The sequence below is a fragment of the Acidobacteriota bacterium genome (assembly GCA_040754075.1).
Classification (GTDB): domain Bacteria; phylum Acidobacteriota; class Blastocatellia; order UBA7656; family UBA7656; genus JBFMDH01.
This window is the reverse complement of record JBFMDH010000006.1, coordinates 90,329-205,671: the sequence shown is the minus strand read 5'-3', so window position 1 is coordinate 205,671 and position 115,343 is coordinate 90,329. Positions and strand designations below refer to the sequence as shown.

Annotated in this window: 103 protein-coding genes and 1 tRNA gene (1 of these 104 cut by a window edge); 40 read left to right on the top strand and 64 right to left on the bottom strand. The window is 49.5% G+C overall.

The window, feature by feature from the left end; genetic code table 11:
• Nucleotides 1–941: the 5' portion of a deoxyhypusine synthase gene (gene speY, locus AB1757_09095; protein MEW6127182.1), read on the bottom strand. The gene continues 163 nt to the left of window position 1, outside the view; 941 of the gene's 1,104 nt are visible here — the first part of the coding sequence; the start codon lies at nt 939–941; its stop codon lies beyond the left edge, outside the window.
• 347 nt (nt 942–1,288) lie between these two features.
• Here speY and AB1757_09090 point away from each other — a divergent pair, with 347 nt between their 5' ends.
• Together AB1757_09090 and AB1757_09085 are read left to right on the top strand one after the other, a co-directional pair.
• Nucleotides 1,289–1,825: a fasciclin domain-containing protein gene (locus AB1757_09090; GenBank protein ID MEW6127181.1), complete on the top strand. Its 537-nt coding sequence runs from the start codon at nt 1,289–1,291 to the stop codon at nt 1,823–1,825.
• Between the two features lie 124 nt (nt 1,826–1,949).
• A complete protein-coding gene (locus tag AB1757_09085; GenBank protein MEW6127180.1) occupies nt 1,950–2,138 on the top strand; it encodes a hypothetical protein in 189 nt (62 codons plus the stop codon).
• 87 nt (nt 2,139–2,225) lie between these two features.
• Here the strand turns inward: AB1757_09085 and AB1757_09080 are convergent, their stop codons facing one another.
• Entirely contained in the window at nt 2,226–4,871 is a 2,646-nt protein-coding gene (locus AB1757_09080) for a zinc-dependent metalloprotease (protein ID MEW6127179.1), read from the bottom strand.
• Between the two features lie 168 nt (nt 4,872–5,039).
• Nucleotides 5,040–5,459, bottom strand: a complete 420-nt coding sequence (locus tag AB1757_09075; GenBank protein MEW6127178.1) for a thioesterase family protein — start codon at nt 5,457–5,459, stop codon at nt 5,040–5,042.
• 81 nt (nt 5,460–5,540) lie between these two features.
• Between AB1757_09075 and AB1757_09070 the strand changes: the two genes are divergently transcribed.
• Together AB1757_09070 and AB1757_09065 are read left to right on the top strand one after the other, a co-directional pair.
• On the top strand, nt 5,541–6,038 hold the full coding sequence (locus tag AB1757_09070; protein ID MEW6127177.1) for a hypothetical protein: 498 nt from the start codon (nt 5,541–5,543) through the stop codon (nt 6,036–6,038).
• Nucleotides 6,039–6,045: 7 nt separating this feature from the next.
• Nucleotides 6,046–6,849: a hypothetical protein gene (locus AB1757_09065; protein ID MEW6127176.1), complete on the top strand. Its 804-nt coding sequence runs from the start codon at nt 6,046–6,048 to the stop codon at nt 6,847–6,849.
• 39 nt (nt 6,850–6,888) lie between these two features.
• On the opposite strand, the gene AB1757_09060 is transcribed toward AB1757_09065, so the two are convergent.
• From AB1757_09060 to AB1757_08985, 16 genes are all read right to left on the bottom strand, one after another.
• Entirely contained in the window at nt 6,889–7,338 is a 450-nt protein-coding gene (locus AB1757_09060) for a hypothetical protein (GenBank protein MEW6127175.1), read from the bottom strand.
• Between the two features lie 124 nt (nt 7,339–7,462).
• Nucleotides 7,463–7,876 (bottom strand): hypothetical protein, encoded by a 414-nt coding sequence (locus AB1757_09055; GenBank protein MEW6127174.1) that lies wholly within the window; start codon nt 7,874–7,876, stop codon nt 7,463–7,465.
• Nucleotides 7,877–7,993: 117 nt separating this feature from the next.
• Complete coding sequence (locus AB1757_09050; protein MEW6127173.1) at nt 7,994–8,278, bottom strand: hypothetical protein; 285 nt, start codon at nt 8,276–8,278, stop codon at nt 7,994–7,996.
• Nucleotides 8,279–8,455: 177 nt separating this feature from the next.
• A complete protein-coding gene (locus AB1757_09045; GenBank protein ID MEW6127172.1) occupies nt 8,456–11,740 on the bottom strand; it encodes a CHAT domain-containing tetratricopeptide repeat protein in 3,285 nt (1,094 codons plus the stop codon).
• Nucleotides 11,741–11,794: 54 nt separating this feature from the next.
• On the bottom strand, nt 11,795–12,802 hold the full coding sequence (locus tag AB1757_09040) for a hypothetical protein (GenBank protein MEW6127171.1): 1,008 nt from the start codon (nt 12,800–12,802) through the stop codon (nt 11,795–11,797).
• Nucleotides 12,803–12,848: 46 nt separating this feature from the next.
• Nucleotides 12,849–13,481, bottom strand: coding sequence for a hypothetical protein (locus AB1757_09035; protein ID MEW6127170.1), 633 nt, complete (start codon nt 13,479–13,481; stop codon nt 12,849–12,851).
• A gap of 194 nt (nt 13,482–13,675) precedes the next feature.
• Entirely contained in the window at nt 13,676–16,141 is a 2,466-nt protein-coding gene (locus AB1757_09030; GenBank protein MEW6127169.1) for a glycogen/starch/alpha-glucan phosphorylase, read from the bottom strand.
• A gap of 344 nt (nt 16,142–16,485) precedes the next feature.
• A complete protein-coding gene (locus AB1757_09025; protein MEW6127168.1) occupies nt 16,486–16,764 on the bottom strand; it encodes an RNA-binding S4 domain-containing protein in 279 nt (92 codons plus the stop codon).
• A gap of 1 nt (nt 16,765) precedes the next feature.
• A complete protein-coding gene (locus AB1757_09020) occupies nt 16,766–17,059 on the bottom strand; it encodes a hypothetical protein (GenBank protein ID MEW6127167.1) in 294 nt (97 codons plus the stop codon).
• 6 nt (nt 17,060–17,065) lie between these two features.
• Complete coding sequence (locus AB1757_09015) at nt 17,066–18,073, bottom strand: NADP-dependent oxidoreductase (GenBank protein ID MEW6127166.1); 1,008 nt, start codon at nt 18,071–18,073, stop codon at nt 17,066–17,068.
• 34 nt (nt 18,074–18,107) lie between these two features.
• Nucleotides 18,108–18,470 carry a PIN domain-containing protein gene (locus AB1757_09010; GenBank protein MEW6127165.1) on the bottom strand — a complete coding sequence of 121 codons (363 nt, stop codon included), beginning with the start codon at nt 18,468–18,470 and terminating at the stop codon, nt 18,108–18,110.
• Between the two features lie 38 nt (nt 18,471–18,508).
• Nucleotides 18,509–18,751 carry a hypothetical protein gene (locus AB1757_09005; GenBank protein MEW6127164.1) on the bottom strand — a complete coding sequence of 81 codons (243 nt, stop codon included), beginning with the start codon at nt 18,749–18,751 and terminating at the stop codon, nt 18,509–18,511.
• A gap of 264 nt (nt 18,752–19,015) precedes the next feature.
• Complete coding sequence (locus AB1757_09000) at nt 19,016–20,056, bottom strand: peptidyl-prolyl cis-trans isomerase (protein MEW6127163.1); 1,041 nt, start codon at nt 20,054–20,056, stop codon at nt 19,016–19,018.
• Between the two features lie 168 nt (nt 20,057–20,224).
• Nucleotides 20,225–21,151 (bottom strand): peptidylprolyl isomerase, encoded by a 927-nt coding sequence (locus tag AB1757_08995; protein ID MEW6127162.1) that lies wholly within the window; start codon nt 21,149–21,151, stop codon nt 20,225–20,227.
• Between the two features lie 23 nt (nt 21,152–21,174).
• Nucleotides 21,175–25,038, bottom strand: a complete 3,864-nt coding sequence (gene mfd, locus AB1757_08990) for a transcription-repair coupling factor (protein ID MEW6127161.1) — start codon at nt 25,036–25,038, stop codon at nt 21,175–21,177.
• Between the two features lie 395 nt (nt 25,039–25,433).
• Nucleotides 25,434–25,928 carry a cytochrome P460 family protein gene (locus AB1757_08985; protein ID MEW6127160.1) on the bottom strand — a complete coding sequence of 165 codons (495 nt, stop codon included), beginning with the start codon at nt 25,926–25,928 and terminating at the stop codon, nt 25,434–25,436.
• Nucleotides 25,929–26,438: 510 nt separating this feature from the next.
• Here AB1757_08985 and AB1757_08980 point away from each other — a divergent pair.
• The 18 genes from AB1757_08980 (at nt 26,439) to AB1757_08895 (ending at nt 46,501) form a co-directional block, all read left to right on the top strand.
• Nucleotides 26,439–27,047 (top strand): type II secretion system protein GspG, encoded by a 609-nt coding sequence (locus AB1757_08980; protein MEW6127159.1) that lies wholly within the window; start codon nt 26,439–26,441, stop codon nt 27,045–27,047.
• Nucleotides 27,044–27,547: a hypothetical protein gene (locus AB1757_08975; GenBank protein MEW6127158.1), complete on the top strand. Its 504-nt coding sequence runs from the start codon at nt 27,044–27,046 to the stop codon at nt 27,545–27,547. Before AB1757_08980 ends, AB1757_08975 begins: the two co-directional genes overlap by 4 nt.
• A 17-nt stretch (nt 27,548–27,564) precedes the next feature.
• A complete protein-coding gene (locus tag AB1757_08970; protein MEW6127157.1) occupies nt 27,565–29,676 on the top strand; it encodes a tetratricopeptide repeat protein in 2,112 nt (703 codons plus the stop codon).
• Nucleotides 29,677–29,791: 115 nt separating this feature from the next.
• The gene (locus AB1757_08965) at nt 29,792–30,379 is read left to right on the top strand and encodes a CAP domain-containing protein (GenBank protein MEW6127156.1); all 588 of its coding nucleotides are present in this window, start codon (nt 29,792–29,794) and stop codon (nt 30,377–30,379) included.
• Nucleotides 30,380–30,523: 144 nt separating this feature from the next.
• Nucleotides 30,524–31,396 carry a 4-(cytidine 5'-diphospho)-2-C-methyl-D-erythritol kinase gene (gene ispE, locus AB1757_08960; protein MEW6127155.1) on the top strand — a complete coding sequence of 291 codons (873 nt, stop codon included), beginning with the start codon at nt 30,524–30,526 and terminating at the stop codon, nt 31,394–31,396.
• 122 nt (nt 31,397–31,518) lie between these two features.
• Nucleotides 31,519–31,593 (top strand) — tRNA-Gln (locus AB1757_08955).
• Nucleotides 31,594–31,683: 90 nt separating this feature from the next.
• On the top strand, nt 31,684–32,670 hold the full coding sequence (locus tag AB1757_08950; protein MEW6127154.1) for a ribose-phosphate pyrophosphokinase: 987 nt from the start codon (nt 31,684–31,686) through the stop codon (nt 32,668–32,670).
• Nucleotides 32,671–32,741: 71 nt separating this feature from the next.
• Nucleotides 32,742–33,392 (top strand): 50S ribosomal protein L25, encoded by a 651-nt coding sequence (locus AB1757_08945; GenBank protein MEW6127153.1) that lies wholly within the window; start codon nt 32,742–32,744, stop codon nt 33,390–33,392.
• An 80-nt stretch (nt 33,393–33,472) separates the two neighbouring features.
• On the top strand, nt 33,473–34,063 hold the full coding sequence (pth, locus tag AB1757_08940) for an aminoacyl-tRNA hydrolase (protein MEW6127152.1): 591 nt from the start codon (nt 33,473–33,475) through the stop codon (nt 34,061–34,063).
• Between the two features lie 188 nt (nt 34,064–34,251).
• Complete coding sequence (rpsF, locus tag AB1757_08935) at nt 34,252–34,665, top strand: 30S ribosomal protein S6 (GenBank protein ID MEW6127151.1); 414 nt, start codon at nt 34,252–34,254, stop codon at nt 34,663–34,665.
• Nucleotides 34,665–34,928 (top strand): 30S ribosomal protein S18, encoded by a 264-nt coding sequence (rpsR, locus tag AB1757_08930; GenBank protein ID MEW6127150.1) that lies wholly within the window; start codon nt 34,665–34,667, stop codon nt 34,926–34,928. Before rpsF ends, rpsR begins: the two co-directional genes overlap by 1 nt.
• Nucleotides 34,929–35,033: 105 nt before the next feature.
• The gene (rplI, locus tag AB1757_08925; protein ID MEW6127149.1) at nt 35,034–35,636 is read left to right on the top strand and encodes a 50S ribosomal protein L9; all 603 of its coding nucleotides are present in this window, start codon (nt 35,034–35,036) and stop codon (nt 35,634–35,636) included.
• Nucleotides 35,637–35,794: 158 nt separating this feature from the next.
• Complete coding sequence (locus AB1757_08920) at nt 35,795–38,422, top strand: replicative DNA helicase (protein ID MEW6127148.1); 2,628 nt, start codon at nt 35,795–35,797, stop codon at nt 38,420–38,422.
• A gap of 121 nt (nt 38,423–38,543) precedes the next feature.
• Nucleotides 38,544–39,698 carry an alanine racemase gene (alr, locus tag AB1757_08915; protein ID MEW6127147.1) on the top strand — a complete coding sequence of 385 codons (1,155 nt, stop codon included), beginning with the start codon at nt 38,544–38,546 and terminating at the stop codon, nt 39,696–39,698.
• Entirely contained in the window at nt 39,695–41,662 is a 1,968-nt protein-coding gene (locus tag AB1757_08910; protein MEW6127146.1) for a M28 family peptidase, read from the top strand. Before alr ends, AB1757_08910 begins: the two co-directional genes overlap by 4 nt.
• Before the next feature lie 171 nt (nt 41,663–41,833).
• Nucleotides 41,834–42,607, top strand: coding sequence for an enoyl-ACP reductase (locus tag AB1757_08905; GenBank protein ID MEW6127145.1), 774 nt, complete (start codon nt 41,834–41,836; stop codon nt 42,605–42,607).
• Between the two features lie 664 nt (nt 42,608–43,271).
• The gene (locus tag AB1757_08900) at nt 43,272–45,722 is read left to right on the top strand and encodes a diguanylate cyclase (protein MEW6127144.1); all 2,451 of its coding nucleotides are present in this window, start codon (nt 43,272–43,274) and stop codon (nt 45,720–45,722) included.
• 104 nt (nt 45,723–45,826) lie between these two features.
• Nucleotides 45,827–46,501 (top strand): dihydrofolate reductase family protein, encoded by a 675-nt coding sequence (locus AB1757_08895; GenBank protein MEW6127143.1) that lies wholly within the window; start codon nt 45,827–45,829, stop codon nt 46,499–46,501.
• A gap of 35 nt (nt 46,502–46,536) precedes the next feature.
• Here AB1757_08895 and AB1757_08890 read toward each other — a convergent pair whose 3' ends face one another.
• Nucleotides 46,537–46,941, bottom strand: a complete 405-nt coding sequence (locus AB1757_08890; GenBank protein ID MEW6127142.1) for a biopolymer transporter ExbD — start codon at nt 46,939–46,941, stop codon at nt 46,537–46,539.
• Nucleotides 46,942–47,101: 160 nt separating this feature from the next.
• On the opposite strand from AB1757_08890, the gene AB1757_08885 reads away from it, so the two are divergent.
• From AB1757_08885 to AB1757_08870, 4 genes are all read left to right on the top strand, one after another.
• Nucleotides 47,102–48,424 carry an NAD(P)/FAD-dependent oxidoreductase gene (locus AB1757_08885; protein ID MEW6127141.1) on the top strand — a complete coding sequence of 441 codons (1,323 nt, stop codon included), beginning with the start codon at nt 47,102–47,104 and terminating at the stop codon, nt 48,422–48,424.
• A gap of 130 nt (nt 48,425–48,554) precedes the next feature.
• Nucleotides 48,555–49,505 (top strand): sigma-70 family RNA polymerase sigma factor, encoded by a 951-nt coding sequence (locus tag AB1757_08880; GenBank protein ID MEW6127140.1) that lies wholly within the window; start codon nt 48,555–48,557, stop codon nt 49,503–49,505.
• Between the two features lie 200 nt (nt 49,506–49,705).
• A complete protein-coding gene (mdh, locus tag AB1757_08875; GenBank protein ID MEW6127139.1) occupies nt 49,706–50,635 on the top strand; it encodes a malate dehydrogenase in 930 nt (309 codons plus the stop codon).
• Nucleotides 50,636–51,371: 736 nt separating this feature from the next.
• A complete protein-coding gene (locus AB1757_08870) occupies nt 51,372–52,793 on the top strand; it encodes a hypothetical protein (protein ID MEW6127138.1) in 1,422 nt (473 codons plus the stop codon).
• Between the two features lie 92 nt (nt 52,794–52,885).
• Here AB1757_08870 and AB1757_08865 read toward each other — a convergent pair whose 3' ends face one another.
• A complete protein-coding gene (locus tag AB1757_08865) occupies nt 52,886–53,206 on the bottom strand; it encodes a DUF4032 domain-containing protein (protein ID MEW6127137.1) in 321 nt (106 codons plus the stop codon).
• 178 nt (nt 53,207–53,384) lie between these two features.
• Between AB1757_08865 and AB1757_08860 the strand changes: the two genes are divergently transcribed.
• Nucleotides 53,385–54,305: a LysR family transcriptional regulator gene (locus AB1757_08860; protein MEW6127136.1), complete on the top strand. Its 921-nt coding sequence runs from the start codon at nt 53,385–53,387 to the stop codon at nt 54,303–54,305.
• A 13-nt stretch (nt 54,306–54,318) separates the two neighbouring features.
• Here the strand turns inward: AB1757_08860 and AB1757_08855 are convergent, their stop codons facing one another.
• The 8 genes from AB1757_08855 to rimO form a co-directional block, all read right to left on the bottom strand.
• Nucleotides 54,319–56,013, bottom strand: coding sequence for a hypothetical protein (locus AB1757_08855; protein MEW6127135.1), 1,695 nt, complete (start codon nt 56,011–56,013; stop codon nt 54,319–54,321).
• A gap of 85 nt (nt 56,014–56,098) precedes the next feature.
• Complete coding sequence (locus AB1757_08850; GenBank protein MEW6127134.1) at nt 56,099–57,337, bottom strand: competence/damage-inducible protein A; 1,239 nt, start codon at nt 57,335–57,337, stop codon at nt 56,099–56,101.
• Between the two features lie 77 nt (nt 57,338–57,414).
• Complete coding sequence (locus tag AB1757_08845; protein MEW6127133.1) at nt 57,415–58,236, bottom strand: hypothetical protein; 822 nt, start codon at nt 58,234–58,236, stop codon at nt 57,415–57,417.
• Nucleotides 58,169–58,687: a phosphatidylglycerophosphatase A gene (locus AB1757_08840; protein MEW6127132.1), complete on the bottom strand. Its 519-nt coding sequence runs from the start codon at nt 58,685–58,687 to the stop codon at nt 58,169–58,171. The genes AB1757_08845 and AB1757_08840 overlap by 68 nt, the downstream gene beginning before the upstream one ends.
• A 59-nt stretch (nt 58,688–58,746) precedes the next feature.
• A complete protein-coding gene (locus AB1757_08835) occupies nt 58,747–59,757 on the bottom strand; it encodes a hypothetical protein (GenBank protein MEW6127131.1) in 1,011 nt (336 codons plus the stop codon).
• A gap of 4 nt (nt 59,758–59,761) precedes the next feature.
• Nucleotides 59,762–60,079 carry a PIN domain-containing protein gene (locus AB1757_08830; protein ID MEW6127130.1) on the bottom strand — a complete coding sequence of 106 codons (318 nt, stop codon included), beginning with the start codon at nt 60,077–60,079 and terminating at the stop codon, nt 59,762–59,764.
• A 38-nt stretch (nt 60,080–60,117) separates the two neighbouring features.
• Nucleotides 60,118–60,375 carry a hypothetical protein gene (locus AB1757_08825; protein MEW6127129.1) on the bottom strand — a complete coding sequence of 86 codons (258 nt, stop codon included), beginning with the start codon at nt 60,373–60,375 and terminating at the stop codon, nt 60,118–60,120.
• A gap of 15 nt (nt 60,376–60,390) precedes the next feature.
• Nucleotides 60,391–61,749 (bottom strand): 30S ribosomal protein S12 methylthiotransferase RimO, encoded by a 1,359-nt coding sequence (gene rimO, locus AB1757_08820; GenBank protein ID MEW6127128.1) that lies wholly within the window; start codon nt 61,747–61,749, stop codon nt 60,391–60,393.
• A 252-nt stretch (nt 61,750–62,001) separates the two neighbouring features.
• On the opposite strand from rimO, the gene AB1757_08815 reads away from it, so the two are divergent.
• Nucleotides 62,002–62,958: a hypothetical protein gene (locus tag AB1757_08815; protein ID MEW6127127.1), complete on the top strand. Its 957-nt coding sequence runs from the start codon at nt 62,002–62,004 to the stop codon at nt 62,956–62,958.
• A gap of 390 nt (nt 62,959–63,348) precedes the next feature.
• Here AB1757_08815 and AB1757_08810 read toward each other — a convergent pair whose 3' ends face one another.
• A complete protein-coding gene (locus AB1757_08810; protein MEW6127126.1) occupies nt 63,349–63,909 on the bottom strand; it encodes a hypothetical protein in 561 nt (186 codons plus the stop codon).
• Between the two features lie 171 nt (nt 63,910–64,080).
• Between AB1757_08810 and AB1757_08805 the strand changes: the two genes are divergently transcribed.
• Both AB1757_08805 and AB1757_08800 read left to right on the top strand, forming a co-directional pair.
• Nucleotides 64,081–66,663, top strand: a complete 2,583-nt coding sequence (locus AB1757_08805) for a S8 family serine peptidase (GenBank protein ID MEW6127125.1) — start codon at nt 64,081–64,083, stop codon at nt 66,661–66,663.
• Between the two features lie 83 nt (nt 66,664–66,746).
• Nucleotides 66,747–67,079: a hypothetical protein gene (locus AB1757_08800; protein ID MEW6127124.1), complete on the top strand. Its 333-nt coding sequence runs from the start codon at nt 66,747–66,749 to the stop codon at nt 67,077–67,079.
• 264 nt (nt 67,080–67,343) lie between these two features.
• On the opposite strand, the gene ptsP is transcribed toward AB1757_08800, so the two are convergent.
• The 6 genes from ptsP to AB1757_08770 all read right to left on the bottom strand — a co-directional run bounded on the left by ptsP (nt 67,344) and on the right by AB1757_08770 (nt 75,383).
• On the bottom strand, nt 67,344–69,155 hold the full coding sequence (ptsP, locus tag AB1757_08795) for a phosphoenolpyruvate--protein phosphotransferase (protein ID MEW6127123.1): 1,812 nt from the start codon (nt 69,153–69,155) through the stop codon (nt 67,344–67,346).
• Nucleotides 69,142–69,432 (bottom strand): HPr family phosphocarrier protein, encoded by a 291-nt coding sequence (locus tag AB1757_08790; GenBank protein ID MEW6127122.1) that lies wholly within the window; start codon nt 69,430–69,432, stop codon nt 69,142–69,144. The genes ptsP and AB1757_08790 overlap by 14 nt, the downstream gene beginning before the upstream one ends.
• A gap of 131 nt (nt 69,433–69,563) precedes the next feature.
• Nucleotides 69,564–70,724 (bottom strand): ABC transporter permease, encoded by a 1,161-nt coding sequence (locus AB1757_08785; GenBank protein MEW6127121.1) that lies wholly within the window; start codon nt 70,722–70,724, stop codon nt 69,564–69,566.
• Nucleotides 70,725–70,826: 102 nt separating this feature from the next.
• Nucleotides 70,827–71,798, bottom strand: a complete 972-nt coding sequence (locus tag AB1757_08780) for an ABC transporter permease (protein MEW6127120.1) — start codon at nt 71,796–71,798, stop codon at nt 70,827–70,829.
• A 145-nt stretch (nt 71,799–71,943) separates the two neighbouring features.
• Nucleotides 71,944–73,764, bottom strand: a complete 1,821-nt coding sequence (locus tag AB1757_08775) for an ABC transporter substrate-binding protein (GenBank protein ID MEW6127119.1) — start codon at nt 73,762–73,764, stop codon at nt 71,944–71,946.
• A 290-nt stretch (nt 73,765–74,054) separates the two neighbouring features.
• Complete coding sequence (locus AB1757_08770; protein ID MEW6127118.1) at nt 74,055–75,383, bottom strand: hypothetical protein; 1,329 nt, start codon at nt 75,381–75,383, stop codon at nt 74,055–74,057.
• A gap of 186 nt (nt 75,384–75,569) precedes the next feature.
• Here AB1757_08770 and AB1757_08765 point away from each other — a divergent pair, with 186 nt between their 5' ends.
• Both AB1757_08765 and AB1757_08760 read left to right on the top strand, forming a co-directional pair.
• Complete coding sequence (locus tag AB1757_08765; GenBank protein ID MEW6127117.1) at nt 75,570–75,947, top strand: PPOX class F420-dependent oxidoreductase; 378 nt, start codon at nt 75,570–75,572, stop codon at nt 75,945–75,947.
• A gap of 25 nt (nt 75,948–75,972) precedes the next feature.
• Nucleotides 75,973–77,217 carry a sialidase family protein gene (locus AB1757_08760; GenBank protein MEW6127116.1) on the top strand — a complete coding sequence of 415 codons (1,245 nt, stop codon included), beginning with the start codon at nt 75,973–75,975 and terminating at the stop codon, nt 77,215–77,217.
• 157 nt (nt 77,218–77,374) lie between these two features.
• Here AB1757_08760 and AB1757_08755 read toward each other — a convergent pair whose 3' ends face one another.
• The 16 genes from AB1757_08755 to AB1757_08680 form a co-directional block, all read right to left on the bottom strand.
• Nucleotides 77,375–77,950, bottom strand: a complete 576-nt coding sequence (locus tag AB1757_08755; protein MEW6127115.1) for a hypothetical protein — start codon at nt 77,948–77,950, stop codon at nt 77,375–77,377.
• 65 nt (nt 77,951–78,015) lie between these two features.
• A complete protein-coding gene (locus AB1757_08750; GenBank protein ID MEW6127114.1) occupies nt 78,016–78,252 on the bottom strand; it encodes an AtpZ/AtpI family protein in 237 nt (78 codons plus the stop codon).
• Between the two features lie 11 nt (nt 78,253–78,263).
• Nucleotides 78,264–79,928, bottom strand: a complete 1,665-nt coding sequence (locus AB1757_08745) for an NADH-quinone oxidoreductase subunit N (GenBank protein MEW6127113.1) — start codon at nt 79,926–79,928, stop codon at nt 78,264–78,266.
• 102 nt (nt 79,929–80,030) lie between these two features.
• Nucleotides 80,031–81,809: an NADH-quinone oxidoreductase subunit M gene (locus AB1757_08740; GenBank protein ID MEW6127112.1), complete on the bottom strand. Its 1,779-nt coding sequence runs from the start codon at nt 81,807–81,809 to the stop codon at nt 80,031–80,033.
• Nucleotides 81,810–81,918: 109 nt separating this feature from the next.
• On the bottom strand, nt 81,919–84,069 hold the full coding sequence (gene nuoL, locus AB1757_08735) for an NADH-quinone oxidoreductase subunit L (protein ID MEW6127111.1): 2,151 nt from the start codon (nt 84,067–84,069) through the stop codon (nt 81,919–81,921).
• Nucleotides 84,070–84,160: 91 nt separating this feature from the next.
• Complete coding sequence (nuoK, locus tag AB1757_08730) at nt 84,161–84,496, bottom strand: NADH-quinone oxidoreductase subunit NuoK (protein MEW6127110.1); 336 nt, start codon at nt 84,494–84,496, stop codon at nt 84,161–84,163.
• A gap of 170 nt (nt 84,497–84,666) precedes the next feature.
• Entirely contained in the window at nt 84,667–85,263 is a 597-nt protein-coding gene (locus AB1757_08725) for an NADH-quinone oxidoreductase subunit J (GenBank protein ID MEW6127109.1), read from the bottom strand.
• Nucleotides 85,264–85,431: 168 nt separating this feature from the next.
• Nucleotides 85,432–85,977, bottom strand: a complete 546-nt coding sequence (locus AB1757_08720; protein ID MEW6127108.1) for an NADH-quinone oxidoreductase subunit I — start codon at nt 85,975–85,977, stop codon at nt 85,432–85,434.
• Between the two features lie 143 nt (nt 85,978–86,120).
• Nucleotides 86,121–87,452: an NADH-quinone oxidoreductase subunit NuoH gene (nuoH, locus tag AB1757_08715; GenBank protein ID MEW6127107.1), complete on the bottom strand. Its 1,332-nt coding sequence runs from the start codon at nt 87,450–87,452 to the stop codon at nt 86,121–86,123.
• Between the two features lie 64 nt (nt 87,453–87,516).
• The gene (locus tag AB1757_08710; GenBank protein ID MEW6127106.1) at nt 87,517–88,650 is read right to left on the bottom strand and encodes an NADH-quinone oxidoreductase subunit D; all 1,134 of its coding nucleotides are present in this window, start codon (nt 88,648–88,650) and stop codon (nt 87,517–87,519) included.
• Nucleotides 88,651–88,731: 81 nt separating this feature from the next.
• The gene (locus AB1757_08705; protein MEW6127105.1) at nt 88,732–89,673 is read right to left on the bottom strand and encodes an NADH-quinone oxidoreductase subunit C; all 942 of its coding nucleotides are present in this window, start codon (nt 89,671–89,673) and stop codon (nt 88,732–88,734) included.
• 323 nt (nt 89,674–89,996) lie between these two features.
• Nucleotides 89,997–90,131: a hypothetical protein gene (locus tag AB1757_08700; protein MEW6127104.1), complete on the bottom strand. Its 135-nt coding sequence runs from the start codon at nt 90,129–90,131 to the stop codon at nt 89,997–89,999.
• A gap of 52 nt (nt 90,132–90,183) precedes the next feature.
• The gene (locus tag AB1757_08695) at nt 90,184–90,384 is read right to left on the bottom strand and encodes a hypothetical protein (protein ID MEW6127103.1); all 201 of its coding nucleotides are present in this window, start codon (nt 90,382–90,384) and stop codon (nt 90,184–90,186) included.
• Between the two features lie 486 nt (nt 90,385–90,870).
• On the bottom strand, nt 90,871–91,140 hold the full coding sequence (locus AB1757_08690; GenBank protein ID MEW6127102.1) for a PqqD family protein: 270 nt from the start codon (nt 91,138–91,140) through the stop codon (nt 90,871–90,873).
• Between the two features lie 150 nt (nt 91,141–91,290).
• Nucleotides 91,291–91,917, bottom strand: coding sequence for a helix-turn-helix transcriptional regulator (locus AB1757_08685; GenBank protein ID MEW6127101.1), 627 nt, complete (start codon nt 91,915–91,917; stop codon nt 91,291–91,293).
• Between the two features lie 438 nt (nt 91,918–92,355).
• Nucleotides 92,356–93,276 (bottom strand): phosphatase PAP2 family protein, encoded by a 921-nt coding sequence (locus AB1757_08680; protein ID MEW6127100.1) that lies wholly within the window; start codon nt 93,274–93,276, stop codon nt 92,356–92,358.
• 393 nt (nt 93,277–93,669) lie between these two features.
• Between AB1757_08680 and AB1757_08675 the strand changes: the two genes are divergently transcribed.
• From AB1757_08675 to AB1757_08665, 3 genes are read left to right on the top strand one after another with little or no spacing between them, the layout of a single operon-like run.
• On the top strand, nt 93,670–93,912 hold the full coding sequence (locus AB1757_08675; protein MEW6127099.1) for a type II toxin-antitoxin system HicB family antitoxin: 243 nt from the start codon (nt 93,670–93,672) through the stop codon (nt 93,910–93,912).
• A complete protein-coding gene (locus tag AB1757_08670) occupies nt 93,912–94,130 on the top strand; it encodes a type II toxin-antitoxin system HicA family toxin (GenBank protein ID MEW6127098.1) in 219 nt (72 codons plus the stop codon). Before AB1757_08675 ends, AB1757_08670 begins: the two co-directional genes overlap by 1 nt.
• 27 nt (nt 94,131–94,157) lie before the next feature.
• Nucleotides 94,158–94,493 carry a XisI protein gene (locus AB1757_08665; protein ID MEW6127097.1) on the top strand — a complete coding sequence of 112 codons (336 nt, stop codon included), beginning with the start codon at nt 94,158–94,160 and terminating at the stop codon, nt 94,491–94,493.
• 154 nt (nt 94,494–94,647) lie between these two features.
• Here AB1757_08665 and AB1757_08660 read toward each other — a convergent pair whose 3' ends face one another.
• From AB1757_08660 to AB1757_08640, 5 genes are all read right to left on the bottom strand, one after another.
• Nucleotides 94,648–95,703: an SMP-30/gluconolactonase/LRE family protein gene (locus AB1757_08660; protein ID MEW6127096.1), complete on the bottom strand. Its 1,056-nt coding sequence runs from the start codon at nt 95,701–95,703 to the stop codon at nt 94,648–94,650.
• A 4-nt stretch (nt 95,704–95,707) separates the two neighbouring features.
• Nucleotides 95,708–96,169, bottom strand: a complete 462-nt coding sequence (locus AB1757_08655) for a hypothetical protein (protein ID MEW6127095.1) — start codon at nt 96,167–96,169, stop codon at nt 95,708–95,710.
• Between the two features lie 69 nt (nt 96,170–96,238).
• Nucleotides 96,239–97,624: a hypothetical protein gene (locus AB1757_08650; protein MEW6127094.1), complete on the bottom strand. Its 1,386-nt coding sequence runs from the start codon at nt 97,622–97,624 to the stop codon at nt 96,239–96,241.
• Nucleotides 97,625–97,711: 87 nt separating this feature from the next.
• A complete protein-coding gene (locus AB1757_08645; protein ID MEW6127093.1) occupies nt 97,712–98,140 on the bottom strand; it encodes a cytochrome c in 429 nt (142 codons plus the stop codon).
• Between the two features lie 36 nt (nt 98,141–98,176).
• Nucleotides 98,177–99,682, bottom strand: coding sequence for a glycine--tRNA ligase (locus AB1757_08640; GenBank protein MEW6127092.1), 1,506 nt, complete (start codon nt 99,680–99,682; stop codon nt 98,177–98,179).
• Nucleotides 99,683–99,843: 161 nt separating this feature from the next.
• On the opposite strand from AB1757_08640, the gene AB1757_08635 reads away from it, so the two are divergent.
• The 3 genes from AB1757_08635 to AB1757_08625 all read left to right on the top strand — a co-directional run bounded on the left by AB1757_08635 (nt 99,844) and on the right by AB1757_08625 (nt 102,838).
• Nucleotides 99,844–100,425, top strand: coding sequence for a hypothetical protein (locus AB1757_08635; GenBank protein ID MEW6127091.1), 582 nt, complete (start codon nt 99,844–99,846; stop codon nt 100,423–100,425).
• A 205-nt stretch (nt 100,426–100,630) separates the two neighbouring features.
• Nucleotides 100,631–101,182, top strand: coding sequence for a BON domain-containing protein (locus tag AB1757_08630; GenBank protein ID MEW6127090.1), 552 nt, complete (start codon nt 100,631–100,633; stop codon nt 101,180–101,182).
• Nucleotides 101,183–101,362: 180 nt separating this feature from the next.
• Nucleotides 101,363–102,838, top strand: a complete 1,476-nt coding sequence (locus tag AB1757_08625) for a Do family serine endopeptidase (protein MEW6127089.1) — start codon at nt 101,363–101,365, stop codon at nt 102,836–102,838.
• A gap of 67 nt (nt 102,839–102,905) precedes the next feature.
• On the opposite strand, the gene AB1757_08620 is transcribed toward AB1757_08625, so the two are convergent.
• From AB1757_08620 to glpX, 5 genes are all read right to left on the bottom strand, one after another.
• Complete coding sequence (locus tag AB1757_08620; GenBank protein ID MEW6127088.1) at nt 102,906–103,283, bottom strand: zinc-ribbon domain-containing protein; 378 nt, start codon at nt 103,281–103,283, stop codon at nt 102,906–102,908.
• Nucleotides 103,284–103,504: 221 nt separating this feature from the next.
• The gene (locus tag AB1757_08615; protein MEW6127087.1) at nt 103,505–104,278 is read right to left on the bottom strand and encodes a creatininase family protein; all 774 of its coding nucleotides are present in this window, start codon (nt 104,276–104,278) and stop codon (nt 103,505–103,507) included.
• A gap of 285 nt (nt 104,279–104,563) precedes the next feature.
• Entirely contained in the window at nt 104,564–104,881 is a 318-nt protein-coding gene (locus AB1757_08610; protein MEW6127086.1) for a ferredoxin family protein, read from the bottom strand.
• Between the two features lie 54 nt (nt 104,882–104,935).
• The gene (locus AB1757_08605) at nt 104,936–106,843 is read right to left on the bottom strand and encodes a glycosyltransferase (GenBank protein MEW6127085.1); all 1,908 of its coding nucleotides are present in this window, start codon (nt 106,841–106,843) and stop codon (nt 104,936–104,938) included.
• Nucleotides 106,844–107,106: 263 nt separating this feature from the next.
• The gene (glpX, locus tag AB1757_08600) at nt 107,107–108,135 is read right to left on the bottom strand and encodes a class II fructose-bisphosphatase (GenBank protein MEW6127084.1); all 1,029 of its coding nucleotides are present in this window, start codon (nt 108,133–108,135) and stop codon (nt 107,107–107,109) included.
• Between the two features lie 277 nt (nt 108,136–108,412).
• Here glpX and AB1757_08595 point away from each other — a divergent pair, with 277 nt between their 5' ends.
• Complete coding sequence (locus tag AB1757_08595) at nt 108,413–111,427, top strand: lamin tail domain-containing protein (protein ID MEW6127083.1); 3,015 nt, start codon at nt 108,413–108,415, stop codon at nt 111,425–111,427.
• Nucleotides 111,428–111,495: 68 nt separating this feature from the next.
• Here the strand turns inward: AB1757_08595 and AB1757_08590 are convergent, their stop codons facing one another.
• Together AB1757_08590 and AB1757_08585 are read right to left on the bottom strand one after the other, a co-directional pair.
• On the bottom strand, nt 111,496–112,236 hold the full coding sequence (locus AB1757_08590) for a DUF4097 family beta strand repeat-containing protein (protein ID MEW6127082.1): 741 nt from the start codon (nt 112,234–112,236) through the stop codon (nt 111,496–111,498).
• A 182-nt stretch (nt 112,237–112,418) separates the two neighbouring features.
• On the bottom strand, nt 112,419–112,865 hold the full coding sequence (locus AB1757_08585) for a hypothetical protein (protein MEW6127081.1): 447 nt from the start codon (nt 112,863–112,865) through the stop codon (nt 112,419–112,421).
• A 512-nt stretch (nt 112,866–113,377) separates the two neighbouring features.
• Here AB1757_08585 and AB1757_08580 point away from each other — a divergent pair.
• The coding region (locus AB1757_08580) for a putative Ig domain-containing protein (GenBank protein MEW6127080.1) at nt 113,378–115,343 on the top strand (1,966 nt) is incomplete at its 3' end.

Below are 115,343 nucleotides of genomic sequence, written 5' to 3'. Positions count from 1 at the left end.
GCATCAGGCAAACGGTCGGGGTCAATCTTGCCCCAACTGACCGCTTCCGAAGGCGTCGCGCCTGAAAGTCCGCCGCTATCGGGTCGGGCGTCAGTCACTTGCAAAAAGTAATCGTGACCTTTCTCTTCGATTTGCAACACCTCTTGAATCTGCGGCTCGGTTTGCAAGACAAAATTTTTCGGACTGCCGCCGCCTAAAATAAACACGCCGGACTCGCCACCTGAACGTTTCGCTGACAAAACTATCGAAGCCGTCTCATTGACATCCGCCGTCACATCAAAACGCAGTTTATTGCCGGTCAGGGCTTTTGCCGCGACATTCATACCGATGGAACTGTCGCCCGGCGAGGAGGTGTAAACCGGAACTCCCGCTTCATAAGCCGCCGCCAGCACGCTTTTGCGCCCGATGCCTAAAACCCGTTCGCGTTCGGCAATGTATTTGCCGCAAAGGTAATGAAACTCAGCCGTGCTCAGGTCGCGTTGAAATTCTTCGCCTTCGATAATTTTGCGGTAAAACGCATCGGTCGAAAGCAACACATCATATTCAAAGAAAATATCATAAATGCGCACCACCCCCTCTTCGCGCAACACCACATCGGAAATCTGCGGATTGCCCCGGTGCATTTTAAGCCCGATGCCGAAATGGGTATCGTGATAGAGGTTTGCGCCCGTCGAAACTATCCAATCGACAAAGCCGTTTTCAATCAGCGGAATGAGCGCAGACATACCGACACCCGCAGGCGTCAGCGCGCCGGTTAAACTCATGCCGACCGTCACATTATCGTTGAGCATTTTTTCGACAAAGAGTTGGCAGGCTTCGCGAAGTCGCGCGGCATTGTATGCAAGAAAAGTCGATTCGACTAAATCCGCGACCGTCATCGCGCCGCTTACCGGTTGCGGGTCAATTGCCTTGCCGCCTAAAAATTTATGATTGTTTGCCATCTTCTACCTCGAGTTTTAGTTTATGATTTTATTGCGAGGTTCTAGGTTAAAAGTTAAACAGCATCTATGCAACCGCTATCCGCTACCACCTGAAACCGCAGTTTCAATTACAGACAGCCCGCGCAATTCTTACACACCAATGAATGCTTTTCTTCCTCGAATCTGTACGCAAAATGTTCAAACCCTCGAAATTTCTTCGATTAAATCAAGGCACAACGATTGCTCGGTTTAAGCGCGATTAGTAGAGCTGTAAGGATGTGTGCTTAATAAAATCAAAAAATTGAAATCAGCCCGTGTGTATTTGCAAAGGAATTCAGGCGCAAATCGATTCTAAAGGAGAAGTGCAAATGAAATCTAAAATCTACCTGTTTATTTTTCTGGTAATGGTTTCGGCAATGGTGGCTTCATTACAGGTCGCTGCCCAAGTGGCGGCGCAGCGCCGGGTGCAACAAAACTTCCAACCAACCCCGGAACAAAAAGACCTGGTGGCAACCGCCATGAGTGCCGGTAATTTCAACACGTTCATCAAAGCCATAGAGGTGGCAGGTTTGAAAGAAACCTTGATGAGTGACAACCTTTATACGGTTTTTGCTCCAACTGACGAAGCCTTTGCCAAACTTCCGGCTGGCAAACTCGATGGGTTATTGAAAAACCGCGAGAAATTGAAAGTTGTTTTACTGCAACATGTGGTTTCGGGAACGCTGATGACCAAAGATGCGACGAATATGAAAACCGCACCCGCGCTTTCCGGTTCGGCGCTCACTTTTCAAGTCAAGGAGGGCAATCTCCTGATTGATGATGCGAGTATCGTGCAGCCTGATATTACCGCTTCCAATGGCGTCATCCATGCGATTGACAAGGTTATTATGCCGACGAAAAAGTAAAATATAGTTTCCTCCAAAATTTTTCGTTGCGCACAGGCGAAGGGAGTGGAGTTTCCCATTCCCTTCGTTTTTTTTAGCGCGGTCTGCCAATAAACTGACTGAGCAAAGGTTGAAGGAGCGGTCTTTGACCACGCCGCCCCCATTTAACCATGCTGGTTTTTGTAGAGGCGGCGGCGAATCTGAAATCGTCCCATTTAACCATGCTGGTTCAGGTAGCGAAGCAGCAGTTGAAGGAGCGGTCTTTGACCGCGACTTCAGCGCGGCGGTTATGCGTAAAAGCCATCACCAATCGCTCTGGCTGGAAATTCTGTGAAATTTTTGGGAAGAAAATAATCGGAGGAGGTTGATGGTTATTTCAATCAGCCTCCTCCAGGGTGCGCGCTTTAGCTGCAAGCCGCAATTAATTTTGTCGCGAACGCGGCGATTCCGGTTCGCGCTTTACCGCATAATCGCGCCAGCAATACAAAGGCGCGTTCGGGTCTGATGAATCGAAAGTTACTTCTTCATCAACAGCGAACGGGAAGAAGGTATTGGGTGAAGCGGGCGCGGGCGGTATAAATTTCGGGTCCAACGCTTTGGCAATTTGATCTCGCGCATCGTCGAGATGATAGCGCGTTTCGCGGTCTGCGGCGCGGGCAATGGCTTTGGCAATTGCCGCGCTTAACGCGCGCAGTTCACCGCGAATGATCGGGCGTTGATCATCCGTAACTGCCGCTCGACCATTCAATTTGTCGTCCATCAAATCAATGTAAGCGCGTTGCAGGTTGCGACGATAAGCGTCAATGCGAACCGGCGCGACGCCATTGATTTCACTCCAGATGCCGTGGCGCACATCTTCAAAAAACTCAGTCGGCGCATAAGCGGTCTTGCCATCAATTGCCTGTTGTTCGACCAGGCGAGCCACGCGCGCTGAACTCATCAGCGAATTCAACACACGCATCTGTGCATTCTTGACGCGGTCAAGCGCGCCGTTGGCTTCGATGCGGCGCAGCACTTCAGGTTTGAGCGCCCACGTTGGCGTCGCAAACGCCTTCTCATTTAAAAACCGCACCGCTTCCGTTTGCCGTTCTTTCGCGATGGGTATAAATCGCACGCCGTCTTGTCCGCCATGCTTTTGCTGAGAATTGAAACCGCCGACGATTGCCGTCACATGCGCCATTTCGGTTGCCCATTGACCAAGCATTCTGCCATACACTTCTTCGAGGTCATCATAAGGCTCGCCCGGTTGCGTAGTCGCCGAAAGCAACATATTCGATACCCGTTCGAGATTTTTTAAACCGAGAGCCGTCGATTTGACGGCATCCCCGTCGCCTACGGCTTCGGTAAGTTCGCCGGAGTCTGCGCCGCGCGAATCGGCTGTCGAAAATCTGAGCCACGGCGATTTATCCTGGGCGCGCGCCCATTCATCCAGAGTTTTCTTTTCATCATCAGGAGATTTCGCGCCGGCAATCGGTTTATAGCCCCACATGGTTGCCCATTTGTCATAAGGACCGATGCCGGGAATCAAATCGGCAACTGCGATTTTATCTTCGGGTTGCGCGACATAGTTGTAGCGCGAATAGTCCATCAAGGTCGGTGTATGCCCCATCTTTTTGACCCATTCGCGGTCGCGAATTTTTTCCGCAGGGTACATGGAACTGGCTTTCATATTGTGTTGAAAGCCGAGCGTATGACCGACTTCGTGGGCGACGACGTATTCAACCAGTTCGCCCATCAAATCATCCGGCAGCGGCAATTTTTGGGCGCGCGGGTCAAGCGGGCCGACCTGTGTGAAATACCAGTCGCGCGCCAGATTCATGACGTTGTGATAAAACTGGATGTCGGATTCGAGAATTTCGCCGGTTCGCGGGTCGTGGATGTGCGGGCCGCTGGCATTTTCAATGGTCGAAGGCAACCAGCGAATCACTGAATAGCGCGCATCTTCAGGACTCCAATCCGGGTCTTCCTGCGCGGAAGGCGCTTCTTTGGCGATGATGGCGTTTTTAAATCCCGCTTCTTCAAAAGCCGCCTGCCATTTTTCGATGCCGCGTTTGACATAAGTCACCAGCCACTTAGGAGTTGCCGGGTCGACATAATAAACAATCGGTTTGACGGGTTCAGAAAGCGCCGCATTCGGGTCTTTTTTGTCCAGTCGCCAGCGGGTGATGTAGCGGCGCATGGGGGCGCGGTGTTCGGGTTGCCCGAAATCCTGTTGCCGAACCGAAAAATAACCGACGCGTTCATCAAACAGACGCGGCATCATCGGCTGTTCGGGCAATTTAACCATACTGTAGTGCATAACCACCGATGCGCTGCCCGGACGCATACCAGCCTGTTGGCGGATTTGACCGGGGATTTGTCCGCCTCCTGTGGGGGTGGTCGAAGGCGGCGAAACATAGGTGTGCGTGGCTTCGACTTCGATGTTTTGCGGGTATGAGGTGACGCGCTCGACAAAGGTGCGCGTGGTGTCCATATTGCGGGCGCGAAGTCGCGAACTGGCGCTCAGTTCAATCACATCGGTGGTGAAAAGTCGCGTAACATCAATGACGCAGGATTCATCAGCGCCAAAGGCTTCGATGTTGAAAGCCATAATGATGGAATTGTTATTTGCCGCTTGAACGGCTTTGGCGATGGGCAATTTCGGGTCGGCAACCATTTCGTAATTCACATCTTTGAATAACACGCGATTGCCGCGACGTTCCCATTTGACGACGCGGTTGCCCATTGCCTGCCCGCCATAACCGACGCCGAAAGTGGTGCGGGCGATTTGCGCAACCCAGAGAAATTCTTTGCCGAGTTCGCTTTTAGGAATTTCGTAATAGACCTTTTCTTTAATGCGATGAACCGTAAAGATGCCTTTGTCGGATTTGGCATCTTTGGTGATGACGCGGTCATAGGGTCGCGGTTCCGCGGTTTGGTCCTGGCGTCCGGGAATCGCCGGACGGTCTTGTCCTGCGGGAGGCGCAGCAGGGTCTTGCATTTTTGCACGGGCAAGCGCAGGTATAGGGCTTGCAAAAGTGAAATTTGCAAACACTGCAGCTAGGAACAGCGCAGCAAATCTTTTCATATCTCTTCTCCTTAATTTTTTAATGAATAATTAAAAGGGTTGTCAGACGAGAATCATTCCACTGGACGAGCAAGCATACAGGCAGAGGATGAAGGATTTCAACCGGCGTCATGAAATCAGGTAGTTGAATTCAAAGATGAAAAAACCAAAGCTGTCAGTAATCGGACATCAACCGGCGAGAAAAGGATGCAGGCGTTCGCGGATTTCATCGGGCACAGGTATGGATTTAAACGTCGAACGCGATACGCAGGCGAGCACAATGTGACCTTCGGCGACGAAATCGGTCTCGCCTTTTTTATTCACTTCAAAATTAAGCGTCAATGATTTGCTGCCGAACCTGCCGACATATGCCGACACTTCAATCAAATCATCAAGCACCAGCGGCTTTTTGAAATCGAAATGAATCTGCACACGCGGCAACCAGATATCCAGTCGGTCAAAAGTTTCGCCATAAGCCAGACCGACGGCGCGAAAAAGTTCGGTTTCGGCAATTTCAAAAAACCGTAAAAACTGCCCGTAATAAATAATTCCGGCGCGATCAATATCCGACCAGCGAACATGCTCTTCAATGGTAAATTTTTTGTGCATTGCCGTCTTATTTCCTTCTCAGACAAAATGAATTCTGAAATGCGAATAAAACTGTAACGACGGTGGAGGCATCAAAGCAACGTGAAACGAATCACCCAAATCATCGGTATCATCGTGGCAATTGTCTATAGCATAGTCATCATCTGGTTATATGTGCGCCAGCCGCGCAGCTTTGCCGAAATCAAAACTCAAGCCGCTGTCGAAGCGAACATTTATTCCGTCAAGCAGGAAAATTTTGATGAAGCATTGAAACAATTCAATACCGGACATTACGAGGTTGCCATCGCGCAATTCAAACTGGCTGACCCGGCTCAGCGTGATGCGTTAACGCAATTTTATATCGCCTATGGTTATTACCTCTTGGGGCGCGGCAGAATTTCCGATGATGATGAACTATTCAGACAGGGGCTTGCGGCGATTGATAAATGCTTAGCCGTCGCCCCGAATAATATTTTTGTCATTGACCGCGCCGATTTTGAAATCAAAAATGCCGGTGAATTGCGGGCGCGATTTCACGAAGGGTTAGCCGTCACCCCATCGGATTTCAATCCGTTCAACTGGTTCAAAAGTAAAAAGTGAGCAACCCATGCAAAAACCTGAAACTAAAGATGTGTTCAACTATCTCATCACACCGCTGCTGTTTTTAACCGTGGCACTTGCGGGTGGGATGCGCATTGCGGTTGAGGGCAATGAACTCAGATTCCTTGCCCCGCAACTGATAACCTTGATTCTTGCGGCATTCGCAATGGTCTTATTCATTCGCGGCGGGCTGGTGAATTTACGCGAGCGCGTCGGCGAACGTCTGGGACTAACGGAAAATTTATCGGGCGGGATTTTTCTTTTGAGCCTCTATTTTGCCACCGCTCAGGTTTTCAATTTAGTGACACCCGAACGCGGACTGTTGAATTTTTGCTTCAATCTTTTTTACTTTTTGATTTTTTTCAACAACCTTTTTGTGGTCTTTAATCCGCCACGCCTGGTAAAAAGTCTCGCCGTTGTTTTAGGCGCATCGTTTCTGTTGAAATATCTTTTGCTTGCCGATTGGTTTGCGCCTAGTGATTCACTTGGCAAAGCCATTTTGCAAAAACTGATGCAAACCGCTTCGCTTGGCGCACTGGATTTTGAAACCTTTGCAAGTGCGACTGGCTACCTGGCGTTTGCTGCGCTGATGCTCTACATCATTGGGCTTTATCTGATTGCGCCGCCGGTTGATCAAGCCGAAGAGTTGCTTTACCGGATTTTCATTGAACGGCATAAACTCTCGCCGGGTGAACGTCGCCGCTTGCTTCAGGCGGTGACCGAAGCGACCGACGAAGATGACGAAATCATCGAAGCCGAAGTGATTTCCGAAAGACCCGCGAAACCTCAAAATATCACTTCAGATAGGTGAAGTTTTTAAAGTTAAAATCTGGTCGTAAACAGTGCCTGCTCAACGCTGCGGCGGTTGGCGATTGTCAAAACTTGCCTGTCCACTTGTATAAGGATTTGATGGATGGTTATTCCAGGCATCAGGTTGAATATTCGCCATAGATGGTTGGCGTTTGATGAACGTCAGCAAAAAAATGATGAAGCTGAAAATCGCCGCACCGGCGCAGGCAAAAACTGCCAGCCGATTGGTTGCCTGGCGTTCTCTTGCGCCGCGCCCCCAGACATTCGCGCTATCCATCGCTTCTTTGGCTTCCTGACGGAGTTTGACTTCGGCAGCCGTGCCTCTGGCGACTTCGGCTTTTTGCAATTTCTCTAGCGCTTCACGCGATTTCCGGTCATAAAGTTTTTGTTCATCGCCTGGCGTCAACCAAACGTAAATTGCCAGACTGCCCGATGCCACACTGCCTAAAAAACCCAGTATGGCAATCACCCGTAATATTTTTCTCAACATGGTTTACTCTCCTTTTTATTCAACTCTCACATTCATCATCGCTTCTTAACGGATGTTGGCGTTTTGAAGAGGGGAGAGCTTCAATTGCTGCCAGGGTAATGGAAAAACTTCCGTCCTTATGCGGTTAGCGTATATAGATTTTGTCAGCGATGATGGTGTACATACTGAAATTTGAATTGGGTATGGAAATCACTTCGATGGGATCGAGTTGCAATTTGGTGATGAAATGCCCCTTCCCGGAAATCACATACCAAATTTGCAGAAATGCAGAGGCATCGCCTGATTCCGGCGCCGGGCGTGTTTTTGAGAGCCTGATAAGTTGCGCTTTTCTGCCAGGCCATTTAGCCCCTTCACCGGGTATCGAGAACGTTATGGACTTTGCATTGATTAGGTCGTTAATAAAATCAATGATTTCATTCTCGCCCTTAAACCCTGTCTTGAATATAACCCCTTGTGCCCAACCGCCAGCTTTATAAGTCGAGGGCGCAAAGTAATCTGCCGAGACGCCCAGTGATAAATGCACGCTGTAGTCAAACATTGATGTTTCTCCTTTCTTTCTGATTAAGAGGTATTGCGAGAGAATGAATTTTCTCTCCGCGTTTTAGTTGTGCTTTCACTCTGATGAGCAATTTCGGGAAAACCATTTCAACTTGCATTAGAACTGCTGGCTCATCAGCGCGCCGAGAATGGTGAAAACGATGCCAATTAAAAGAGCCACGACGAGCAGAACGCTATAAATTGCCAGCGCCGCGCAGAATTGATGACCGAAAACCGCGAAAGCTCTGCGCCAGAATTTATGGCTCAATAAAATACTGTTGGGGATTTGCGCTTCCAGATAGGACAAGCGGGATTCCAGTCGCTGAATTCTGCTGTTGGTGGTGATTAACGTTTCACTGCTTGCAGCATCAGGCGATACTGCCCACATCGTTGATTTTGTCATTGTTGCCATTTCTCCGTTCGATAGTGTGTTCGAGGTTTAAACGACTGCGCCTCTCACCCATATAAGATGGAACAACAAAAATCTTTCAAAAAAATTTCAACTGCGAGGCATTAAGAGCGGAAGAATGAAAGAACTGGTTCCGGGAAAGAGTTGATGCGGGATTTAAAAAAATTCTGATTACCTTGATTTACCATCAAGACTCGCCCATTCGCCCGATTGAATGAAACTCGCCCAGTAAAACGGATGCCGACGTTCGGGACGTTTAATCATCGCCAGTTGAATTTGTCTGAGCGCCTCGGCGCGACTCAACCCGCGTTGCAAATTTTTATAGTATGCGCTCATCAATTCGCGGGTGGCGTAATCACTGACTGCCCACAAACTCATCATTAAAGTTTCGGCTCCGGCAATCACAAAAGCCCGGCGCAGTCCGTATACCCCTTCGCCGTTTTTGATTTCGCCAACTCCCGTATCACAAGCTGAAAGCGTGACCAATCGGGTTCCCCAGAGATTCAAGCCCGTCGCTTCCAGCGCGGTTAAAATTCCATCGTCGCCTCGGTCTGTAAACTGATTGGCTCCAGCCAGGGCTAGACCCGAACGCAACAACGGGTTTTCGATTTTGGCACTGGCATTAATTGACCGGCGAGGTTCAGCCGTATCATCAGGGTTAGCCTCGCTTGTGTCATTAAGAAAAAAACCATGCGTGGCAATGTGCAAAATAGTGGGCGCGATTGCGCTTTTCAGCGCCGGTTCGGTTGCTTGCGTTCCGGTCAATAAAACGGCTTCGGGAAATAACGCTTTGATGGTTTTGGCTTCGCGCTCGGCGCTCGGCAATTCAACAAAAAAGATGTCGGACATTTCCGCGCCGGTGTTGATGGTCTGCCGTTTGCGCAAATTCTTTGCAAGCGGCGCAGCGGTTTCGGCTAAGGCTACGGGTTCGCGATTTCCGAACGCGGGATTGGCGATCAGCAAAGGTGCGTTGTGACTTTGCCGGGCAATTTGTAAACGCAACAGGTCGCGTCCGCTGGTTAAATAACTGAACGAATAACGTTCGACCAGAAAATGTTTTTGTTCATCAACCAGGGCTTCAAAAGGGATAAGGTTGAATGCCCCATCGGGCGAAATGAGCAGATGTTGCGCGTCGCCAAGCAACGCGCGAACCGGTTGCATGACCAGTTCATCAACCAGGCGGGCGTGTTGTTCAATGGCTTTCTGTTTCGGGTCGCGCAGACCCTGACGCCATTGTTCGATTGCCGCGTCAATAGTTTTCACTGCACCGAGTTCGCGCCATTGCACGTCACCTTGTTGTCGCAAAACGTAGGCGACATAGCGCGGTTCGCTTGCCGGTTTATTTTGCGAAGGCTTGAAACTAAACGGACGGTAAATGATGAACTCAACGAGCGCGGCATTTGCCGGAATCAACGCGCGAACCGCATCGAGGGTGACGGCTTGAGTTTGAGCGCGAAACTCAGCGCTTTGTCGGCTCATCCGGTCTTCCAGTTGTTCACGGCGGTCTTCAAGCAATTTGAGAACCTGCTGGTGTTTTTCCAAACCTTCTCTGCCGGGACCTCGCAAGGTAAGCGTCGCCAATCGGGTTCGGGTTTCAGAAAGTTGGTCAATCAAATGCCGGTCTTCCGGCAAAGCGCGTCGGCGCAACGCCGCGAGACTATCAATCATGGCATCCAGGGTTCGCCCTTTGCGGTTTAGAATGAGCGTGAGTGCCGTAGTTTTAGCTTCGTCGGATTGCGGCAGGGATTGAAGGTGTAACGAAATCAGGGTGTTTAAATCACTGGCAAGTGATTTGAGGTAAGCGAGTTTCTGGCGCTCTGAACCCGTATCGATATTCGCTGATAAATTATTCTCTCTGACCGCCAGATATCTTTTGCGATACGCCAGCGCCTTAGCGAAATCGTTTTTTGCAGCGTAAAGCGAAGCCAGATTACCGAGCACAATTGCGACATCCGGGTGATTGATTCCGATTCTTTTTTCGCGAAGCGAGAGGGCGCGCTGCAAAAAGATTTCGGCTTTTTCGTACTCCTGTTTACGACGATAAAGCTCCCCCAGATTATTAAGCGCCGAAGCCAGGCGCAACTCCTGCCCTGGCGCTTTCTCGAATATCGCCAGCGCCCGTTGCGTCAACCCTTCGGCTTTGTTGTATTCGCCTCTCACCTGATAAACCGTCGCCAGATTATCGAGCGAGATAGCGAAACTCGGACTGTTTTCGCCGGGATTTTTTTTGAGCATTTCCAGGGCGCGTTGCAAAAAGGTTTCGGCTTTATCGAATTCACCCTTGGCGCGATACAGCCCGGCGAGATTGTTCAAGATGTTGGCAACCAGAGGATGTTCGCCCAAGGCGGATTGATAAATTTCCAGCGCCTGTTGAAATAATTCTTCTGCCTTTACATAGTCAGCTTTGTTGAACAACAGCACCGCAAGATTATTCATCGCCGAGGCAATGCCCGGGTCATTGGGTTTCGCTTGTTTTTGCCGGATTGCCAAAGCGCGTTGCAATAGCAACTCAGAGCGCGCGTAATCGCCCTGGTCATAATAAAGCGCGGCGAGGTTATTGAGTACGCTGATGAGGTCGGGATGTTCTGCGCCCAGGGTTTTTTCATAAATCTGCAAAGCGCGTTGAAAAAGCCTTTCGGCTTTTGCGTATTCGCCTTTGCTATAGTACAAAAACGCAAAGTTATTGGTGGCGATGCCGACAGCATATTTATCTGCGCCGTAAATTTTTTCGTAAATTTCCAGCGATTTTTTCAGGAACGGTTCGGCTAAATCATAATCGCCTCTGGCGCGATGGATTTCACCGAGGTTATTGAGCGCGGTTGCCAGACTGGAATTTTCCGCGCCGAGTTGTTTTTCAAAAAGCTCAGCCGCTTTTTCGGCAAGCGGTAACGCCTCATCGTATTTTTTTGCTGCCATCAATTTTTGAACTTCGGTGTTCAAGCTGCCAGCTTCTTGCAGACTCCGGTCTTTTTCGGTTGCCGCCCGCAAGGCTTCCAGTTTGATGGCGTAACGACCGGCTTTTAAAGCTTTCGGGGTTGGTTGCACAACCAGCCGATACACTCCTGAAGTTTCCGCAATGATTGAAAAAATTTCGATGTCGGATACGCCACTTTGCGGTACAACTTTCAGTAATTGTTTGCCATCCGCCGCCAAGACCGTAATCGCAATATCAATGCCGGTTTGTTTAATAGCGAAACTGGCGAACTGCGCTTGAGCCAGAGAAAGTTGATAAATGTGTGATTGTAGGGGCGCGATTTCGCGTTCAATCAGGGTGGCTAATTCAAGCGTTGTGGCATCTTGAAAACGATTCGTCGGAGGGTTAAATCCCGCTGCCGGTTGCCGGGCGAAGACCGGCGCAACGGTGTACAAAAGAAAAATCAGAAGCAGCAGATAGCGCCATTGCTTATTTCGAGAACTGAAAGCTGCATAATCATGCGGATGATTGTGAAGCGACATTTCCGGCTCCTTGATTGAATTCAAAGGCTTAGCACGGGTGACTGAAACTGATATTTATTGTTTGATTATTTTGAACGGATAACTGCCGATGATTTCCGCATCGCTGGTGGGAGTGATGCCGAAAAGGTTTATAACATAACTTTCCGCTTTGAGTAATGCCGAGCGTAAACTGAGGACGACCACCTTGCGGTTGCCAATGGTTCTGGTCTTCAATTTCGCGCTTTTCCAGAACGGTTGATTACTGGCTAATGATTTCAACTCGGCGCGATAAAATGCAAACTCGCTGGTTTCAAGCTCAAGCCGCGCGCTCACATAATCCGTCTTTGCGGGAATGGTAATCGTCGTCAGTTGCCCTGCGCCGCGCAGTTGGGGAGCAAGGGTAAACGGAAAAATGCTCAACTCAACGGGGGGATTTGATTCGGGACTCTTGGCGTTTTGATTGGCGGGTGATTCACGGCTTTCAAGCACGGCAATTTTATCGCGCAAATTTTCAAGCTCGGTATTGTTTTCAGAATTCAATGACCGCTCGCGGGCTAATTCGGCTTGCAATGCTAGTTCACGCTTTTGCCGATTATCGCTTTCCGCTTGCAGTTGTCGCGCTTGATTGCGCAAACGGAGATTATCGAAGGTCAACCAACTGCCAAGCGCGATTAGCAGCATGACCGCCGCCGCAAAACCGAGCCGCAACATGGACGGGGAATTGAAAAAATTCCACAACCAGCCTTTTTTTAGTGCGAGTGGAATGTCAGAAACCGCTTGCCCGGCAGGTTGTTTTTTTTTCGTTGCTTCCTGAAGCGCAGGTAAACTTTGCAGGCTTTGCGCAAAGGCGACTTTGTCACGGCGTTTCGCGGATGCCAGATAAGCCTTGAATCTTTCAAGCGTTTTGCCGGAGAGCTTGCCCTGTGCATAATCGTCGATTAAATCATTTTCAACGGCTTGCAATGCCCAATGGAAATCTTCGTCAGTAAAACTCAACTCGTCCAAGCGCTCGGTCTCTTCCGCAGAGAGCCGTCCGAGCAGATAGTTGGTGAGTAACTGGTCGTCGTATTTCGCTTGGTTCACTTAAAAGAATTCTCCTGTTTTAATAAGACAAAACCGCAAAACTATTTCATTGAAATTTACTCAAACATTTTTTAACACAGGTTTCCAGACGGTTGCGCAGGCGACAGGCGCGTATACTCAAAGCATTGACGCTGATGCCGAGTTTTTCGGCAAGGGTTCGCCGGTTGTCAATTTTGGCGCGGCGCTCACCCTGATAATATTCGGTAATCCATTGGCGCTCATCGGCATTTAACTTTTGCAAACAACTTTCCAGACACTCAAGCCGTCGTTCATTTTCCTCACGCCTTTCGCGCCATTCATTTTCCGTGTGCGGATTGAGGGTCTGGCGTTCATTGAAATTCGTTTCATCCAGATTCGCCTGCTGATGTTGCGCGCTTCTTAGATATTCGAGAAAAACGAATTTTGCAACGATGTAACAATAATGAGCGGGCGTCGCGTCGGTGATTGCGCCCTCTTCTTCAAGCCGGCGGGCTACACGATTCAAGGTTTCATCCGCGAGTTCATCGGGTGCAAGACAATTTTTGCGGTCAAAATAGGCGACCAGTTTATGTCGCATTTCCAGATAAGTTTTGCCGCCCGAATCCTCGCCTTCATCAAACCAGTCAAGTAATTTGCCAAAGGAATGGTGCGAGAGCGACCAGTTTTTTTTCGACTCTGCCTTTGGGGTTGTTGATTCCATCACCGCCCCTCGCTATCGAAACGCCATACATCGCCACGGAAACTTTTACAGTGAATGAAAGAGCAGAGGCTAAGGCATTGTCAATGCCAGAGTGGTTGGTTTATTGAACCGAGAGTCTGAATGACGTCCAAAAAAATTGGCTTCTCGCCAATTCCAGTGAGAAGCCCAAATCGGTTGATAGGACAAACTTGAAATTAATTTGTCATGTAACGTTTGAGGTTCCAGATTTCTCTGGCGTATTCCAGAATCGTGCGGTCGCTTGAAAATTTGCCGGTGCGCGCCACATTCAATATCGCTTTGCGCGTCCAGGTTTCGCTGTCTAAAAATTCGGCGCTGGCGCGTTCCTGAGTTTCAATATACGAAGGCAAATCGGCAAGCAGAAAATAATTGTCGCCGTAACTTAAAATCGCGTAAAACATCCAGGTGAACAGCCCCTGTTCATCGGGGCAAAAACGATTCGAGTTGAGCGCATCCATCACCCGTTTCAATCGCTCGTCGCGATAATAATAATCCCAGGGATTATAAGAATTGGTCTGGCGCATGGCTTGAATCTCTTGCGCCGTCAGACCAAAGATAAAAATATTTTCTTCGCCAACCTCTTCGCGGATTTCAATGTTTGCGCCGTCAAGCGTGCCCATCGTCAGCGCCCCGTTCATCGCAAATTTCATGTTGCCGGTTCCCGAGGCTTCCATTCCCGCGGTTGAAATCTGTTCGCTCAGGTCTGCCGCCGGGATGATTTTTTCGGCAAGCGACACGCGATAATCGGGCATAAACACGACCTTCATAAATTCATTGGCGCGCGGGTCATTGTTAATCGTGTGCGCGACATTGTTAATCAATTTAATAATCTGTTTTGCCGCCCAGTAACCGGGAGCAGCTTTGCCCGCAAAAATGTAAGTGCGGGGAACTGCCGGGTAACGATTCTCTTCAACGATGCCGAAATATTCGTGAATGATGTGCATGCAGTTGAGCAACTGGCGTTTGTATTCGTGTATGCGTTTGACCTGCACGTCGAAAATCGAATCGGGATCGACCACCACTTGATTGGTCGCTTTGATGACCTTGGCAAGCTGCACTTTATTGGCGCGTTTGATGGCGCGAAATTCCTGCTGGAATTGTTCGGTTTCGGCATATTGTTCGAGTTCGCGCAGTTCATCGAGTTCGGTAATCCAGCGGTCGCCGATGGTTCTGGAAATTAAATTGGCAAGCAGTGGGTTTGCCAGTTTCAACCAGCGGCGTTGGGTGACGCCATTGGTTTTGTTGTTGAATTTTTCCGGCGTGAGTTCGTAAAAATCCGGCACCAGCGAGGTTTTTACAAGATTGGAATGCAATTCGGAAACCCCGTTTACCGAGTGGCTGCCGACAATCGACAGATGCGCCATGCGCACCTGCGCTTCGCCATCGTCGGTGATGATGGTCATACGCTGCAAGCGTTCATAATCGTTCGGGAAAACGCTTACGACTTTTTGCAACAGGCGGCGATTGATTTCGCGAATGATGTGCATATGGCGGGGAATCACATTTTCAATCAATGACACGGGCCATTTTTCCAGGGCTTCAGCCATCAAGGTGTGATTGGTATAGCCGCAGGTTCCGACGGTGATTTCCCAGGCGTCGTCCCATTGCAAATGCTTTTCGTCAATGAGCACGCGCATCAGTTCGGCAATCGCCAGCGCCGGGTGAGTGTCGTTCAACTGAATGGCGATTTTGGAAGCGAACGGCTCGAAACTGTCGTGGTCTTTTTCATAACGGCGCACGATGTCACTGATGGCACAGGCGACGAGAAAATATTCCTGCAACAGGCGCAGTTCGCGACCCGACCGCACCGAATCCGACGGGTAGAGAACTTTCGAGATGGTTTCCGAAGTGATTTTCTGTTCGACAGCTTTCAGGTAATCGCCGCCGTTGAAAATTTCCATATCGAATTCCTGCGACGAACGCCCCGAATAGAGCCGCAGAAAATTCACCGTGCTTCCACCATAACCGATGATCGGCATATCGTGCGGCACTCCGATGATGAGTTTGGTATCGACCCAGTTGGGTTCGTATTGAAATTCGTTGCCTTGGGCACCATCGATGCGCCCATACACAGGGATAAAACAGGATTCATCGGGGCGACGAATTTCCCAGGGCGTGCCGTACACCAGCCAGTGGTCAGGCTCCTCTTTTTGATAGCCGTTTTTGATTTCCTGTTTGAAGAGGCCATATTCGTAATTGATGCCGTACCCGTAACCGGGCATGTTAAGCGTGGCGAGTGAATCCAGAAAACAGGCGGCGAGTCTGCCGAGACCACCGTTGCCGAGCGCCGCGTCGGGTTCTTCTTCGCGCACCTCTTCGAGGTCAACGCCATAACGAATCAAGGCTTCGCGGCAGGCTTCCATCACGCCGAGGTTGATGAGGTTATTGCCCAAGAGCCGCCCCATCAGAAATTCCATCGAGAGGTAATAGAGGCGTTTGGCGTCGGATTGTTTATAACGTTGTTTGGTTTCAATCATGCGGTCAACCAGACGGTCGCGCACGCTCATTGCCACCACCTGAAAGCGTTCATAGCCGGAAAGGTCTTGCCACTCTTTGCCGATTAAATAACGGGCGTGACGAATCAGGGAATTCTCAAATCCATCCACCGAGTTATCTATCGCGATAGTTTTTTCACTAAGCATCAATATTTACTGCTCCGTATCGATTACATGGAAGAAATTGGTTTATGAAAGTTTGAAACTCTAGCACAGCCACGCGGCATCATCCAACGCCGTTTGCTTTCAAGCGAAAATGGGAAATGTCGAATGCCATTAAAACGAAGGCTTCTCATTTGGAGTGCTGCGACTTGTCGCAGCTTTTGAATTCATACTAACTCTCTCGCAACGCCGCGCAACTTTCAATAGCTTTTCCGAACACAAAAGCGGTAACGAGTTACCGCGCTCCAAAGGCGCGGCTTACTTTATGGCGCTACCCTTTTAAGCATTGAGTGGGGCATGCCAAACGCGGGTTTCGAGTTTGATTTTGCTCACTCACCAAAGAGGTCTTCCTCGTAAGTTTCGATGCCAAGAATTTCAAAAAGCGACGCCGTTTGTGATTTGGGCATTTGTTTGGTGGGGAGTTGTAAGACACGAATGGTGGTAATTTTGCCGTGATATTTCACCGATAATTTATCGCCAACGCGCACTTCACGCGAACTTTTAGCGGGCGCATCATTGACCGTAACCGCGCCCGCTTCACAAAGCTGTTGCGCGACGGTGCGCCGCAAAACCAACCGACTCTGTTTTAAAAATAAATCAAGACGCATACTACTTTTTGTCGCAAGAATACCAACTGAAACCGGTGTTGTTGATGTTGTTTAAATCCCCGCTTTGAATTTCTTCTTTCTCTTCAATGTAGAGCATAGGCGGATCATCAGATTGGTTACGAACGATTGCTTTCAACCGCGCATCCTGTTTGAGCAAATCAATGGCAAGAATTTCAGCCTCTTCCATAGATGCAGCTTCGATTATGCGCGTGACAAAAAAGCCCATCTTTTGAAGTTTGTCTTCAACTTCTATTAAGAAATTTTCGCCATTGATTAAAACACGAAATTTTTGCATCACCTTTTAAATCTTCACCACCAGCTTTCCGGTGTTGGCTCCGGTGAAGAGTTTGTTGATAGCGGTGGGCGCGTTCTCTAAACCTTCGACTTCATCAACGCGGTATTTGAGTTTGCCTTCCATCAACCATTTGCCGAGGTCGGCAAAACATTCCTGAGCGCGCGGCGCATAATCCAGCACAATAAAACCTTGCACGCGGGCGCGGCGCGTCAAAATATTCGCGAAATTATAGGGACCCGGAACCGGTTCGGTCGCGTTATAAGTTGAAATCAGCCCGCACAACGAAATGCGCGCGTAGTTATTAATCAAACCGAGCACCGCATCGAGAATTTTGCCGCCGACATTTTCAAAATAGACATCAATGCCGTTCGGGCAATGTTTCTTCAAACTCGCCTCCACGTCTTCGGTTTTGTAATTGATTGCCGCATCAAAGCCCAGTTCATCGGTAAGCCAACGGCATTTGTCATCGCTTCCGGCAATGCCGACGACGCGACAACCGACGATTTTACCGATTTGTCCGACCAGCGACCCCGTCGCGCCCGCCGCGCCCGATACCACAAGGGTTTCGCCGGGCTTAGGTTGACCGACATCGAGTAATCCGAAATACGCAGTCATGCCGATGTGCCCGAAAAGTCCCATATAAGCCGTGAGCGGAATCGCCGGGTTGACCGGCAACAGATTCACTCCTTGCCCGTCGCTGACGGCGTACTCCTGCCAGCCGAGCAACCCCTGAACATATGTGCCGACCGGAAAATTGGAATTTTTTGAATCTTCAACTGCGCCGATGGTGCCGCCGCGCATGACACTGCCAAGCGCCACCGGCGGCAGGTAACTATCCCGCTCAGTTGCCCAGATGCGGTTAGTCGGGTCAAGCGATAAATAAATGTTGCGAATTAAAAATTGCCCGTCTTCGAGTTCAGGCACAGGTTCTTCATGCCATTTGAAATCCGATTCTTTGAAATTTCCTACGGGACGCGAAACCAGTAACCATTGATGATTCATTCGTGCAGTCATTGGAAATAATCTCCTTGTAGAAATGTGATAAAGCCTACCAAATGGTTTTAATTAACTTGACCGATTGAATCTTATGGTCGCGGGTCACTAATGGCAAATCAAGAAAGAGCGCTGTCGCGGCAATTATTCTATCGGGCATTTCAGGAACCACCGGGCGGGGAATTTGCTGCATTGCCTGTGCGATATGTTCATCAAAAGGAATCACCTTTAGTTCAGCAAGCGGGTCAGCGACGGATTTTAATATTTGGGTTAATAAGTTTTGCAGGAATCGCCCTTTTTCAATCAGGTAGAGAATTTCTGCAAGTGAAATGGCGGGCACATAAACCGAGTCCCCCGCAATTGCTGCGGCTTGCATCGCATGGCGCGCATCAACCGATAGATCAGGCGCATTTAACACATATCAGATGAGCGCGTGAGTATCGGCAACTACCGCGCTCATTGTCTATCCTCTTCGTAAAATTCTTCTCGCGGAAAATTTTTCCACATCTCACGCCTCGCTTCGTCAATCTCTTCGGCGGTGATGTTGATTGGCAAGTTTGCACATATCCCTAGCGAACTGCGGCGCGGTTGTTTCTGTCTGGTTTTCTGTTCAAGAAACTCAACGAAATCCAAAGCCTCTAATTGCTTTTCCGTTGGTAGAATTCGGAACTTTTCTAACAAGGTTTGTTCAACATTCATCACTATACTCCTGACGTTTTAATGCCCAAATTGTAATGTAATCCCAAAGTGAAAGCTATTACTCCATACGCGCGGCGCGAAAATCCTTGAGCATCGGTTTATCGAAAAAGTTGGATAAAGAAGGATTGAAGCGAATTATCGGCCAGAACAGTCGCGCATAAAACGGCAAGACAATGAAAGCAGGCAATTGAGAAAGGGAGACCGCGCAAATGGGAGAGAGGAAGAAGGGAAGAATATGCAATCTTTCCCCTTCTCCCCTCTGCATCAGTTCGTCGCTTTCTTCTCTACAGCGACGACATAACTTTTATTGATTTCGATAAAAGCTTCATCGCGCAACTTCTTCAAATATTTTTTACGGGCATCGTCAGCGCGTTCCATGGTCGCTGCCTGTGCGACATAACGTTGCACTTGCGGGTCACTGTAAGGAATCGTCGTCGCCTCTTTGCGTTCATCGACGCGAATGATTTGAAAACCATCCTGTTGCCGGAGCGGTTCGGTGATTTCGCCGGTTTTCAGGTCTTTAATTGCCGCTTCCAGGTCGGGGCGAAGACCGCTGTCTTTCGTCAACTTGAAAGTGCCGAGTTTGCCATTCAATGCGCGAGTCGGTCGCGTCGCGCCGGAATAGGCTTGCACGGCTTCAACGAAATTCTTGCCGGCGCGAAGCTCTGCAACGATGCGCCGGGCGCGTTGTTCGACTTCCGAAGCGGTTTGATTTTCGAGCGGTAAAAAGATTTCCGAAATCGTTACTTCAATCGGTGTGGTGAATTCCTCTTTGTGCTTGTCGTAATATTCGCGTTTCTGTTTTTCGGTCAGGTCGCGATAAATCTGCCCAAAAATTTCCTGATTCATCACAAATTGTTGAAGCAGACGTTTACGAAGCGAAGCGCGAATTGCCTCCGGGTCATTGCCCTGTTGTTTTAAGGCGTTTTCAAAATCAAGTACGCTGGGAAATTTGTTATTTTTGGCAATCTCCGTCCATTGCTGGTTGAGTTCGTTTTCAACATTGGCGCCGAGTTCTTTGGCTTTCTGTTCAACCAGGATGTCATCAATCAAAATGTCGAGAATCGTCGGTTTGAGCTTTTGAAATTCAGCCTCGATTTCGGCATCGCTCTTACCCCGGTCGCGCAATTCTTTGGTCAGTTGAATTCTGAATTCTTCCACGGCGGCTAAATAATCGGCGCGGGTGATAATATCGTTGTTGACGCGCGCGACGATTTCGGTAACCAGTTCCGGTTCCTGTGCGCTGACGCGGGTCGGGAGCATAAACAAGCTTAAAAATAGTAAGCTTCCAATAATAAACTTCATAAACCTTAAAACCTCTCTGTAAATTGCGGATTGTGGATTGCGAAATGCGAATTATCATTATCTGATTACTTCATTTCAAGAATGCCGATTAAAAAGCAACTTCTGCATTCAATCCGCAATCCGCATTTCGCAATCCGCAATTAACTGCTTCGGGCTGGCTGTTAAAGACTAATTCTGCCTGAACCTGCCTGAATAAGTGAAGCCCAATGCGGCGTTGTTGATTTTGACCTTTGCCGCTGTCATCAATTTATCGACGGCTACGTCGACGGCTTCCTGATTGCGGCGCGAAATCAATTCTTCGCCGAGCATCTCGCGGCGTTTATCCAACACCGACCGCCGGGTTTCAGGCGCATAGACCTGGGTGCGTTGTTCGAGTTTGAAAATGTGAAAACCATAATTGGATTGCACGACTGCCGAAATGTCGCCGGGGCGAAGCGGGCGAATGGCGCTCTCCAATACGGCGGGCATCTGCCCTTCATCGTAATGCGTGAGTCCGCCCTGTTCGGCGCGCGCGCCTTGTGAATACTGGCGCACCAAGTCGGCGAAATCGGTTTTGCCTGCGATGGCTTCACTGCGAATGCGTTCGGCTTCTTCGCGGGTTTGCACGCGAATCTCACGCACATAAAAGCCCGGTTTATCGGTCAAACGGTCTTTGTTCTTTTCGATGTACGCTTCGATTTCTTCGGGCGTGACACGCACATCTTTGAGGATTTTCTGCTTGTAATATTTTTCAATCAACAAATCGTTTGCCAATCCTTGACGACTCTCATCATCAAGGGTCGCAGATTTTTTCTGCGGGTCGTCCTGCATCGTCTGCACGATTTCACTGTCGCTGATTTCGAGTTTGGCATTTTCTGCGGCTTCGATGATCACGCGCCGGGTGATGAGTTCATCGAGCAGTTGCGAGCGCAAGGCTTCCGACATTTCATCATTTGAGAGGTCACCGAGCCTGGAAGCGATGAAGCGATTGAATTCGCCAAGCTGCACCTCGCTGCCATTCACACTGGCAATGACCGGTGTATGGTCGGTCTTTTTGCGACACCCGACAAAAACCAGGGCGAATATAAATAGAATTAAAAGGGAGCGTCGAGTCATGTTGAAAGAGGTTAATGATACGTTCAATGCAATCCGCTAAGCAACTCGCGGACTTCGGCAAAAATCCCGGCATCGGTTGCGGCTCGCAGGTTCACTTTCAAAACCCCTGATGGCGTAAAGGTCGCCGTACCGCTTGAGACCATATTAATCAATTTTTCCGGGTCAACTTTTGCCTTGTCGGAAAACTTCACCGCCAGGCGTTCGCCTTCGCGATCAATCGAAACCACCGCCAGGCGCGACGCTTCACGACGCAGTCTGGCGTACTCGAATAAATTTTCGACCGATTCAGGAATCGCGCCATACCGGTCTTGAATCTCTGCGTGAATGTCTGCCAACTCTTCATCATTTTCGGAAGACGAGATGCGTTTATAGGTGCGCAGCCTTTGGCTCATGTCGTAAATGAAATCTTCGGGGATGCGAATGTCTACGCCGAGATTGATTGCCGCCGAGGTTTCGTCTTCAATCGGTTGCCCTTTGAGTTCGCGCACCGCGCGTTCCAACATCTGGGTGTACAAATCAAAGCCGACGGCGTTGATGTGACCGGATTGTTGACCACCTAATAAATTTCCTGCGCCGCGCAGTTCCAAATCAAGCGCAGCGATGCGAAAGCCCGCGCCCAAATCGGAAAATTCGCGAATCGCCGCGAGTCGTTTGCGGGCAATCTCCGTGAGCGCGTCTTCGCCGGGAATCAATAGATATGCATAAGCGCGACGATTCGAGCGACCGACGCGCCCGCGCAGTTGATAGAGTTGCGACAGTCCATAATTATCTGCGCGGTTGATAATGATGGTGTTCGCCAGCGGTATATCAATGCCATTTTCGATAATCGTGGTCGCCACCAGTACATCCAATTCGTGCCGCACGAATTTCATAATCACATCTTCCAACGCTTTTTCGCCCATCTGCCCGTGACCGACGCCAATGCGCGCTTCGGGAACCAGACGAGTCAATAGCTCACCAATGGCATAAATGGTTTCGACGCGATTATGAACAAAAAACGCCTGCCCGCCGCGTTGCAATTCGAGTTCGATGGCGCTGCGGACGACGTTGTCGGAAAACGGCACGACGTGAGTTTGAATCGCCAGTCGGTCGCGCGGCGGCGTTTCAATAATCGACATATCACGAAGCCCCGCAAGCGACATATTCAAAGTGCGGGGAATCGGCGTCGCCGACATCGCCAGCACATCAACTTTTTTACGCATCTGCTTGATGCGCTCTTTATGGGCGACGCCGAAACGTTGTTCTTCGTCAACAATCAACAGTCCCAAATCTTTGAACTTCACATCTTTCGATAGTAACCGGTGTGTCCCGATGATGATGTCAACGCGACCTTCGTCGATGGCTTTAATCGTTGCCTTTTGCTCTTTGGTCGTTCTGAACCGCGAAAGCATATCGATGCGCACGGGAAAAGCCGCGAACCGCGCTTGAAAAGTTTTGAAATGTTGAAAGGTTAAGACCGTCGTTGGCGCGAGAACGGCGACCTGTTTGTTTTCCATCACCGCCTTGAAAGCGGCTCTCATTGCCACTTCCGTCTTGCCGTACCCGACATCGCCGACAATCAAACGGTCAGCCGGTTCGGCGCGTTCCATGTCTGTCTTCACATCTTCGATAGCGGTTTCCTGGTCAGACGTCAGTTGATATTCAAAGGCATCTTCAAACTCTTTTTGCCAGGGCGTATCGCTGCCATAAGTATGACCTTTGACGAGCTTGCGTTCAGCATAAAGTTTCAACAACGCTTCAGCCATGTCCTGCATGGCGCGTTTGACTTTGGCTTTGGCTTTTTGCCAGCCGATGCCGCCGAGTTTATCGAGTTGCGGTTTATGCCCGTCGCCCGCCGAATAGCGTTGCACCAAATCCAGGCGTTCAACCGGCACATAGAGTTTCGCGCCTTCGGCAAATGTCAGCAGCATAAATTCGCGCACCGCGTTTGCCGTTCTTTGAATGCCTGCGGCGACATTGCCGGTCGGAGTTCCGGCAGTCGCGATTTGCAACAAGCCTTGAAATTGCCCGATGCCGTGGTCAACGTGAACCACATAATCGCTAACTTTTAAATCACCGAGGTCGGAAAGAAATGCTGAGGCTTTGCGTTGTTTGCGGGCGCGCTTCGGCAGTTGGCGCTGTTGCGCCGCGCGCTCGACTTCACCGAAGACATCGCTTTCAGTAAAGAAGGTGAGGTTGGCAAATGGCAGCGAAAATCCGTTGCTGATTTTGCCAACCGTAGCGATGCGACTTGTGACAATAGGCGTTTGCGCATTAAGTGATGGCAATAACTGCAGGGTGATTTGATACTCACCAAGCATTTCCACGGTGCGTTCGGCAAGCCCCAGGCTTGGCATCACGAAAACCGTCAGGCGATTCTGTAACTCTTCCTGCAAATCGCGCGACAATTCAACGACGCGCCCATAGTAGCGACGCGGCGAGCGCGCAATGATCGAAATATCGGGCGTTTCGTCGGTAATCGTGAACCAAAACAGCGGTCTGGCGTCAGACGCAAGTGATGAGGACTGAGGACTGAGGACTGAGGACTGAGTTGCTGTTGGACTGGATGATGTTTCGGCGGACTGAGTTTCTGTTGTTGGACTGGATGATGCCTCAGCGGTGATGATCAGGTCGTTATCATTCTGACTTCTGAATCCTGAATCCTGATTCCTGACTTCTGACTTCTGACTTCCTGTTTCTGAATCCTGACTCCTGAATCCTGTATCCTGACCGAGACCAAATCCATCAATGCGGAATCGTTCGTCGGTGGTTGCGGCGGCGCGTCCGAGCAGGCGCAGTTCGAGGCGCGATGTTGAAGCAAACTTTTCGCGGAGTTCTTCCGGGCTTAAAAATAATTGGTCGGGCGCAAGGGCGATTTCACCGACCTCATCGGCTTGAGCGAATCGTTCGTGCAGATGTTTATAAAGTTCGGAGGCGCGTTTTTCGATGTCCGTCGGTTCGTCGATGATGAGCAACGCATCTTTGAAATAATCGAATGCCGAGGCGGTGAGCGGGCGTGTGAGCGGCAACAGATATTCCCAGCCCTCGAAGGCTTCGCCGCGTTCAGCGTGCGCGACGCGCAAACGTAAATCACGCCGGAAGCGTTCATCCTTCCAGTGTTTTTGCGCGGCTTGCGCCCACGCGATGAACTCTTCGCGGCGCACCGAGAGTTCGCGCATGGGAACGATGCGGGTTTCTGAGCGTTTGCCGGTTGAGCGTTGCGTGTCGGCGTCAAATTCGCGTATCGAATCAACCGTGTCGCCGAAAAATTCAATGCGATGCGGCGCGTCATGCGCCGGCGAAAAAATATCGAGGATGCCGCCGCGCAAACTGAATTCGCCGACTGCGCCGACCGGTTCCTGGCGCACATAGCCGCTTGAGATGAGCAAATCAACGATCAGTTCGGGCGGCATATCTTCGCCGAGGCGAAGCTCGATGCTTGAAGCTTTCAATTGGTTTGGCGCAATCGTGCGTTCGGCAAGCGCATCAATCGAAGTGAGCAGGATTCGCGCGGTGCCTTCGTATGCCTGATGCAAAGCGAGGGTGCGCTGTTCGAGAACTTCGGCGTGCGGCGAAGTTCCGTCATAGGGGTCGTTTTCAAGCGCGGGGATGGCGCAAACCTTGCCCGCGTGCGCCTCAAGTCCGTTTAAGGCGCAGTAAAAAAAATCCATATCGGGAAGGGTGTCTTCAATTTCGCGATTCGAGCGGGTGATGAAAACGATGCGACGATTCAACTGTTTTTCGATTGCCGCAATGATTAAGGCTTTGGCGCTTCCCGTAAGCCCCGAAACGACAAGCGCACGCCCACCTTTACCGAATTCTGCGGCGATTTCCTTGAGCGCCTCGCTTTCAAGTAAGGCGGAAAAAATTTCCCGGTAATAATTTTCCTGGGCAGTGCTGACGGACATAATTGATTAAGGATTGTAGCAAGCAAAGAAATGACTACGCAAAATTGCGTGTCAATAAAAGCAGAATTAAGAAGCGAAAAGGAGCGGTTTCATCCAAACAGTTGATCAGCTTCAATAAAGAGGTAGAAAGTTTCCCCTCGGATTGAGCGGATGAAACGGATTTAGCGAAAACCAACCCAAACTCGTCCGCCTAACCCGCCTCATCCGAGGGCACATCCTTCTCTTTTGGAAAGCGCCCTCGCTCTCGGCGAGAATGCGATGGCTTTGCAGAAAGGAGGCTGCCTATCGAATGGATAAAGGCGAATCCATCTTTCGGCTCCAACGCATGACTTGCTCGAAAGAGCTAGCACGTTTGAATGGATTCGCCTGTTCCGGCGTTCGCGCATAAAAACGCTTTACTGGCGATAAACGCTGAATACGAAACCGCGCTCTTTTTTCTGTAGGTGACAGTTGTAACAGGCAGTTTGCGCTTGTGCAGTCAGGGCGCGCTCGGTTTGACTGTCGCCTTTGAATTCTTCAAAACCCCAGCCGCCGGTTGCGGCAAACCGTTTACTGTCTTTTTCCATAACATCAATAAATCGCCGCGCGCCTTCTGTGGTGATGCCGTCGTTCTCTTTGACCTCGAGCAGGTCAAAGACGATGACTGAGCCATCCGCGAACTGCCCTGTGCGGTAACCTTCCATCGCCTTTTCGTTTGCGTAAACGTGATGCAGTCCGCTTGAACGCCTGAAGGTGGGAGCGTTAGGGCTGATCAAAGTGCTTTTCACATGGGTCCACTCGCGGTAGCCTGTCGGATAAGCAACTTCGCTATTGGACGCCGCGTGCAGGTGTGTCACGGCGGTTAAACCGGTAATCGCTATCAGTGCAATCAAGAGTCGTCGTTTAATCATCACTTTCGATTCTCCAGAGGTTAGAGCCAGTTAAAAACCTCTAATGGTTTAGGCTGCGATGAGCGGTGAGTTCTGGTTCACAGAAACAAAAGCGACGACTTAGGAGGTTTTCTCAAGTCGTCGCCGGAAAATACAGTTGCTCATTTTATACATTTACTACCGCTCAAGAGGCCTGGTTCTGTCGCTTCTTCTACCACACTGTCGAACGGAAAATTAATATAAACCATTTCAACCGTCTGTGTCGCACACGTTCGGACGCAAAAAAGCAGATTCAGACGGCAAAAACGATTAACTGCAGGTCATGGCTCTTTTAAGGTTTGAAAAACGGAGAGCTTGATCATTTGGGGCATTGCCCAGGCTTTTGAATTGCCCCCTGCGAAGCTTAAACAAGCTAACCCCCTTTCTTAAAAGCTAATCCTGTTGCCAATGCAAAAAGGCGTTTGTTACTATGGCTGATAGCTAAGAGGTCGCAAGTTTTAAGCTCCCGTGCCGATTTGGAGAACATAAGCCATGAAATCCACCCTTCGTTTGCTGATGATTTCAGCCGTTATTTTGGCGCTTTTACTGGTCGTCGCTTTGGCAGAAAATTTAAGCGCCGGTGAAGCGCGTAAAAAAATCGCGGCGGCTCTCGGTTTTGATAACGTCAATAATATTCATATCAAAGATATCAGCACAGGGATGGGCGGACAGGCAGTCGTTGAAGCGACCGTTGACACCGCTTTTCGTTTAGCGCAGGACAAACAGGGGAACTGGCAGGCAGTGGAAATTCGCGCGGGTGACCGGCGCTGGGAATCGTTTGAACTCATTGAAACTGCCATTCGCAAAGAAAAAATATTGCGCACCACCGCAGACCTGAGAACCCTTGTCACGGCGCTTGAAGCTTTTCGGCGCGAACGCGGCGGCTATGTCGCGGCGGAAAGCGGCGAGAAATTGATTGACCAACTTGCGCCGCGTTTTATGCCGATGGTGATGCGCTTTGATGCCTGGTCACACCCCTTTGAATACAAAGGCACAGCCAGCCGTTATAAACTTTCAAGTTCGGGTCCCGACGGCAAACCGAGTACCGGTGATGATATTATTATTGAAAACGGTCAACTGGTTGGAGGCGTTAAGGAGTGATTTTTAATCCAGAGCAAGGCGAAAAACCCGACCTCGCGCAACAGATTGCGGTGGCGCAACGCACTGCGGCGATGATTGTCGTTGCCATTGCGTTCAGCATCGCCATTTATCTGGTTATCGGGTTGTTTTTACTCGGCGCGGCAAATCGCCAGGCAACATCGGATTATCAAATGCACTTTTTAATTGCGGCGGCAATTCTGGCTTTTGCTTCGATTACCTTTCGCCGTTCGCAATTCGGTAAAATGAAACTTGAATATATTGCCGGAAGCCGCGGGGTTAAAGGACTCATCAGACATTTTGTGCAAACGACGATTATTTCGGTGGCGATTGCCGAAATTATCGGCATACTGGCTCTGGTGATTACCTTTGTTGGCGGGTCGCAGCGCGATGTGCTGTTAATCGGACTCGTCGGTTTGGCAATCGTTTTCTCGTGCTATCCGCGTTCGACCGCCTGGCAACGCACGATTCGATATTTCGATTCGATTACGTATCAAGATTGAAGAAAGGAAGTAGCGCATTGAAAAATAATAAATGCATCATTACCGGCTCGGCACTGGCTTTGCTCTTGTCGACCGTTCCTCAAACTGGGTTCAGCGCCAATTTGAACCCGTTCAGAACAGATTCCCGAACACCGATTCAGGACACCAAACAGGAGCCAAAGACGGATCGCGCGGCGGCGATGAAGAAATATCTCGAAGCCCAAAATTACGAGCAGTCCGGCAATACGCCCAAAGCTATTGCTGCTTACAAAGAAGCGATTCAACTTGATCCGACCTCTGCCGATTTGCGGGTGGCGCTGGGGTCGCTTTATCTGAAAGAGCGCAACGTCATCGATGCCGAATCGCAGGCTCGCGAAGCCGTCAATGTCGCGCCTGACAATCTCGATGCGCGAAAATTGATTGCCCGCATTTACATCGCGCAATCGTTTGTCGGTAACGAATTCAAAAAAGAGAAAGCTCAGGATGCGGTTAAAGAACTCGAAGAGATTGCCAAACGCGACCAAAGCGCCAAAATTGATTTCGGCGGCGAACGCCCGATTCCAGTGATGGCATTGATTGCCGATTTGTACTGGACGCTCGAAGACCGCGACAAAGCGATTGAGGCGATAAAGAAGGTTTCAACAAATGATACGTCGGCAGATGCCATCCACGCGCAACTCGCGCAATGGTTATTTCAGGAAAACAAATTCCGCGAAGCCGCCGAAGCCGCGAAAAAAGCTTATGACCTCAACCCCAAATCCACGCAATATGCGGGATTGCTGGCTAAATCCTATCTTCGTCTGGGTCGTACTCAGGAAGCTTTAGACATTTACAAAAAGGCGTTGAATAAAAAAGACCCGAAAGACCCGAAAGCCAAAGACGACGACGATGACGAAACCGGTATGAGTCGCATCGGCATTTCGCCGCTGATTTTCGATTATGCCGACGCCCTGGTGTTTGCCGGCAAATATGATGAAGCGGTGAAAGAATTGGAACCGGTCTTGAAACTGGCGCGCAAAGACAGCCCGATTTATCTGACTGCCATGCGCACCAAAGTCGATGCCTTGCGCCGTTCAGGAAAACGCGAAGAGGCGGTGAAAACCCTCGAAGATACCCTCAAAGGTCAAGATGTTTCCGACAGTTTGCCGATTCTTTATTCGCTCGCCGAAACCTACGAAGAGATGCAGAACTTCGATAAAGCTGTGAACACCTATGAAGAGGCGCTTGGCGCAATTCTCAATCCTGATGGTACGGTGAGCGACCGCAAAGAAGATAAACAAAACGCCGGATTGATACTCGCCCGCATTGCGCTCGCCTATCGCACCTCGGGCAAACGCGACAAAGCCTATGAAACCTTTGAGCGCATGCGCAAAGTCTTAGGCAAAGACAGCCCGCGTCCCGATGAACAAATCCTTGATTCATTGCTTGATGAAGGCAAAAACAAAGAGGCGCTGGAAGCCGCCAATGCTGCGATGACCCGCTTTCCCAACGAGCGTTCGTTCAAATTCGCGCGCGCCCAGGCGGCAGGCAAACTCGGCGATATAGCAACCGTCGATTCAACCATGAAATCGCTGCTCAAAAATAATGAAGAGGATTCCGATGTTTATATGGTTTGGGCAAGCATTCAGCTTGAAGCCAATCAGTTGAAACAGGCAGAAGAGACGGTGCGCAAAGCCATTGCCCTTGAAGCCAAAGACATTCGTCCGTTGATTACCCTCGCCATTATTCAAGAGCGCCAGGATAAGATGAAGGATGCCGAAGCGACTTTGCGTAAGGCTTTAGAAATCGACCCGGAAAACGCGACGATTCTCAATAACCTCGGATATTTTCTGGCAGAACGCGGCGACCGTTTGCCGGAAGCGACTGCTTTGATTCAACGCGCTGTCAACATTGCGCCGACCAATGGGTCATTTCTCGATTCACTGGGCTGGGCGTTTTTCAAACAGGGTAAAATTCCCGAAGCGCAAAAACACCTGGAGCAGGCGGTCATTTATTCGCCGCGCTCATCGGCAATTCACGACCATCTGGGCGACCTTTACAAAAAACTCGGACAAATGGATAAAGCGCGCGCCAGTTGGGAAGAGGCTTTGAAACTGGCAACCGAACCCGAAGAAATTAAAAAAATCAAAGAAAAACTGGGCAAAAAATAGTTTCAAGGAAATTACTATTCAGAAATCTGTAGACAAGAGTTAGGATAGCAGCGACTTCTGTCGTCTGTCGCTAAGTCTTAACCCTTGATACCCAAACAGCCAAGCAGGGACTGTTATGAAAAAGACTCTGAGCGTTTTTTTATTGATTGGAGCAGGTGTTTTCCTGGTCTCGCCACTCCTTGCCGGTTACGCACAAAATGTGTCGGTTGCGACGCGCGGGCGCATTGTCCGCGACGGCGATGAAAAGAAACATACGCCCTACATGGATGATTCGGGTCCGCGCAAAACCGACCGTCCGCTTTATGAAGTCGAACAACTTGAACGCCGCTGTTTTGATGAAGTCAACCGCCAGCGCAAAGCGCGCGGGCTTGCGCCGTTGCGTTTTTCGGATGAACTGTTGCCGCTGGCGCGTTATTACAGCTGGCGCATGGCGGAAGAAAAATTCTTTTCGCACACCGACCCTGAAGGGCGCACCATCAAAGAGCGGGTAAGCGAATACGGCATTCGCTGGCGGGTTCTGGGCGAAAACCTCGCGTACTCGAACGGCTATGTCAATCCGGTTGCCGCAAGTCTGAGCGGTTGGATGGACAGCCCCGGTCATCGCAAAAATATCCTCGAATCGGTTTATACGCAAAGCGCCATCGGCGCCTGGATCAGCGCCAACGGCACGGTCTATTTCACTCAGATTTTCATCAGTAAATAGGATACAGGATACGGATTCAGTGAAAGTATGAACGTTTACAGTTGGTTGTCGTAGAGCATTCCGCTTTCAACCTTGTTCATTGTTCATCGTTCTGCCTTCATCGTTTCTTCTGTCCTGAATCCCCAATCCTGTATCCTGTATCCTATGCGAGTTAAATCCTACGCCAAAATCAACTGGACGCTTGATGTGCTTTACAAACGCGAAGATGGTTTTCACGAACTTCGGACGATCTATCAAACGGTTTCGCTGCACGACACCCTGACCTTGACTGAAACTGATGGCGCAATCGACATTGTTTGCGCCGATGCGCGGGTGCCGACGGATGAAACGAATCTGGTGTATCGGGCGGCTGCCAAACTGCGTGAAGCCGCAGGGGTAAGAAGCGGCGCGAGAATCGAAATTGAAAAACGCATTCCCGTAGCTGCCGGGATGGGCGGCGGTTCATCGAATGCGGCGGCAACGCTGTTGGGACTTTTGCGGCTCTGGCGCGTGGTGATGGATGAGACGCAATTGACATCAATGGCTGCGGAACTTGGTTCCGATGTACCGCTTTTTTTAATCGGCGGAACCATGCTTGGCATCGGACGCGGCGAAGAGGTCTATCCGATTGCAGAGGTAAACTGCGCGAATTTATTGCTAGTTAATCCCGGCATTGCGGTGTCAACGGCTGAGGCATACAAAAAGCTTTCACGGTTGACAAGGCAAGAGTCGCCCCTTATCATACCCTTTACTTTTTTTGCCGCAAAAGACATCCATAGGCTACCACTAAGAGCCAGAAACGATTTTGAAGCGGTGGTGTTCAGCGACTATCCGAAAATCGCGGAAGTCAAAAAGAGCTTAATTGAAGCAGGCGCACGACACGCGCTGATGTCGGGCAGCGGCGCGACGGTATATGCGGTCTTTGACAATCAGGTAACGAGCGAAAACGCTAGAGACTTAATGCGTGCCCGGGGGTATTGGGCAGAGTGCGCCCATACGATTAATCGTGGTCAATATAAAAAAACTATTTTTGAGTAATTGAAAATTGTCGAAAAACATTTGCTTCGAGTCTATTTCATCCGCAAAATAACTCTTCAATGGAGTCTGCGCCGCAGATGTGCGGGGGACTCGCTACGAATCATCAAATCGAAATCAATTGATGGGGAGTCGCCAAGTGGTAAGGCAGCGGCCTTTGGAGCCGCCATTCGGAGGTTCGAATCCTCCCTCCCCAGCCATTATCAGTCAGTAGTCGGCAGCCGACAGATGATGAAAACTTTGCTGTCTACGGCTTACTGTCTGTTGCTTACTTTTGCTAAGGGGGATTTGTGAGTTTGACAGAGGAAGGCGTCGCAAGTATCAAAGAGGGGGGCGTTAAGAATTTGAAGGTATTTTCAGGAAATGCCAACTTACCGCTTGCTTTGGAGATTTGCCAGCATCTTGGCATGGAGATTGGAAAAGCCAATACCGGACGCTTTTCTGATGGCGAGTACAATTTTCAAATCCTCGAAAATGTGCGCGGACAAGATTGTTTTATCGTCCAGCCAACCTGCCCGCCGGTGAACGAAAACATCATGGAACTGCTCATCATGCTGGATGCCTTCCGGCGTTCGTCGGCAAAACGGGTAACCGCCGTGATTCCTTATTACGGTTATGCGCGCAAGGATCGCAAAGACCGTCCGCGAGTGCCGATTTCATCGAAGCTCGTTGCCAATTTGATTACTGAGGCTGGAGCCGACCGCGTCTTGCTTTTTGATTTGCATGCCGGACAGATTCAAGGGTTCTTTGATATTCCGTCAGACCATTTATTTGCCGCGCCTGTGCTGGTCAAATATTTTCAGGAGCAGAACCTGCCGAACCTGACGGTGGTTGCGCCCGATGCCGGAGGCGTTGAACGCGCCCGCGCCTATGCGAAACGCCTGGACGCAGAACTCGCGATTATTGATAAACGTCGCGATTATGACCGCCTCGGCGAAGTCGAAGTTTTGCATGTGGTTGGTGAAGTCGAAGGGCGCACGGCACTGATTGTTGACGATATGATTGACACTGCCGGAACACTTGTCAAAGCCGCCGAGGCGCTCAAGAAAAATGGCGCAGAGGTGGTTTACGCGACGGCGGTGCATCCGGTTTTTTCAGACCCGGCGCTTGAGAGAATCGAAGCGTCGCCGCTTAAAGAAGTGGTGGTGACCAATACGATTCCGACAGAAAAAGCCTGTCGCTCATCGAAAGTCAAATGTATGAGCGTTGCCGGACTTCTGGCGCAGGCGCTGGTTTCGATTCACAATGAAACATCTGTGAGTCGGTTGTTTATTTGAGTTGTGAAAGATGACGAGAGGCAATTGCAAGATTGCCTTCCAATACTACTTGTCATAGGAGTTTGTCGAAAATGAATATAGAAATTACATTAAATGCTACGGTTCGTGAAGGCGTTGGCAAAGGCTTTGCCCGCCGTTTGAGAACGCAAGGGCTGATTCCCGCAGCCGTTTATGGCGAAGGCGAAGACCCGATTGCAGTTGCTGTCAATACCAAGGAGATTGCCCTGATTTTACGTTCCGAGCATGGGCACAATACGATTTTCAATCTGGCGATTGCCGATAAAGCGCCGACCACCGTTATTATCAAAGATTGGTATGTTGACCCCGTGAAAGGGAAATTGCTACACGCCGATTTAATGCGTCTGTCGCTGACCACGGTTACACGGGTTCGTGTTCCGATTGAAATGATTGGTGAACCATACGGCGTCAAAAATCAGGGTGGCATTCTCGAATCCGATTTACGCGAAGTCGAAATCGAATGCTTACCTACAGACATTCCCGACCACGTTCAGGTTGATGTGTCAGGGTTATCTCTCGGACAACACGCCACGGTTGCCGACCTCATCTATGATCGGACGAAAGTTAAAGTGATGACCGATGAGCATCAGATGGTCGCAGGCGTTGTCGCTTCGCGCCTCGCGGTCGCCGAACCGACACCTGTTGAAGCCACCCCTGAAGGTGGTGAACCCGAAGTCATCAAAAAAGGGAAAACCGAAGAATAGTAGTCGGCTATCGGTAGTCGGGAGCCGGTTTCATCAAACAGATTACCGACTGCTGACCACCGACTACTGGCGACTGGGTTATGAAGTTAATTGTCGGGCTTGGCAATCCTGGACGAGATTATGAAAAGACGCGACATAATCTCGGATTTATGCTGATTGACCGGTTATTTGAAAGAGCAGGCGGGCATCGCTTTCGCGAAGAAGCCAGCGCCGAAATCGCAGAGGTCAATTTGGCGGGTGAGCGCATAATGCTCGTCAAGCCCCTGACCTACATGAATCTGAGCGGCAATGCGGTTCGTCCATTGCTCGAAAAATATGCGGGCGGTGAAGCGTCAAACCTTATAGTCGCCTGCGATGATGTGGCGTTGCCATTTGGCATGATTCGCATACGCCCGCATGGCAGCGCCGGCGGGCAAAAAGGCTTGCAATCGATTATTGACCGGCTCGGCAGTCAAAATTTTCCGCGCCTGCGACTCGGCATTAAACCTGAGCATCAGGTCGGGCAATTGAAAAATTTCGTGCTTTCGCCGATACCCAGGAAAGATTACGAAGCATTGAACGCAGTTCTCGACCGCGCTTCCGATGCTGTCGAGATGATTCTCAAAGACGATGTCGAACGCGCGATGCAAAGTTTTAATGAACGTGTGAAAGAAGTGAAAAGTGATGATTGACAGGTGACGGAAAATGGGTCGGTTTAAACCGGCAAAAATTTTTACCGGTCGTCATTACATTAGATTTCACTATCTCAAGCTCTTTCTCAAGGAGTTCTCAAATCGAATCTCCTTGCTCTGACTTCAAGGTCAGGGCTTAACCGAACCCGCGAAGGGTTCAAAAAATCCATAAGGAGGAAATCTCTTCAATGAGAGTTTACGAAGTTCTATTTATTGTCTCTCCGAAAACCGAAGAGGAAGACATTCAATCTCTCATCACTCAATTCTCGGACACCGTCACCCATCAGGGGGCGAGCGTCACGAATGTCAACCGCCTGGGGCTTCGCCGCCTCGCTTACCCAATTCAAAAATTCAATGAAGGTCATTATGTGATACTGACCGTTGAAGGTTCCGGTAAAGAAATTGCTGAAATCGAACGCCGTATGCGCGTCGTTGATGCAGTCATCCGTTACCTGACCATCCGCATCGATGAAGACCTCAAACGCGCTGCCAAATTCAAAGCCCGGCGCAGTTCGCGCAATTCAAATCATGCGCCGAAACCACGTCGCGATTCGCGAGGCAACAACTATGCTCAAGCTTCAAGAGAGGAGGGTGACGAATAATGAGTTCCGAACCGAAACGAGAGGATAAAGAAAGAGGCGGTAATCGTCGCTTTGTGCGAGTGAAAAAGTCTTGCCGGTTTTGCAGTGATAACGTCGATTACATCGATTACAAAGATACCCGGGTGTTGAATTCATATGTTCCTGAACGCGGTAAAATTTTGCCGCGTCGCATCTCAGGCGTATGCTCACCACATCAACGGATGCTCGCAACCGCAATCAAGCGCGCTCGCAACGCCGCGCTGATCCCGTTTGCTGCAGACTAATCTATGGAGTCTGGAGTCTGGAGTCTGGAGTCTGGAGTCAGTTTTGACAATCGGACTCTCGACTCTTGACTCTCGACTCTCGACTGGAAAAGAGAGGTTTATACAATGGCACATATGGATGTTTTACTTTGTGAAGACGTAGACAACCTGGGGCAACGTGGTCAAGTCGTGCGTGTGCGTACAGGTTACGGAAGAAATTATTTGTTGCCGCAAGGACTGGCGATCAATGCCACCGCCGGTAACAAAAAGATGATTGATGAACAACGCCGCGTGCTTGCCAAACGCGAAGAACGCGAACGCCAAGCCGCGCAAAGCGAATCCGAAAGACTCAATGGTTTGGAACTGCGCTTTGAACGTCGCGTCGGCGAATCCGGCATTCTTTTCGGTTCGGTGACGGCGCTCGATATCGTTGAAGCGTTAAAAGCGCAAGGCTATGAAATCGAACGTCGCCGGGTGGCGTTGAAAGAGCCGATTAAAGAGACCGGCGAGTTTGAGGTGGTGATCAAACTGCACCGCGAAGTGACCCCCACGGTCAAAGTTTCGGTACGCCGAGAAGGCGGCGAAGAAGCGCCTGCCGAAACCGCTGCCGCCACAGAAGCGGCTCCTGTAGCCGATTCCACGGCGGATGAAGCTACGACGGAAGCCGCTGAAGTGAACGCGGCAGAAGCTACTGAAGCCACTGAAACCGCCGCTTCCGAAGAAGCGTAATCTGAAAAATATTTTTCTACCCAACCTATTTGGTGAAGGATGAAAAGTTACTGAATCTTTCATCCTTCACCCTTTTTTTCTCCCTCGCACATCGGGCATTTGTAATGTAGAATCCGCAACGCTCATTCACTTTCAATCACCGTTCAGGAATCGGCATTATGACGCGATCAGCAGCCAGCGACCCATTTTTTGAAAAAGGGCTTCCTTCAAATCTTGAAGCGGAGCGTTCGATTCTCGGCGCTATTCTGCTCGACAATTCGGTCTGCAATCAGGCAATGGAATTGATGCGCCGTGACGATTTTTTCCTCGACTCGCATCGTCGCATCTTCGACAAAATGATTGTGCTCAGCGAGCGCGGCTCGTCGATTGACATGATTACGCTTGCCGAAGAGTTGCGCCGCGCCGGTGAACTCGAACAGGTCGGCAATGCCACTTACCTCTCGTCGTTGATTGATGGCGTGCCGCGCACCGACACCATCGAGCCTTACGTTAAAATCGTCAAATCGAAAGCGATTCTCAGAAAGCTTATTACCGCATCGAACCAAATCATTGCCCGCGCTTTTGACGAAGAAGACGACCCCGACGTCATTTTAGACCAGGCTGAGCAGGCGATTTTTCAGATTGCCGAAGACCGCGTTCGCGCAGGCTTTCAACATATCGGCGATGTGGCGCAACGCCGTCTGGAACAAATCGAACAGATGTCCGGGCGTCCCGAAATGATTACCGGCATTCCTTCGGGCTTTACCGATTTCGACCAGATGACCTCAGGGATGCAACGTCAGGATTTGATTATCATCGCCGCCCGCCCGTCTGTCGGGAAAACCGCGCTGGCGTTGAATATGGCGCTCTATGCGGCGAAAAATGCCCATACCATCGGCATATTCAGTCTGGAAATGTCCGCTGAACAACTGGTATCGCGCTTGCTCTGTTCCGAAGCCCGGGTTGATGCGCACCGTTTACGAACCGGTTATCTGAATCGTGAAGAATGGGCGCGGCTCGCGGATGCGTTAAGGCGTTTATGTGAAACCAAAATCTTTATTGATGACACGCCCGGTATCAGCGTTCTGGAAATGCGCGCCAAGACGCGCCGCCTGAAAGCCGAACACGGACTGGATTTATTGGTGGTTGACTATTTGCAATTGATGCAGGGGCGCGGGCGCATCGAATCGCGCCAGCAAGAGGTTTCGCAGATTTCGCGCGATTTGAAAATTCTTGCCAAAGAGTTGGATGTGCCGGTCATATCCCTATCGCAACTCTCGCGCGCCACCGAAACCCGCAGCGACCACCGCCCGCAACTGAGCGATTTAAGAGATTCAGGTTGTCTTACGGGCGATAGTTTGGTGACGCTTGCTGACACTGGCAGACAAGTTCCAATTCATGACCTGGTTGGTAAATCAGACTTTGCGGTTTGGGCATTAAATGAAGCGACGATGAAAATCGAAAAAGCAGTGGTTAGCAATGCTTTTTCAACAGGCATTAAGCCAGTTTACAAAATGACGACTCGTTTGGGGCGTGAAATTCGCGCCACTGCAAATCACAAGTTCCGCACCTTTGCCGGATGGAAACGATTAGATGAATTAAAAACCGGTGAGCGATTGGCAATGCCGCGAGTAGTTCCAAGCGGCGACAAGCAGACCCTGAGTGATGCGGAACTGGCATTGCTTGGTCATTTAATTGGCGATGGTTGTACGTTGCCTCGCCAGGCGATTCAATATACGACTCGCGAAAAAGATTTGGCGGACTTGGTCGCTACGCTTGCTGTCGAAGTTTTTGGCGGTGAAGTCGCTCCACGTATAAAATTTGAGCGCAACTGGTATCAGGTTTATCTGTCTTCAACGCGACATCATACACATAGGGTGCGCAGCGTCGTTTCAGAATGGTTGAGCGAGTTAGGCGTATGGGGGCTGCGCTCTTATGAAAAGCGCATTCCGCAAAAGGTTTTTGAGCAACCCCAATCAGCAATTGCACTTTTCCTTCGCCACCTCTGGGCAACCGACGGGTGCATCCGATTAACCAAAAATCATTATCCAAGCATCTATTACGCATCCAGCAGCCAAGCATTGGCTATCAGCGTTCAATCGCTTTTATTGCGAACGGGTATCAACGCAAGTTTGTATAGAATTTCTCAAAATGGGAAAGGCAGAGATCAACATCAGGTTCATGTGAGCGGAAAAAATGAGTTGGAAAAATTTGCTGACCTTATTGGTGCGGTTGGCGAATACAGAAAACTCTCTTTGGCAGAAATAAAACTTTCCGTTGCCAATTTCCGAGCCAATACCAATAGGGATATTGTGCCTCAAGATATCTGGCAGCATTATGTATTACCAGCAATGAAAGAAAACCACATCACCACAAGAGACATGATGCGGAAAATCAGCACAGCATATTGTGGGACGCAACTGTATCATCAAAATGTGAGCCGTGAACGCGCAGAGCGTATATCACAAGCTGTTCATTCTGAGGCGCTGGAAAAATTGGCAACGAGCGATGTTTATTGGGATGAAATTAAATCCATTCAACCTGATGGTGAAGAAGAAGTTTTTGACTTAACGGTTCCAGCCCACCATAACTTTATAGCCGCTAACCTCTTTGTTCACAATAGTATAGAGCAAGACGCCGACGTCGTCTGTTTTATTTATCGTGATGAAGTTTATAATGCGACGGATGAAAATCGCGGCACCGCCGAGTTGATTGTCAGCAAACAGCGAAACGGCCCGACGGGAACCGTGCCGCTGGCATTTTTGAAAGAGTTCACCCGCTTTGAAAATATGTGGCGGGGTGAATAAACGATTCATCAAACGAAAATTTTTCGAGCGATTTTAGCAGCTTGGTTTGCTAAGATTTGAATCGGTAATCAGTCGGCGCCATTTTAATTTTGTATCGTAAACATCACGACTTATTTTTGTAATGCAAGGTATCGAAACATCCATTCCGCGAAGACCTACTCAAGCCATCATCAGTCTCGACAATTTAGCGCATAATTTCCGCTTGATAAAAAAAATCGTTGGCAACGAGGTTGCCGTCATGCCGGCGATGAAAGCTGATGCTTATGGGCACGGCGCAATCGAATGTGCGCGGGTGCTTGAGGCAGAAGGCGCAGCGTGGTTTGCCGTCGCACTGCCTGAAGAAGGCGTCGAACTTCGTGAGGCGGAAATTACGAAACCAATTTTATCGCTCGGCGGGTTTTGGGAAGGGCAGGAAGAATTGCTTATTCAATATAAGCTCACGCCGGTGATGTTTCGCCTTGATTTGTTGAAAAAATTAAATGCGGCGGCACGTCGCGCCGGGGTAATTTGTGATTATCACTTGAAAGTCGATACCGGGATGGGCAGGCTCGGCGTATCTATTACTGAACTTGAAAATTTTCTTGATGCGGCAATGCCATTAAAAAACGTGAGGCTTGATGGACTTTTGACGCACATTGCGTCGGCGGATGTAATGGAAGCCGATGGCTACTCAAATCGACAGTTCAAATTGTTCGAACAAGCGCAAACGCTTGCGCGTAAGCGCGGTCAATATCCGCGTTGGATTCATGCAGCGAACTCGGCGACGCTTGTTGCCTATCCACAGGCGCATTGCAATCTCATTCGTCCGGGAAATCTTCTGTATGGCAACTGGCGCGATACTTTAAGAACTGACCTTGCACCGCAGGATTGGCGAGCGGTGATGACCTTGCGTTCACAAATCATTTTTTTGAAAACCGTCGCTGCCGGAACATCGCTCGGTTATGGCGGGACGTTTGTAAGCGAACGCGAAAGCCGGATTGCGACGATTGCCATCGGTTATGAAGACGGATTGCCGCGCGTGCTGTCAAATCGCGGGCGTGTGCTGGTGCGCGGGCAGTTTGCGCCGATTGTCGGACGCATCAGTATGGATTTGACTTTAGTCGATGTGACCGACATTACTGAGGCGACGCTTGACGATGAGGTTGTTATAATGGGTCGGCAAGGCGATGCAGAAATTACTGCAGAAGAGATCGCTCAACTGGCAGGCACTATATCGTATGAAATTACCTGCGGCATCAGCGCACGCGTGCCGCGTATTTACAAGAGGCAATTATGAAAATTCCGTATCGTGCCGTGAATAAATTTGTACAAAAAACTTTTGTATTTTCATTTGTTGTTGCATTGATGTTGGCAACTCCCGCCTGGCAGCGGGCTTACGCGCAACAGGCAACTGCGCAGAAAGTCGCAAGTGGCAAAGTATCAGCCGATGCCATCACTCGTCACGTCAATTATCTGGCATCGGATAAATTGCAAGGTCGTCGCGCCGGAACGCCGCCAGCCGACGAAGCCGCTAAATACATCGCCAATGAATTTAAAAAAGCCGGATTGAAACCGGTTGACGGAAAAAATTATCTACAGGATTTTTCGTTTATTTCAGGCGTGAAACTGGGAGCCAAGAACAGTTTTGAATTCCATGCTATTAAAATGGTCGTAGCATCAACTTTCACCAATGAGACGCCGGGAATCGTTAGTACGAAATTAAAAGTTGGCACCGATTTTATGCCGCTGGCGTTTTCATCTTCGACTCCGGTCAATGGTCAATTAGTGTTTGTCGGCTATGGCATCAGCGCGCCGGAACTACAGCACGATGATTACGCGGGTGTTGATGTGAAAGGCAAAGTTGTCGCCATTTTGCGCGGCAGTCCCGATGGCAACAACCCGCACGGCAAATTCGCTGAATTCACCGCGCCCGGTCTCGAAGTACAAAAGAAGACCATTAAAGCCCGCGAAAAAGGCGCGGCAGGCGTCATCTTTATCAGCGAAACCGACAAGTTCAGCGACGATAAACTCTCGACCATGCGCCACGATTTGAATTTCCTCGATGCCGGCATTCCGGTTGTCGTGGTGAGCAAACAAGCTGCTGAGTCGTTGTTGGGCTTTTCGATTCAAGACGCGACCAAACGCGCTAATGGAGAAAAGACTGTCGAAGCCAAGCAAGCCAACTCGGTTATAAAGACCACCACAGTTGGGTTTCAAACCGATGTTGTAAAGCTCAATGGCAAGACGGCAAACGTTGCAGGCTTGATTGAAGGCAGCGACCCGCAACTCAAATCCGAATACGTCGTCATCGGCGCGCATTATGACCATCTCGGATTGGGCGGTGGCGAATCGCTTGAAGGCAACCCTTACGGCAAGATTCATCACGGCGCGGATGATAATGCGTCGGGAACTTCGGCATTACTTGAACTCGCGCGGGTGATGATGAGCGACAAAGCCAACCTTAAACGTAGCGTGGTTTTCCTATCGTTTTCTGCCGAAGAACTTGGCTTGCTCGGTTCAGCAGCTTACACGCGCAACCCGCTGGTGCCGCTTGCGTCAACCGTCGCCATGCTCAATATGGATATGGTTGGACGGCTTCGCGACCGTTCACTGTTTGTCGGTGGCGTCGGCACATCGCCAACCTGGAAACCATTGCTCGATAAATTGAACGGTGAAACCGTAACCTCAGCGAGCGGTCCAAACCCTGGAAATGGCTCTGGTAGCCGGTTTCAGCTTGGCACGGGGCAGGACGGTTTCGGTCCCAGTGATCACCAATCATTTTATGTGAAGGATGTGCCGGTGCTGTTTTTCTTCACCGGCTCGCACGATGATTATCACAAATCGACAGATACCGCAGAAAAAATTAATGCCGAAGGCACCAGACAGATTGCCGAATTCGTTCGCGAAATTGCTACGACAGTTGCCAATGAACCTCAGCGCATCGCTTTTGTTCGGGTTAAAAGCGAACAACCGAATCAAGGCAGACGCGGCGGCTTTCGTGTGTACATCGGCACCGTACCAAGTTATGCAGAACAAAACGACGGGTTGAAACTCGACGGCGTCAGACCGGGTTCGCCTGCCGAAAAAGCCGGACTCAAAGCGGGCGATGTGGTTATCAAAATCGCGCAAATGAATATTAAAAACGTCTATGATTACACAGCGGTATTGGGTGAATTGAAAGCGGGTGAAGAGATCGAAGTCGTCATTAAACGTGACGGGCAGGAGTTGAAAGTTAAACTCACACCTGAAAAAAGACAATGACCTTTTCGTTTCTGGTTTTTGATTTCTGGTTCAGAAAATGAATTGCTGCCCGGCAAGTTGCGGGTATCAGATTTAGCCGAAATTTTTTCGCAACAAGTTGAAGGACTACCCGGCAGAGATTAGCAACCAGAAACTAAAAACCATAAACTAGAAACTAAAAACGGAGAGACTATGCTTTTGAATGGAAAGAAGGGAATCATTTTTGGTGTTGCTAATAAACGCAGCATTGCCTGGGCGATTGCCAAGAAAGCCGCAGAGCACGGCGCGAGAATCGCTTTAACCTACCAGGGTGAACGGTTAAAAGAGAATGCCGAAGAATTGGCGGCAACCATAGATAACCCCTCGTTGTTTGAATGCGATGTGACCAAAGACGAAGATGTCGCAGGTGTTTTCAGTAAAGTGAAAGAAGAATTTGGCACCCTGGATTTTGTGGTACACGGCGTTGCTTTTGCGCTAAAAGAAGAACTCGAAGGCGAATATGTTGAAACTTCACGTGAAGGGTTTCGCATCGCTCAGGACATCAGTGTTTATTCGCTCACGGCGATTGCCAAACATGCGACGCCGTTGATGGAAAACGGCGGCAGCATTTTGACGCTCACCTATCTTGGTGGCGAACGAGTCATCCCGCATTACAATGTGATGGGGGTCGCAAAAGCGGCGCTCGATATGAGTGTGCGTTATCTGGCAGCCGATTTGGGACCAAAAGGGATTCGCGTCAATGCGCTTTCGGCTGGCCCGATTAAGACACTCGCGGCAGCAGGGATTACCGGCTTTTCAAAAATTCTTGAACATATGCGAAATAATGCGCCGTTGCGGCGCAATGTTACACAGGAAGAGGTTGCCGATGCCGGGTTATTTTTACTCTCGGATTTATCACGCGGCGTAACTGGCGAATTGCTACATGTTGATAGCGGATATCACGTTATGGGAATGAATGTGCCATAAAATGGTTTCGCAAGATAACAAATTGTATTGGTGATGACAGGTTTTTCCAAAAGTTCAGATTGAACCAATTTCAACCTGCTTGAATACAACCGTAGCCAAGAGTTTAAAATTTATAAACACCCTATTAGAAAATTGACCAACGATTGAGATTGGTGCTGGTTATTTATCTTGTAATCGGTACGGTTATAAAAAATAAACCTGTTCAGGCATTTTGACTGATTGAGGAGATGCGATTCAATCAAGATGACTGATATTTACAATGATAATTTTTATAGACGGGATAAGCAGAAATTTTCTTAATAGAATTATTCAGCGCAGAAAATGCCCTCAAAAGTGATTTAATTCAATAATTTCCGTATTCATTCAGCGCTTCAGGCGAACCCGCAAATGCGACAGGAAAAATCTTGATGATAGTAAGGGGAAGTTGTGTTTGTGGCACGATTATTGATTGAGATTTTTGCCATCTTCTTGTAGCGAAAAAGGAGTCGCAAATATCGCAAAAGCTATTTAACAGCAGGTGGAGATGCGTGCCTGTTGATACCTACAAAAAATGCTCCCCCTTTTTGGTAATGCGAATGAGAAATTTAAGCAATTGATGGCTCAAGCCCCTGCTCACAAAACGCAGCAAACATAGCTTAGGTCAAATAAGTTCGTAGCGGTGAAAATGCAAGCTAGCTCCAGAAAAAATGAAAACGCCTCTTCCATGTTCTTCATCAACGTGGTTTCGTTATTCGGGCTTGTCATTTTTGCCTATTCCGCATTCAAAGTTGCCACACAGGAATTCACCATTGAATGGGTGCTGCTCAGTTTGGTGACGGTTGTGGTGGTTTCCCGCACCGATATACACATTCCGAAATTATCAAACACCGTTACACTCGATGATACTTTTATTTATGTTGCGGCATTGCTGTACGGTGTAGCGCCTGCGGTAGTCCTTGCCGGATTGAATGCGGCGGTCTGTTCATTGAATTATCCGAACCGGCTCAAAGTCATGCGCTTTAATACGGCGGTCATGAGTTTGTCTGTATTTTTATCGAGTTCATTTGTCAGGTATCTTTTCGACGACCTGAAAGGTTTGCCGGGAAATTTCAGTCAATTGATTTTAGCAGCGCAGACGCTGGCATTGGTTCATTACCTGATCAATGCCGGACTGGTAAACATTGTTCAAGCGTTGAGGCGCGGGCGCGATGTCATCAAATTCTGGCGCGAATCTTTCCTCTGGACTTCGGTTTCCTATTTTGCCGGAGCCATCGCCGCCTGCCTGGTGGTGGAATTAATTTCCTGGGTTTCGTTTTTTGCCTTCATCATCGCGGTGCCGATTCTGGCAATCACCTATTTGACTTATAAAAACTATCTCGACAAAGTCCGGGCTTCGATTAGCCATTCGGAAGAGATGGCGGATTTGCATCTCAGAACCATTGAAGCGTTGGCGATTGCCATCGATGCCAAAGATGAAGTCACTCACGACCATGTGCGTCGAGTACAGATTTATGCGACGGGTCTGGCAAAAATTTTTGGACTTTCGGAAAGCGAAACCGAATCCTTAAAAGCCGGCGCACTCCTGCACGACATCGGCAAACTGGCGGTTCCCGATTACATTCTCAATAAGCCTGGCAAATTGACGCCCGCCGAATATGACAAGATGAAAGTCCATACGATTGTCGGCGCGGAAATTTTAGAGCGTGTCAGCTTTCCTTACCCGGTGGTGCCGATTGTCCGCCATCATCACGAACGTTGGGATGGTCAAGGATACCCTGACGGCTTGCGCGGCGAACAAATTCCCATTACGGCACGCATTCTCTCAGTGGTTGATTGTTATGATTCGGCTCTCGAAGAGCGGCAATATCGCAAAGCCATGACACCCGCCGAAGCCGTCAAACTTTTAGAAGACAATACCGGGCGAATGTACGATCCGAAAGTCGTTAAAGCGTTTGTGGACAACCTGTCGAGATTTGAAGCGGAAGTAAAATATCAGAATGTCGAACGCAAAGATAGACAAACGGAGATGCGTTCATCGGTGGATTCAGCGGACGCAATGCCGGTGAAATACGCGCCGTTTGAAACCATACGCAATGCGCATCGTGAAGTCATCACCCTCTACAACATCGCGCAAACCATCGGCACGAGTCTCGATTTGCGCGATACCTTTACGGTCTTCTCTTCGCGTTTACAGGATATTGTCAGTTATACGACCTGTGTCCTCTACCTGCGCTCGGCAGACGCGGGGATGCTCGAAGTCGCACACGTCATCGGGCGCAATTCGGAATATTTAAGAGGCGCGAAAATGGGGCTGGGGGTAGGCATTTCCGGGTGGGTGGTCGACAACGCCAAACCGATGTATAACGCTGACCCACGATTGGATTTCAATGCCTTGAAATTAGATAAACTCGATAATTATCAAACCGTGATGGCGGTGCCCTTGATTAAAGGGAAGGAGATATTTGGCGCATTGACTTTGTATTCGCAGGATAAAGCCGCCTACGAAGCCGACCACTTGCGATTGGTCGAAGCCGTTGCCAAACTGGCATCGGATGCGATTGCCAATGTTTTACATCATAAACAAACCGAAGCCAGTGCATTGTCCGATCCGCTGACGGGGCTGCCGAATGCCCGCGCCCTCAGACAACGGTTTGAAGAAGAGGTTTCGCGTTCCCAACGTTACGGTAATAAATTTGCCGTGTTGATGATGGATTTGGATGGCTTCAAAACGGTCAACGATAGCTTGGGGCATCAGGCAGGTGATACGGTGTTGAAAGAGATTGCCACCACGCTTTCAAAACAGATTCGCTCATTTGACTTTTTGTGCAGATATGCCGGCGATGAGTTTGTGGCTATCGTTCAGGCAACATCCGAAGAAGCCCCGATGGTGGTCGGGCGTATTCAACACACCATTGATGCACACGTTTTCAGTTGTCATCAAGCCGGCAAACACATTGGCATAAGCATTGGGTATGCTTGCTATGGTTTGGATGGCTATACGCTCGATGAATTACTGCTTTCCGCCGATAGAGGAATGTATAGCAATAAATTCAAACGCAAAAATGCCGGACAACCGGCAGATTCAACTCCTGATAACCCTGCTGAAGTTGATTTGACTTCATTTCGCGTGATGTAAAGTTTATCAACCTGTCATTAAAAATTTCCTTCCTGTAAATGACCAACCATCAGCGATTCGGTTAAACTGCCTGTCAATAAAAACTTTGAAAGGTAATCGTAGGTGTGAAACATTCTCAGCCTTTTGTTACGGTGAAATATGCATCGACGCTTGATGGTCGCATCGCCACCCGCACAGGCGATTCGCAATGGATTAGTTGTCAGGAAACGCTCACCCTCGCGCATCAACTGCGCGCAGAACATGATGCGATTATGGTTGGCGTTGGCACGGTTCTCGCCGACAATCCGCGTTTGAATGTCCGTTTGGTTAAAGGCCGTGACCCTTTGCGAGTGATTGTTGATGGCGATTTAAAAATTCCACTTGAGGCAAATATATTAAGTGAAGATGCAGCACCAGGCACACTCATCGCCACCAGTCCTGGTGCCGATGAAACCCGCAAAGCAGCCATAAAAGAACTTGGCGCGGAAGTCCTGACCATTGGTGGCGAAATTCCGGATGTCATCTCTTCCCGCGTAAATCTTAAACAGTTACTGGCAGAACTCCGCAGACGCCAAATCCAGTCGGTTTTAGTTGAAGGCGGAGCCGGAATCATTACGGCTCTACTTCGTGAACAATTGGTCAACCGATTGATTGTGGTGATTGCTCCGAAAATCATCGGGCGCGGCATCGAAGCCATCGGCGATTTGAGTATCACCAGATTGCGCGATGCCATTACTTTTCAGTCAGTAAAAATCGCGCAACTGGGAACCGATGTGGTGTTTGATTGCGCGCTCGAATGATGCCAGCCGCCAGTTAAACCGATGTTGATTGCCAATCAATTAGTCAATAGTCCAATGGTGATAACCCCTGAACCTCTGGCGTTATCGATCAAGCGCACAATTGAATCATAAGGCAGCACCGCCGGGGCTTTGATAAACAACACACGCGCTTCTGCCTCTCTTTGCTCCATCAAGGTTTTCAGCACCACACCGATTTCATCAATTCCCACAGGTTTGGTATTCAAGGCGAGTTGATAATCAGGCGATACCGTAAGCATCAAGGTTTCAGGTGCAGGAGCCGCGCCTTCAGGTGCCGGTTGCGGAGCTTTGACCGGTAATTGTTCTTCGCGGCGCGGATTGATGACCATAAAGATAATGATTAACACGAGCAACACATCGATGAGCGGTGTGACGTTGATGTTGGGTTTGGCGGGTGCAGCTTTTACATTTTCATTTTTCAAAATCGCGACCTCTGATTGGATTGGGCGCTCACGAACATAGACACCTCTGAGTGATTTTCTGTTCCAAATAAAATTTTTTTTGCGATGTGTAACGTTTCCCCGGACTCAAACGTGTTGTGGGTAGGAAGCAAATGAGATTGTTTTACAAGGAGATTTCTATATGTCATTGGAACCACACAAAACCGAGGTGATCGTCATTGGCGGCGGACTCGCGGGACTAACGGTAACGGCGTTTCTTGCAAGAGCCGGAAAATCGGTCAGGCTATTTGAACAATCACAGGAACTCGGCGGGCGGGCGCGCACGCAGGAGCAGGACGGTTTTCTTTTCAACCTTGGCGCGCACGCCCTCTATCGCGGCAGTTACGGTATAGAGGTTTTGCGTGAACTTGGGATTGAGCCAAAAGGCGCACAGCCGCTGACTTCAGGCGGATTTGCGATTTATGACAACACGAAACATACCTTACCGGCGGGATTTCTTTCGTTGGTGACCACCGGTTTGTTCAACTTTTCTGAAAAGCTGGAAGTCGGCAAATTGCTTGGCGCGTTGCCTAAACTTGATGCCAATGCGCTGATGAAGGTGACCTTAAAAGATTGGCTTGATGAAACGATTTCGCATGAAAAAGTGAAAGATTTACTCAGGGCATTGGTTCGCGTGTCTTCGTATGTCAATGCGCCGGAGTTGATGAGCGCGGGCGCAGCGATTGACCAGTTGCAGAAAGCTTTCAAAAAGAATGTGCTTTATCTGGATGGCGGCTGGCAGGTTTTAGTAAGTGGCGTGCGAGATGTGGCACGACAAGCCGGAGCGATGATTGAAACCAACGCCAATGTGAAACTCATCGAACGCGCAAGTAATGGCGCGGTGCGGGCGGTTCGTCTGGCGGATGGTCGCGTATATGAAGGGGATGTCGTCGTCATTGCCGCAAGTCCCACGGTTGCCGCCGCGCTGGTTGAAAACAGTAAGAGCACTTCGCTTGCCCGATGGGCGCAAGAATTAAACGTTGTGAAAGCGGCGTGTCTGGATTTAGCTCTGGAACGCTTGCCGGTTGAAAACGCAACATTTGCTTTGGGAATCGATAAGCCGCACTATCTTTCAGTGCATTCGGCAGTCGCGGCGCTTGCGCCTGAAGGTGGTGTGCTGGTTCACTTGATGAAATATTTGCCGCCTGATGAACAGGCGAAAAACGGCGATGTTGAAAGGGAACTCGAAGGGTTGATGGATTTGGTGCAACCGGGTTGGCGCGAGACCGTGGTGCATCGCAGATTTTTGCCTGCGCTCACCGTAACCCATGCGATTCCCACCGCGACGATGCGCGGAATCGCGGGCAGACCGGGACCTCAGATTGAAGATGTAGATGGGCTTTTTGTGGTAGGCGATTGGATTGGCAATGAAGGTTTGCTGGTTGATGCAAGTTTGGCGAGCGCCAGGCAAGCGGCGAACTTGATTGTTAAACGGAACGCGCCGCAACTGGCAAAAACTGCCTGAGGGATTAATGTTGATATTCTATTGAGAGGCGGTTTTATTCTGTGATAATTCGCGGTCAAAGACCGCTTGCTAAACCAGCCTTGAATTCAGGAGATAGGTTGCAGATTTTAAATTTTACAGAGCGAAAGAGATGGCAATAAGCGCGGAAGTTTTTGAAGCGAATCAATCGATGTTGTGGGGACTTTGTTATCGCATGACGGGCAACGCTGCCGATGCCGATGAGCTTGTGCAGGAAACCTTTATGCGAGCAATTGAACGACCGCCTGCGCGTTTGGATGAACCGCTTAAACCTTGGCTGATTCGCGTTGCCATCAATCTCAGCCGCGATTTACTGAGAAAGCGGAAACGCAGCCGATATGTTGGTGAGTGGTTGCCGTCACCTGTGCCAACTCAGGAAATAGAGCCGCTGCCATCTTATGAGCCATCCGCGCCGGATGAAGATTCGCCGGTGTGGCGATATGAAATGTTAGAGAGTGTGTCGTTCGCCTTTTTGCTGGCGCTCGAAGTCTTGACGCCAACGGCGCGCGCCGTGCTTTTATTGCGCGATGTTTTCGATTATTCAACCGTTGAAACTGCCAGGGCACTTGATATAACCGAAGCCAATGTCAAAGTGCATCTGCATCGCGCGCGCAAAGCTTTGCAAGGGTATAACAAAGAGCGATTGGCAGCGCGCGCCAATCTCGGAGACTTGACTCGCAAGGCGCTGGAAAAATTTTTGCTGTTTATGAAGACTCGAAATGTTGAAGGACTTGAAAAATTATTGACCGAAGATGCCGTGAGTTTTTCCGATGGCGGCGGCGATGTGTATGCCGCGCTTAATCCGATTCGTGGTCGTCGCAATGTTCTGCGGCTATTGTTCGGACTTGCCAAAAAAGGCGCGAATATACTGGACTATTCATTTATGACATTGAATGGGTTACCGGCTTTGCTAATCAAGGTGCGCTATGAAGGAGAGCATTTAGCGCCGCGTTTTAAAGCCGGTTTAGCTAAACGCTATACCTTGCATTGCGAAGTTGATAGCGAAGGGCGCATTCAAAAACTGTTCAGCGTGCTTGCGCCAAAAAAACTGACGGCAATTTAGTAGCGGAAGTTTGCCCCTTTTCTTAAATCCTTTACCTGTTTGGTAGCCGCTATTCTTGATTTACGATTCCCCTCCTGTGCGTTAAAATCATCAGCTTACTTTTAACAGATGGTAGATGTCCGAAGGTCGCGATTAGCCCGCCTGATGAAGCTAACATCTGATATTTAACAACTGACATTCATTCATTATTTGGAGGAATCATGGGTAGAAAAAAAATAACCGTCGTTGGCGCGGGAAATGTCGGCGCAACGACAGCGCAACGGTTGGCTGAAAAAGAACTAGGCGATGTGGTAATGGTCGATATTATCGACGGCATGCCGCAAGGCAAGGCACTGGATTTGGCGGAGACTGCGCCGATTGAAGGCTACGACGCTTTTACCATCGGCTCGAACGGTTATAAAGAGACCGCCGATTCCGATATTGTGGTGATTACTTCGGGACTGGCGCGTAAACCGGGAATGAGCCGCGATGACCTGTTGAAAACCAATGCCGGAATCGTCGGTTCGGTGACTGACGAAATCATGAAGTATTCAAAAAATCCGATTATCATTGTGGTTTCCAATCCGCTTGATGCGATGTGTCACGTCGCATTGAAGCATTCGGGGTTGCCGAAAAATCGCGTGCTGGGGATGGCGGGTGTCCTGGATTCAGCACGTATGCGCTGGTTCGTTGCTGAGGCGTTGAATGTATCCGTAGAAAACGTGACCGCCTTCGTGCTTGGCGGACATGGCGATACGATGGTGCCGTTGCCACGTTATTCAACGGTGGCGGGAATTCCTTTGCCGGATTTAATGCCCAAAGACCAGATAGACGCCATTGTCAAACGCACAGCCAGTGGTGGCGCGGAAATCGTCAGCCTCCTGAAGACCGGTTCTGCCTACTATGCGCCATCGGCAGCGGTGGTTGAAATGGTGGAATCGATTGTCAAAGACAAACGTAAAATTCTGCCCTGTGCCGCCTATCTGCAAGGCGAATACGGCGTCAATAACTTGTTTGTGGGAGTGCCCGTCAAACTTGGCAGCAATGGCATTGAAGAGATTATTCAAATCAATTTGACGACTGATGAACGCGCCGCTTTGCAACATTCGGCAGCCGCTGTTCAGGAGTTGGTGGATGTTTTAGGGCACTGAATTTTTCTAAAAAAAATCCGCACAAATTAAAAAACTTGTGCTAGAATTCAGCCTATGAAATGCCCAAAATGTTACAACCCCCTGAGGAAGGTTGCCACAACTGAAGATGCAGTTTGGTTCACCTGTCCTTTAGGTCACAGATTCCACTCAGAATCGGGTAGCGGGATCAGCGATGCTGAAGGTCATCGTTACGCGGTTTCAGAGTGAAATTGACAGCCGCCTTTGGAGAATAATCTGAAGGCGGCTGTTGGGATTTATTGCAGGTTTCGTAAAAGTTACTCGTCCGGCAATTATTTGGATATTATTAAATCCCAGCACGCTGCTTCAATCCATCGTTCGCTTAAACTTTATCATTCGTTATCCTTTTAAAAACTGCTTGTATTGCTGACCTGCTCTTGGTACTCTTTCACCATATATTTTGAGCGGATTAAAAGAAAATAACTTTTTAAGTGAAGAGGGGAAGATATATTTCACTTTAAAAAGTTTCGCTTAGCTTAGTCAGTGGGGAATCCATTGTTGATGTTAGAAAGCTGCGAAAGCAGTTCGGGTATTAGTGTAGGTTTAGAACAAGGGGAGTTTAATATCACATAAAGGAGGAATACGCCCATTAGAGCGGGGGCTTGTGGGAGTATTTATAGGACGATCTCTAAAGGGATAGCGTAAGCTGTTTGAGAGGGAGAGTTGTCTGTATTGGTTGCAACTGCAATCAAAAGCTCTATTGGACGAAAAAGTAGAGATGGAAAGGAGAACAGCTCAAGAGAGTTATGTTGATTTGATAGATAGCGGACAGTTTCTTGCGGCGGAAGAGATATTTTCCGAGCGCAGAACCGACGATCCCCTGGAAATGGTGGTTCGTGCCGAAGTCGCTAACTATTTTGGAAAATATGATGAAGCCGCGAACTTGCTGGATAAAGTCAAAGGTCGCGCCACCGATATCGAAGTTGCCTCACGCTTTTCCTTGGCGCAGGGACGATTGGCGCTTTCGTTAAATGACGCTGAGCGTGCGCAAACGCTTCTCCAAGGCGCTTACTATTTTTATACCTTCAAAGAAGATGCGTTTGGCGCCAGCCAGGCACTGCTGGAAATCGCCCGTTTGGAGCGAAAAACCGGACAATTTGAACAGGCTGCTGAAAAATTAAAAATCGCCGAAGCCAAACTCGCCGGTCGAGCCAGTAAAAAAGCCGAATATCTCAAAGGTCTCATCATCAGTGAACAGGCGGCGGTGCTGGCTGAATTGGGAGACCTCGAAGCCGCCAATAAACGTTATGAAGAGGCTTCAACGATTTTGAAAGGCGTTGAACGGGGACGCCATTATGCCTATACCCTGGTCGGCATTGCTGACCTCAAATATGCGCTGGGTGAGTTTCAGGATTCGCTGGAAATTTACAAAGAAGCCAATATTGTTTTTGAACGTTATGATTTGAAGCGCGACCGCGCCGAAAGCCAACTGAAACTGGCAACCGCGCTCATCAGGCTCAAACGCTTTGAACGCGCCGAGCGCATGGCGTTCGACAGCCGGGAAATTCAAAGCAATAACCCGGCGGGTGAAAGCGCCGCCCTTTCAGTTTTATCGTTTGTTTCTCTCCTGCAAAATGAAATTGAAGATGCCTTGAGTTATGCCAGCAAAGCGCTGGAACTTGCAGACCAGAGCAAATCGGCGGTTTCACGGGCGCGGGCGCGCATCTCACTCGGTCACGTGAAATTGGCTTCACACGATTTCCGAGAAGCCGCGCAATTTTTAGCAGAAGCTGCCGAAATCGCTCGACAGTCCAGTCCTTCATTGATTCTCAAGCGCGCAGAACTTGAAGCCACCATCTTTCTTGCTGAAGCCTATCATAATTTCGATACGCGAGCCGGTCGTGCGGAATTAACCCGGGCGGCAAGCATTCTCAGTGGTATCGAAGATACCTGGCTTGGCGAAGAATATGACCGCGTTTCTGCAAAATATGAAGAACAGATTCAATTCACCGACGATAACCGGTTGGTTTTTGACGGGAATCAATTGCCGCGCTGGCAGGAAGCCAAACGCACCCTCGAAGGGTTTCTCTTACGCAATGCCTTGCGTCAAACCAATAACAGTTTGACCCGCGCTGCGCGTAAACTCGGCGTATCAAAAGTTCACGTCCATAATCTCAAAAAGAAACATCATGTCGAGTAACCTCGATATTCAGCCAAAAAAAATTGAGGTCGTGAGTTTAATTGGCTCACGACCTCGTTTAGTAAGCTCTCTAATTATCTAAGGAAGGGTCGTTATAGGAGAGATGAAATAACTCTGTAACTTATTAACGGTCGCATTAAACGACGCATCAATCTATAAAATTCGTTATGATGACGTTGGCGCGGCGAATAAATATTTTCAAAATAATCAATGCTTGCCACGCGCATCCCGACATCGCGACCCAGACGCTCGCTCAAAAACCATTTGTGGTCTAAGATGCGATTCCAAATCGTCAGCGCCTCGGTATGCGAAAGTTTTACGCCCGCCAGCTTTCTCAACGCTTTTTGTTTGAGGTTATCCGGTTCGACAAGCGTCTTTTCAATAACATATTCCAACCTGAACGGTATCGGCATAAAAACTCCTTTCTCGTTAATGAAAATCAATTCGTAAGCCAACCGATTTTCAAAACTTTGAATCATCGTTCAGTGTGACAACCATAGAGTAACCCATACACTACGATTCGTCTAATTCATTGTTTTCATCACTATCATCAATTATGCTAATGTCTCATCTTATCATCAGGAGGAGAGAATGGAATTATCACATCTAAAAACCTTTCGGGTCGTCGCCGAACATTTGAATTTTACGCGCGCATCCGAACGTCTGCACATGACCCAATCGGCGGTCAGCCATCAAATCAAAGCTTTGGAATCGGAACTCGGCGAACCGTTATTTATTCGCGCCAAACGCGGCGTCAAATTATCACAAGCCGGGAAAATCGCGCTTGCCTATGCCGAACGCATTCTCGAAGATGTCGAACAACTGCGCGAAAGCGTATCGGGACAAAAAGCCAAACTTAAAGGAAGGGTTCGCGTCGCTGCCGCCACCCAGGCGTTTGTTTACCTTTTCGACCCGCTCTTTGAAGCCTTTATGCGGTCACATACCGGCATAGAAGTTTCTTACCGCACCACCGTCAGTACGGAACAAACCATCGCCGATATTTTAAATGGAGTTGCTGATGTCGGATTTGCCTCGCTGCCGATTTACTCGCCGAACCTGCAAGTCACCGAACTCTTTAACGATGAACTGGTTTTGGTTGTCGGTCGAAAACATAAATTTGCCCACCAACGCAAAATCCGGGTCGAAGAGATCGAACACGAACGCTTGATTTTATTTGAACGCGGCGCATCAGTGCGACGGGCGACTGACAATTTTTTCAAACAGGTGGAAATCAAACCCGACGTGGCAATGGAATCCAATGACACCTATTTCATTAAACGCATGGTTGAAAAAGGTCTGGGTATTTCGGTTTTACCCAGTTGGACAGTGCGCGATGAATTGAAATCAGGAAAACTCGCGAAGCTGAAAATCGAGGGTCACAATCTCAGACGCACGGTGGCAATGGTATCGCTTGGTCGCTTTCAGGCATCAGCCACCAGAGCATTCGTGAATTTTATTTTGCAAAACATCAATAAATTGCAGGCTATTGCCAAAGGCGAACCGAAAGATTGAGTTGAAGATCGTTTCAAAAGCCTGAACGAATCACTGCATCGCGCAATCGCGAGTGTTTTTGTTGTAATGCGAGATAATCGTTTTCGCTGCGCTGCAGTTTCGCCTCAATAATGTCGGCAAGGAGTTGTTTTTCGCCTGGCGTCCAGGTATGGAAATCGTTTATTAAAGCGAGCACCAGAGCAAAATTTTCAAACAATCGATGTTCGCTTTCACTGAAGGATGCGAGCTGGATTCGTAACTCGCGAGCGATTTCCTTGATCGTCACCGCTTTCATCTTTTTGGCGCTGCCGGCAAAATTTTTTGCGATGTGCTTTTGCAGGTTCAATCCGAGGTTGCGAATTTGAAAGCCATCCCAATCGCTTTCCGGTTTGTGCAATTCAAACACCAGGTGTCCTGCGGCAATTTTGCGAAGTGTGCGCGCGGGCGTTCGATAACCAGCGCGTTCATGCAAACGCTTTTCTTCCGCCTCAATGAGTTGTCGAATCCCCGGTTGCGTCGACCGAAAACCGAGTTTGCGATAAAACCAGAACGCGCCCGATTCGATGGCTTCTTCGTTATGAAAGCCGATTTGATACGGGTCAATCGAAAAATAGGTCACGCCGAACAGTTGATGAAAGAGTTTCAACAACCGCGCATAAAGCCAGGCGGTTTCGCCATCGCGAAAAGTGTAGTAAAGGTTGAAGCCAACCTCGCACCGCTCAAACAGCGAAAGCGTTTCGACATAGCCAACCGGAACGCCGTTTTTGAAAATCATTCCCGCGTGATAAGCGCGAAGTGGTAAACGCCATTCGGGCGCGAGTTCATATATGAACATTTCAACGCCGCGTCCGAGTTCAGCGTGCGAAACGCAGTTTGCATCGCCGTGAGTAAATCCATAGAGTTCCCGGTAACGCTCAACCGACGCGACGCGGGCAAGGTTAATCGCTTTCTTGCCTTGTGTTGAGGAAAGCTTTTTTACGCGAAGCGGTTTACCGGCAAATTCATCCGCTATCGAAACTTCACTTCGTTTAATGAGCGGCGTCGTATGATAGAAGAATTTTTTGGTCGCAAGTCGCAAACGGGTTCGTGACGCTTTCGCATTTTCAATGCGCCACCAGATAGGCAGATCAAGCGAATCAAAAAGCTCAGCTTTCGCTCTTTCACTTAAATCCAACTCAGCAAAACCGCGAATCATCCAGGCAAGGTCACTTCCTCGTTGTCCTTTTGCAGTTTTGAGCCAGGTATAATAAGGGACGTTCGCTTCAACTGAAGCATCTTCGTCAAGTAGCGGAATCAGACGCGGCAGTATCGCGCCAAGTCGGTCTTTTCGTTTAAAGGCTTGCCAATCGACTTCAGCGGATTGCGGAAATTGTTCAGCAAGGAAGCGGGCGATTTTATAAGAGAAGACCGCAGAGATTTCATTTCCTGCGATGCCCGAATACTCGGCGTCCCAAAACTCAGCCATATCAGCGCCATCGTCGTATAGCCTCTGAACCCGTTCCACAAAGTTGTTGAGCAAGGTTTCCGCTTGCTCAAGAATTTCGGCGCTTGCCGGATAAGCGCGCAAAAAGAGCAGGATTTCATGAAAGCGAATCAAGGTGCTGGCGTCTTGAAACCGGCTCCTGGAGAGCTTTTCAAGGCATTTGACGATTAGTGTTTGCGACTGGTCATCAAATCGCCGCTTCGCTTCTTCAAGTTGGTTGAGCAAGAATTCAATTGAATTAGGCATGGTTTTGAGTTTCTGGTTTCTGGTTTCTAGTTTAATCCTGATAATGCAAGAGTGATGGAAACACAAACTAGAAAACCAGAAACTTTCATAGCAAATATCTTCGCCTGACTAATTCGAGTGCTGCGGCAGATGCACGCCAGCGAATCAATTCGCGGTCGCCGAACAGGTTTAATCGTTTATTGGATGAGCCGGTGTCGTCGGCAAGCCCCACGTAAACTGTGCCAACAGGTGTTGCCTCGGTTCCGCCGTCAGGCCCCGCGACGCCCGTGATGCTGACACCAATGGTCGCACCGGTTTGTTCTTTGATGCCGCGCGCCATCGCTTCGGCGACTTCACCGCTCACTGCGCCGCTTCTATCGAGCATCTCTTTCGGCACATTCAACAACCATTGTTTAATTTCGTTGGTATAACTGATGATGCTGCCGACAAAGTATTTGCTGGCGCCGGGAATTTGCGTCAAGCGTTCGGCGACCAGTCCTCCTGTGCAACTTTCGGCAGTGGCGATGGTGTAACCTTTCAATTGCAGTCGATTGCCAATCACCTGTTCGAGCGATTCGCCCTGCGTCGAGTAGCAAAGCAAATCAAGTTTTTCTTCTAACTTTTCCGCCAGTTCGTCAACCCGCTCCTGCGCCCGTTGGATGGTGTCGGCTTTGGCAATCAAATGAATTTCGATGTCGGTGTTGGTGAATAACACGGTGGTGGTTACATCAGTATATTCTTTGTAAATCGGCGCAATCATATCATCCATCGCCGATTCGCCGATGCCTGCGACTTTCAGAAAACGTTTGGCGATGCGCACCCCACGCGAAAGTTTTTCAAGTTCGGGAAAGACATAATCATTGAACATCGGTTTATTTTCGCGTGGCGGTCCCGGAAGCAAGTAGATGAGTTTTTCATCCTGCTCGATTTTGAGTCCCGGCGCGCTGCCGTGCGGATTGGGCAACACGATTGCGCCACGCGGGACGAGCGCCTGGCGTTCATTATTGGGGGTCATCTTGAAACCCCGGCTCTCCATACGCTGGCGCAGGTTTTCGAGAATTTCATAATCCAGTTTGAGTTGCCGGTTGGTGACCCGCGAAAAGACTTTGCGCGTCACATCATCTTCCGTAGGCCCAAGCCCGCCGGTCGAAATAATAATATCTGAACGTTGTAAAGCGTGGGTGATGACGTCTTCCATAATCGCTTCGTCATCGCCGACGATGGTTTTCAGATGCACTTCGATACCGATGGCATTCAATCGTTCGGTGAGCCACAGCGAGTTGGTATCGACTCTAAACGGGGTGAGCATTTCCGAACCGATGGCAAGTATTTCTGCTTTCAACATAAGGTTTTCCTAAGTTCAAATAATTTTCTTTGGGTGCAGGGCGATCAACAGCCGCGCCGCTTAAATCAAATATCCGCTTATTGGCGTGAGCTTGGTTGATACAATCCTCTTTCAATGATGTAACGCGCAACCGCGTCGGGGACAAGTCCGGCAATAGGTGTTTTATTTTCGAGGCGACGACGAACTTCGGTTGCCGATTGTTCGCCGTAGGTTTTCGGGAAATCCAGAAACGCAATGCGAACGGCAAATTGCGCGGGTACGAATTTTTCAACCAGCGAATGAAAATCGTTTCGATTGGCGTTCAGGCGACTTGCAACAATCAAACGAGATTGTGCGAGCAGATAGGAGAGCGCCAGGTTGCGGTTTGCAAAATTTCTGTGATAAAGCCGTGTGTATTTGTCTTCCGGGTCAAGCACGCGCTCAAAGGTATCGAAGCCGAGGATGAAGTGCAACTCGGTTCCCGCGTCATAATGCGCGCGAAGGGCGTCGAGTTTATCAACAAAAAAAGCGTGCGAAGAGACCGCGATGGAGGTTTGCGCGTTTTCATTAAAAACCAACTCAAGCATTCGCAAGCGGTCAGCGATGGCGCATTCGTATTCGCTTTTATCGGCATTTGCGATTCCGGCAAGCGCGATGATTGCATCAAGCGAAAAATCAACCTTCGCTTGTTGCATAAGCTCAAGGTGGGCTGTGGTGACCGGATTAAAAGAAGCCGCAAAGATGCCTAAGCGTTGCGGTTTGATGGGCGCTTTTTTGATAAATTGAATAACTGGTTGTTCAGCGTGCCGAGCGGTTTCAATCGCCTGTTCGAGATTTCCCATCCAATGCAGTTTATACGAGGTGCAAGAGATGAGCCAACCAGACAAGCAGAGCGGCGTAAATTCCGGCGAGCACATCATCAGCCATCACGCCGAGTCCGCCATGAAAATTTTCGAGTTTGCGAATCGGGTAGGGCTTGGTAATGTCAAATAAACGAAACAACAAAAATGCCAGGACGATATTGAGCCACGAAGGCGCAAGCGCGACCGGCACCAGAGCGATGAATTGCCCGCAGATTTCATCAACGACGATTTGACCGGGGTCGTCCAAGCCTGTCGCTTTGCAGACGCGATTTGCAGCCCAGACACCGGCTGCGAAACTCACTAGACTCATTAGTGAAAAAAGAATCAGCAGAATTTGCGGAGATAACGGCAAAGCAACTGCCGCTACAAAAACCAACACACTTTCAATTGCCCCAAAGGTGCCCGGGGCTTTCGGCATAAGCCCCGCGCCAAACCCTGTTGCTATCAAATAAGCAAAACGGTCTATGGCATTGAAAGTTTTGAATTGAATGCTGGTGTGTTGGTTCATGAATTTGTGTCAGGCGTATTTTAATAGATGAAAATCATAATCGGCTGTTGTTGTACTGCCTATTTTATTTTTTCAAATCTTGCCCCGTTAAATCGCCATAATTCGGTTTGTTTTTCTATTCGCGTGATTTTGTCAGCTTTTACGGTGCAATCGGCATCATCGTTTTTATCAAAGCAATGCGTTACGGTTTTACGGATTTCATAATCATAAAATTTTGAGTTCAGGCGTAGAGGAGAAAGCTCGGACACCGATTTCACAACCTCGTACTGTGGATTTTCGCCTGGATACCTTCTTTCGACAACCGATTCGCTGAAAACCTCACGCAACTTATCGCCTTCGATTCTATAAAGCGACAGATAGACATCCCAAGTACGCGCAGGTAACCACATATGTTCAACGCGGAAACCTATCAACATCTCGTTGTCAGTGAGTTTATATGGCGCAAGGTCTAACGAGACGATAGGGTCATGACCGGTATAATAAATTGCATCCGTTCTATCTCTGGAAAAATCAGAGGGCATAGATTGGTTTGGCGGTTGTTTGGCAACGACAACCAATTGATTACCTGCTCTTTTGAGCACAACTAATGTTGCAAATATTCCGCAATTCCCGCACAAGTCTTTAAAATAATGGTCTGCTCCAGCAATATCTATGAGCGCCACTAAGTGTTCCTGCCCCTTCACTCTCCACAAACGCGCTTGATTGATACGAACCAATGAAGGCTGATTATTTTCATTCAAACGTGATGAAATTCTTCCCGTTTGAATGTCATAATCAGAAAACGTTTTCTTTAACACATCATCGTTTGAAAATGCGACAAAAGCGCCAGGTAGTTTTATCGGTTTAGGTTTTGCGCCGACCTCATCTTCGTTCCGGGCAAAAGATGGATTGCCGAACGAAAGCAACATCAACACATAAAAAATAGCCACCACCCTTTCGAGAGCGCCGGGCACGTTCGGGGCTTTCGGCATAAGCCCCGCGCCAAACCCTGTTGCTATCAAATAAGCAAAACGGTCAATTGGTTGGAAAAGCCTTGGTTGGATTAGCTCTTGTGGTCGGTTGGTTCCCATGTTTTTACCATAACGGTTTTACGGACGAAGATTGAATCTTGCTATCCCGACTGATAACCGGCGCTCCCAGAAAAAGTCCGGTTGCCGCAATGATACGGTCTGGCAAATCAGGAACTTCTGAACGGGCAATCAGTCGCATAGCTTTAACGACGTTGCTGTCCAAAGGAATTTCCACAAACAGCGAATTCGGCATATTTAAAGCATCAATGACACGGTCAAAGGCGGCAGAATCAATACGCCCTTTTTCGATAAGATAAACCATCTCATCTAAGGTTACGGAAGAGATGGCGATTTGCTCGCCATCCGTTTCTGCTTTATCCATCAATGCACCTGCCGTTTGGGTATCAGCAATCGCACAAATCATCGCTTGTCCTCTGCAAAAGATGCCCACATTTCGTGCTGAACTTCATCAATCTCTTCTGTGGAAGGAGCCGCGCCCAAATCCGCAAGCAAGCCCCGCATACGAACCTGGCGTTCAGGCAATTCGGGCTTTTCCACGTGTTCAAGGAATTTTTCGATAGCCGGAGCCAGACGCGCAATTAAACGCGCTTGGTCAACAGGTGGAAGTTGTTGTGCCATTGCCAATGCCTGTTCAAATGTTGAGTCGTCGACGCTCATAAGCTCCCCTTTGATTTAAATGATTCGCGCAATTATATCGTATTCGTGGGCTTCGGTGATTTCAACGGTGACGAAATCGCCGGCGCGAATGTCCGCCTCTTCGGGTATATCGTTGATTAATACGCAGCCGTCAATTTCCGGCGCTTGCGATTGCATGCGACCTTCAAGCAGTAAATCGCTCTCTTTCGATTTGCCTTCAAGCAGGACTTGCACGCGCTTGCCAACTAAAGCTTTGTTCTTGCGTTTGGAAATTTTCGCCTGCGCTTTCATTAAAATCTTTTCGCGCTTTTTTGCCACTGAATGCGGCACTTTGTTGTCGATTTCAAACGCCGGAGAGTTCTCTTCATCCGAATAGGTGAAAACGCCGACGCGGTCAAATTGCATGGCGTTGACGAATTCGACGAGTTCCTGAAAATCCGCGTCAGTCTCGCCGGGAAAGCCGACAATGAAGGTGGTGCGCAGCGCCACCCCCGGCACCCGTTCGCGGATGCGTTTGAATAATCGTTCATAAGACTGGCGATTGCCGCCGCGCCGCATCAACTTCAATACATTGCTGCTCGCGTGTTGCAAAGGGATGTCGAAATATTTGCAGACGTTTGGATGTTCAGCCATCACCCGCAATAGTTCATCGCTGATGGCAGTCGGGTAACAATATAAAAACCTCACCCACTCGATGCCTTCGACATTGGCGATGGATTCAACCAGTTGCGCCAAGCCGTCTTTTAAAGCCAGGTCGCTTCCGTATGCGGTGGTGTCCTGCGAAATCAAAACGATTTCTTTGACGCCTTGCGCCGCGAGAATTTCAACTTCGCGCAAAATGGATTCCGGCGACCGGCTGCGAAATACGCCGCGCAGTTTCGGAATAATGCAAAAGGCGCAGGTGTGGTCGCAGCCTTCGGCAATCTTCACATACGAACTGTAAGGCGCGGTGGCGCGAAGTCTGGGGGTGGTTTCGTCGTAAAGAAAAAGTTCAGGCGCGGTGCGCCCTTCGCTGTAAATCGGCAACGGTTTTGCGCCATTCGGTTTGACGATTGAGGTGATTTCCGTCAGTTGATTGACGCCAATCAATGCATCAATTTCGGGAATCTCTTTTTGCAACTCTTCGTGATAGCGTTCGACCAGACAGCCCGCGACGATGAGTTGCTGGGCTTTGCCGGATTTTTTGAATTCCGCCATTTCCAGAATCGTTTCAACCGATTCCTGTCGCGCCGAATCAATAAACCCGCAGGTATTGACCACCAACACATCGGCGTCCTGTTGATTGTGGGTGAGTTCATAGCCTTGCTGTGCGAGCAGCCCCATCATCACTTCGCTGTCAACGAGATTTTTGGGACAACCGAGACTGACCATGCCGATTTTTTTCTTTTGCGTCATGAAACTTCCTTTATAGGTAAAGACACTTTTCCGCTTTCGCGCGCGTTGCCAAGACTAAGGTTTGCGGTCAGAGACCGCTTCCTCAACAGCTTGTGACCATCGCAAACGGCTTTAGTTGCGAATCAACGATGATACACCGATTTTACAGGGTTTTTCTAGGAAGTCTCACGCACCCTCTTTGAAGAGAAAATTGTCGCTGTGATAAGATGACAAAACCGTTGAAGCGTTGGGGAGTTGAAGGAGAAGTTTTATATGTCTCGTTTGCTCAACCGGTCATCTGTTTTAATCGTTGCTGCCGGTTTATTCATCTCTCTTAGTGCGCCTCTGCCTGCTCAAACTCAGAATAAGCCCAATCAATCTCTGCCACCCTCGCCGATGAGCGCTCCTGAACATTCGATAACCAGAGACAATGTGCCGGTGGATTACTTGAATAAGGCTCGCGCCGAGGCTGCTAAAGCCCAGGTTGAAGAAAATATCGAAAAACTTTCACAGGTGCCTCCCGAGATAAATGAAAAGCCGTTGACCGATGAGCAAAAAAAATATCTCGCGGGTTCCGCTGAAGACCGTTTGCAATACGCTCAATTCCTCAAACAATCCAACACCGGGTTGATTCGACTGTTACCCAAAGTCGATTACGAAACGTCGCTTACGGTATCGGCAACTGCGCCTGAGCAAGCAATGCCAATTCGCGGCGGCGGGGCGTTTTATTCTTTCGGCAAGAAGACCCATGTTTACGGCTTCTGGTCTGATTTAGGTTTGCAGGAAAATATTTTTCTCACCCAAGTCACCAGATTATCGCTGGGACTTTTCACAGCCCTCGGTGATGTGGCGCTTGAAAGCGTTACCTTACAAACATCGGGCGTCGAGTATTTGCATAAACTAAACGTTCCCACACGCTATTCCGAAGCTTCAGCCGAAGCCAAACGCTATGCCGCAGGTTTTAAAGAAGGCAACTTCAGTTACCGGTCAGGGATTCGCGTTGTGCCCGGCATTACTTATGTATTGCGCTCTATAACCTACAAACGCCCGGACTTCATCCGATTTATTCCGGGAACCACCATCACCATCAGTCCATTCAACCCTTATCAGGGAGCCGACATCATCGTCGCTTTCCGGGTCATTCGTCAGGAAGAGAGCGGCGCAGTGACCATCCTCTGGAAACGCCTGAAAAAATCTTCTGCACCGGAAATGAAAAGAGATAAGAAATAATAGTTAATCCAGGTTGCGGGTTCGTTGAACTAGCGGAGATTAGCCAGCGGTGCAACTGCCGGAATGTGAAGCCTGAGATTTTTGCGCCCCTTCAGTGCCAATGCCATTAAGTTAAGGAGAATTACTTACCGGGAGCGCGGACGTCCACGTCCGCGCTCCCAGTCTTAACTTAATGGCATTGCCCTTCAGGGCGCGCGAGCTTTAACTGGCTCATTGACCTGTGGCTGCACCACAGGTTAATTTCCTTTGCCCCTTTGGAGCAATGTCGTTTTGTGAGCAACTGGCAACTTGGATTAGTTAATGATGCTGAATCAGGTTGCACAGCAACCGCTCCGTTTCAAACGGTTTGGTGGTCTTTAGACGGTCGGTCTGAGCCGATTGATTGAAACCTTATCGCGGTTTGATGTTTTCGCAATTGCCGCCGCGCACACGGTCTTCGATGCAACGCATGAGGTCGTCTTCCAAAACCCCCTTGGAGTTCAACTGCACCCATTCGTTACCGGTGAAGCTATCGACCATACCTTCAAATTTACAATGGACGCTGACCTGCGATTGTCTGGGCGATGCCGGAGCGATTTGAATGCGTAACACATAACGCCCCCTTGACCAGTTCTGCACATTGGCGGCTGGCACGTCGCAATAATGTTCCAACTGGCTACGGGTGGTGGTGCCTTTGATGAAGATGACGGGTTTGCTGATTATGGTGCATTCGCCGGTCAATTGATTGCAATCTTCTTTATCGAGCGGTATCTCGCGCGCCTCAAACATCTGTTTGGTCGAAGTTATGATTTCGTCACGCGGCGCTCCCATCATATAAGGATTGGGCAGGCGTTGTTCGGATTTCGGTCTTTGCAGTTGGATTTGCGCCTGAATCGTGAATGCGATAGAAAACAGAATAAATGCTGCGCACACCATTTGAATCAGTCGTAAAGTGCTTCTGAGATGCTTCATCAATGAACCTTCCTCTTCAATATGAATTCGCTATAAACGACAGCACGGGGATTTCATGCCCTGATGATTAGTAATCAAAAGAATACCTGACAAAAGCTTTTCTTAAAAGTTATAATGACCCAATCAAAATTTGACAGCGTTCTCCCTGTGTCCCCTTTGATTTGATAGTTTATGGCACATTCAATTTCGCAAAAAATAAATAAAACACTGCTGATTTTTGTCTTCATGATATTCGCCTGCGCCGCTCTGGTCGGCGTCAATGCCAGTTCAGTGCCGCCAGGCAAAGCATCACCCGATTCGCAAGCGATTTTATTTCGGCGCGGCGCAATCGACACCCGCGCCCAGGCGCATCTCGACACGTCACGTGAAGACCGACTCGCGCTGCAAAAAAATATCGCTACACAGGGCTTCGCAGCGCGAAAACAATTGCGCATCGTGCAATTTGTAGATGCGATTCGTCCCGACTGGTTTCAACAACTCAAAGCCACCGGCGCAGAAATTATCGCTTATATTCCGCACAACGCTTATCTGATTCGCGGTGATGAAATGGAAATGGCGCGAGTCGCTGAACTCGATGCGCAAGAGGCTGCCGACGATGCGCGACCGCTTCGCTGGATGAGCCGCCTGCAACCGCTACAGAAAATCGCCCCGGAACTCGACGCGAGTTTACAGGGTAATGCCAGTAATGATGCCCGCGTCACTATCGAACTCATCGCCGCGCCGGAAGCTCAAGACGACCTCGAATACATCCAAGCCATCGCGAAAAATGTGGACGCCCTAACAACCCCGCAAAAATTTTTACACTATCAAATTATTTCAGCGATTGTTCCAGCAGGTGAACTGGTAAAGATTGCCGCGCTTGATGAAGTGGTGTTTGTTGAGCCTGCCGCCAGTTTCACTTTGCACGATGAACGGAGTCTGCAAATCATCGCCGCAAATTTAAATGAGGGGCGCACGGAACCGACAACGGCAGGCTATTTAAATTGGCTTGCCGAAAAAGGGTTGAATACACAGGGCGATTTCATCATCGACGTAGCTGATTCGGGCGTAGACCGGGGTTCGCTGTTGCCGACCCTTTTGCATCCCGATTTTCTCGACGCGCAGAATCAAAGCCGCATCGTCTATGTGAAAAACTACACCGCGAACAGCGAAGACATCAGAGGACATGGCACACTGGTCGCCTCGATTATCTGCGGCAACGGGGCTGATGGTATGCAAGACGACGCAGGCTATTTGTATGGTTTGGGGGTTGACCCGCAAAGCCGCATCGGTTCTTCGCGCATCTTTACGGATAACGGATTGCAACCGGCAAATTTGAATTTCACTAATGTGATTTCCGCTGCTTATGCAGCCGGGGCGCGCATCTCGAATAACAGTTGGGGCACGAGTTTAAACGCTTATGACATCATTTCTCAACAATACGATGCGCTGGCGCGTGACGCGCAACCTGCGGTTTCAGGAAATCAGGAAATGCTGTTTGTGTTCTCGGCAGGTAATGACGGAGCCGGTGGTCGCGTTAGTTCACCCGGCGCTGCAAAAAATGTTTTGTCGGTTGCCGCAAGTGAAAATTACCGACCCACGGGATTGGATTCATGCAATAACGACGGGCTTGGCGGCATCGGTCCCGATGGCGCGGACAGTGCGCAGGATATTCTGCGTTTTTCATCCGGGGGACCAACCGCTGATGGTCGCGCCAAACCTGACCTTGCTGCACCCGGCACCCACGTTCACGGCGCGGCTTCGCAATCACAAAACTTTTTCGGGTTGGGGCTTTGTCCGGGCGTGCCGATTTTTCAACCTGCCGGGCAACAACTCTACACCTGGTCTTCGGGAACATCGCTTGCCGCGCCGCACGTCACCGGAGCCGCCGGGTTGCTGAGAAAATATTTTGCGCAGAACAACCTGCTCGGCAACAACCATGCGCCGTCGCCGGCGATGACCAAAGCTTTTCTCATCAATGCCGCTTCGTATATGAACGGCGAAAATGCTGGAGGCAATTTACCGCAAGCGCGACAGGGCTGGGGGCTTTTGAATCTGGCGCAAACCTTCGATGCGACCACGCGCAAACTCATTGATCAAACGGAACGCTTTACGGCAAGCGGACAGGTTTATGAATTGCGCGGCTCGCTTGCTGACCGCACCAAACCTTTGCGCTTGACCCTTGCGTGGACGGATGCGCCGGGCGCGCTTCTCGGTGCGGTACTGGTTAATGATTTGGACTTGGAAGTGAAGGTTGGCGATGCGACCATTTATCGCGGCAATAATTTTTCCGAAGCCTTTTCAATTGCCGATGGCGAAGCCGACCATTTGAATAATGTTGAAAGCGTTTTCATCAAACCTGAACTGATACCGGAAGGCGTAGCAGGCAATTTCACGATTACAATTCGCGCTGCCAATATCGCAGGCAATGGCGTACCGGGAAACGATAGTGAATTGGATCAGGATTTTGCGCTGGTGGTTTACAACATCGCCGACCCTGTCCCTGATGTGCCGCCGCCGCCGAAAAAACCTGTGATTGCGAATGTAACCTATGTCAAAAAACTGCTGACCATCACGGGACAGGATTTCACTGCTGCCGCGCAAGTTGAAATCAATGGGAAAATCATTGAAATGCCTTTTGTTTTCGATGCCGCGACCAATTCGCTGAGCATTCGCCTGAAAGCCAAGAAACTCAAACTGATTTCCGACACCGATAATCAAATCGTTGTGATTGAAAATAATCAACGTTCACAACCCTTCACGATTCGCGTTTAACCACGACTTAAAGTCTGAACCAATCTGCCGGTGCGCCGTTTAAACGCTTATCAGTAACTTCAACCCAAAAGAGGAGAGAATATATGCGGCGCATCATCTTCATTTCAACTGCTGGATTAATTTTGATATTTGTCATCGGCGTGACCGCCAACACAGTTTTCCAAAAGAGCAAAGACGCGGCGGCATCCACAGAAGCGGTTGCCGCAGAGCAATGGGAATATTTAGTCGTTCAAGGCGGCACCACCAACCTTTCATCTTCGACCAGCGCAACCATGCGCAAAGAAAATATTGGCGCTTTTCGTGAAGCGTTCCCACTGGAATCAAACCTGGATAAGTTAGGCGAGAAGGGTTGGGAATTGGTAACCGTCTATGGCTCACAAGGCGATCCGGTCTATTTTTTCAAACGCAGAAAATGACTACAGCGGTTTGCCAAACCATTCTAAGGTTGAGCAAACGGTCTTTGACCACGATTGCTAAACCGAGATACAAGAGGTTGGTTCACTCGATGTTGAAAAAATGCCGATAAACCGGGCTTATTCTTAATGTGTCGTGTACCAATCTTCTGCATTCCGGTTTAGATGAAGGTTGTTGAGAGAGCGGTCTCTGACCGCGATTTCCCAACGACGCGGTCAAAGATTGCTGTCTCAACAAAGTCAAAGTAAAGCCAGTCGCAAATTCCTCTAACTTTGCGAAGCCAGTGCGGCGACTAATCGCGGCGCTTGATTGGGGAGTTCTTTTGAGAGCAACTCCTGCACTTCATCGGCGGATGCGAGTTTCAAGGCTTTGGTCATCAACTCGCGCACACTGGAGCAATCGATGGTCGCGAGCGCATTTTTGATCAGCGGAATCGAGGTCGGCACCATGCTCAGGGTGCGCACGCCAAGCCCAACCAAAGCAATCGCCTGCACAGGGTCTGATGCCATCTCGCCGCAAACTTCCAGGGGTTTATTTTCCGCTTCGGCAACCCGCACCAGATGCGCCAGTGTCCTCAGCACTGCCGGATGAAACGGTTGATAAAGATGCGCAACGCTTTCATTGGCGCGGTCAACCGCCAGGATATACTGAATCAAATCATTCGTCCCTACGCATAAATAATCGGATTCGTGGGCAAACAAATCCGCCATCATCGCGGCAGCGGGTACTTCAATCATTACCCCGAGTTTGGTGTTGGGATTATATTTGACGCGCTCGTTTTTGAGGTCGCGCTTGACCTCTTCAATAATTTTTTTGGCTTCTCTCAGTTCATTGATGGTCGTGACCAGCGGCAAAATGACTCGCAAATTGCCCTGCATATTGGCGCGAAAAATGGCGCGCAACTGGGTTTTGAAAATTTCCTGCACCCTGAGCGATAGACGAATCGCCCGCATACCGAGCGCCGGGTTGGCTTCGCCTTCAAACCCTTGCAGTGAAAGTTTATCGCCGCCCAAATCAAAAATGCGAATGCTTGCGCCCGCGTCGCCTGCCGATTCGGCAAGCCAGGAATAGAGCAGACATTGCTCTTCTTCATCGGGCAAATTCGGCAAACGATTTAAAAACATGAATTCCGAACGATAAAGCCCGATGCCCTCTGCGCCAAATAACGGCAGCGAAACAATCTCATTCGGGAGTTCAAGATTGGCGCGCAATTTAATGCGAACCCCATCAATGGTCATCGTCGGTTCGGCGACTCTGGTTGCCGAATTAGTGGGGCGTTTCGCTTCGTGCTCGCTCTTTTCGAGATAATCGCGAATCAACGGTTTGGTCGGACGCAGGATGACTTCGCCTGCGGTTCCATCAATCACCATTGCGTCGCCGGTTTTGATTTTCAGGGTGATGTCATGCAGACCGACGACCGCCGGAATATTTAAAGCTCTGGCGATAATTGCCGAATGCGAAGTGAGTCCGCCGGAATTTGTGGCAAAGCCAAGCACATTATTGAAATTGAGTTCAGCAACCGTCGAAGGCAATATGTCTTCGGCTACGAGGACAACCTTTTCATTCAATTCCTCCGGGTTGAATTTGGTGTGACCCGACAAGATGTTAATGAGGCGCGCGGCAACATCTTCCAAATCGGTCGAGCGTTCGCGAAGATAGGAATCCTGCACCTGTTTATAGGCGCTGACGATGCGGTCGGTTACGGCGCGCACCGCCCATTCGGCATTGATTTTTCGGGCGCGGATTTCCTGTTTGAGTTCCGCTTGAAAGCGTTCATCTTCGAGCATCATCAAATGCGAATCAAGAATGTAAGAATGTTCGATGCCGAGTTCGCGCACCAGTTTTGAGCGTATCTCTTCGAGTTGCGCGCGCGCTTCCGTGATGGCATCGCGCAGGCGGCGGACTTCGCTGCGCACCTGATTGCTCGATACCACCACATAAAAAATTTGCTGGCGGCCTTTTTCATCAAGACGCAGAGCGCGACCCACGGCAATTCCCGAACTTGCCGCAAGTCCCTGCATTCTGACATCTCGTTGAGTGGGTTTTTTGATAGGGGAAGATTCGTTAGAAAAGTCCATCCGACACCTCTTCGCCGAAACGGTCTTCAACTATTTTTACCAGCGCGTCGGCAGCGCGTTCTTCATCTGCGCCATCGGTTTGAATGATAAGCGTCGTGCCGTTTGATGCGGCTAACATCAACACATCGAGAATGGATTTGCCATTGGCGATTTCTTCTTTGTCATCGCGTTGTAGTTGAACTTTACTGGTAAATTGCGCAGCACATTGTACAAACCTTGCGGCAGCTCTGGCGTGCAGTCCCAAACGATTTTTGATTTTTACAGTGCGCTCTTGCATCAGTAGGCAGAAAGCAGCAGGCAGCAGGCAGTTATAAAATTTCTTCCTTGAATTACTTTTCCAATTTCCTCGCCAAAGAGAGTATAAACCTTAAACGAAAAGACTGCCTACTGCTTTCTGCCTACTGTCTGCTAATTCATGGTTCGCGGGTCGGCGGCGTCGCGTAGCCCGTCGCCTAAAAAATTCCAAGCCATTACTGCAATGAAGATGCAAACGCCCGGCAATAAAACCCAGGGGAAATCCTGTAGGAAACGAATGTCGTTGGCGTCTTTTAACATATTGCCCCAACTGGCTTCGGGTTCCTGAATGCCGACGCCCAGAAACGACAGGGCGACTTCGCTTAAAATATAAAACGGCACCGAAAGCGTCGCCGTGACGATCACAAACGAAAAAGTGTTCGGCAGAATGTGACGAATGATGATGCGCATATTGCTAAGTCCCAAAGCCCGCGCTGCCGTCACATAATCCTGCTCTTTAATGGATAAGACCATGCCGCGAATCACCCGCGCTTCGGTTGCCCAGCCGATGAATGCCAGAATAATCACGATGACCAGATAGATTTGCGTTGAACTGAAAGCGGTGCCGAAAGTTTGCCGCAAAATCAGAATGAAATAGAGACTCGGAAGCGCAAGCAGAACTTCGACGCCGCGCATCAACAGGAAATCAATCGCGCCGCCGAAATATCCGGCAATGCCGCCAATCAACATGCCAATAATAGTTGAGATGACGATGCCGACAATGCCGATGGATAAAGAAATCTGCGCCCCGTAAAGCAACCTTGAGAGCATATCCTGTCCGAGTTTGTCTGACCCGAATAAAAAGATGCGTCCCGGTTCATCAACCCCGAATAGATGAATGTTGGCGCGAATCATCCATAAAATGTGATAGCTATCGCCGCGCACCAAAAAGCGTATCGGATATTTTTTGGTGGTGTCTTCGCGATAGGTTTTCAGTTGCAGGTCTTCGGGAATGATGCTGTAAACAAACGGTCTTTGAAACTTGCCTTGCTCGTCGAAAAAGTGAATGCGGGTTAGCATCGGCGCGTGAAAAGGCAAATCGTGGTCGGCGGTGTCATATTTATAAGGCGCGAAAAAACCGGCAAAAATCGCTAAAAAATAAAATACGGTCAGAAGATAAAATCCTGTCATCGCCAACCGGTTGCGCCTCAGTTTCATTAAGATGATTTGCGACGGTGAGCGACTGATGACACGCGAGGCGCTTTCGCCTGCATCAACCAGTTGTGTTGACGATTCGGCGAGTTTGATTTCTTCCAATATATTCGGGTCGCTCATAATTTGCTTTCACCGGAGCAGTTTGTGAGTAGTTACGGGTCGCGGTCAGAGACCGCTCCTTCAACATCCTTTCAGTAATTCAAATTCAATTCCTTTCTGCTCTTATTCCAGCCGGATGCGCGGGTCAATCAGAGCAAGTAAAATGTCTGCGACGAGATTGCCGATGACGAGCATAATCGTCAGCATGGTGACTGCCGCCATCACCACCGGCTCATCTTTTTTAATCAGGGCGTCATAAATCAAAGTGCCAAGTCCGGGCCAACTGAAAACATACTCGGTAAGCAAAGCGCCCGAAAACAGATACGCCAGCGAAAAACCAAACAGCGTAATCAACGGATTGATGGCATTGCCGAGCGCGTGGCGAAAGATGATGCGCCGCCGGCTGAGTCCTTTGGCTTTTGCCGTGCGAATGAAATCCTGCGACAAGGTTTCAATCATTTCGCTGCGCATCTGACGCATATACTGCGCAACACCAATCGTGCCCAGCACCATGCAGGGCAAGACCATATGCCAGAGGGTATCCAGGATTCTTTCTCCCGCGCTCATATAATCCCAGTTGACCTGGTCGTGAATGCCGCCAACCGGAAAGAGTTTGGTTTTTGCCGCAAACAGCAAGGCAAGCAGAGAGAAAAAGACGCTCGGAATTGACAGACCGAAATAGGAAATGAACCCCGACAATTTATCTATCCAGCGATTGCGATAGACACCCGCGAGCACCCCGAAAGGAATCGCCAGAAGCCAGGAAAAAATCAATGCCGAACCTGTAAGCAACAAAGTATTGAGTACCCGCTCACCGATTAACGAAGTGACTGGCACGCGCGAAGCGTAGGAAAATCCCAAGTCACCTTTGAGCGCAGGCATCAACCAGTACCAGTAACGTTCAAAAATATTCTGACTGTCGAGATGATAGATTTGCTCCATGCGGCGGATGTAATCGGGCGAGATGGTGGGATTGAGCCTGAGTTCATCGAAAAAATTTCCCGGCGACAACACCAGCATCGCACTAGTGATGAAGGTGACGACGATGATTAACGGGATAGCTGCAAGCAGCCTTCGCAGAATAAAGGTTTTCATTAGCCAATAGTCGGTAGCCGGTAGTCGGTGGTCAGTAGTCGGTAGCCGGTGGTCAGTAGCCGGAATTTAAAACATGAATATTACAGTGAATCATTCAATGATTACTTTTCAAATCAAACACCGGCTACCGACTACTGACCGCCGACTACTTCTTGATGTAAAGCTCTTCGCTGTTCCAGGAGAATTTCGGGTCTAAAGGACTCGGTAGCACATTGCCGAATTTGTTTTTATAAGCGATGCCGACTTTTTCGGCAACCGTGTTGATTTCCGCCATCTGTTCTGACCAGATGCGCTGGGCTTCGGCAAACAGTCGTTTGCGTTCAGTCTGGTCGGCGGTTTCGTCAATCTTTTCTATCAACTCATCAATACGCGCTTCCCATTCGGTTGATGGCGATTTCTGCAAAGGGAAAAACGAGTGATTTTGCGCCGATGATAAAAGCGTATTTTTGACATTTGGCGGACCCGGCGGCACGCCCGTACTCCAACCGAGAACAATCGCATCGAACATGAAGGTTGAACTGAGGGCTTCGCGAATCACTTTCATATCCGATGGATTGGAAATGGCTTTGATGCCGACATCCTGAAAATTTTTCACGATGAATGCCGCGGTGCTGACACGCTGTGAATTGCTGGCATTGGTGGTGATATTGATTCCAACTGTGTGCCCTTCGCCGTCTTCCAGAAAGCCATCGCCATTGGTGTCTTTGAGTCCGAGTTCCGCAAGCAGCTGTTTGGCGAGGTCTTTGTTATACGGGTATTTCATGATGTCGTCGGAATACCAGGTTTTATCGCCGGGCGTGATGATGGAATAAATCGGCACCGCGCGACCGGCAAACACCGTATTGGCTAAACCCTCGCGGTCAATCGCAAAGGAGAGCGCCTGACGGAATTTTTGATTGCGATAGAGTTTGAGTTTCCAGGCTTCAACATAAGGTTTGCCGGTTTTCGGATTAGTGCCGGTGTTTTGATTCAAGGTAATCCAGTTGGGATTGAGCGAAATGCCGATGTCTTCGACTTTGACTTCGGGGCTTTCCATCTTTTGAACCAGAGTGAATTCCGCGGCGCGCACTCTATCCATGACATCGATTTCACCGGCTTGGAATTTCGCGGTGAGGGCATTGAAATCTTTGGCAATCACGAAAATGATGCGGTCAAGATATGGAAGGCGCTGTCCCTGTTTATCGACTTTCCAGAAATAAGGGTTGCGTTCGAGGACGACACGTTGACCGGAGGTATATTCTTTAATGCGGAAAGGTCCAAGACCGACGACATCTTTCGGGTCATCGCTGATTTTCATGGCGTCATTGAATTTGCCTTCGCGCCAGGCTTGCTCCCATTTGTGTTTGGGAATTAACCAGAGGTTGAAAATCGAATCGAGAAATGCGCCGTTGGATTTCGTGAGTTTAAAACGCACCGTGTGGTCATCAATCTTCTGCAATTCGGGATAGGTCGCTTTGCCGCTGGCGTCTTTGCCTTCGGTGAAAATATCGCGAATCGGGGTTTGCACGCGCTCATCTTTAATCACCTCATAGGTGAATAAAACATCATCGGCGGTAAACGGTTGACCGTCAGACCAGCGCACCCCTTTTCTGATATAGAATGTCCACTCTTTGGCATCGGGCGAGGCTTCGTATTTTGTGCAGACGCCCGGGTCATAATCCGGCGGATTCGCGCCATTGCGATAATCGACCAGACAGCGAAAGACGTGATACCAGAGCACGAAAGTCGAAGGCACATCATCGGCGGTGACGATGTTGAATTTTTGCATATCATCGGGCGAAGCCATCACCAGTTGTCCGCCGTAGGTGCCCGTTTCGCCTGGAAATTGATAAGCTTCTTGCGGCGTTTCACCCTCGAAGGGAGGATTGGGCGCGTTCGTGCTTTTAGGTGGTTTTGGACTACAGGACGCACAAGATGCAGCAAATATCAGTAGAGCGATGAGAATTGTATAGAGCGATTTTTTCATGAACTCCCTCCGAGAGAACTTATCAGTATATCGGGGACGCATTAATTGAGGCTTGCGCGAATGCATAAAGAAATATCATGGCTTGGATTGCATAAACAAGCGATGAAACGACAAACCGGAGGGGCAGCCGCTGATGAGGGAAAATCAATAGAATCAGGATACAGGATTCAGGATTCAGGGAAAGGAAAGTATGAAGTAGGAACGATGAACGATGAACAAAAAGAATTTCACCTTGTTCATCGTTTAACATTCCGCCTTCATCGTTTCTTCTGCCTGTATCCTAAATTCTTTTACCAGTGTTCGCGAATCATTTTTGGAAAGACTTTGAATACGCTAAAGCCTCTGCCCGTCAATCCTAAAAGAACCAAGATGCCCGCCCACACGAAATAGAGGATGGTGATGGTTTCTTTACCGATGCGCGCCAGATTTTCTATAGCGGTGGCGCTCACGGAAAGCAGCCCGCCAACCTGCACGGCAAAAGCATTATGTTCAACGCCCGGATCGAGGGGTTTTTCAAAACCCGATAAAACAAATTGTATGAGCCACAGCAAAAATAGCAAAAGGGCTTCCCACCATGAAAATCGCATATTGGAAAGCAGCAATGCGCCAAGCAACGATTGCCCGATGGTCATTATAATTTCAACTCTTTGATGATGGTCGAAAATAATGGTGCCGTTTTGTCCGAGCGCCCACACATAAGCGATGGGAATCATTGCCACCAGCATCGTCCATTGATTGATGTTGGAACTGACCATATTCATCACCGCCATCGGCGCTGTAGAGACTCTGCGCGCCCAGTTGAAGGCGGAAACCTTTTCGGGAAATTCCGATAGAAACGGCGCAACCCATTGCACGAATACGAAGGTTGAAATGCCTAAACCGAGGGCGATGGATTTCAGGCTTTCGAGAAACGGATGTGCCGCGAAATAGAGAATCAAGCCGCCGCCAATGAAAAGTCCGGTAATGAGCAAATTTCGGGTCAGCCGTTTTTGCGCGATGATATAACGCGGCACGCGGTCAAGGTCTTCGACGCTCTCTTCGCTTTGCGGTGGAATTTTATTTAAAAAGAAAAGATAGATACCATAGATGATTGTCAAAATCGCTGAATCGATTAAATTGAGCGTGCCTTTCCACCAGACGATGAAAAAGTAAAGGATGCAAACGAGTAAAAAAATCACCTCAACCGAATGTTCATCATCGAGTTCAATACCGTCCAGTTTATTGCCATCGCCTTTGCGTTTAAAGAATGATGCCGTGGCGTAGATCATCGGCCAACCGAGTCCGACCAGCAGTCTTAAACTGCCGGTAAAATTTGCGGTCATCAGCGCCGTCGCGTGCGCTGCTTCCTGCGAATCGGGACTGGCTAGAACGGTTTTACCGGCTTGCCAGGCAATCACCGCTTCGACGGCAAATTCCGGCAAGGTTTGCAACCACGCGAGAATGGCAAGCGCAAGCCCCTGAGAGATGAAAAATTGCGCGGCTTCGGCTGCCCAGGCGATTAAAACCGCAGACCCCAGCACCGATGGAAACGTCCACAGCGCCGACACCGCACCCTGCGCAAAAGCGACGGTTTTAGTAATCGGTTTTACGAGAAATTTAAAAAGCGTAAACGTTGACATGTTGATTTGAGGGTTATGACTCCATTATTAGAATTCACCGGTTAAATGGTTGCTGAAGAAGACTGAGACAAAACAACACTGAGGCTTATACCACACGATTTAGGCGGTTCACAAGCATTCACGCAGATGTCGAAGTTGTGTTATAGTGTCGCCACTTTTTGATGATAAACAAGCGAGGCAATCCCGATGAGCGATGACCGGCTGAAAGCTTTTGCGAATGAAAATTATCTGAATCTGATGACCTTTAAAAAAGATGGCACAGGGGTTCCGACGCCTGTGTGGTTTGCCGAACGCCAGGGCACGATTTACGTTTATACTTTAGCCGAGTCGTGGAAAGTCAAACGGGTGCGCCATAACCCGAAAGTTCGCCTTGCGCCTTGCGATATGCGCGGCAACTTGAAAGGCGAATGGCTTGATGCCGAGGCGCGAATCGTCACGGGCGATGAAGAACAACTCGGTCATCAACTGCTTGATAAAAAATATGGCTGGATGAAAAAAATCGGCAATCTGTTCAGTCGCCTGCGCAAACGCCAGCGCACAGTGATGGCGATCAATCTGGTTTAAAAATTTCAAAGTGGGTACTGAATTTATGAAACCTTGTCTAAAAAATATTGTCGTCCTGATTTTTTACTTTCTCATTGCTTCGCCATTTGTTTTCGCGCAAATGCCGGAAGCCAAAATGCAAATGCTGGATTCGCCTGCCGCCACAAATTCCGCCGAACCGAATCTGTTTGCGGCGCGTGACGGGCGCATCTATTTAAGCTGGATTGAAAAACTCGCCGACAGCCGCCATGCATTGAAGTTTTCCATTTATGAAAAGAACCAATGGACGATGGGGCAAACCATTGCTGAAGGCGCAAACTGGTTCGTCAACTGGGCGGATTTTCCTTCGCTGGTGGCGCTCGATGACGGTACGCTTGTCGCTCACTGGCTGGTTAAAAGCAGCAAAGATACCTTTGCCTATGATGTCAATATCGCGCGTTCAAGCGACGGTGGCAAAAGCTGGAGCAAACCGTTTACCCCGCATAAAGACGCCACCGCAACCGAACATGGATTTGTTTCCTTGTTACCGCTTTCCGAAAGTCGCGCCGCAGCCATCTGGCTGGACGGGCGCAAATTCAAAAGTGACGGGCACGGGCACGACGCGCATACAGCTTCAATGAATGAAATGACCTTGCGTTATGCGACGATTGGGCGGGACGGCAAACTATCGGATGAGAGCGAGATTGACGGACGCGCCTGCGAGTGTTGTCAGACCTCTGCGGCAGTGACTTCAGAAGGTTTGATTGTCGCCTATCGTGACCGGTCAAACGATGAGGTGCGCGATATTTCGATAGCGCGTTTCGTCAAAGGCAAATGGACACAGCCGAAAAGCGTTTACGCCGACAACTGGAAAATCAACGGTTGCCCGGTCAACGGTCCTTCGATTACGGCATCAGGCAAACGGGTTGCGGTCGCGTGGTTCACCGGCGTAAATGAGCAGGGGCGCGTAAAACTTGCATTTTCCGATGACGCAGGGGCGACCTTCAAAGCGCCGGTTCAGGTTGATGACGGCAGACCCGCAGGTCGTGTCGAAGTGGTTTTGCTTGCGGATGGCTCGGCATTTGTGGTGTGGCTGGAGAATACCGAAAAGCAAACCGAGATTCGCGCCAAACGCATCGAGCCAGGCGGCAAGACGAGCGCAAGCATTATCGTGAGCGCCACGAGCGGCGCGCGCGCGAGCGGCTTTCCACAAATCGCCGCGCTTAAAGATGAGATTATTTTTGCGTGGACTGACCCAACGCAACCGGCGCGTGTTCGCACTGCGATATTAAAAGTATCTACAGCGAAGTAAAAATGGGGGATTTGATATTTTTAAAACTTGGTGAGGCTATAGCACTTGGCAATTTATGTGTTCAGTCTATTGAGGAAGCGGTCTTTGACCGCGATTTACAGGATAACGCGGTCAAAGACCGCTTCCTCAGTTAGTGTGTTGACCGCTATAAAGATGCTCACTGCGCTTGTTTGGAAATCAGGTTGGAATAGATTACCCATTTGCCGCTGACGTTGCCGCCTACGAGTGTATAGACATCAACGCCGCCCGCTTCATTGGGCATCTTCCAGTTGCGAAACAAACTGCTTGGCGGGATGTTGTCCATCTCGACGCGGCTGTTGGGCGATTCGTAAACCATTTTGGCAAACGCCGGGACATTGACGCCGCCAAGCGCCCCCGGCAACATCTGCGCGACGCTCTGTTTGGCTTTATCGACGGCTTCGGTCTGTTTCTTCTCTTTATCAACATAGACGCTCAACTCTTTTTGGGTTTTGCTGAGTTGCGCTTTCAAGGCGGCATTCTCGTCGCTCAGTTTTTTCTTCTCCGCTTCGCTTGCGGCATACAAGGCATAGTTGGTCGAAAGCCAGATGATGCTGCCAACGAGCGCGGCAGCGGTCAAAAGCAACAGCAAAAAAAGCCAGCGGCGTTTGACGGCTTCGGTTTGTTGAATGTGTTCTCTCAGGGTATCAACATCACTTTGGGTGTATGTCCAGCCGCCTCGTGGGGCGGGATTGCTATAGTTTTCTGTAGGCATAGGGCAACCTGCTTCTTGATTCAAACTGCACTGACCCTCGGCAAATTCTTGTGGGATGTTTTGATTTATTTGAATTGACCGAGGCGTTTAAGAATTTTGTAAATGTCTATTATCATGCTTAACAAGCCTAAAATTAAGCCGACAATAAACCAAAGAGGAGTGGTTTCGTAGCGTTTATCTGCTAACCAGCCAAGATAGGCTGGAACGCCGATCATCCAGGGAATTGCAAAGGCAAGCCCGACGGTGGTCAACGCTTGCCGCCAATCGATATCATCTTTCGGTTTCTCTTCATCATCTGCCATCGGTTTACTGCTTATTTTGCAGATGAACGCATCGGCTCATCCGACTCGTCATCTTTACTTTCGGTTTCGGTCGCGTCCTTCTTTTCATAAATGTAAGTCTTCGGTTCCGCTCCCGCTTTTTGTGTCAAATCAATCAACCGCTGCGGGAAGATGCCGATTAACAGGACGAGAATTGCCGCAACCCCCAGCGCAACCCTGAGCGGCATTGCCGCAGCTATCGGCGCGCTCTCTTTGCCTTCATCAATATACATCGCGCGAATGAAACGAAGATAGTAATAAAGTGACACCGCGCTCATCAGCACCGCAAGGATTGCCAGACGCACAAGCCAGGGGTTGCCGGTTTCAATAAGCCCGGCAAACAGATAGAACTTGCCGATGAACCCCGCGGTCGGCGGAATGCCGCCAAGCGATAACAGAAAGATCGTCATCATCACCGTGAGCCACGGCGATTTTTTGATGAGTCCGTTGAGGTCTTCCATCTGGTCGCCAATCACCCCTTGACGGCGCAGCGCGATGATGCACCCGAAAACCCCCAGGTTCATTAACGTGTAAATGAACAGATAAATCACAAACCCGGTGTAGCCCGTGCGATTGCCGGCAATCATACCGAGCAACGTGTAGCCCGCGTGTGAAATCGATGAATAAGCGAGCAATCGTTTAGTGTTGTTTTGCGTCAGCGCCGCAAGATTTCCCCAGACGATAGTGATGGCAGCGACCACGCTCATCAACGCCCACCAGCCGGGAAGCCCCGGAATATTATTTGCGGCATTGCCCGCAATCGCGCCGCGAATATCCGATAAGCCATAAAGGAAGATGCGCCCGAACATGGCGAAACTTGCGGCTTTCACAGCAACCGACATGAACGCTGTGACCGACGTCGGCGCGCCTTCGTAAGCGTCGGGTGCCCACATATGAAAAGGCACTGCTGCAACTTTAAAGAACATCCCGGCTGCCATCAAAATCATGGACATCAACACCAGATAACGCATATCGGCAACCGTGCCGAGCGGCGCATAACTTTTACTGATAACCGTCGGCAGCGCGGCGGCGATGTTGGCAAGGTTGGTGGTGCCGGTCATGCCGTAGACCAGTGAAATGCCATAGAGCAGAATGCCGGATGAAAATGCGCCAAGTAGAAAATATTTCATTGCCGCTTCATTCGATTTTTCGCTACGGCGCAAATAACCGACCAGGATGTAAATCGAAATCGCCATCAGTTCAAGGGCGATAAACAGACTGAGTAAATCCGCGCCCGATGCCATAAACATCATGCCAACTACGGAAAACAGAATCAGCGAATAATATTCGCCGCGTTGCTCGCCTTCTTCGTCGAGATAGCGAATCGACAGCAAAATAGAGATGATGGCTCCGATGATGAATATCACTTTGAAAACGAAGCCATAGGTATCAATGACAATCATGTCAAAGAAACCTTTGCGCGCGCCGCCCTGGGATAAGACATCTGCGTAGAGAAGGATTAACGAGACCAGCGACACGCCCAATCCGCCAAGGCTCAACCACGCGACGGCGCGTTTTTGCCCGCGCGGCAACAACACATCGAGAACCAGCGCGCCGCAAGCGAAGAGAATCAAAATCACTTCGGGCATGAGCAACTGTGTGGTTTGTTTGGCGATGGCTGAGAGATCAACCGTTGTTTGTAGAAGTGCTAAGATCATGGTTTTTCTTTTGTAAGAAAGGCGGTAAATGCCGCCCTGTCGTGCTGCGTTATATCGAGAGAACCCGCCCGCTAACCAGGGGTGGTACAAACTCTCAGACGATTAATGCGACTCACCGGCTTTGGGCGCAACTTTTTCTTCTTCGCCGGTTTGCCCTTCCATTTTTTCTTTTGCCACCGCAGGTTGAGCAGCCGGTTTGAAATAGTCCGGGTAAACTTGCGCGACCACCGCTTCGGTTTGCGGATTGATGAAATCGAGCACCGGTTTCGGATAGATGCCGATGAAGAAAATCAAAAAGATGAGCGGCGCAAATTGCCACGCTTCACGCGCATTCATATCCGGTAACTCCCGGTTGTGGTCGTTTTTCACTTCGCCGAAAAACACCCGTTGATAGAGCCACAGCATATACGCCGCGCCTAAAATAATGCCGACTGTGGCAAGCGCGCCCCAGTAAACATTGGCTTCAAACGCGCCTCTTAAAACCAAAAACTCGCCGATGAAATTGTTCATCAATGGCAAACCAAGTGAGGACAGCGTAACGATTAAAAAGATCGTCGAATAGGTCGGCATCACGCTTGCCAGTCCGCCGAATTCGGCAATCTCATAAGTGTGGCGGCGTTCGTACAAAATACCCGCAAGCATGAAGAGCGCGCCGGTTGAAATGCCGTGATTGATCATCTGCATCACCGCGCCATTGATGCCGTTCGGGTTCAAGGCAAACAGTCCGAGCATCACAAAGCCCAGGTGCGAGACGGACGAATAAGCGACCAATTTCTTCACATCTTTTTGCGCCATTGCGACCAGCGCGCCGTAAATGATGCCGACAATCGCCAGCACAATCACCCACGCTCTGACCGTCGGATGGGTTGCGGCATCGGGAAATATCGGCAAGGAAAATCGCATAAAACCGTAAGTTCCCATCTTCAGCAACACCCCCGCCAGAATAACTGACCCGGCAGTCGGCGCGTCATAGTGGGCGTCCGGCAACCAGGTGTGGAAGGGAAACATCGGCACCTTAATCGCAAAGGAAATGGCAAACCCTAAAAACATCCAGATAACCACGCTCACGCCATAAACCGTTTTGATGTGTGGCCCGATTGCCGTCAGCGCCGCAATGTTAAACGACGAGCGGACATGACTTGTGGGCAGGGATTTTTTGCCGCTTGCATCCGAGGGGTCTATGCCTTGTGCGCGCTTGAGGGCATCCTCAACCATCTTCATCATGCCATCATTAACTCTGCCGGTCGCCTGATTGGTGGCGTATTGCATAGCGGTTACTCGCGTCGGTTCAAGTTGCGCTTTTACGACTTCGGGAAACACGAAATAGAGTTTTAAAACCGCAAGCAACATCAGCACGGAACCGACCAGTGTGTAGAGGAAAAATTTGATTGCCGAATAGAGGCGATTTTTGCCGCCCCAGATGCCAATCAGAAAGTACATCGGCACCAGCATCACTTCCCAGAAGATGAAAAACAGGAACAGGTCTGCCGCAACGAACGCGCCAATCATGCCGGTCTGCAACAACAAGAGCATGATGTAGTATTCTTTCTCGCGCCCTTTTTCGCGTATATAAGACCACGAACAGACCGCCGCAATCACGCCGAGCAAGGTCGTTAAAATAATCAACGTCACCGTGAGTCCGTCGACGCCGAGTTGATAACGCGCGCCGATCAGTGGAATCCAGTCGTAATCTTCGATGAATTGTAACCCACCAAGCCCTTTGTCATAGCCTGTGATGATGGGGATAGAGATTAAAAAGCAAAGCCCCATCCAGATATTGGCAAACCAGCGAATCGCATCGTTTTTCGATTTGTTGAAAAAGAGCAGAATGATTGCGCCGATGGTCGGCAGCCAGGTCGTTAATGAAAGAATGTTCTTCATGCCATCTCCTGAGAGAGAATAGATTTATGGATAACCACAGAGGCACCGAGACACAGAGAAGAAATTATATTTTTATCTCTGTGCCTCGGTGTCTCTGTGGTAAAAACTTTTACTTCCCAAATAAAGCTCTAAAGGTCGTTGATATTGCCGGGAAAACATAAAATCCCAGAATAATCAAAACGCCAAGCGCGAACACCAGCGCGTAATTTTGCCAGAATCCGGTCTGCACGGTTCTCAGAACAATCGAACCGGCTTTCGATGTCCAGCCGGTGGCGTTCACTAATAAATCAACCACATACTTGTCCCAGAGGTTGCTGATGCGCGCCCAGATGCGCGTCAGCGCCCCCGCGCCGTTGACACCACCGTCAACGACTGCCGCATCAACTTTCCAGAGCGCGTTGTTTACGGACTTGCCTGCTTCGACGCCTTTTACATCCAGCAGCCAGTCCCAATACCACTTATTGAAACTGAGTTTGTAGAGCGGTTGTAAACGCTTCGTCCACTCTTCGGCAAGTTGCGGTCTGTTCAAATAAAATTGTCGCGCCAGATAGATGCCAATAACGGCTACGGCAACCGATACAATCATCAGCCCCACCTCAAGCCCGAAACTGCCATGCGCAGCTTCCGCTCCGTGCGGTTTATCCATCACCGGTTCAAGCCAATGCTCGAAGGCGCTGTAGTGCGGAATGCCCAGAAGTCCGACGAAAGTCGAAAAGAACGCCAGCACAATGAGCGGCACAGTCATGCTCTGCGGCGATTCGTGCGGTTCAAATGTGCCGTGATGACCATGCCCATCATGTCCGTGCGCTGAATGCGCATCAGGGTTTTTTCTAAATCGCTCTTCGCCTTCAAAGGTCAGCGTCATCAACCGCGTCATATAGAAGGCAGTGATGCCAGCAGTAATCAAGCCGATAATCCATAAAACTTTTGCGCCGCCGAAGATGTGCGAATTGAAGGTGCTCCAGAGAATTTCGTCTTTCGAGAAGAAGCCTGCCCAAATCGGAATGCCGCAAATCGCCAACCATCCCATCAGCATGGTTTTGTAGGTCGTGGGCATATATTTTTTCAAACCGCCCATTTTCGGCATCTCCTGTTCATGATGCATGCCGTGAATCACTGAACCGGAGCCGAGGAAAAGCAGGGCTTTGAAAAAGGCGTGTGTGAAGACGTGGAAAATTGCCGCAATGAATGCGCCGACGCCTGCGCCTAAGAACATATAGCCGAGTTGCGAGACCGTCGAATAAGCCAGCACTTTTTTAATGTCGGTTTGCGTGATGCCGATGGTTGCCGCAACCAGTGCCGTCGCGCAGCCGACGATGGCAACGACCGCCATCATTGTCCCGGAGCGTTGAAAAATAAAATTGGTGCGCGTCACCATAAACACGCCTGCCGTCACCATCGTTGCCGCATGAATCAGCGCCGATACGGGCGTGGGACCTGCCATTGCATCCGGCAACCAGATATAGAGCGGAATCTGCGCGCTCTTACCGGTCGCGCCGATAAACAGTCCAAGCGCCAGCCAACTCATCAGTCCAAATGCGCCAAACGCTTCCACATGATAGGCGCTTGCCACGCGCGCCATCTCATCGAATTGCAAAGTGCCGAAAGTGGCAAACGCCCCCATAATTGCCAGCGCAAAACCGAAATCGCCGATGCGGTTGACGACGAAAGCCTTCTTTGCAGCGTCGCCCGCTTCCTGTTTATTGATGTAGTAACCGATGAGCAGATACGAACAAAGCCCTACGCCTTCCCAGCCGATGAACATAATCATGAAGTTCGACCCCATCACCAGCAGAAGCATCATGAACATAAACAGATTGAGGTAAGCGAAAAAGCGATAAAATCCGGTGTCGCCGTGCATATACCCGGTGGCAAAGACGTGAATCAAAAAACCAACAAAGGTGACGACGAACATCATCACCAGCGACAGTTGGTCAATTTGATAGCTCCACTCGATGTTGAAATTCGCAAGCTTTCCCGCTTCTTCACCTTGCGTTTGATGGGCGCGACCGCCGGGCATCCAGGTGAAGCCAAAGCCGCCTTCGCGACTCGTCACATAAGGCTTGGTTTCATTCTGCGGATTGAAGTTGTACTTGTAGTCAAAAAACGCCCCAATGGTCAGCAACAGCGACAACAGAATGACGCCGCAGGCAATTACAGAGACAGCCTTTTCGCTGAGGGCAAGCTTTTTGCCGAGAATGAAATTGATTAAAAAGCCGATGAGGGGTAAGACGGGTATAAGCCAAACGAGTTTTAACATATTTCCAAGTGATGAGTAATGAGTAATGAGTAATGAGTAAGTTGTGGGCTATCCACTCATCACTCATCACTCATTACTCATTACTTGCTAGTTACCATTTCAATAAATCAATTTCGTCAACCTCGACGGTTTCGCGATTGCGGAAAAGCGAGATGACGATACCTAGTCCGACTGCGGCTTCGGCAGCGGCAACGACGATGATGAAAATTGTAAAGACCTGCCCGGAAAGCGGATTCGGGTCAAGCCCCATCTTCTTTAATGCATCCGGGTTCAATTGAAAATAGCGCGAGAAGGCAATCAAATTGAGATTGACCGCATTCAATATCAGTTCAATGGACATGAAAATGATGATGATATTGCGCCGCGACAAAACACCTGCAATGCCGACGACAAATAACAGAAAACTGAGCATCAGAAAATTGACCAGCGTCGGTTCAAAACGTTTGAGGAATGGTTCGTTTTGTTGAGCTTGAGTTTGGATAAATGCTAAGAATCCGAATGCGCTTAACAGAAGATGGGTCACAGCGTTCTCCTCAATGAATCAAAAATGAGCGAATGAAAATCGAATCAATTAATGCGGCGAAGGAAAATTGCGAATCAATTATGCTCGCTCTCTTGTTTGGTGCCGCGTGCGAGCAACACCGCGCCAACCATCGCGACGAGTAACAACACCGAAGCGATTTCAAAAGGCAGCGCAGCTTCTTTATAAAGCGCCTGACCGACATCCTGAGTGTCGGTGGAAATTGCCTGACCGGCACCGGCTTGGGTGCGTTCGGTGGCTTCGTCCTGTTTACTCTGGGTTTCCTGCGCGGCTTCGATTGACGGACGAAATGCCGGTTGCGCCGGATGCATGGCGAAAAAGAATCCGCCCGCAAGCAGCAAGGCAATGACCACGGCGCTCCACATCTGCCCGGTGTAGAGTTTGATTTTCGCCTCTTCTTCGGCGCGGGTCTGCACCAGCATAATGACGAACAGGAACAAAACCATCACGCCGCCGACATAAACCAGTATCTGCACACCGGCGACGAATTCAGAGCGCAGCAGAATAAACAGCAAGGCGATGTTGACCAGCGTGCCGATTAAAAAAAGCGCCGAATGTACAGCGATGCGCGCCGACACCACCAGCACACCCATAATCAGCGTCGAAAACGCCAGTACATAAAAGAGAACTGCTTCCCATCCGTGTAGTTGCATCCATTCTCCGGGAGTCTGGAGTCTGGCGTCTGGCGTCGGGAGTCAGAATTTAGGAAAACGATAAAGTCGGAACGATGAACTGAAAGAATAATTTAATTGTTCATACCTCATCATTCATACTTCACTTTTCTTTATTTTGACTCCAGACTCCAGACTCCAGACTCTGGACTACTTATTATATTTCACATACTTCACGCCCTTTTCGAGCATTTCTCTATCCCAGCGGAAACCTGAACGGTGATAAACCGCAAGCTCGAAGCTTTGCGTCAGTTCCAGACAATCGGTCGGGCAGGCTTCCGAACAGAGATTGCAAAACATACAACGCGAGGTGTCGAAGAAAAAGGTGGTGAGCACTTTTTTCTTGTTCACCTTTTCGCCGTCACGCACTTCGCGACGGGTCGAGTTGACGGTGATGCAATCAACCGGGCACGCCAGCGCGCACAGGTCGCAGGCAATACACAATGTGCCGCCGGTTTCCGGGTCGAGGTTGAGACGCGGCGCGCCGCGAAACCGCTCGGATACGCGAGCCGGTTCGAGCGGATACTGCTCGGTGTAAATCGCCTGATTGGGATTGCCGCCTTCGCGTTTTTCATACAAGGCGCGAAGATTATATTTAAAGGTCACTGCCAGACCTTTGAATAAATCAATCAAAAGCAGCCGTTTGATGGCATTCGTAAAAGTTCGCCTTCTTCCCGGCACTGATGTGACTGTCATAATTCACCTACTACAAATTTATTAGGACAAATTCAATATGGTTTAACGCCATTGATTGTGCGGTCAAAGACCACTCGCTAAATAGTCAATCGCTTTCTCACCAGGTCGCGGTCAAAGACCGCTGGTTGAACCTAAGACGATTTTCAATTCGATTCGGCGGGCGACTGCGCTTCGATTTTCTTCAGCCGTTCGCGCCGCAAAGCGATTTGCAACTGTCGCTGTTCATCTAAATTGAAATCCGGCGAATGGCGATTGATGTATGCGAGTATCGCCCACGACACCGGAATGGTGATTAAAAAACCGGTGACAATAAAGAAAACTTTTCCCGCGCCGGTTGGCGTCAACCGCCCGTTGACTTCGTGCATGAAATCAAAAAATCCACCGCGCGATTTCGGCATTGCCAGCACATATAAAATTCCCGTGAGGACGATGTTCACCAACCCTGCCGGAATCATCCATTTCCAACCGAGTTCCATCAACTGATCGTAACGATAACGCGGCCACGTCCAGCGGAACCACATATAAGCGTAAATCAACGCCATGACTTTTGCGGCAAAAACCAGGACGCTGGCAATCACATAGATATTCGGGTCTTTAATCAAATCCAATCCTGGAAACGACCAGCCGCCTAAAAAGAGTGTAACCGCAATTGCCGACGTGACAATCATCGCGGTGTATTCCGCCATAAAAAACAGCGCCCAGCGAAAGCCCGAATACTCCGTGTGATAACCGGCGACGAGTTCGGATTCGGCTTCGGGTAAATCGAATGGCGCGCGGTTGGTTTCGCCAAGCGCGCTGATGATATAAACCAGAAAGCCGAGCGGTTGAAAAAGAAAATACCAGATGCCATCGGCGCGTTGGGCTTCAATGATGCCGTTCATCGACAGGGTGCGGGCAAACATCAATGCCCCGATGATTGAAAGTCCCATGCCGATTTCATAGCTCACCATCTGTGCCGATGAACGAAGCGCCCCAAGCAATGAATATTTTGAATTCGATGACCAACCGGCAAGCACTAAACCAAGCACCCCGACCGAGGACACCGCGAGAATGAACAGCAAGCCGATGTTGACGTTGGCAATTGTTGCCCAAGCCGCGCCCCAGGGAATGACCGCCAGCACAACGAGTGCCGCGGCGACCGAAATAATCGGCGCGAGTTGGAAAATCGCTTTGTCGGCTTTAATCGGAATGATGTCTTCTTTGAGTAAGAGTTTGAGTCCGTCGGCAGCCGGTTGCAATAGTCCCCAAGGACCAACGCGCATCGGCCCGAGTCGCGCCTGCATGAATGCCGATACCTTACGCTCGACATAAACCAGATAAGCCACCAGCGTCAGAATGATGAAAAGCACAACAATAATTTGAACGAGCGGCCAGACGACATATTCAGCCCAGAAAACATTGGGCAATTTTTCGCCTGTCAGATTTCTCACCCATTCCGGCGCAACAAACAACGTTATAGTTAGGAGTGCTTGCATAGTTCTTCAGTGATCAGTGATGAGTAAAGAATGACGAGCGATAACTCATCACTCATTACTGAAATTACCTGTCAACTTCGCCCAGAACGATGTCAATCGTTCCGATGATTGCCACAACATCTGCGACCAGATGCCCGATGGACATCTTCTTCAACGCTTGCAGATTAATAAATGAAGGCGGACGAATACGCATGCGATAGGGTTTACCGGTTCCATCGCTCACCAGATAAACGCCGATTTCACCTTTCGGCGCTTCAATCGAATGATACACTTCGCCAACCGGCGGTTTGATAATCTTGGGCACCTTCGCCATCACCGGTCCCTCCGGCAATCCATTCAATGCCTGTTCAATGATAAGCAGCGATTGCCTGAGTTCAGCCATGCGGCAAAGATAACGGTCATAGGTGTCGCCGTTTTCGCCAATCGGAACTTCAAAATCGAATTCGGAATACGCCGAGTAGGGATTGGCTTTGCGAATGTCATATTTGACCCCCGACCCGCGCAGCACAGGACCCGTCAAACTGTAATTGATCGCGTCTTCGGCAGAGATATGTCCGATGCCGACCGTGCGCGACAGCCAGATGCGATTGGTGTTCAACAGGGTTTCGTATTCATCAATGCGACCGGGCATCATCTGAATAAAGGCGCGCACCCGCTCAACAAATTCCGGGTAAGCATCCCACCACAAACCACCGATGCGAAACGCATGCGCCGTTAAGCGCGCGCCGATGAAATCTTCAAAGATTTTCAAAATCTCTTCGCGCTCGCGGAAACAATAAAGCAGCACAGTGACTGCGCCAATATCAATGGCGTGGGTGCCAAGCCACAGCAGATGCGAAGCAATGCGTTGCAGTTCGGTTAAAATCACCCGCAAATACTGAGCGCGACGCGGCACTTCGACCTGCAACAATTTCTCGACGGCTTCGACATAAACCAGGTCGTTTGAAACCGCGGCAACGTAATCGAGCCGATCCCAGTAAGGGGTAATCATCTGATAGGTGCAATTTTCGGCAATCTTTTCAACGCCTCTGTGCAGGTAGCCGACATCGCAATCAAGGTCGGTGACGGTCTCGCCATCAAGCTTTAAAATGACGCGCAACACGCCGTGCGTCGAAGGGTGTTGCGGTCCCATATTCAACACCATCTCTTCGGTGTCGAGTAACGTTTCGTGTGGTTTGGTTACTTCGATGGATTGCATATTGATGAGTCCGCAGTTTGTAGCCCGTAGCCCGTAGCAGAAATCTGAACTACGGACTATGGGCTACAAACTAAAATCTATTTATCGGCGTTCTGCATAACGCACATTAATCAAACTGGTATCGTAATCGACCTCGCGATATTCGATGTGTTTATCCGTCCACTCATTGTCGCGATATTCAATCGGATATTCTTTGCGAAGCGGAAAGCCGGGCCAATCTTCCGGCAGTAGGATGCGGCGCATATCCGGGTGTCCGCTGAATTTGACGCCGAACATATCGTAGGCTTCGCGCTCCATCCAATTTGCCCCTTCCCAAATATCCGTGACGCTCGGCGCATCTTCGCCATCGGCAACCGCGGTCTTCACGCGCAACCGTTGATTTTTCGTCGTTGAATAAAGCTGCGCGACAATATCGAACTCTTCACCGGCTTTTGCCGGATAATGCATGGCGGTTAAATCCGCGAGCATATCGAACTCGCTGTCCGGGTCATCATGCAAAAACTCAAGCAATTCGTGATAAGTCGCTTTTTTAACACGGACAATTTTCTGTCCGTAAGTTGCGACCGCTTCTGAAATGGCATCACCGAATTTAGCTTTAATTTTATCAATAAACGGATCGTCGGTAATCTCAACCGTAACGACCGGCCCTTTTTTTGCGGGCGGCGCGGGCGGTTTGTGTCCACCTGCGGCGGCAGCCGTCGGCGTGGCTTTGGGCGGCGCGGGCGGACGCGGCGGCGGTGCAGGTTTTGCGGGCGCTTCAGCTTTAGGGGGTTCGGGTTTTGTTGATACTTCAGCAGGCGCTTCAGGTTTTGTCTGAGTTTCGGTTGAGGGTGTGTCAACCGGCTTGGCATCGACGGGTTTATCGGCTTCCGCTGATGACTCAACGTTGGCAGTTTCGGTGAGTTTGGCGTCTGGCGATTTGGCTGCGGCTTCTGTAGAAGCCGGAACCGCTTCCGGTTTAGGCGGTTCTTCCGTCTGAGGCGTGTCTTGAGTTGCGTTAGGGTCTTTGGTTTCGTCTGACATTTTCAACCCCGCACTTGCGCATTTTAAGAGAGCGTCAACGCGCAGAAATTCTTACTCGTAAACTTTCGATTATTGAGTATTGCTGCTGGAAAAAACTATATGCTTACTTGACGGGATTGCTTTTAGCACACGCTTGAAAGCATTGTCAATCGTGGCTTAGGAAAACGCTTTGTTAATAAAGATGACGGATGCCTGGCAGCGATAAAATCGGCTATTTGAAGGGAAAATAAGCAAATTCAGAGAGGACGAAGAGCCGTCGTTCAAGGGTGGGTGAGGTTGATTTCGATTACTTGATGGCGGTTGAAATCAATTGCGGGAAGCCGTCAGCTCAACCAGCGCAACGTGCCCGGAACCATATTGAGTTCCCAGGCGCTCAATTTTTCGTTAAACCATTTTCGGTAAATCGCGATATAGCGACGACCATCCTGCGTTCCGGTTACGGTCATAAATTCCATCATTGCCTCCTGAACAACTTGCGATAGTTGATTCGCAAGCCAGTGTGAGGCTCTGTTATACGCCAGCCGTTGCTTCATTCAATTGTTCAGGTTTGAAAATGTAGAGCGCTTTGGGCTTGCGTGACAAAGCCACATAAATCAGCGAATCAATCAGATTGACGCTTGAAACCACACCGGGTCCGAAACTGGTTTCAACATTTTCGCCCGGCACAAATGACGCGATGTTTTTTTGTATATTGGAAATCGAATTGTTCATAATCAATCCCCCATACTCCTTTCAAGAATTACATCTCTTAGAAGGTTGATTATATTCCTGAGTTGTTAAGACAGCGTTAAAGGGAGATAAAAATATTTTGAATAAGCGCTTTGCTCAGGGGGAGTCGAGCATGTAAGTAAGCCACAGTAGGTCAGCGTCGCCCCCGTGACCCTAACCCGCTGTGGCTCATTGAAAGTGCTTCTGTCGCTTCCCTAAGTTAGCAGCAATCTGCGTCGCCCCCGTGACCCCGATTGCTGCATACTTTCGAGATACGCTGTTTCATTTGGCAAGGCTCGTGCCAAAGGCTCAGCCCTGTTTGGGTAAGCCTAAATTATTAAAAATAAAAGCCTGCACTGCGCCTTCCCCAAATCGGTGTAACAAAAACTGGAATAACCGGGCTGACAAATGCCGTCAGGTAAGCATCCGCGAATTCAAAATAAACTATACAAACAGTGGCGACCTTGCGGAATTTATCAGGCGATTACTTCAGGAGAGTTTAATCATGCGGTATTTTTCCAGGCGGTCAACGAAGGCAAGCAGCGCCAGCCGCGCATCATCTTCGCCAACATCAAAGCGTTCACAGGTAATCAACACCAGGTCGTCAAGCGACACGCTGTGGACTTCTTCGAGCAATTTCCAAAGCAATGACCCGGTGCGATTCAGGCTGTAGGTGGATTTCGTCTCTTTATTAAGTAAGATGCCCGTGCCATCATCAAGCGGCGTGAAAACAGTTGCAATGGATTTATTGATTTGCATCGGATTAAAAAATAATCGCTGCCACCGAGTCCTTGCAAGTTCATTTTAAAGTGCAGCCGATGCAAAATAGTTGGCGGTCTACAAACGCCAACGCGCACAAACTCCGACACCGAAGCTTATGCGCGTTGCAAGAAAATTGAATTTGGCAAATTAAAATGTGCTGTCCAGGAGGCGCGATGCCAGTTCGGCGCGTCCGCGAACCCCTGCCTTTTGATAAACCTTATCCAGATGTTTATTGACCGTTTCGACGCTGATTTTGAGATAATCGGCAATCTCCAGATTCTTTTTGCCGCGCAGGCATTCAACAGCGACTTGCGCCTCGCGTTCGGTAAGCGACCAACTCTGGCGCAGGTGTTCTTCATAGTTCGACCATCTGGACGCCAGTCGTTTGACCACACAGAGCAGGAAACAATCGGCTCCAAGCATGCCTTTGGGCAATAACGAGAATACGAATTCATGTTCGACGCGCCCGACCGTCGCATCATAGATTTTTGAACTGCCGCGATGATTGCCTGAAAAATCCGCGCCATCGAGGTCTTGATAAAAGTCCGAAGCGAATTCAATGACGGCAGCCACCAACAGATGACCTTCGCGATTATCAACCAGAAGTTTGTCAAACGCGCGGTTGCGCCAGAGCAACTGTCCCTCTTCATTGAGTAAGAGTGCGCCTTCGTTGATTTCGTCAAGGATATTAGCCAGTGAGGAGAACCGCTCTCCTTGTTGAAAAAATGGCGGTGGTTCGACGGGCACAGAGACAAAAGAACTTTGAGCGAGCATAGATATTTTCCTTGATTCCTGTTCTACTAATGAAGAGGTCGCAATCCGTTCATTCCCTTCAGGCACAAAAACCTCAGCAATCATTAGCAAAGAGACGATTCATAAGGGGCAGGAACATCAGGGAAAAAAAGGAGATAATTTTTAGCCCTGCTTTTATAAAATTCCGGGACTATTTGTAGCTTCGAGCCTTTTATAATTTAGGCTTTTAACCTTGTCAACACTTATAATTTTTCAGCTTTTATTCTTTGAGAAGCCGCAGGCTCATTCAGGATAACTTAGCAAGTTGGTTGGCTCATCAGCCGAAGGTAAAAAGTTATCCGCGGATTGAACGAATGAAACGAATTGGGCGGATTCATCGCAAAAATGTAATCCGCTTTATCGGTTCAATCCGCTTAATCCGAGGACAAAGCTTTCGCTTTTAAGAAGCGTATTTTATTCTCAGCGAAATCTTCTGGAGAGGCGTTCGCCTAACCGGTAAGCCGCAAATGCCAGAATCGCACCGGCAAATAAATCAATGATGTAATGTTGATTGAGCACTACAGTGGAAAACCACATCGCCAAACCATAGACGACAATCCCCGTAAGCAGAGAAAAATTTCTTTGACGAAGGGCGAGCAGAAAAAATAGCACCGGATAAGCGCCGTGCAACGAAGGCACTGCGCCAAACCACATCGGCGCGGTGCCAATCATCTTTTGCACCAGCGCGCCATCCATCGCCATCGCCATATTGGTTTGCGCCACCAGTTCCGCGTTCGGTTGCGCGTTACCATATAAACTCACCCACCAGGGCGGCGCTACGGGCAAGAGCAAATAGGTGAGAATCGCCAGAGCGTTCAAAATGGTAAAAGCCCGCAGGTGACGCGCGAAAATTTCGCGGCTTGCGCCAAACCACACGCTTTTCAACCACCAGAAAAGCATCAGCAATGGAAAGATGAAGATGTGTGAAAAATAGATGAGTTGAGCACTGAGCAAAATTGCCTGCGCGAAAAATTGCTGGCTGTTGGTTGCAAGCCATATTCTGAGCGCATGCGGCGGCACTTCGCCCGCAAACAACCAGCCGAATAGCCAGGCTTCCAATTGATATGGCGCTTCGACAACGACGCGTGATAGCAAATGGGGTTGGACGAGACGCAGGCGGTCGTAGCCCAACCAGAAAGCAAAAAGCGGCAGCCAGTCAATAAAAAATCGACGACCGCGTTCAGCGGCAAATAGTGCCCCCGGAATCGCCAGCAATAAAAACCAGTGATAGGTTTTCAACGTGTGAGTCAATATACCGAGCGCCAGATACGCCAGCACACAAAGCCCCACAGCCAGTTGCCAGAATTGTAAGCGTGGTTTGATTGCCAGATGCGTCGCCAAAGATGAACCCTTGATAAAAATTTCGGCAGTCCGAGCCAACCCTTAGAGCGAACCCTGTGCCACAGCGGCGCTGCTGCTATTTTATTGATTTTTATTGACGGGCGACAAAGTCAACTGCAAGCGCACCGCAAAGATCATCCGACACTTGCAGTGCGCTTATTGCAGGTACGATGCTTGACGAAAAATCAATCAGCATTTCGGCATTGCGCATCGCCACTCATTCGGCTAAATATCTTGACCTTAAATTTCAAATGATATTACCGAGTATCAAAACGCCTGCTCGACATTGCCAAACGCGGGGTTGAGATAGCCATTGAAGAATCGGAAGCGGCGGCGTTAGGATGGATGGAACAAAATGGCGCAATCTAGCTTTCGACAAGGAGAAGAACGGTTATGTTGACAAATTATCTGAAAGCCGCAATGCGACAGGCACGCTACGAAATCTTGCCCGATGACCATAGTTTCTACGCAGAGATTCCTGGCTTTGAGGGCGTTTATGCCAATGCCGCAACGCTGGAAGATTGCCGCGAAGAATTGGCGGAAGTTCTCGAAGAATGGCTGCTGTTTCGCATCTCCCGTAATTTGCCTGTACCAGTGGCTGACGGCATCGAATTAACCATCAAGGAAGTTGCCTGATGCCAAGTTTCGGCGCGACTAAAAGAAAAGATTTGATTCAATATTTGCGGCAACTGGGATTTGAAGGTCCTTACTCTGGCGGCAAACATCAATTTATGGTGAAAGGCGCAATCACTCTACGAATTCCGAATCCACATCAAGGCGACATCAGCAAAGACCTGTTGAGCCGCATACTACGACAAGCCGGAATTGATAAGGACGACTGGGAAAAACTCTAGCTCTTTTGAGAACGAAGAGGTTTTGCTATAGATACCTTAAACCAATACCGCGACATCATTGAAAAGGTATTGACGAACTATGCCAAGATTCCTAACTCAAATAGCGAACTTGAAGACCGTGTTGTTTTTGACCACGAACGAGACCAGTATTTATGGCTCTGTTATGGCTGGGACAATAAACGGCACGAACACGGAGTAATCGCGCATCTGGAAATCGTCAACGGCAAAATCTGGATTCAGGAAAACAACACCGAAGAAGGCATTGCCACCGACCTCGAAGCCGCAGGCATTCCCAAAAATCAAATTGTTTTAGGTTTTCGCCACCCTGACCTCAGACCTTACACCGAATATGCAGTCGCTTAGAGCGGTTTGCGATTGAGTTTACTCAGCCGCTGTTGAGGAAACGGTCTTTGATCGCGTATGACGGGAAACCCGGTCAAAGACCGCTTCCTCAACTTGAGTAAATCGTTTTGCAAACGGCTATAGTTGTGAGCATCGCCAAGCAACCGCATTCATCTTAAAATCCTTTGCCTCTGGTTGTGGTTTTAATGCGGTAAATGGCTTTGTCGGCGGTGATGAAAAGCGCCGAGCCGTCTTCGCCCCAGTTGCAATTGCCGGTCGGCACGCCGGTTTCAATAGTGCCGAGCAATGTGCCATCCGGCGCAAATACATAAATGCCTTCGGGTCCGGCGCTGAATAGATTGCCGTCTTTATCGACCTTCAAACCATCGGGCGCGCCTTTGCGAATTTTCATCAATGCCGCCGCGTCAAAAAATATACGCCCGTTGGTAATCGTCCCGTCTTCTTTGACATCGAACACATACCAGGCGGCGCGCTCACCCAATGATTCGGTCACATACAGTTTTTTCTCGTCGGGTGAAAGCGCGATGCCGTTGGGGGCTTTGAGTTCTTTGGTAAGCAAGGTGAGTTTGCCGGTCTTAGACAGCCGGTAGACGCCGCAAAAATCCAAGGCTTTCTGCGGGTCATCAAAAGTTTTCGGAAGTCCCCAGGGCGGGTCTGTGAAATACAAATCGCCTTTCGCGCTAAACACCAAATCGTTCGGACTGTTCAGGCGTTTGCCGTCGAACCTGTCGGCAAGCGTCGTCTTTTTGCCGTTGCTTTCAAGTCGCGTAATGCGGCGGTCGCCATGTTCACACATCACCAGGTGACCATCATTATCATAAGTCAACCCGTTGGTGCCGGGTTCGCGCCCTGCAAATGGCGCGCTTCCCGTATAGCCGCTCGGTTTCATAAAAATCTCTGTAGGCTTATCTGCCTGCCATTTGATAATGGCATTTGCGGGAATGTTGGAAAACAGCAGGTAATTTTCTTGGCGATTCCACACCGGACCTTCGACCCAATCGAACCCGTCGGCAACCTTTTCAAGCTTGGCATCCGTTGCAATCAGTTTATCGATTCGCGGGTCAAGGCGGATGATGTTTCCTGCTTTGGTCGGTTGATCGACAGGGGCGACTTTTTCATTCGCGACAAAAGCAGGCGGCTCACTTGCCGGAGCGCGCGCCGCGAAGTACAAGGTGATGCTTAAAAGCAGAATCCATAACCCTCGCTTCATTAAATTACCTCCTCAATCGGTTGGGCAGGATGCCTAACCGCAGATACAAAGCGTCGCCGGTTAAAAAATCTTCACAATCGACAATTTGATGGGTGAAGGCTTCGAGCGCGCTTTGGACGAATTTTTCATAAACTGCGAATTCTTCGGAACCGATTTCACTGAGCATAGCTTCCTCCTGTTTAACTGTCGAATCCAGGTTCATTCTGCTGACATAAATAAAATGCCGGAATCGGGCACCAAAATTCCCAAAGGTTCGGCAGGAAAAGAAAATCACTGACAGAAAGCAGATTTCTGTTTGCCGGTAACTTTCAGCTTTTTTCCGCAGTTGCTCCTCAGCGCCTGCCTGCCACCACGCATGAAAACGCGGATAGAAATGATTGATGACTTCAATGAATCGATTGACATCGGCGGGCGCGATGAGGACTTCGAGGTGGTTGCGGAAATCTTCGATAGAGTTTGCAAGCACCGCCGCAACCCGCAGCGGTCGCAGCGTGTGTAGAAGATTTTTGCGAGCCGGAAATTTCTGAATGTGGAATCACTTTTGATTGGCAAGGATGGAACAGGCTTTTTCAAGGGCTTGTTCTAAGGTTTGCACAACGCCGTCGAGTTGTAGTTCGTAAACCTGATGCAGAAGTTTCCCCATTTGCGGTCCCGGTTGAATGCCGATTTCCCGCAGATGTCGCCCCATCAAAATCGGTTCCGGCGCGCCGCGCTGCAAATCAAGCTGCCGCACTTTTTCGATGAACCATTTTGCTGCCGGAGCTTTTTTATCACCGCCGGCAATCAAATCGGCTTTCACGGTGTGATAAAGCAAATTCATCTCAACCCGCCCGGCAAGTCTGCGAAAGTCGCCATCGGTGGTTTGTTCGCGCGATTCAAAAAATTGAATCGGCTTTTGGTGTTCGCTCACCAGCGCGAGCACCTGTTTTCGCACATCGTAATTGTTTATTGTAAAAATGCTGAGGGTGTCTAAAACGTCAATTGCTTGCTCAACCGATAAATCAAGACAAAGCGCCGCCAGCATGAGCGTCAAGTGTTTCTCTTTTGCCAACTCACCAACTTGACTTGCCCCGGCGTCTAATCGCTTTTGCGTTTTTGTAAATGCCGTCAATTCATTTGCACGGGGATTTTTTGTTAGCGCGTAAAGCGGAGGGAAAAGTTTTTCCAGTACGCCGAGTTCCAGTGCGACGTGCAGTCCAATAGAAGGTTTGGCAGCGCGCAAAAACAATTTTTCAAATTCACCCCAGATGCGCTCATGCGGCAAATCCGATAGATCAATGGTGCGACAAAGCGCGATGGTTTCCGGCGCAATCGTCATTTCAAAACGCGCGGCTATTTGCATTGCGCGCAGCACGCGCAGGCTGTCTTCAATAAAAGTATCGGCAGCGATTGCGCGAATGATGCGGTTTTCAATATCGGCAACGCCGCCGTATGGGTCAACGATTTCATCGGTGAGCGGGTCTTGCATAATCGCATTGATGGTGAAATCGCGACGTCTGGCAGCTTCGGCAAATGTCATGTGCGGGTCGCCTGTGATAACAAAGCCGCGATGCCCGCGTCCCGATTTCGATTCGCGACGCGGAATGGAAACATCTATCTCGACGCGCTGTTTCTTTACAATTGCGGATTGCGGATTGCGGATTGCGGATTTCGGGATAATTTTTACATTTTTAGAATTGGTTTCGGAAGATGGAACATAAATGGTTAATTTGTAAACTGCGAAATGTTCGCCGACGGTGTTGACGTGTCCGAAGGATTCGAGGGTGGAACGCAGAAGCGCAGGTTCTAAATAATAAACTTCGAGGTCGTAATCCTTCGATTCGTAGCCAAACAAACGATCACGCACGATGCCGCCAACCAGCATCGCTCGCCCGCCCGCGTCGCGTATCGCTTCACAGATTTTCAAGACTTCGTTGAGCATTTTCGGTAGTCAGTAGTCGGTGATCGGTAGCCGGTTTTAGATATGAATTACCGACCACCGGCTTCCGGCTTCCGACTACCGTGAAATTTATTTTTTCGCAAAGGCGCGAACGTAAGCGACCAGAGCTTTGATCTGTTCGTCGTTCATCTTGTCGCCAAATCCCGGCATCGGTTTTTTGCCTTCTTTAATGGCTTTGGTGAATTCTTCATCAGTCTCTTTTTTCTGCCACTCGGCATTGGTGAAGTTAGGCATCTCTTTCATTTTCATTTGCGCATTGCCTTTGCCATCGGCGGCGTGGCACATCTCGCATTTTTCGGTGTAGAGCGCTTTCGCGTCGACGCTGGCTTTCATCGTTTCACCGGATGCCGGTTGATTGGCATTCGCCGTCGCTGCCGGCGTCGTGCTGGTGGCGACCGGCGTAGCCGTGTTTTTATTGGCGGATTCGCTTGTGGTGCCGCAAGCGACAGAGAAAATTGCTGCGAAAATAAGAGCAAAAACTGCCTTCAAACTTTTCATTCAATCAGTTCCCCTTTCAAGAATTTGTGATAGTGGTTAGCTCAACGTGAAGCCAAGTTTTTGTGCAATGGTTTTTTCAATATCGGCAATGCCGATGCGTTCCTGTTCCATCGTATCGCGGTCGCGTATGGTGACCTGATTATCTTCCAGCGATTGATGGTCAACCGTCAAACAGAACGGCGTGCCGACTTCATCCTGCCGACGATAGAGTTTGCCAATCGCGCCCGTGTCATCGTAAACGGCGCGCATGGTGCCGGTGCGTTGCAAGCGGGTTTTAATATCTTTAGCGAGACTGACGATGCCTTCTTTGTTTTTGGCAAGCGGCAAAACCGCGACTTTAATCGGCGCGAGGTGGGGATGAAGTTTCAGGACGACGCGGGTTTCGCCGCGCACTTCCTCTTCGTTGTAAGCGTCCATCAGGAAGGCGAGCGTCGAACGCGCTACGCCCGCCGACGGTTCAATCACGTAAGGGAAGACGTGCTTATTCGATTCGTGGTCGAAATAGGTCATATCGGCGGTCGAATCGGGATTGTGCCGGACTTCCTCTTCGCCCTTGGATTTTTTGGAATCCTCTTTAATCCGCGCGAGAACCTTTTCGCCGGTTACCGGGTCAATCAAAATGTATTCGCCTTCGGCTTGCTCGCTAACAGGTTTATTGACGCGCACCATTTTTTTCGAGTGTGACATGGTGTCGAATGCCGTGCGATTGGCGATGCCTTCGAGTTCATCAAATTGCTTATCTTCCTCTTCGCGTTCGGGGAAGAAGCGATATTGCAAATCGACTGTGCGCTTGGCGTAATGCGCGAGTTCTTCGGGCGGTTGTTCGTATTGGCGTAAATTATTGGCATTCATGCCGAGCGACAAATACCAGTTGAAGCGGTCTTCAATCCAGCGGTCGTGCCATTGTTCGTCATTCAAATCGCCTTCTTTGAGAATGTGCGGCGGTTTGACGAAAAATTCGATTTCCATCTGCTCGAATTCGCGTGTACGGAAAATGAAATTGCCCGGCGTGATTTCATTGCGATAGGCTTTGCCAGTTTGTGCAATCCCGAAAGGCAATTTGCGATTGGTCGAATCAAGTACGTTTTTGAAATTAACGAAGATGCCTTGCGCGGTTTCAGGGCGCAGGTAAGCGAGTCCCGACCCGTCATCAACCGGGCCAACCGTGGTGCGAAACATCAGGTTGAATTTACGCGGTTCGGTTAAGTTGGTTGAGCCGCAAACCGGACATTTGCCTTCTATTTTATCGGCGCGGAGACGCGATTTGCACTCGCGACAATCGACCATCGGGTCGGAAAACGTCGCTTCGTGACCGGAATAATGCCAGACCAGACGGTTCATTAAAATGCCCGCGTCGAGTCCGACCATATCGTCGCGCTCATAGACCACCGAACGCCACCAGGCGCGTTTGATGTTGTTGACCAGTTCAACGCCGAGCGGGCCGTAATCCCAGACCGAACCGAGTCCGCCATAAATGTCGCTTGATTGAAAAACAAACCCGCGCCGTTTCGCCAGCGAGGTTATCGTATCGATTGTGACCATCTTATGAATCCTTCAATGCTTGAATTTTTGCAAAAATTGAATCAGCAACTATACAACAATCGGGAGGGGATTAGAAAGTTTACCGTTTGATGACAAACGGTTGAACCAATCCCTGATTGCCGACATCGTTTGAGCATTCGTTATAATGCGATTGAATGACTATGGAAATCATTAAAACCAATTGTCCCGCGTGTACGGTGGCGCTTGAATTTCCGAGCGATTTCGAGCATGTGATTTGTTCGGTGTGCGGCGCTTCTTATCGTGTGCGTAAGTACAAAGACACCTTGAGTCTGGCGATTATCGGCAAAACGGACGAAGCGATGCTGCTTCCAAATGATGCCAGCAACCTCAACGCTATCGAAGCCAGTCTTGCCGAACTGAATGAAGACATTGAAAAAGTGACGGAAGAGATTGAAGTTCTAAGAGCCAATGAAAAGGTTGCGCCGTTGCAGTTGGGCTGTTCGTTATTCGGGACGTTCGGCATTTTACTGCTGGTTTTTGCAGCTTTTGTAACGCTTGGCAAAAGCTATTTCGGCGGTTGGATTTTCTGGATAGCGGTGGGTGCAGTGCTGGTAATAAGCGTTTTGCGGATGCGGCGCAAATTGATGAACCGCGACAAACTGGAATACTACAAAAGCGAACGCGCCAGAATGGGAATTGTTTTGGAACAACTGCAATCGGAAAAGAATCGCATCGAACGACTTAAAGCAGAATTTGATTCCAGAGAATCCGAAAATTCATAACCGGCGAATTGATTTGAGGGAAAAGGAGGAAATTTTTTGCGCTTAAAATTGTGAACAATTTTAAAAAAATGAAAATTCACACGGGCTACGATGTGGCTAACTCAAGCATCCAACCGAATGCGTCAAGGGCTTTGAGAGAGTAACCCCATCAAGATGAAATCGGATTTACGGGTGTTGCTCGTAGAAGCACCAGGAGGTAGAGATTATGTTAAGAATAAGAACAACAATATTAGCTTTAACAGTCGCGTTTTTAATTGCAACATCATCAGCCGTTTTGGCAGGTGGCAGCAAAAAAGGTAATGACATACAGAGCGGAACCGCCAGAGAAATCAGAAAAGAACTGGTTACTCTGCCGTATTACGGCGTGTTCGATAACCTTGCATTTAAACTGGAAGGCGATACGGTAATCCTTTACGGGCAGGTTGTGCGTCCGACGACGCGCAAAGATGCTGAAAAACGGATTGCCAAAATCGAAGGCGTTGAGCGGGTAATCAATAACATTGAAGTTTTGCCGCTATCACGCTTCGATGATTCGATTCGTCTGCGCACTTACCGCGCGGTGTTCGGCGCAGGAAGTCTTTATCGTTATGGACAAGGCGTCAATCCTTCGATTCACATTATTGTGAAAAACGGTCATGTTTCGTTGGAAGGCATTGTTGCTACGGAAGGCGATAAGAATTTAGCCGGAATTTCAGCCAGAGGCGTACCCGGTTCTTTTTCGGTGACCAATAATCTTAAAGTTGAACGTCGCAGTTAAGTTTGACAAATTTAACATCTGAAAATAAGAGCCGGGCTAGCCGCGTGTTAGTCCGGCTCTTGCGTGTTGGTATAAAATAATTTGTGAACCATAATTTTATTGAGGCGTTTAAGCAATCGCCAAACAGCCTCTTCTTCAAAAAAGGTACTTATTGAAAAGTTTAATAGGAGTATGTGAACGATGGATGAGAATCTAACGATGATTAAAAAACAATTGCAGCGCGTAAAAATTATTGTCTTAATGCTGGCTTTGATGCTGGCGATAGGGACGGGGTATTCACTGGAAAAAATTGCAGCAGCACAATCAGCTACGCAAGCTCAGTTGCCCACACCACAGGATTTATCGCGGACCTTCGTAGGCATTGCCAAGCAGGTTAAACCGGCAGTCGTCAACATTGATACAGTTGAAGAGGTGAAACGCTCGACTTCATCGCGTCAAAGTAATCCGATTCCATTTTTTGATTTCGGCGATAGCGTCCCGCGTCGTCAACGTGGAACCGGCTCCGGTGTAATCATCAGCCAGGACGGTTACATTTTGACCAACAACCATGTCGCAGGCAACGCCAGTAAATTGAAGGTGAAGCTTACGGATGGTCGTGAGTTTACTGCCAAACTCGTAGGCTCAGACCCGGAAACCGATTTAGCGGTAATTAAAATTGATGCCCAGAGCCTGCCCTTTGCTAAACTCGGCGATTCCGAAAAGGTTGAGCAGGGCGAATGGGTGATTGCTCTGGGAAGCCCGTTTGGTTTAGAGCAGACGATGACCGCAGGCATCGTTTCGGCGCTCGGTCGTGACCTCGGCGCACAGGCGCAATTTACCAAATTCATTCAAACCGATGCTTCGATTAATCCGGGCAATTCCGGTGGCCCGTTAGTCAACATGAACGGCGAAATCATCGGCATTAACTCAATGATTTTTTCGCGTTCGGGAGCCAGCGAAGGCGTCGGTTTTGCTATCCCTTCATCCCTGGCATCGAAAGTCTATTCGCAAATCGTTAAAAACGGTAAAGTGACCAGAGCCTATCTGGGCGTCAATCCGCGGGATTTAACCCCGGCAATCGCTCGCAGCCTCGGCTATAAAGGCGGAACTACCGGCGCGTTGATTGCCAACATTCCGTCGCAAAGTGGTCCTGCTGCAAAAGCCGGTTTGCAAAGCGGTGACATCATTACCGAAGTGGACGGCAAAGCGATTAAAACTTCTAAAGAGCTGGTGGAAACGGTTGCCGATTTACCGGTTGGTAAACAAATCAACCTGAAATTCGTGCGTGAAGGCACGGAACAATCAGCTAATGTGGTTTTAGCCGAGCGTCCGAAATTATCGGATAATAACGAAGAGCAACCTGAAGAGAACGAAGAAGAAAACAGTACCGATAACGAGCTTGGTATCTCGGTTGTAACGGTGACCCCGCAGATGGCTTCGCAACTGAACCTCAAAGTGAATACCGGCGTTGTGGTGCAAGCGGTCAAATCGGATAGCCCTGCGGCTGAAGCCGGTTTGCAACGCGGCGTGGTGATTCATCGCGTAGAAGGCAAGCTGGTCAGAAACCGTGCCGAATGGATGAGCGCCATCGCCAGTCTCAAAGGGCAAAAAGAGATTGCCTTGCAAATCGAGCGTTCAGGCGGTCAATTCGATTTCGTAACCGTTACCCTTGATTAAGGTGATTGAAAATCAACCTTAATGGAAACCTCAAAAGCGACCAATAGATAAACTGTTGGTCGCTTTTTTATTTGAAATCCAGCCCACAATTGAGACATTTGTTGGGGTCTTTGACGAGCAGAAAGAGCAGAGAAACAATGCAGACGAAAAAGAATCCGACAACCGTAGCGACGATTGCCCATATCGGGGTGCTGCCTTTTAAAACATTTGCTGAACCGCAACGCGGGCAAATCAAACCGTGCGCCGCATGTGCTGCGGGCATTGCCATCGGCGGCTGCGGCGCTTGTTGATAAGTTTGCTGTGAACTAAAAGGGTTAGCGGTATCGACACCGGGCGGTGGTACGGATGGAATATAACCGGAATTGGGTTGTTTGAGCGGTGCCGAACAATAACGGCAGAAATTGGACTCTTCTCGATTTTCCGAACCACACTTTGCACAGACCATAACTTTTCCTCCCAGCAATTTCACCCGCAAAGCACTTGCAGACTAATTGTCAATGTCGCTGATGTCAATGATAAGAGTTAAGAGTCTGGAGTCCGGTGTCTGGGGTCACAAAATTGATGGGCGCAACACCCTGTACATTGTCGTGGAAATAATTTTCACAACAACCGAAAAACTTCGGGCAATCGACTCCAGACACCGGACTCCAGGCTCCAGACGGGTTATTACAGTCCCGCCATATCCCATTTACTGCGGATTTCTAAAATCAATTTCGCAAGTTTCTGGGTGACTTTCGCGAAGTATTCATCGGCTTTCGCCTGATCGAATTTCACATAGCCCTGACCTGCTTTGTATAAGCCAATCGACGACGGCGCGGGATATGCCGAATAGGTTCCGGGCGCGGGGTTCGGGGTTGCCAGCGCATCCGAATAACGCTCTTTGTGAACCAGTTTCGGGTCTATGGCTTGAATGAAGGCGTTTTCATTGAGTCCCGCGTGCCCGCCATCTTCGCCAAATACTGCAAGCGTCACATCCGAACAATAGCTCCACCAGTTGATGACCAGTGTGCGCACACGTTTTTCCTGACCGACTTCCGTAGCGATTTGCGTCAGCACGGCAGTTTGCGGTCCGCCGTGTCCGTTCATAATCACAATGTTGCGAAAGCCGTTTTTCGCGAGTCCGTTCAATACGTCTTTCACATAAGCGCGATAAGCCGCTTCGGAAATCGAAAAGGCTCCCGGATAAGCATCCATGCTGCCGGTGATGCCGTAAGGAATGACCGGCGCAACCAGCGCGTTGACCTCTTTGGCAATCCGTCGCGCAATGGCAACCGGGGCAGTGATGTCCGCGCCGTTATTGATGACGCCGTGCGGTTCAAGGGTTCCCGTAGGCAAAATGACGGTGTTGACTTTCGCCGGAACGACTTCTTTAAACTCCATCCAGTTGAGGTCCTGCATCTCACGTGTTGAAAGAGTGTCCTGCGCTGAAGCGGTGGCCATCAAAATAGCAAATAGAAAAACAGCGGCGAAGAAGCGAAGCATAAACGAATCCTCCTGTGTGAGCGATAATTTTGCGCAGTGATTTTAGACGAGAGCAATGCAAGTGAAAAATGAAAGCGGCAAAAATATAGAGTTTGAGAAAAAGAAGTTTAAAAAGCCGGCTGAAATCAAGGTCTAATAACGCGAGGTTGATTGCGCCAATGAACATTGGAGGAACCGCGCCCATAAATTTTGGCTACGGGTCAATTCCGCATCAAGCTCATTTTAATTGCAAGGCTGGAGCCGTCAGGGATTAACAATGGAATTTCCAGGCTGGCGCGGCGGGTCGTCGCGTGGGCGCGTAGGGGCGGGCGGGTTTTTATCGAACTCCGGGGCAAGCTCCCTATTGATCGCCGCCCAATCAGGACTCTCTTCTTCGCTTGCGACAATCGCACCAATTGGGCACTCCGGCAGGCAAAGTCCGCAATCAATGCAGACGTCGGGGTCAATTATCATGAACACCTGCCCCTGAAAATCTCCCGGTTTGATACAATCAACCGGACAAACTGCTGCACACGTGGCATAACGCTCACCAAGACATTTCCCTGTGACGACATAAGCCATCGTTCGCTCCTGTATCTCCCCGGGGCAGTGAATCAGCTTCGTAACCGCGCCGAACTACTGTTTGACGCGGCGCAGTTTCGGCGCGATTGCCATCACTGCCGCATAAGCGTAACCGAAGAAATAAATCAACAGAAAGGGAATCGTGCCAAAAGTCTGACTGTGAATCGCATACCAGATGGTAAAAATGAAGTAGATGGCGAAGAGCAGTTCCAACCACGGCAAAGACCAACGCCGCGACATATAGCTTTTCTTGACCCAGGATTTGTCTTTGCTCTCTTCGATGCGATATTTCGGCGTGCGGACAAATTCGCTTTTGTGCCCGATGAGCGCTTCAAACACCGCCCGCGCATTTGAAAAGGTCAAGGCGATGCCCATGCTCATGGCAAAAGGAATGTATTTCAATTTGCTTTTCCAGTCGTTCGGATGCAGATAGATTTGCGGGATTAAAAAGTAAAAAATTACCGACACCGTTGAAAAAGTCAGGATGGGAATATCCAGCGCAAACAGATGAAACAAGCCTTGATTGTAGCGCACAATCAAAATCGGCAGGTTCACCAGCGCCAGCACAATCACCAGCGGCGCGGCTAAATTGCCGGTGAGGCGAAAGAATTGTTCGAGTTTGGTCTGCATCGTCAGACGCGGGTCTTTCCACATGCGCTTCAGGAGTTTGATTCCCACTTGCACCACGCCTTTCGCCCAGCGTTTTTGCTGTGATTTGAACGCGGTCATATCCACAGGTAATTCCGAAGGCACATCCTCATCCATCAGATAAACGAAATGCCAACCCATGAGTTGGGCGCGATACGACAGGTCGGTGTCTTCGGCAAGCGTGTCGTGTTGCCAACCACCTGACCATTCGATGGCTTCGCGTCGCCACATGCCTGCGGTGCCGTTGAAATTGAAAAAGCCGCCGCAACGATTGCGCGCCGTCTGTTCAATCACAAAATGGGCATCAAGCATGACCGATTGAACTTTGGTGAGCAGCGAATAGTTGGCATTGATATGGCTCCAGCGCAGTTGCACCATGCCAACCCGTTCATCAGTGAAAAAATGCACCAGTTTGCGCGCCACATCCGGGCGCGGCACAAAGTCCGCATCAAAAATTAAAATCAATTCGCCCGAAGATTTTTTCAACCCCTCTTCCAAGGCTCCGGCTTTGAACCCCGCGCGATTGGTGCGGTGGTGATAGACGATGTCAAAGCCTTGCTCGAAATAGTTTTTCACCGTTTGACTGGCAATTTCCGTGGTTTCGTCTGTCGAATCATCAAGCACCTGAATTTCCAGCAACTCTTTCGGATAATCGATTTTGGTGATGGCTTCAATCAACCGCTCGGCGACATACATTTCATTGAACAGCGGCAACTGCACGGTGATGCGCGGCAAACGCTCTTCGGCAAATTCGGCTTTCGGACGCGGCGCATATTTTTTATAGCGCAGGAAAAGATAAATCATGCGATAGCGATAGACGCCATAACAGGACAGCAATCCGAGAATGCCGAAATAGGTGACCATCAAATAAATATCCAGCCAGTCATTCACGTTTAAATAACTGATGTTGCCCGCCGGATAATTGCCGCCGCCGCCAAATGACGATGCCAGCATTTTATCTACACTATCGTTGCCGGTCAGGCGCGTTTCAATGCCAATCAAGCGAACATCAACGGTGTTATCGGCTTCAACCTTGACGCTTTGCAATAATTTCTCAACGTTTTCGTATTCGGCAATGAGCAGATAATTGCCGGGTTGCAATGCGTTAAATGTGAATTCGGATTTATCGTTGGCGATGGCTTTCAGTTCTTCGCCGGTGGTTTTGTTGCGGGCAATCACGGTCACGCCATAAATCGTGTAACCGCGTGGGTCATAAATGTTGCCTTGGATTGCTCCGGTGGTCGGTTTCGTGGTTTCGGCAAAAGCCGCGAGCGTCAAAAGCAGTATGAGAAAAAGCGTGTTGAATAATTGCATTCTAAACAATCCTAAATAAAAAATACCTGCAAAAAACCGGGCGTTGGATGCCTATGATATTCAAAATTGTTGCATAAAGAAAAGCGAAAGTATATTTGCAGTTGGCAGGGGATTTCAAGACTTCATTTATTTTAGTCATTTGTCCCTTAGTCACCGGTCATTAGTGAAATACCGTTTGGTATAGGCTCACAAAGTGAAGGTCAGTATATCGGGATACAATAACTTCACGACCATTGAGCAAATGACCAATGACAAATGGCAAATTAAAACCGGACGACGGTGTCGGGTCCGCCTTCAATGTGAACCGTATCAATGAAGCGCACACTCTTGGTGCGGTCGGTTGACATGATGATTGACGACGTGCGTGTGCCGGTTCCGAAAAAGCGCACGCCGCGCAAAATCGTGCCGTCGGTGACGCCGGTGGCTGCAAAGATAATCTGTTTACCGGGTGCAAGATCATCGGTGTCGTAAATTTTTCGATGGTCTTGAATCCCCATCGCCTGCATGCGTTCCAGCGCATCTTCGGAAATGCGGCTGCGGTCTTCCAAATCCTCAAGCTGCTCTTTCAAAACGAAACGCGCCAGTATCTGCCCGTTCAAACAATGCATTGCCGCTGCGGTCAATACGCCTTCGGGCGCGCCACCCGTGCCCATCACGGCGTGAACCCCCGAACCTGCGACTGCCGCCGAAATACCTGCGGACAAATCGCCATCGGTGATGAGTTTGATACGCGCTCCGGCGGCGCGAATATCGGCAATCAATTTTTTGTGGCGCGGACGGTCAAGCACGATGACCACCAGGTCATCAATGTCGCGGTCTAAGCGGCGGGCAATGGCTTTCAGATTATCTTTGACCGGCGCATCGAGTTCGACGCAGCCTTTGGCGGCAGGTCCGACAATCAATTTCTGCATATACAAATCGGGCGCGTGCAACAGACCGCCTTTTTCCGAGCATGCCATCACGGCAATCGCATTGGCGGAACCCGTAGCGCAGAGGTTGGTGCCTTCAAGCGGGTCAACCGCGATGTCGACTTCAGGATATTGATTGCCGTCAACGTCCGGCTTATGACCGAGTCCGACTTTTTCGCCGATGTAAAGCATGGGCGCTTCATCGCGTTCGCCTTCGCCGATGACGATTTCGCCGCGCATCGGCACGGTGTCCATGATTTTTCGCATGGCTTCGACAGCAACGTGGTCGGAATATTTTCTATCGCCCTGTCCCATGGTTTGCGCCGAAGCGATAGCCGCCGCTTCAACGACGCGCAAAAAATCAAGCCCCAGTTCCTGTTCCATTTTTCTTTCCATACTCAATCGTCCTCCCGGTCAATTTCCATAAACACCTGCTCGCATTCAAAAATCCCCGCAAAGGGACTTGATAATGCTTCATCCCTTTTCTTTTTTCAAGTGAGCGCGTCGAAATATTTTCCTTCAAGTGGAGATTTTTGCATTGTTTTTCAAGCCTTTTGCGTCCTAAATCAGGAATGCCTTTAACGCAGTGATTCGTCCCGGAATCATTTCAGGCGTTCATCAGAAAAATAAACTGAATAACCCGATGCAAAGGAGTTTCGCCATGCGAAAAAATCTCAGCCTCTTTGTGACCTGTCTGTTGGTTTTTATGCCTGATGTCTGCCTGTTGAATGTTGCCGGTAGCATGAGGGTTATCCACTCTGAACCGGCTCTGGAAGTGGTTTCACTTATCATCAATGAATATCAGGCTGACCCTGCCGACGGTATTGAAGGCGATGCCAATGGCGACGGCACCCGCAGCGCCTCACAGGATGAATTCGTCGAACTCGTCAATACCGATTCCGCGCCGCTTGATGTGAGCGGTTTTACCATAAGCGATGCCGCACAGGTGCGATTTACTTTTCCACAGGGAAAAATTATTCCGGTCGGCGAAGCGGCGGTAGTCTTCGGTGGCGGAACGCCTATGGGCGATTTCGGCAATGCGGGAAACAACGGGTTGGTATTTGCCGCAAGCGGTTTGAATTTGAATAACGGCGCGGATTCCATCATCGTTAAAGACCATTTCGGGGTTGAGGTCACAAGACGCGATTACCCTTCAGCGGACGGTTCGGCAAATCAATCCATTACCCTCAGTCCCGATATTTCGGGCGATTACGTTCGCCATTCGCTGGCAGCAGGCAGCAACGGCGCGCTCTTTTCGCCCGGAAGAAAAATCACTGGCGAGGCGTTCACCGTTGCGCCGTTGATTGCAAACCTCTCTCCCGCAAGCCATGCGCAAAGCGATGCGCCTTTTGACATCGACCTAATCGGTGAACATTTTCAAGCGGGCGCGGTTGTCCGAATTGACGCAACGCCGGTTGCGACATCATTCATAGATAACACCAAACTCATTGCCACGGTTCCCGCAAGCGTTGCTTCCACAGGTGGCAATCATCGCGTCGAAGTCGTCAATACAGATGGCAATCATTCAAACGCTTTGAATCTTGAAATCATTTTACCTGCACCGGTTTTATATTCATTGGCTCCGAGAATCATTGAAATCGGCGCGGGACAATTTACGCTGTTTCTCCAGGGGTTGAATTTCGCCAATACGACGGTCGTACTGGTTGATAACGTCGTTGTCACCACGGCGTTTTCCAATAAACGCGAATTGCGCGCGACGATTCCGGCGGCGCTCACCAACGCGCTTGGCGAGCGTCACGTCAAGGTTCGCAACCCGGATGGCAAGCTCTCGAATGAACTCATTTTTGAAATCACTGCCAAACGTCCGCGCATCACGGCTATCAACCCGCAACAGGTGCTTGTCGGTTCGCCGGCGTTTACGCTTGAAGTGACAGGCGCGAATTTCAACAACCAGGCAACTATCAGTTTCAATCAAACGCCACTTGAAACCAAATTCATCTCTTCAACGGTGCTTCTCGCAGAGGTCAAAGCAGAGTTCTTAACCAGTGCCGGATTGAAACCCGTTGCGGTCACCAATCCCGATGGCGTAATGACCCCTGAAATCGCTCTGCGGGTCATCCCCGACGCGCCGCGTATTCTGTCGCTCACGCCGGATTCAGCTATCGAAGGCAGCGCCACGCAAACCATCGAAATTATCGGAGAGCAATTCCGGTCAGGCGCGCAGGTGCGAATGCTTACGGATTCACCTGTGCCGGTTGAATTGGCAACCCGGTTTATTTCCGACCGCCAGCTTGAAGCCATCCTTGATGCGGATTTCCTGCAAACCGCAAAGAACCTCGTGCTCACTGTCGAAAATCCCGATTTCGGTATTTCCAATGAAGCGGTTTTCAAAGTCCTCATTAAAGACCCACTGGTTATCAACGAATATCTGGCAGACCCTGCGGATAGTGAAGCGGGCGATGCCAACGGAGACGGGGCGCGCAGTTCTTCGCAGGATGAATTTATTGAAATCGTCAATCGCACCAATACGGCGATGGATATTTCGGGCTACAAAATTTCCGATAACGACAGCGCGCGCCACGTGTTTGAAGCGGGAACGGTCATTCCACCTTTTGAATGCACAGTGGTTTTTGGCGGCGGCACTGCCAACGGAAATTTCGGCAATGCGTTAGAGAACCGTTTGGTATTCAAAGCCTCGACCGGCGGGCTGTCGCTCAACAACGGCGGCGATGTGATTAAACTCGAAGACGCGCAAGGACACATCATTCAGGAAATTCATTTTACTGCAATCGAAGGCAACGCCAACGAATCAATCAATCGTGAACCGGACGGTGATGGCGCGGTTTTTTCTCTGCATACGATGGTCGGCAAAAATGGCAAATTGTTTTCACCAGGCACGAAAGCTACAGGCGACACCTTTACGATTAAACCGCTGGTGACGGAACTGATGCCTGCCAGTATTCACGTCAATTCGCCAGCGTTTACCTTGAAAATTTCGGGAGAGAAGTTTTCTTCACAAGCGCAGGTATTGTTTAACGAAACCTTGCTTGCGACCAATGTGCTTTCATCAACCGAAATTGAAGCGATGGTGGGCGCGGAATTTTTAACCGAAGCCGGTTTCGTCAATGTGCAGGTGCGCAATCCGAAAGGCGAGCTTTCGCGAGCCTTACAATTTTTAATTATCGGAGAGTCGCCGCGCATTCGTTCGCTTACGCCTGCAAAAACCGGAACCGGCGCGGAAAATCTCGAAATCGTCATTCAGGGCGAACACTTTCAACGCGCTTCGTCGGTTTCGCTTGCTGGCGAAAAAATTACGACGCAATTCAACTCTGCAACCGCGCTTACCGTGATTGCCCCCGCGAAATTTTTTACGGCAGCGGGCGAACTCGCAATCAAAATCACTAATGCGGATGGGAGGCAGTCGAATGAAGTAAACCTCAGCGTTGAAAATGGTCCCCTCATCACCCGGCTGTCACCAAAAAAAATTAAAACGGGCAGCGGCGCGTCGTTGATAAAAATTTCCGGTGTGGCTTTTCAATCGAATGTCGTGTTGTTTGTCAATCATCGCGCTGTGCCGACCGAGTTTCAAAACGACGCGGAACTCCGGGCGACGATTCCGGCAGAACTGACAGGGGTGAAAGGCGAATTGGAATTGCAGGCGCGTCACACGGATGGCGGACGATCAAATCGCGTGAAAATCAAAGTGGTCGAATGACGAAAGCGATTCAAGAAGGTCGCAAGGGAAGGGTTGATTGGCGGCGACCTTCTCGAATCTTTGAGAAATTACATGCGGGTTAAACTGACGCTTCCCGAAACCGATGACAGATGCAAACGGCGCGAACCATCTCCAAGGCGACCGGTGGCGGAAGTGCCCGGCGAATACCGTTCACGCTTTTTGATTTCGAGCGGAAAATCGGTTTTCAAATTGCCGCTGAGCGTTGACATATTCACCGTCGCATCGAGATCTGCGGGGATTCGGACATCGACTTCGCCGCTCACCGAAGAGAATTTCATATCGTCATTGCCTGAGAGTTTGGTGATTTCGACATCGACTTCGCCGCTCACACTTGAGGCATTGACGGTGCCCGACACTTCGCGCACTTTTACTTCGCCGCTGACGCTTGAAGCTTTAATGTTGCCGGAAATGTTGCTGATTTCAACCGAACCGCTAACCGAAGAGATGCCGTCAAAATTGTAGTTCATCGAACGCGGAACTTTGACCTCGAAATTGATGCTGGCTTCACAGTTATTGCATCTTTCGGGATAGTGAACTTTGACATCGACGCGATTACCGCTGCTTAAATCTTCGACTTCAACGCGGTCACGGTCGCGCCCTTCTTTGGTGGCGGTGACTAAAATTGCATTGCCGTCATAACCGGTCATCACGATATTACCGGAAATGTTGCGAATTCTGACCTGCCCGCCTGCGCCCAATTGATAACTTTTTTGAAAATCCTGAGCCGAAACCGAAGCTGCGATAAAACACACGAATACCAACGCCACAACCAGTGATAGCTTTTTCATGATGAGTTGAACTCCTTTGTTTATTGAATTGTTTTTACGCAGGGTGAGTGGCAGAGACTAGGGAAAGGTTGCAAAAAATTTAGCGGACGATGGGTGAAAGTTTGCTTATCAGGCGGACACACCTCAAGCAGAGGTTTTGAAACGGTTTGAAAAGCTGTGGGCAATTTGCGTATTCGCTTCAATCAGCGTTTGATGCCGGGCGTTTCGTTGCCTTTGATGGCTTCGATTTGCACGTTGACGCGATTGAGTTTCAGCGGTGCGGTCAAGGATTGTGTATGCCTGCGAATTCTCGCAGCCAATTGTTCGGCTTCATTTTGCAGTTTGTCCAGACGTTCATTCAGTGTATCGAGGTAACGTCTGGCGGATTCCAACCGGCGCATGCATTTCGCGCCCGACCTGCCCAAATCGGCAATGGCGCGGTCGAGTTTAACGGCGCGCGCCTGATATTCGAGAAGTTTATCGGTTTGTCCGGCAGAGGCTGCGGATTTGATTTTAGGAATTAAGGCGCGGCGTTCACTCCAACGCTCTTCCAACATCGTGTTGATTTCTTTGAGTTGTGATTCGGCATCGCGTAAAACCGCTTCGGCTTGCATTAACTCGGTTTTGGCTAGACTCACTCTATCCCGCATAGCATCACTCCCAGGAGAAAAATTTATAATTATTTTACAAGTATCATTTGACCGAATTGTTCGGAATTCAGACCTAAGGAGGCGAGGTTTTATTCTCCTCTACACATTCACCACGCCTTAAAGTAAACGTATCGCTTTGAACAAGCAATAGTTTTTATTGGGCGCGAAAGTTTGCCGAGATAAAGAATTGACTTTCAAGAAGGGGTATGTTTGAATTCGGCTATCTAAGCTATCTAGCCCCTTACAATTTGTCAGAAACCTGTAAGTTCTCCCTCAACTGAATAGCTGAATTTGTAATGCTGGTTCAGCCCTTGGAACTTAATGGTAAAACTGACAAAGCCTGTCCCCTGCCAGCCCAGAGGCACGGAGGACGGTAAGAGTTTAGAAGCGAAACCAACGGCTTGGCTTTTGATGTTGGTGGTGGGAGCGTATCTAAAAACTCTGTCAGCTTTTCAAACTTTCGGTTTTAGGTAAGAAGGATTTTTTTTCTTCTGCGAAGGAGGTTGCTTGCAATGAAAAGAGTGTTAAAAAACACCCCGACAAAATTATTCATTTTGTTTGCACTAATACTGATCTGCTCCCAAACGAGTTTTGCTACAACCGTGGTGATTCCAACCGACGATGCAATGGTTCTCGGAAGCCGCGCCATCGTTCGCGCCCGGGTGCTCGCGGTCGGCACCTCTTATGATGAACAAACCAACCGGGTTTATTCCTATATCACCCTGCGCATTCAGGAAGTCTTAAAAGGCAAAATCAAAGAGCGCAAAATTGTCCTTAAAGAGTTAGGCGGTGAAACGCCCACGATGGGAACGCTGGTATACGGCAATCCCAGATACAGACCCGAACAAAATGTCATCGTTTTTTTAGACACCTGGCGCGATGGTTCATATCGCACCCATCAAATGTACCTTGGAAAATACAACATTGAAATGGACGAGCAAACCGGTCACGAGATGGCTGTGCGGGAAACGGTTGATGAAGGTGTCGTGGTTTTGCAAAACATAGCGGACGCCGAAAATCCGCAAAAAACCGACCGCGTTGAACTGAGCAGCTTTTTGCAGATGATTCGCGAGAAAGTGGTGGCGCAAACCGAACAAAGCCGGATTTTTGAGGAAACATACTACAGCGGCGTGCCGAGGCTTGCGGAACCGCCCGAATACCAAAATATCACTAGCGAAGGGCGCATCCAACCCAATTGGACATATATCAGTTCAGCGCATCCATCATGGTTTGAAATCTATGATGGGCAACCGGTGAGTTTTTTAATTAATCCGACCGGCGCTCCGACTTCATCGTCTGTAAATGATGTGGAGTCAGCGATGAATGCCTGGTCGGTGATTTCCGGTTCAGCTTTGCGTGTTGTGAACGGGGGAACAACCGGTAACTGCACCAGCGGTTTTCAGAATGTCATTGTCTTTAATAACTGTGACGGGCGTTGGTCGCCAAGTGGTGGCAGTTGTCAAGGAACTTTGGCGCTTGGTGGGTTGAACTGGATTCCCGGCAGCACGAGAGTCATCAACGGCGTGACCTTCGTTCAGGCAACGGGTGGTTTCATCTCGTTCAATCCTTATGCGGCATGTTACTCAGGTGATCATTGTAATTTACAGGAAATCGCCACGCATGAACTTGGTCATGCACTAGGCTTGGGACATTCAAGTGTCTTTTCCGCAACCATGTATGCGATTGCTCATTTTGATGGACGTTGTGCAAGCGTCATGCAGGATGACATGGACGCGATGCGTTTCATCTATCCGGCAACATCAGGTGGCGGCGGACCGCTTTCGATTGTTACCACATCACCTTTGGCGAATGCCACGACCGGGCAAGCGTATTCACAAACCCTTGTGGCTTCGGGCGGCACCGCGCCTTATACCTGGAGTTTGGTGTCAGGGAGTTTACCCGCAGGCTTGACGCTCAGTTCAAGCGGCGTCATCAGCGGAACCCCGACGACCGCCGGAACCGCGAATTTTACAGTGCAGGTGGGTGATTCGGGGCAGGCAACGGCACAAAAAGCATTTGCCATAACGGTAAGTGCGGCATCTACAGCTTACGACGCGCAGTTTGTTTCACAAACCGTTCCGACCACCTTGACACCCGGTCAACAATTCAGCGTCAACATGAAGTTTTTAAACACCGGGTCGCAGACTTGGGCAAGCGGCTCAACCAGTTTCTATCTGGCTTCGCAAAATCCCGCTTTGAATCAAACCTGGGGCGGCAACGGCGTATCGCTTGCGAATTTTGTAGTAAACCCCGGCGAACAACTTGATGTAACCTTTACCGCAACAGCGCCGGCAACCGCGGGCACCTACAATTTCCAATGGCAGATGTATCAAAACGGCGGGGTCGGTTTCTTCGGACAAGCGTCAACGAATGTATCGATCCAAGTGGGAAGCGGCGGCGGCGGTGGCGGCGGGGGAACCGATAGCGCGGCATTCGTCACCCAGAGCGTTGCCACGACGATGACCGCCGGGCAATCGG

What these genes read in the sequence shown, in the direction of transcription:
- AB1757_09090 (MEW6127181.1), top strand. Translation starts at nt 1,289, where the DNA reads ATGAAATCTAAAATCTACCTGTTTATTTTTCTGGTAATGGTTTCGGCA.
- AB1757_09080 (MEW6127179.1), bottom strand. Translation starts at nt 4,871, where the DNA reads ATGAAAAGATTTGCTGCGCTGTTCCTAGCTGCAGTGTTTGCAAATTTC.
- AB1757_09075 (MEW6127178.1), bottom strand. Translation starts at nt 5,459, where the DNA reads ATGCACAAAAAATTTACCATTGAAGAGCATGTTCGCTGGTCGGATATT.
- AB1757_09065 (MEW6127176.1), top strand. Translation starts at nt 6,046, where the DNA reads ATGCAAAAACCTGAAACTAAAGATGTGTTCAACTATCTCATCACACCG.
- AB1757_09060 (MEW6127175.1), bottom strand. Translation starts at nt 7,338, where the DNA reads ATGTTGAGAAAAATATTACGGGTGATTGCCATACTGGGTTTTTTAGGC.
- AB1757_09055 (MEW6127174.1), bottom strand. Translation starts at nt 7,876, where the DNA reads ATGTTTGACTACAGCGTGCATTTATCACTGGGCGTCTCGGCAGATTAC.
- AB1757_09050 (MEW6127173.1), bottom strand. Translation starts at nt 8,278, where the DNA reads ATGACAAAATCAACGATGTGGGCAGTATCGCCTGATGCTGCAAGCAGT.
- AB1757_09045 (MEW6127172.1), bottom strand. Translation starts at nt 11,740, where the DNA reads ATGTCGCTTCACAATCATCCGCATGATTATGCAGCTTTCAGTTCTCGA.
- AB1757_09035 (MEW6127170.1), bottom strand. Translation starts at nt 13,481, where the DNA reads ATGGAATCAACAACCCCAAAGGCAGAGTCGAAAAAAAACTGGTCGCTC.
- AB1757_09030 (MEW6127169.1), bottom strand. Translation starts at nt 16,141, where the DNA reads ATGCTTAGTGAAAAAACTATCGCGATAGATAACTCGGTGGATGGATTT.
- AB1757_09025 (MEW6127168.1), bottom strand. Translation starts at nt 16,764, where the DNA reads ATGCGTCTTGATTTATTTTTAAAACAGAGTCGGTTGGTTTTGCGGCGC.
- AB1757_09020 (MEW6127167.1), bottom strand. Translation starts at nt 17,059, where the DNA reads ATGCAAAAATTTCGTGTTTTAATCAATGGCGAAAATTTCTTAATAGAA.
- AB1757_09015 (MEW6127166.1), bottom strand. Translation starts at nt 18,073, where the DNA reads ATGACTGCACGAATGAATCATCAATGGTTACTGGTTTCGCGTCCCGTA.
- AB1757_09005 (MEW6127164.1), bottom strand. Translation starts at nt 18,751, where the DNA reads ATGAATGTTGAACAAACCTTGTTAGAAAAGTTCCGAATTCTACCAACG.
- AB1757_09000 (MEW6127163.1), bottom strand. Translation starts at nt 20,056, where the DNA reads ATGAAGTTTATTATTGGAAGCTTACTATTTTTAAGCTTGTTTATGCTC.
- AB1757_08995 (MEW6127162.1), bottom strand. Translation starts at nt 21,151, where the DNA reads ATGACTCGACGCTCCCTTTTAATTCTATTTATATTCGCCCTGGTTTTT.
- mfd (MEW6127161.1), bottom strand. Translation starts at nt 25,038, where the DNA reads ATGTCCGTCAGCACTGCCCAGGAAAATTATTACCGGGAAATTTTTTCC.
- AB1757_08985 (MEW6127160.1), bottom strand. Translation starts at nt 25,928, where the DNA reads ATGATTAAACGACGACTCTTGATTGCACTGATAGCGATTACCGGTTTA.
- AB1757_08980 (MEW6127159.1), top strand. Translation starts at nt 26,439, where the DNA reads ATGAAATCCACCCTTCGTTTGCTGATGATTTCAGCCGTTATTTTGGCG.
- AB1757_08965 (MEW6127156.1), top strand. Translation starts at nt 29,792, where the DNA reads ATGAAAAAGACTCTGAGCGTTTTTTTATTGATTGGAGCAGGTGTTTTC.
- ispE (MEW6127155.1), top strand. Translation starts at nt 30,524, where the DNA reads ATGCGAGTTAAATCCTACGCCAAAATCAACTGGACGCTTGATGTGCTT.
- AB1757_08945 (MEW6127153.1), top strand. Translation starts at nt 32,742, where the DNA reads ATGAATATAGAAATTACATTAAATGCTACGGTTCGTGAAGGCGTTGGC.
- pth (MEW6127152.1), top strand. Translation starts at nt 33,473, where the DNA reads ATGAAGTTAATTGTCGGGCTTGGCAATCCTGGACGAGATTATGAAAAG.
- rpsF (MEW6127151.1), top strand. Translation starts at nt 34,252, where the DNA reads ATGAGAGTTTACGAAGTTCTATTTATTGTCTCTCCGAAAACCGAAGAG.
- rpsR (MEW6127150.1), top strand. Translation starts at nt 34,665, where the DNA reads ATGAGTTCCGAACCGAAACGAGAGGATAAAGAAAGAGGCGGTAATCGT.
- rplI (MEW6127149.1), top strand. Translation starts at nt 35,034, where the DNA reads ATGGCACATATGGATGTTTTACTTTGTGAAGACGTAGACAACCTGGGG.
- AB1757_08920 (MEW6127148.1), top strand. Translation starts at nt 35,795, where the DNA reads ATGACGCGATCAGCAGCCAGCGACCCATTTTTTGAAAAAGGGCTTCCT.
- alr (MEW6127147.1), top strand. Translation starts at nt 38,544, where the DNA reads ATGCAAGGTATCGAAACATCCATTCCGCGAAGACCTACTCAAGCCATC.
- AB1757_08910 (MEW6127146.1), top strand. Translation starts at nt 39,695, where the DNA reads ATGAAAATTCCGTATCGTGCCGTGAATAAATTTGTACAAAAAACTTTT.
- AB1757_08905 (MEW6127145.1), top strand. Translation starts at nt 41,834, where the DNA reads ATGCTTTTGAATGGAAAGAAGGGAATCATTTTTGGTGTTGCTAATAAA.
- AB1757_08900 (MEW6127144.1), top strand. Translation starts at nt 43,272, where the DNA reads ATGCAAGCTAGCTCCAGAAAAAATGAAAACGCCTCTTCCATGTTCTTC.
- AB1757_08885 (MEW6127141.1), top strand. Translation starts at nt 47,102, where the DNA reads ATGTCATTGGAACCACACAAAACCGAGGTGATCGTCATTGGCGGCGGA.
- AB1757_08880 (MEW6127140.1), top strand. Translation starts at nt 48,555, where the DNA reads ATGGCAATAAGCGCGGAAGTTTTTGAAGCGAATCAATCGATGTTGTGG.
- mdh (MEW6127139.1), top strand. Translation starts at nt 49,706, where the DNA reads ATGGGTAGAAAAAAAATAACCGTCGTTGGCGCGGGAAATGTCGGCGCA.
- AB1757_08870 (MEW6127138.1), top strand. Translation starts at nt 51,372, where the DNA reads ATGGAAAGGAGAACAGCTCAAGAGAGTTATGTTGATTTGATAGATAGC.
- AB1757_08865 (MEW6127137.1), bottom strand. Translation starts at nt 53,206, where the DNA reads ATGCCGATACCGTTCAGGTTGGAATATGTTATTGAAAAGACGCTTGTC.
- AB1757_08860 (MEW6127136.1), top strand. Translation starts at nt 53,385, where the DNA reads ATGGAATTATCACATCTAAAAACCTTTCGGGTCGTCGCCGAACATTTG.
- AB1757_08855 (MEW6127135.1), bottom strand. Translation starts at nt 56,013, where the DNA reads ATGCCTAATTCAATTGAATTCTTGCTCAACCAACTTGAAGAAGCGAAG.
- AB1757_08850 (MEW6127134.1), bottom strand. Translation starts at nt 57,337, where the DNA reads ATGTTGAAAGCAGAAATACTTGCCATCGGTTCGGAAATGCTCACCCCG.
- AB1757_08845 (MEW6127133.1), bottom strand. Translation starts at nt 58,236, where the DNA reads ATGATGTGCTCGCCGGAATTTACGCCGCTCTGCTTGTCTGGTTGGCTC.
- AB1757_08840 (MEW6127132.1), bottom strand. Translation starts at nt 58,687, where the DNA reads ATGAACCAACACACCAGCATTCAATTCAAAACTTTCAATGCCATAGAC.
- AB1757_08835 (MEW6127131.1), bottom strand. Translation starts at nt 59,757, where the DNA reads ATGGGAACCAACCGACCACAAGAGCTAATCCAACCAAGGCTTTTCCAA.
- AB1757_08830 (MEW6127130.1), bottom strand. Translation starts at nt 60,079, where the DNA reads ATGGATAAAGCAGAAACGGATGGCGAGCAAATCGCCATCTCTTCCGTA.
- AB1757_08825 (MEW6127129.1), bottom strand. Translation starts at nt 60,375, where the DNA reads ATGAGCGTCGACGACTCAACATTTGAACAGGCATTGGCAATGGCACAA.
- rimO (MEW6127128.1), bottom strand. Translation starts at nt 61,749, where the DNA reads ATGACGCAAAAGAAAAAAATCGGCATGGTCAGTCTCGGTTGTCCCAAA.
- AB1757_08815 (MEW6127127.1), top strand. Translation starts at nt 62,002, where the DNA reads ATGTCTCGTTTGCTCAACCGGTCATCTGTTTTAATCGTTGCTGCCGGT.
- AB1757_08810 (MEW6127126.1), bottom strand. Translation starts at nt 63,909, where the DNA reads ATGAAGCATCTCAGAAGCACTTTACGACTGATTCAAATGGTGTGCGCA.
- AB1757_08805 (MEW6127125.1), top strand. Translation starts at nt 64,081, where the DNA reads ATGGCACATTCAATTTCGCAAAAAATAAATAAAACACTGCTGATTTTT.
- AB1757_08800 (MEW6127124.1), top strand. Translation starts at nt 66,747, where the DNA reads ATGCGGCGCATCATCTTCATTTCAACTGCTGGATTAATTTTGATATTT.
- ptsP (MEW6127123.1), bottom strand. Translation starts at nt 69,155, where the DNA reads ATGGACTTTTCTAACGAATCTTCCCCTATCAAAAAACCCACTCAACGA.
- AB1757_08790 (MEW6127122.1), bottom strand. Translation starts at nt 69,432, where the DNA reads ATGCAAGAGCGCACTGTAAAAATCAAAAATCGTTTGGGACTGCACGCC.
- AB1757_08785 (MEW6127121.1), bottom strand. Translation starts at nt 70,724, where the DNA reads ATGAGCGACCCGAATATATTGGAAGAAATCAAACTCGCCGAATCGTCA.
- AB1757_08780 (MEW6127120.1), bottom strand. Translation starts at nt 71,798, where the DNA reads ATGAAAACCTTTATTCTGCGAAGGCTGCTTGCAGCTATCCCGTTAATC.
- AB1757_08775 (MEW6127119.1), bottom strand. Translation starts at nt 73,764, where the DNA reads ATGAAAAAATCGCTCTATACAATTCTCATCGCTCTACTGATATTTGCT.
- AB1757_08770 (MEW6127118.1), bottom strand. Translation starts at nt 75,383, where the DNA reads ATGTCAACGTTTACGCTTTTTAAATTTCTCGTAAAACCGATTACTAAA.
- AB1757_08765 (MEW6127117.1), top strand. Translation starts at nt 75,570, where the DNA reads ATGAGCGATGACCGGCTGAAAGCTTTTGCGAATGAAAATTATCTGAAT.
- AB1757_08760 (MEW6127116.1), top strand. Translation starts at nt 75,973, where the DNA reads ATGAAACCTTGTCTAAAAAATATTGTCGTCCTGATTTTTTACTTTCTC.
- AB1757_08755 (MEW6127115.1), bottom strand. Translation starts at nt 77,950, where the DNA reads ATGCCTACAGAAAACTATAGCAATCCCGCCCCACGAGGCGGCTGGACA.
- AB1757_08750 (MEW6127114.1), bottom strand. Translation starts at nt 78,252, where the DNA reads ATGGCAGATGATGAAGAGAAACCGAAAGATGATATCGATTGGCGGCAA.
- AB1757_08745 (MEW6127113.1), bottom strand. Translation starts at nt 79,928, where the DNA reads ATGATCTTAGCACTTCTACAAACAACGGTTGATCTCTCAGCCATCGCC.
- AB1757_08740 (MEW6127112.1), bottom strand. Translation starts at nt 81,809, where the DNA reads ATGAAGAACATTCTTTCATTAACGACCTGGCTGCCGACCATCGGCGCA.
- nuoL (MEW6127111.1), bottom strand. Translation starts at nt 84,069, where the DNA reads ATGTTAAAACTCGTTTGGCTTATACCCGTCTTACCCCTCATCGGCTTT.
- AB1757_08725 (MEW6127109.1), bottom strand. Translation starts at nt 85,263, where the DNA reads ATGCAACTACACGGATGGGAAGCAGTTCTCTTTTATGTACTGGCGTTT.
- AB1757_08720 (MEW6127108.1), bottom strand. Translation starts at nt 85,977, where the DNA reads ATGACAGTCACATCAGTGCCGGGAAGAAGGCGAACTTTTACGAATGCC.
- nuoH (MEW6127107.1), bottom strand. Translation starts at nt 87,452, where the DNA reads ATGCAAGCACTCCTAACTATAACGTTGTTTGTTGCGCCGGAATGGGTG.
- AB1757_08710 (MEW6127106.1), bottom strand. Translation starts at nt 88,650, where the DNA reads ATGCAATCCATCGAAGTAACCAAACCACACGAAACGTTACTCGACACC.
- AB1757_08705 (MEW6127105.1), bottom strand. Translation starts at nt 89,673, where the DNA reads ATGTCAGACGAAACCAAAGACCCTAACGCAACTCAAGACACGCCTCAG.
- AB1757_08700 (MEW6127104.1), bottom strand. Translation starts at nt 90,131, where the DNA reads ATGATGGAATTTATGACCGTAACCGGAACGCAGGATGGTCGTCGCTAT.
- AB1757_08695 (MEW6127103.1), bottom strand. Translation starts at nt 90,384, where the DNA reads ATGAACAATTCGATTTCCAATATACAAAAAAACATCGCGTCATTTGTG.
- AB1757_08690 (MEW6127102.1), bottom strand. Translation starts at nt 91,140, where the DNA reads ATGCAAATCAATAAATCCATTGCAACTGTTTTCACGCCGCTTGATGAT.
- AB1757_08685 (MEW6127101.1), bottom strand. Translation starts at nt 91,917, where the DNA reads ATGCTCGCTCAAAGTTCTTTTGTCTCTGTGCCCGTCGAACCACCGCCA.
- AB1757_08675 (MEW6127099.1), top strand. Translation starts at nt 93,670, where the DNA reads ATGTTGACAAATTATCTGAAAGCCGCAATGCGACAGGCACGCTACGAA.
- AB1757_08670 (MEW6127098.1), top strand. Translation starts at nt 93,912, where the DNA reads ATGCCAAGTTTCGGCGCGACTAAAAGAAAAGATTTGATTCAATATTTG.
- AB1757_08660 (MEW6127096.1), bottom strand. Translation starts at nt 95,703, where the DNA reads ATGAAGCGAGGGTTATGGATTCTGCTTTTAAGCATCACCTTGTACTTC.
- AB1757_08650 (MEW6127094.1), bottom strand. Translation starts at nt 97,624, where the DNA reads ATGCTCAACGAAGTCTTGAAAATCTGTGAAGCGATACGCGACGCGGGC.
- AB1757_08645 (MEW6127093.1), bottom strand. Translation starts at nt 98,140, where the DNA reads ATGAAAAGTTTGAAGGCAGTTTTTGCTCTTATTTTCGCAGCAATTTTC.
- AB1757_08640 (MEW6127092.1), bottom strand. Translation starts at nt 99,682, where the DNA reads ATGGTCACAATCGATACGATAACCTCGCTGGCGAAACGGCGCGGGTTT.
- AB1757_08635 (MEW6127091.1), top strand. Translation starts at nt 99,844, where the DNA reads ATGGAAATCATTAAAACCAATTGTCCCGCGTGTACGGTGGCGCTTGAA.
- AB1757_08630 (MEW6127090.1), top strand. Translation starts at nt 100,631, where the DNA reads ATGTTAAGAATAAGAACAACAATATTAGCTTTAACAGTCGCGTTTTTA.
- AB1757_08625 (MEW6127089.1), top strand. Translation starts at nt 101,363, where the DNA reads ATGGATGAGAATCTAACGATGATTAAAAAACAATTGCAGCGCGTAAAA.
- AB1757_08620 (MEW6127088.1), bottom strand. Translation starts at nt 103,283, where the DNA reads ATGGTCTGTGCAAAGTGTGGTTCGGAAAATCGAGAAGAGTCCAATTTC.
- AB1757_08615 (MEW6127087.1), bottom strand. Translation starts at nt 104,278, where the DNA reads ATGGCCACCGCTTCAGCGCAGGACACTCTTTCAACACGTGAGATGCAG.
- AB1757_08610 (MEW6127086.1), bottom strand. Translation starts at nt 104,881, where the DNA reads ATGGCTTATGTCGTCACAGGGAAATGTCTTGGTGAGCGTTATGCCACG.
- AB1757_08605 (MEW6127085.1), bottom strand. Translation starts at nt 106,843, where the DNA reads ATGCAATTATTCAACACGCTTTTTCTCATACTGCTTTTGACGCTCGCG.
- glpX (MEW6127084.1), bottom strand. Translation starts at nt 108,135, where the DNA reads ATGGAACAGGAACTGGGGCTTGATTTTTTGCGCGTCGTTGAAGCGGCG.
- AB1757_08595 (MEW6127083.1), top strand. Translation starts at nt 108,413, where the DNA reads ATGCGAAAAAATCTCAGCCTCTTTGTGACCTGTCTGTTGGTTTTTATG.
- AB1757_08590 (MEW6127082.1), bottom strand. Translation starts at nt 112,236, where the DNA reads ATGAAAAAGCTATCACTGGTTGTGGCGTTGGTATTCGTGTGTTTTATC.
- AB1757_08585 (MEW6127081.1), bottom strand. Translation starts at nt 112,865, where the DNA reads ATGCGGGATAGAGTGAGTCTAGCCAAAACCGAGTTAATGCAAGCCGAA.